Here is a 113,058-nt window from a genome sequence, read left to right as displayed (position 1 = left end):
GCTCCATGAGCATCTCGTCTAGGCGGCGGAAGACCAGGGGCAGGGGAGTGGCCGAGGGGGTGGGGATGCTCGCCGGGGTCGCGATCGACGCCGTGCTCGCCGACCCCCGGCGCGGGCATCCGGTCGCGCTGTTCGGCACCGCCGCCGCCGGGGTGGAGCGGCGGGTGTACGGGGACGGCCGGGCCCGGGGCGTCCTGCACGTGGTCCTGTGCGTCGTACCGGTGGCGCTGCTCGGCCACCTCGCGACCCGGTCGCGCAACCCGGTGGTACGGGCGGCGCTGAGCGCGGCGGCGACGTGGGCGGTGATCGGCGGTACGACGCTGGGCCGCGAGGGCGTGGCCATGGCCGGGTTCCTGGAGGACGGGGATCTCGCGGGGGCGCGGGGGCGGCTGTCGCACCTGTGCGGGCGCGACCCGTCCGGGCTGGCGGAGTCCGGGCTCGCCAGGGCCACCGTCGAGTCGATCGCGGAGAACACCTCCGACGCGGTGGTGGCGCCGCTGTTCTGGGGGGCGGTGGCCGGGGTGCCCGGCCTGCTCGCGTACCGGGCCGTCAACACGCTGGACGCGATGGTCGGCCACCGGAACGCCCGCTACGAGCGCTTCGGGTGGGCCGCGGCCCGCCTCGACGACGTCGCCAACTTCGTGCCCGCCCGGATCACCGGGCTGCTCGCCGCGCTCGGCGCCCCCCTGGTGGGGGGTTCGGCGCGGCGGGCGGCGGCGGTGCTGCGCAGGGACGGCCACCGCCACCCCAGTCCCAACGCGGGCCGCTGCGAGGCCGCCTTCGCGGGCGCGCTGGACCTCACGCTGGGCGGGGTCAACGTGTACGGCACCCGCGTGGAGCACCGGCCGGAGATGGGCGACGGGCCCGCGCCCTCGGTCGCGGACATCCGCAGGTCGGTACGGCTGGCGCGGGCGGTGGGCCTCGGGGCCGCGGCCCTCGCGGTCCTGGCCGTCCTGCGACGCCGGTAGGCCGGGGAAAGCCGTAGGCCGGGGGGACCGGCACGGGGCCTCGCCGGGAGGCCGGGTGGGCGGGGTGGACGCCGGGGCGGCATGCTGGTCGGCATGATGATTGATTCCCCCCGAGAGATGCCTGCGTTCGGTGTGGCGTTCGTCGCTCCTGCGGCCGGGGTGAAGGCGTGAAGGGGGCGCTGCTGGTCGCGGGGACGACCTCCGACGCGGGCAAGAGCGTCGTCACCGCCGGGATCTGCCGCTGGCTCGCCCGGCAGGGGGTGAGGGTCGCGCCCTACAAGGCGCAGAACATGTCGCTCAACTCCTTCGTCACCGCCGACGGCGCTGAGATCGGCCGGGCCCAGGCGATGCAGGCCGCCGCGTGCGGGCTGGAGCCCAGCGCGGACATGAACCCGATCCTGCTCAAGCCGGGCGGTGACCGGCGCAGCCAGGTCGTGGTGATGGGCAGGCCGATGGCCGAGGTCGACGCGATGGAGTACTGGGACGTCAAGGAGCGGCTCCGCCAGGTCGCCGTGGACGCGCTGGAGAGGCTGCGGGGCGCGTACGACGTGGTGGTCTGCGAGGGGGCGGGCAGCCCGGCGGAGATCAACCTGCGCAGGGGGGACATCGCGAACATGGGCCTGGCCCGTGCCGCGAACCTGCCGGTCGTCGTGGTGGGCGACATCGACAGGGGCGGGGTGTTCGCCGCGCTGTACGGGACGGTGGCGCTGCTAGAGCCCGCCGACCAGGCGCTGGTCGCCGGGTTCGTGATCAACAAGTTCCGGGGGGCGCCGGAGATCCTCGAACCGGGGCTGGACATGATCAGGGAGCTGACCGGCCGCGAGGTGTACGGGGTGCTGCCCTGGCTGGACGGCCTCTGGCTGGACGTCGAGGACTCCCTCGCCCTGGACAACCGGCCCGCGATCGGAGCGCGCGCCCCGCACGGCAGGCAGACCCTGCGGGTGGCCGTGGTGCGGCTGCCGCGGATCTCCAACTTCACCGACGTGGACGCGCTCGCCTCGGAGCCCGGGGTGACGGTCCGCTTCGTGACCTCCCCCGGCGAGCTGGACGACGCCGACCTGGTGGTGCTGCCCGGCTCCCGGGCCACGGTCTCCGACCTGGCGTGGCTCCGATCCACCGGGCTGGCCGCGGCCCTGCCGGGACGGGCGGTGCTGGGCATCTGCGGCGGCTACCAGATGCTCGCCAGGACCATCCGCGACGACGTCGAATCGGGCGCGGGCCTGGTCGAGGGGCTGGGGCTGCTGCCCGCGTCGGTGGAGTTCGCCACGGACAAGACGCTGGGCCGCCCGTCCGGCACCGCGTACGGCCACCCGGTCGCCGCGTACGAGATCCACCACGGCGTGGTCACGGCCGACGGCGGCGAGCCCTTCCTGGACGGCTGCCGCCAGGGTTCGGTGTGGGGCACCACCTGGCACGGCGCCCTGGAGAACGACGGTTTCCGCCGGGCCTTCCTCGCCGAGGTGGCCGCCGTCTCCGGCCGTGACTTCACCCCGGCGCCGGACGTGTCGTTCGCCGCGCTGCGGGAGGAGAGGCTGGACGCACTCGGCGACCTGATCGAGCGGAACGTCGACACCGGCGCGCTGCTCCGGCTGCTGGAGGGCGGGGCTCCGCGGGGGCTGCCGGTGCTGCCGCCCGGCGGGTCCTCGCGCGCGGCTCCGGACTTCTCCTCCGGTGTTCCCGCCGCCGGGTGAGGCCGCCGCCCGGCGGGGTCTCGCGCGCGGCTCCGGACTTCTCCTCCGGTGTTCCCGTCGCCGGGTGGGGGCTCGTGCGCGGCTCCGGGCCTCTCCTCCGGTGTTCCCGCCACCCGGTGGGTCCTCATACGCGGCCCCGGACTTCTCGTCGGCTGTTTCCCCCGCCGGGTAAAATCGACATTCCCCGCCGGATCCGATGGGGAGGTATGGGAGGCCGACGATGTCCCGCATCCTGGTGTTGATCTTCGTCATCGCGGTGATCGCGGTGGTGGTTCTCGGCGTGACCATGCTGGTCCGCGCATCCAGGGCCAGGGAGCGCGCGGCCGTCGCCGACAACCCCCGCGAGATCCTCAAGCGCCGCTACGCGGCCGGTGAGATCGACGAGGACGAATACCTCCGCCGCATGTCGGGCCTCTCCCAGGACTGGTAGTGACGCCTTCGTCCCAGGACTGGTAGCGACGCCTTCGCGCCCGCCGGGGCGCGGCGGGACCCGAACACGACTCCGCCGGCGGCGGTCACACCGTGGGGGCGGGGGCCGGCTGGTTCTCGGCGATCCAGGTGTCGATCTCCTCCCACTGGTCGAAGAGCCAGCGGATCTGCTCCTCGCGGTCGCGCGGCACGTCGGCGGCCTGTACCCGCCACCACTTGGCCCTGATCTGGGCGCTGAGCGGGAGTCGGGTCCAGATGTCCCCGAAGGTGACCAGGTCGTCGAGGCCGGTGTGCGCGACGAAGACCACGTCGGCCTCGGGGCAGGCCTCGATTGCGGCGATGGCCCCGTTGGGGCGGGGGGCCATCAGGTGCTCCAGCCTGCGGGCCCGCGCGGCCTCCTCCGGCAGGCCCTTCTGCTCCAGCCGCAGGATGGCCCGCCAGCGGCGCTTCGGGGTGAAGTTGCCGCCCTCCGGGAAGATCACCAGGGCGTCGTCGGCGTCCATGTCGGAGGACAGGCGGCGGATCTCGTTGAGGATGCCGCTCTCGGCGACCTTGCGGGGGACGAAGGCGTTGGGGAGGCGGTTGATCACCACGTCCAGCGAGGGGTCGAACTGCAGGGCCGCCTTCATCACGATCCTCGGGCGCCTGCCGTACCGCGCGAGAAGGTGGTAGATGAGCAGGAACGAGTCACCGGGGCCCGCGTGGCGGGACAGGACGATGACGGGACGGGTGAGGCGCCGGGAGACCTCGTCGGAAGTCGGCGGCGGCTCGTCGATCACGACGCTCAGGCGGAAGATCCGCACCGCGGCCTCGTAGATCTTGGACAGGAGCCACTGGATCAGCTCGTAGTGCCGTTCCTGGTACTCGTCGCGGCTGAGCCGGCCGCCCAGGCCGTTCGTCACCCACAGCCACAGGCAGGCGCACAGCGCCATCGACTCCAGCGTCAGCCACGCCAGCGCGAACCAGACCAGCCGGGTGCCGCGCCGCTGCGGGGGCGGCAGCCGCAGCGAGGCGGCGGTCACCACCAGCAGCCAGATCGGGAGCGTGAGCACCGCGCCGACGGTGAGCACGATGACGAGCGGGGCCAGTACCAGACGGCGGATGATGCGAGGAGGCAGCACGAGCGGCTCCTGCCTGTGTGGATGTGCGGTTGTGGTGCGCGTACGGGGGGCCGGTGTGACTCAGGTGGGCGGTGTGCCGGACATATCCCCTATATGGGGCTACCCCGATGTGGGCGTACGACGCGGTGGGGGTCACATCGGTGCGGGCGGGGGCGGCTCGGGGGACGGTCGCCGGGCCAGGTAGTCGGAAGAGGCCCGGTACGCGCGGTCAATGTATTCAGATATATGCGATAAATCCCGGTAGCGCAGCTGGGAAAGATCAATTCCCGGACGGGACTCGCCCCCGGCCGGCATGACGTGCACCTCGATGTCGTCCGGCAGGGTGGCCATCTCCTCGGTGAAGCGGTGCCGCCTGGCGATCTCGAAGGCGGTCATGCCGACCTCCCACGGGCGCCGGGGCACCACCAGGGGACGCTCGATCCTGCCCACGTGCAGCACGTAGACCCGCCGGGCGCCGAGCGCGACGGCCCGGCCGACCGGGATGCTGTGCACCAGCCCGCCGTCGAGGTAGTGGTCGTCGCCGACGCGCACCGGTGGCAGCAGCCCGGGTACGGCGCACGAGGCGAGGACCGCGTCGACCAGGGGGCCCTCGGTGAACCAGTGCGCCGCGGCGCGCTCGACGGAGGCGGCCACGCACTGGAACGGCACGGAGAGGTCCTCGATGCGCGACACCGGCAGCGTTTTGGCCAGCAGGTCGCGCAGCGGCTCGGAGGAGTGCAGGTGGGTGCCGCTCTTGGCGAGAGTGGACAGCCGGGTCACCCAGGAGCCCGCGAACGCCGTGCGGACGATGTCCGAGGCCCACAGCGTGGTCAGGCGCGCGACCGCGTCACCGGGGGCGGCGGCGAGCACGACGCCGTTCAGCGCGCCCACGGAGGTGCCGATGATCACGTCGGGCTTGATCCCCGCCTCGTCGAGCGCCCGCAGCATGCCCACCTCGTGGGCGCCGAGAACGCCCCCGCCGCCGAGTACGAAGGCAGTGTCCAGGCTCATGGGCTCACCCTAGCCCCGCCGCCGGACACGGTGCCGGGCGCGGACGGCCGGACACGGCACGGCACGGCCGGGCGCGGTACGGCCGGGCGGTTCCGGATCCGCGCAACGAAGGGGCGGCCAGCTGTCCGGGTCCGGCAATGCCACCGGCGGCGGCGAGAGGGCACGATCTGATGCATGACAGCGGTAGTGGAGACCGAGGGGCTCACCAAGTTCTACGGCGGGCGCCGGGGACTTGAGGATCTCGACCTGGAGATCCGGCCCGGGGAGGTGTTCGGGTATCTCGGCCCGAACGGCGCGGGGAAGACGACGACGATCAGGCTGCTCCTGGACGTCATCCGTCCCACCAGGGGACGGATGACGGTCCTCGGCAGGGACCCCCGGGAGGCGGGGGTGCGGAGCCGGATCGGGTACCTGCCCGGGGAGCTGGCCCTGGAGGGCAGGGAGAAGGCAGGGGAGTTCCTCGCCTTCCTCGGCGCGGTGCGCGGCGACGTGCCCAGGGGGCGGATCGAGGGGCTGGCCGAGCGGCTGGAGGCCGACCTGTCGGTGCCCATGGGCAAGCTCTCCAAGGGAAACAAGCAGAAGGTCGGGCTCATCCAGGCCTTCATGCACGAGCCGGAGTTCCTCATCCTCGACGAGCCGACCAGCGGCCTGGACCCGCTGGTGCAGCAGGAGTTCCTGGCGATGGTCCGCGAGGTCCGCGCCTCGGGCCGTACCGTGCTGATGTCCTCCCACGTGCTGGCCGAGGTCGAGGACGTCTCCGACCGGGTCGGCATCGTGCGCGGCGGCAGGCTGGTCGCGGTGGAGGACATCGCCGCGCTCAGGGAGAAGGCGGTGCGCCGGGTGGAGTTCCACTTCGACGCCCCGGTGCCGCGCGAGGCGTTCGAGGACCTGCCCGGCGTACGGGACCTGCGGGTGGAGGGGGCCGGGCTGCGCTGCACCATCGACGGTCGCCCGGACGCGCTGGTCAAGGCGGCGGCGAGGTTCACCGTGGTGCACATGGTCAGCGCCGAGCCCGACCTGGAAGAGATCTTCCTGACCTACTACAGCCATGGCGAGGAGGAGGCGCGCGATGCCCACGCTGGTGTCGAAAAGTCTGCGTGACTACCGGCGGGCGCTGCTCGGCTGGACCGTCGGGATCAGCGCGTTCTTCACGCTGTACCTGGCTTATTACCCGACCATCCGGAGCAATCCCGACCTCTACGGGGACGTGGCGCTGACCAAGTTCCCCGGGGCCATGCGCGACCTCATGGGCGGCCTGGAGAACGGCTTCACCAGCGGCTCCGGGTTCCTGCAGACGCTGGTCTACCAGCTGTTCGGGCCGCTGCTGTTCATCATGTGCGCGGCGGTGGTCGGCAACCGGGCGATCGCCCAGCCCGAGGAGTCCGGCACGCTGGAGCTGGTCCTGACCCTGCCGATCGACCGCAGGCGGCTGGTCCTGGAGCGCTTCGCCGCCCTGGCCCTCGCGCTGCTCGGCGTGGCGGCGGTCACCTTCCTCGTCCTGCTGGGCCTGGTGACGGCCGTCGACCTGGGCGTCCCCGCGGACAGGATCCTCGCCGGTCACCTCGGCATCTTCCTGCTCGCCCTCTTCTTCGGCACGCTCTCCCTGACGGTCGGCGCCGCGACGGGGCGGCGAGGAGTCGCCCTGGCGGTGGTCGGGGTGGTCGCCGTGGCCGGGTACGTGGTCGAGACCATGGGCAAGGACGTGGACGGGCTGTCCTGGCTGCGCTGGATCTCGCCGTTCCACTACTACCTCGACGGGCGGCCACTCCAGCTGGGGTTCCCGGCGTGGGACTATCTCGTGCTGGCCGGGGCGACCGCCGCGCTGCTCCTGATCGCGATGCCGGCCTTTGACAGGCGTGACGTGGGAGTCTGATGGACGAGCTGCTCGGCGGCCATCTCCGGATGTTGCGGGAGGCGGCCGCCACCGGCAGGCTGCCCGGCCGGGCCGAGCTCGACGACTGCCGCGCCGCCGGCGCGCTGGCCGCCGAGCGGGGCGCCTCCGTGCGGGCCCTGGTCGAGGCCGCCCTGGCCATGGCCGAGTCGGTGCGCCCCACTCCCCTCCCGGCCCTGCGGCGTACGGTCTCGGCCCTGATGGAGGGGTACGAGAACGCCCAGCGGTCGGCGCTGCGCCAGGAGGAGGCGGCGCGCAGGGAGTTCGTCGACGACCTGCTCCAGGGGCGGGCCGACAGGCTCGCCGAGCGGGCCGAGCACTTCGGGCTCCGCCTGGCCGAGACGTACGTGGTCGCCGTCGCGCGCCCCGCCGGGGCCGCCACGGTCGTGGCTCCGGGGAACGGCGGGTCCGAGGGAAGTGGTTTCGAGGGGGACGGCGGGCTCGCGGGGGAGGCCGAGGGGACGGCCCGGCGGATCGAGGACGCGCTGGTCGCCCGGTTCGGCTCGCACAACGTGCTGGTCGCGGTCCGCGACGGGATGCTCGTGTGCGTCGCGCCGGGCAGCCTCACCGTCGCGAACGGCGAGTTCACCCACCACGTGCGCCAGGCGTTCGCGCCCGGCTGGCGGGTCGGGCTCGGCCGGGCGCACCGGGGCCCCGGCGGGGTGGTCACCTCCTACCGGGAGGGCGCCAACGCCATCGAGCTCGGTGACCGGCTGGGACTGCGGGCCCCCGTGCTCAAGGCCGCGGACCTGCTGGTGTTCCCGGTGCTGCTGCGCGACCGCGCGGCCATCGAGGACCTGGTGACGAGCGTGCTCAGCCCGCTGCTGGAGGCGCGCGGCGGTCCCGAGCCGCTGCTCGCCACGCTGGAGGCCATCTTCGCCTCCCAGGGCAACCAGACCGCCGCCGCGCGCAGGCTCGGCGTCAGCACCCGGGCGGTGACCTACCGGCTGGAGCGGATCCGCCGCCTCACCGGGTTCTCGCCGGACGACTCCACCCAGCGTTTCACCCTGGAGACGGCGGTCCTGGGCGCCCGCCTCCTGGACTGGCCCGCCCACCCGCTGCGCTGACCGGCCTGACCTCGCCCCGAGGGGCGTCGTCACGGGATCAGAAGCACCTTGCCGGTCGTACGGCGGGCTTCGAGGTCCTCGTGCGCGCGGGCGGCCTCGGCGAGCGGGTAGCGCTCGGAGATGTGCACCCGCAGCCGCCCCGAGGCCACCCAGCCGTAGAGGTCGGAGGCGCGCCAGGTGAGCTCCTCCCGGGTGGCGATGTAGGAGCCCAGCGTCGGGCGGGTCAGGAAGAGGGAGCCGTTCCTGGCGAGGAGCTGCGGGTCGAGCGGCGGGACCGGGCCGCTGGCCTGGCCGTACAGCGCCAGCATGCCGCGCGGCCGTAGCGAGGCGACGCTCTCGTCGAAGGTGGCCGCGCCCACGCCGTCGTAGACGACGTGCACGCCGGAGCCGGTCAGGTCGCGGACCGCGTCGGCGAAGCCCTTGTAGCGGAACACCTCGTCGGCGCCCGCCTGGCGGGCCAGGACCTCCTTCTCCTCGGTGGAGACCGTGCCGATCACCCGGGCGCCGCGCAGCTTGGCGATCTGGGTGAGCAGCAGGCCCATGCCCCCGGCGGCGGCGTGCACCAGGACGTCGTCCCCCTCCTTCACCTCGTACGTGGAGTGGGTCAGGTAGTGCGCGGTGAGCCCCTGGAGGGTGACGGCCGCCGCGACCTCGGCGGTGACCCCCTCGGGTACGGCGAGTAGTTTGGAGGCGGGCACCGCGACCCGGGAGGCGTAGCTGCCCGGCACGCTCGACCAGGCCACGGTGTCGCCGACGGCGACGTCACGGACGTCCTCGCCGACCGCGGCGACGGTGCCCGCGCCCTCCTCTCCGGGGACGAAGGGCAGGGAGAGCTGGTATCGGCCGATCCGGTGGTAGACGTCGATGAAGTTCACCCCGGAGGCGGCGACGTCGACGAGGACCTCGCCGGGGTTCACCGTGGGGTCCGGGTGATCGTCGGTGTGGACGAGCACCTCGGGCCCGCCGTTGGCGGAGACGACTATGGCGCGCATCGTGCTGGACTCCTTCGGTCGGTCAGGTGCCCTGATCGTGCCCGGCGCCGGGTGGATCACCCGTCGTCGCGGCCGTCCGGTCAGGGCTGCGTGGGGGTGGCGGGGCCGTGCAGGGTGAAGTTGTCGAACGCGGTCCGCAGGACGGCGTTGCTGTTCTCGCCCACCCGGGCGATCACGCCGACCAGCCCGTTGGGCAGCGGGTTGGTGTCGAGGAACGACTGGGCCTGCTCGTCGTTGACCCACATGGTGAGCTGCACGCCCCCCTCGACGCCGGTGCACTCCGCCGCGAGCCGGATGACCTCGCCCTTGGGCAGGTCGACCTTGACGGGCTTGGTGAGCTCGCCCCCGGCGCTCTTGACGGTCTTGCGGATGCGGGCGTTGCCCGCGGTGTCGAGCAGGAACTCGTACCGGGTCGCCCTGTTGTCGTTCTCGCCCCGGCAGAACAGCCCATACTCGCCCATCCCGATGGTGCCGGAGCGGATCCTGATGTCGGAGCCGAGCAGGATCCGGCTCGGCGTGATCGGCGTGGGGCTGGCCGAGGGGTCGGGGGTGGCCGGGGGAGCGGACACGAAGGGGATCGGGGCCTGCTCCCGCCTGACGGGGGAGTATCCGCTGACGTCGACGGCGTAGTAGCCCTCGGGGGCGTAGCCGTACGTGCCGGTCATCGGGTTGTAGGTGCCGCCGCTCCAGCCGGTGCCGCTCTGGGTGAAGTCGTCCTGGTAGAGCAGGGCGAGGTTCTCCGGCGGGCCGCCGGGGGCGAGCGCGAGGCGCAGCCCGAGCCCTCCGGCCACCACCATCAGGGCCGCCACCGCCGCCCCGGCGACCAGTTTCCGCCGCCTGGTCACCCCGCCCCGCCAGAAGAACCCGGTGTCGTCCCGCAACCGCTCGGGGAGGGTGTGGCCGGGGCCGTCGGGTGAGGAGCCGGGCCCCGGATGCGCGGTGCCGGAGACGGTGTGGCCGCCTCGCGCGGACGGCGCGGTGCGCGCCCAGTCGGGATCGCCGGGCCGGCCCGTGTCGCCCCAGCCGGGGCCGGGGTTCTGTCCCGTGTCACCCCAGCCGGAATTGGGGTGCTGTGCCGAGTGTCCTTGGCCGGGGCCGGGGTTTTGTCCCGCGGGTCCGCGGCCAGGGTCGGGGGAGGGGGGCCCGGTAAGTCCGGCCGGTCCGGCCGGTCCGGCCGGTCCGTTCCAGGGGGCGCCGCCGGGCGGTCCCTGGGGTCCCTGCCAGGAGGCCTGGACCGAGTGGGCGGCCTGCTCGGGCGCGGCGGAGCGGCCCACCAGGTGGTCGAGGAGCTGCTGCGAGGTGGGCCGGTTCCGCGGGTCCTTGTTCAGCGCGTAGGTGACCAGCTCGCGCAGCGCGGGCTCCATGCCCTCCAGGGAGGGCTCGGTGTTGAGCACCTGGTACAGCACCGCGGGCAGCGCCTCGCCGCCGAACGGCGCCCGCCCGCTCGCGGCGAAGGCCATCAGGCAGCCCCACGAGAACACGTCGCAGGCGGCCGAGACCGGCTCGCCGCGCAGCACCTCGGGGGCCATGTAGCGGGGGGTGCCGAGGATCTCGCCGGTCCCGGTCATCCCGCTGAGGGTGTCCAGCGCGCGGGCGATACCGAAGTCGATCACGCGCGGGCCGACCGGGGAGAGCAGCACGTTGGAAGGCTTGAGGTCGCGGTGCACCACCCCGGCGCCGTGGATGGCGGTGAGCGCGGTGGCCACCCCGACGGCCAGCGCGTCGAGGCTGGAGCCGCGGAGCGGGCCGCCGGAGTCGACGGCCTCCTCCAGGTTGGGGCCGGTGACGTACTCGGTGACGACGTAGAGCTGGTCGCCGTCGAGCGCCGCCTCGACGACCGCGGCCGTGCAGAACCTGCGGACCCGCTGCGCCGCGTCGGCCTCCCGGCGGAAGCGCATCCGGAACCGCTCGTGCTGGCTGTACTCCGGATTGATGACCTTGATGGCGACCTGCTGCCCGTCAGGGGACTCGCCAAGATAGACCGTGCCCATCCCGCCCCGGCCCAGCCTGCTGAGCACGCGGTATCGGCCTATCTGCAGGGGTTCGTCGGGACTGAGGTTGTTCACCTTTGTACCTAACCGCATACGCCGTCACATGAGTGGCTCAGCCTATCGATCTCTTGCCGCTCGCCAGCAGACGCAACAGCGGTAGGTCCACTTTTTCCAGGCTGTCCACGGTCAGTACGTCGTCCGCCACCGGCTCGCCGGAGACCGACACCACCCGGCACCCCGCCGCGCGGGCCGCCGCGAGCCCGGTGGGACTGTCCTCCACGGCCACGCAGCCGGCGGGGTCGAGGCCCAGCAGGGAGGCCGCCCGCAGGTACGGGTCCGGCAGCGGCTTGCCGCGCGCGGTGTCCTCGGCGGCCACCACCAGGGCGAACCGCTCCGCCCCGACGCCGCGCAGCACCATGTCCACGATGAGCCGCGGTGAGGCGCTGACCAGCGCCGTGGGTACGCCCTCCGCCCGCAGGTCGTCCAGCAGCCGGATCGCGCCGGGCAGCGGCGTCACCCCGCCGGAGACCCGCTCGGCGAAGGCCTCGGTGAGCCGCGCCCCGACGCGTTCCACCTCGGCCCGCTCCACCTCGGCCTGACCCGCGTCGACCTGCTTCGCGTCGACCTGCTTCGCGTCGACCTGACCCGCGTCGGTACGTTCCGCGCCGGCCCGACCCGCGCCGGACGGTACGGGTGCGCGGCGCGCGAGGTAGCCGGCCGCGTCCTCGACCAGGCGGCCGAGGACGTGACCGGCGTCGGCCTCCGTCAGCTCCAGGTCAAGCTCGGCGGCGACCTCCACGCACGCCTGCCACCACATCCCCTCGGTGTCCACGAGCGTGCCGTCCATGTCGAACAGGACGGCTCCGAGCTCACCCGACACCCGCGACGTCCTCCGGCTCGGCCGCCTTCGAGGACCCTGGGGACCCCGGAGACTTCGCGGGCTCCTCGGAGGGGAGAGCGGGAGCGGGGGCGGTGCGCGCCGCGACGAGCACGGGCCGCTGCACGAGGGCGACGTCCACCCGCGTGCCCGGCGCCAGGCGTACCGCGTCGTGGCCCGGCACGTCGCTCAGGACCTCCAGCTCGCCCACCTGGACCCGCAGCCGCGCGGTGGAGCCGCGGAAGGAGGAGGCCACGATCGTGGCCTTCCCGTCGGGGGAGGGGGTGACCAGCACGGCCTCGGGGCGTACCAGCACGTCGACGTCAGGCGAGGACGGCAGGGGGCCGTCCACCGGCATGAGCTCGCCCATGACGGTGACCTCCTGGCCGGACAGGCGGCCCGGGACGTGGTTCATCGCGCCGACGAACTCCGCCACGAACGGGGTCGCGGGCCGGTCGTAGACCTCGGCCGGAGGGCCGCACTGCTCCAGCCGCCCGGCGCGCAGCACCGCGACCTTGTCGGCGACCGACAGGGCCTCCTCCTGGTCGTGGGTGACGAAGATGGTGGTGATGCCCAGTTCGAGCTGGAGCCGCCGGATCTCCTCGCGCAGCGAGACTCGGACCTTGGCGTCCAGCGCGGACAGCGGCTCGTCGAGCAGCAGCACGCGCGGCTCCAGCGCCAGCGCCCTGGCCAGGGCGACGCGCTGCTGCTGGCCGCCGGACAGCTCGTGCGGGTAGCGCTGGGCGTGCGACGGCAGGCCGACCAGCTCCAGCAGCTCGTCGGCCCGCGCGTGCCGCTTGGCGGTCGGCACCTTGCGCACCCGCAGCCCGAAGGCCACGTTGTCCCTCGCGTTGAGGTTGGGGAACAGGCTGTAGGACTGGAAGACCATGCCCGCGTCACGCCGGTTGGCGGGGACCCGGGTGATGTCCTTGCCGTCCACGAGCACCGCTCCGGCGTCGGGGTGCTCGAAACCGGCGACGCAGCGCAGCGCCGTGGTCTTCCCGCAGCCGGAAGGACCGAGCAGGGCCATCAGCTCGCCCTGCTCGACGGTGAGGTCCAGGCCGTCCAGGGCCACCGTACGGCCGAACGCGCGGCGCAGCCCCCGGAACTCGACGGTCATCTGCGTTTCCTTCCCGCACCCGAGAGGGTGAGCAGCAGCAGCCAGATGAGGAGCAGGCTGATGATCGACAGGGCGACGGAGAGCTGTCCGTCGTTCCCGGAGATGGTGACGATCCAGACGGGGAACGTCTCGTAGCCGAGCAGGGCGGCGATGGTGTACTCGCCGAGCACCAGCGCGAGGGTGAGGAACGAGGCGCTGGCGATGGAGGACCGGATGTTGGGGATGATCACCCGGAACAGCACGTACGGCCACGAGGCGCCCAGGTTGCGGGCCGCCTCCACCAGCGTCCGCACGTCGATCGCGCGCAGCCCGGCGTCCAGCGACCGGTAGGCGAACGGCAGCGTCAGCATCACGTACGCGAGCACGAGGACGAACGGGAACCTCTCGTCCTGGATGGCGATGAGCGTCGCCCAGAACGGGGTGGCGGCCAGCGCGTCGACGCCGTCGCGCAGCGCCGTGCTGATGCCGACCACGTAGGTGATCGGCGGCACGACCAGCGGGAGCGTGGAGATCAGCTCCAGCACCGGCCGCAGCCGGGGCGCGCCGAGCCGTACGGCCAGCATCGCGGGAAGGGTGAGCAGCAGCACCGCGACGATGGTGCAGGCGGCGAGCGCGAGGGAGAGCAGCAGGCTGGGCAGGAAGCCGGGCGCCGACAGGATCCGCCCGTAGGCGGCGAGCGAGAAGCCCTGTCCCTCCGAGTAGACGGTGAACCAGAAGGACACCGCCATCGGCACGACGAAGTAGAGCGCCGCGACGACCAGCACGATCCACCGCCAGGCCCGTCGCTGCCCGGGACGGGCGGTGGCCGCGGGACCCGGGGTGACGTCGGGCAGGGTGGCTACCGCAACCATCGGGAGCTCCTCTTCTGCAGCGGCAGGTAGACCGCCATCACCAGCAGGGCGACGACGATCATGTCGAGGCTGAGCGCGAGCGCGACGTTCTCGTACCCGATGAGGACGTCCCCGGTGAGGGCCTCGGCGATCTGCAGGGTGACCAGCGGGACCGTGCTGCCCACCATGGCGTAGGCGGTGGCGTAGGCGGCGAACGCACCGCCGAACAGCAGGACGACGCCGCCGAGCAGGGCCGGGGTCAGCACCGGGATGCCGACGTAGCGCCAGAACTGCCAGGTGGTGGCGCCGTTGTTCTGAGCCGCCTCCCGCCACTGCGGGCGCAGGCCGTCCAGTGCGGGGGTCACGACGAGCACCATCAGCGGCACCGAGAAGTACATGTAGACCAGAGCCAGGCCCCAGAAGTTGTACAGCACCCCCGAGCCGAGGCCCAGCGCGGTGGTGATGACCCCGGAGTTGCCCAGGGTGGCGATCCAGATGAAGGCGAGCGGCACGCCGCCGAAGTTGGCCAGCACGCCGGAGAAGGTGAGCACGGCCTCGCGCAGCGCCGTGAAGCGGGAGGTGACCACGGCCTGGGCCAGGAACGTCCCGGCGACCGCGGCGGCGACCGCCACCACGGCCGACAGCTGGACGCTGCTGAGCAGGGCGTTGAGGTAGGGCCCCTGCAGGCTCCTGGACAGGTTGGCGGTGCCGAAGGAGGAGACCTTGGTCGCCGGGTCCTTGACGGTGAACGCTCCCGCCAGCAGCGTGAGCGCCGGGATCCCGAAGGCCACCGCCGTCACGACCAGCAGCGGCAGGGCTCCCAGCCAGTTCTTGGATCGAGGACGGCCGCCGCCGCGCGGGGCGGCGGCCGTGACGGCGGGGACGGTCATCCCGAGACCGCGGCGCCCCAGCCTCCGGCCAGGACCTCCTTGGCCTTGTTGACCTGCTCCTCCGTCGGGAAGGTGGGCTCACCCTCGACCGGCGGGAGGTTGGCCTCGGCGGCGGCGTCGACCGTGCCGTCGGCCTTCATCGCGGGCAGCAGCACCGGGCGGGCGAAACCGCCGAGGTAGAGGTTCTGGCCCTCGGGGCTGTAGAGGAACTCCTGCCACAGGCGCGCGGCGGCCGGGTGCGGGGCGTCCTTGTTGATGGCCTGGGCGTAGAGCTGGAAGTACTTGCCGTCGCTGGGGATGACGGTCTTCCAGTCGAGTCCCTTCTCGGCCATCTTGGGGGCGTAGGCGGCGTTGTTGTAGTCCCAGTCGATGCTGATCTGGGTCTCGCCCTTCTCGATGGTGGCCGGGGTGGTCTCGACGGGGTTGAAGTTCCCGGCGTCCTTCAGCTTCTTGAAGAAGTCCAGGCCGGGCTGGATGTCGTCGAAGGAGCCGCCGTTGGCGAGGGCCGCCGCGTACACGCCCGCGAACGCCGAGCCCGACTTGGTCGGGTTGCCGTTCAGCGCGACCTTGCCCTTGTACTCGGGCTTGAGCAGGTCGGCGTAGGTCTCCGGGCACTTGGCGATCTTCTTGGCGTCGCAGCCGATGGAGACGTAGCCGCCGTAGTCGTTGAACCAGAGGCCGCTCGCCTCCTTCTGGTTCTCGGGGATCTTGTCCCAGGTCTGGACCTTGTACGGCGCGAACAGGCCCTCGGCGGCACCGCTGATCGCGAAGGACTGGCCGAGGTCGAGCACGTCGGGGGCGCGGTCCTGGCCCTTGCGGGTCTTCACCGCGTTGATCTCGTCGGCGCTGGCGGCGTCGGGGGTCTCGCTCTCGATCTCGATGCCGTACTTCGCCTTGAAGGTCTCGATGATCTTGCCGTAGTTGGCCCAGTCGGGCGGGAGGGCGATGACGTGGAGCTTGCCCTCCTTCTTGGCGGCCTCGACGAGCTTGTCCAGCCCGCCGAAGTCCGCGGCGGAGGTGGCGGTCCTGGCGTCCACTCCGGCCGCGGCGCCTCCGGAGGCGCCCGCCGACGGTGCGGCCGTGGTGGGGGCGGCTCCGCACGCGGTGGCGCCCACCAGCAGGAAGGCCGCCAGGCCTGCGAAGCGAACTCGGGATGCGATCACTGTGTTCTCCCAAGGGGGTGTCGCGCAATATTTCACGAAAGTAGACGAACTTGTACAAACAAGCTAGACCCCGTCTGTCGTGAATCAGTTGCTGTTCGGTGAACGCACGGAGTACGGCGGTGAAATGCGCGAACTTGGGCTATGTGAGTCATTGATGCTTGTTTAGGGTGGGGCTGAGCCGGCCGCCAGGTGTGCGCAGCGAGGAGTCCCGCAGACGCGCGTCGGGCCGAGTGTGCCGGCGGTTCGAGAGACGAGGCGAGATTGCGCGGTCACCGGGTGTGCGCGGACACATGGAGAGGTGCCCTGGAATTCGCGGGCGCGCCGGAAGGGACGCGAGCGCTCGCGGACCCTCCGGAGAGGGTGCCGGTGTTTGTGGGCCGTCCGACAGAGGCGCCGGTGTTCGCGGGCGCGCCGGGAGGAGTGCCGGTGTTCACGGCCGCGCCGGAAGGGACGCGGGTGCTCGCGGGTCCTCCGCAGGGGGTGCCGGTGTTCACGACCGCGCCGGAAGGGACGCGAGCATGACGGCCCGGTACATGGGCATCGCGGAGGAGCTGCGCGACGCGATCATGCGGGGCGAGCACCCCGTAGGCGCGCAGCTGCCCTCCGAGGCCGAGCTGGCCACCCGCTTCGCCGCCTCGCGCGGCACGATCCGCCAGGCGGTCGCCGTACTCGCCACCGAGGGCCTGGTCGGGTCCCGGCAGGGGGCGAGGCGGATCGTGCTCGGCCGCGAGCGCAGCCAGAGCTTCGCCGAGCTGCACAGCTTCGCCCAGTGGGCGCGGGCGATGGGCTACCGGGTCAGCGGGCAGGTGCTGCGGCAGAGCCGCAGGGGCGCCGACACCACCGAGGCCGTACGGCTGGCGCTCCAGCCCGGTGACCCGGTGCTCTCCGTGCTGCGGCTGCGCTCCCTGGAGGGCGAGCCGGTGATGCTGGAGCGCACGGTCTACGCCGGGTGGATCGCCCCGGCCGTCGAGCGCATCGAACCCGACTGCGAGTCGGTCACCCAGGCGCTGTACGACAGCGTCGGCCTCGTCTTCGCCTACGGCGAGCACCTCATCGACGCGGTGGCCGCCGGCGTCCAGGACGCCAAACTGCTGGCCGTGCGTAGGGGCAGCCCGCTGCTGCGCCAGCGCCGGGTCACCACCACCCACGAGGGGCGGCCCGTCGAGTGGTCCGACGACCGCCACCGCGCGGGCAGCGTGACCTTCAGCATCCGCAACTCGGTGGACGCGAACCCGCTCGTGCGGCAGATGGGGGACTTGCGCCCGACTCCGTGAGAACGTATGTTCGATACGCCAGGCCCGCCTTCCCCCGGGTGCTCATCCGAAAGCCGCGGGAGAAGCGTCTTGAGCAGACTTTACGGCGACCCCATCGAGGTGTGGATCCGCGACGGGCAGCCCGTCCAGTTCGTCTGGCGCGACCGTCTTTACACCGTCCGCCGGGTCCTCGACCACTGGGTCGTCGCGCGGGAGTGGTGGAAGATCTCCGACAGCGATCCCGGCGAGCGCCGCTTCTGGCGGGCCGAGGCGGCCTCGGGCGACCGGGCGGGCACCTACGAGCTCCGCTTCGACACCGCGGGCGAGGGCTGGCTGCTGCTCAGGGCGTGGGACTGACGCCCCGCCCGGACACCTCGGACGAGGTGGCCTCGGGAGAGGCGGGTTCCGAGGGGGCGGGCGAGGAGGGCGGGGAGCTCCTCACGAGCAGGTTCGGGACCGCCTCCGCCGGAGGGGGCGGGAGGTGGCGCTCCGGATCGGCCTGCCGCCGGTGCCCGGCGCCCGCGGCCTGGATGCCGGTGATCTGCCGTACGGTCGCCGCGCACAGCAGGGAGGCGACCGCGACGGCGGTCAGCTCGGTCAGCCCGAGACCGGTCAGGTTCGTGCCTCCCTGGGGCGCCCCCGGCCACAGCCGCGCCAGCACCAGGGCGATCGCGACCAGCCAGCTCAGCCACCAGGCGGCGAGCAGCGCCGTCCAGCGCGGGCGGCGGTCGAGCGGAGGGCGGGAGGCCCACCACAGCCGGTCGACCAGCACGGCGGGCGCGACCAGGTTGACCACCGGCACGAACCAGCTCACCAGGACCGGTGCCACCGCGGGCAGGTCGGCGCCCTGCCGGGCACGGAGCAGCCAGTTCAGGTACGCGGCGAGGGCGGCGACGGCGGCCCCGGCGAAGAACATGATCAGGATGGCGAAGACGGTGACCGCGCCGAAGACCGCGTCGGCGCCGGGGGCGTGGGGATCGCCGCCGAGCTTCGACATCTCCAGGACGAGGCTCCGGCCACGGGCCTGTTCGAACACCACCAGGGCGGCGATCGCGATCACCAGCGCGGTGAGCGTGACATAGACGGCCGAAGCCGACCTTTTCTGTAGAGCTGGGATAGAGCGCATGTATATCTCCCCCCGCCATGCGCCGAGGACCTGCCCTTTTTCTATCCCGTCAGCTCTCTCGCTAATCAGCCCAAACAACCCGCTCAGCCGACGATGCCGGACTCCCACGCCCACGCGGCGATCTCCACCCGGTTCCTGGCTCCCAGCTTCGCCTGGATGCTCCCCAGGTGCGTCTTCACGGTCGACAGCGAGACGAACAGCTCGGCGGCGACCTCCTGGTTGGTCCGTCCCCTGGCCACCAGGCGCACGACGTCCAGCTCGCGCTCCGTGAGGGGCTCGCTGGGCGGCCGGACGGCGCCGGTGCGGGGGTGGGAGAGGTGTTCGAGCAGGCGTACGGTCACCGACGGCGACACCAGCGCGTCCCCGGCCGCCGCCGCCCGGATCGCCTCGATGAGCAGTGTCGGCCCGCTGTCCTTGAGCAGGAAGCCGGTCGCCCCGGCGCGCAGCGCCCCGTAGACGTACTCGTCGAGGTCGAAGGTGGTGACGATGACCACCCTCATCGGGTCGGGCACCCCCGGCCCCGCGAGGATGCGGGTGGCCTCCAGGCCGTCCAGCTTGGGCATCCGGATGTCGAGCAGGCACACGTCCGGCCGCAGCCGCCGGGCCAGCTCCACGGCCTCGGCCCCGTTGGCGGCCGTCGCCAGGACCTCCATGTCCTCCTGGGCGTCCAGAATCATCTGGAACCCGGTTCGTACCAGCTCCTGGTCGTCGGCGATGAGCACCCGAATCGTCACCTGATGGATTGTGCCAGCACGGGGACGGGAGCGGATCGGGCATCCGGCCGACATGCCGGTGAACGGCGGTGAATCGTCCTTTCGGCCGACTCCGCGGGAGGCCGTGGAGACGATCGGTCGATCCGTCGCCGTGTCCCCGCGCGGGAGGGTGCTCGGCATGAATGTTGTCCTTGAGGGATCCGGGCTGGTCAAGCGCTTCGGAACGACCGTCGCGCTGGGCGGTGTCGGGCTGGCGATCCACGCGGGCGAGGCCGTGGCGATCATGGGTCCGAGCGGGTCCGGGAAATCGACGCTGCTCCACTGCCTGGCCGGGATCATGAAGCCGGACGAGGGCGAGGTGCACCTGCTCGGCGAACGCGTCGACACGCTGGGGGAGCGCAAGCGCAGCGCCCTGCGCCGCACGCGTTTCGGCTTCGTGTTCCAGTTCGGCCAGCTCCTGCCGGAGCTTCCCGCCGACGAGAACGTCGCGCTGCCGCTCATGCTCGGCGACGTGTCCCGGGCCGACGCCGTACGGATGGCGCGCGAGTGGTTCGGCCCGCTCGGCCTGGGCGGGATGGAGGGGCGGCGCCCCGGGGAGCTGTCCGGCGGCCAGGCGCAGCGGGTGGCGATCGCCCGCGCGCTGGTCACCCGCCCCGCGGTCGTCTTCGCCGACGAGCCGACGGGGGCGCTCGACCAGAGCACCGGCCACGACACGATGCGCCTGCTGACCGGCGCCACCCGGCACAACGGCGCCTCGCTGGTCGTCGTCACCCACGATCCCCAGGTGGCCCGCTGGTGCGACCGCGTGGTCGAGGTCCGCGACGGCCACCTCCTGCCGGGCTCCGGCCCGCGGGAGCCGTTCGGGGACACGTGGGCGCCGTACGAGGGCACACGCGAGCCGTCCGGGGACACGTGGGCGTCGTACGGGGACGCACGCGAGCGGGACGGCGCACCGGAGCGGGACGGCGCCGAGGCGGCGACCCGGACGTTTCCCGGGGCCCGGACGTTTCCCGGGGTGGGCGCGTGAGCGGGCCGCTCGGCCTGAGCTGGCGGCTGCTGCGCGGCGGGGGCCGCCGCGGCCTGCTGGGGGCGGGGCTGACCGTGGCGGCGGTGGCGGTCTCCACCGCGCTGCTGCTCTTCGCCGTCGTGGCCAACCTCGGTTTCCAGGACAGGGCCGCCCGTGAGGCGTGGCGCAACCCGGTTCCGGCCGCGAGCGGGGCCGTGGCGATCCAGGCCGTCCGCACGGACTACGTGCGCGACCTGTGGATCACGGTCGTGGACCTCGCCGCGCTCGGTCCGCAGGCACCCCCGCCGCCCGGCCTGAGGCGCTTCCCCGCGCCCGGCGAGGTCTGGCTCTCCCCGGGGCTGGCGGAGCTCGCCGGCGAGCTCCCGGCCGGGCAGCTCGCCGACCGCTTCCCGGGAAGGCGCGGCGGGACGATCGGCGACGAGGCGCTCGTGTACCCGGGAGAGCTGGTCGCGGTACGCGGTCAGGCGGTGGACTCGCCGGTGATGAGAGCCACCTCCTCGGACGACTCGCGCGGCGGCTCCCTGCCGACCAGGATCTCCAGCTTCGAGGGGAGGACGACGGACGACGCGGTGGGCTACAGCGCGCTCGGGCTGATCGCGAGCGTGCTCATGGTCGTACCGCTGCTGGTGTTCGGCGGCGCGGCGGCCCGCCTCACCGTGGCCCGCCGGGACCAGCGCCTGGCCGCGCTCCGGCTGGTCGGCGCCTCCCCCGGCCAGGTCGTCGCGATGACCGTCTACGAGGCGGTGATCACCGCCTTCGGCGGCGCGGTGCTGGGGACGGTGCTGTACGGGCTGCTCACCCCGCTGCTGGCCCGGATCGGGATCAGGGGAGGTCCCTGGTTCCTGGCCGACGTGTGGCCGGGGGTGCTTCCCACGCTCGCCGTGCTGGTGGCCGTGCCGCTGCTCGTCGGGGTGTCGGCCGTGGTGGGCCTGCGCCGCGTGGTGGTGAGCCCGCTCGGGGTCGCCAAGAGGGAGACCCCTCCGGCGATGCGCTTCGTCCGGATCGTCGCGCTGTTCGCGGCCCTGGTGGCGGTCCCCCTGATCGGCCGCGGCGCCGAGGTGGGGGTGATCGCCGCGGTCATCGGCGGCGCCTTCCTGTGCGTCAACCTCGCCGGTCCGTGGGTCGTCGCGCTGATCGGCCGGATCACCACCCGCACGGCCAGAAGCCCCGCCCGGTTGCTGGCCGGGCGCCGGTTGACCGACGACCCCAGGTCCGCCTGGCGGACGGTGAGCGGCGTGGCCCTCACGGGATTCGTGGCCGGGTTCGTCGGCCTCCTCGCCCCGGGGGACGTCGTGTTCGACAGCCCGCGGGCGGAGCTGCGCCTGGCCGTCCCCTCGGCACGGGCGGCCGAGGTCACCACCGAGGCGCGCGAGCGCCTGGCCGCGGCGGGGGTCCGGGCGGAGGTCGGCCTCGTGAAGAAGGACGGGCAAGGGGAGGACGGCGGTGACAGGGTGATCGCCGTCTCCATGGGCGGCACCACCGGCTCCGATGCCGAAAGGCCGCTGGACATGGCGGCCATCGACCGGGCACGTACCGCGCTGGAGGGCCTGGTGCCCGGACACGGGGCGACCTCGGCCGCCGACGACAACCGGCTCGAGGTCCAGATCCTCGACGACATCGGCACCGGCACGGTCATCGTGCTCGTGGTCTCGTTCCTGGTGGCGATCGCCAGCGCCGGGATCACCGCGGCCTCCTTGGTCCTCGACCGCAGGCAGACCTACGCGCTGCTCCGCCTGGCCGGTACGCCGCTGGAGGTCCTGGACGCGGCCCGCCGGGCGGAGACCCTCATACCGCTGACGGTCATGGGAGGCGGCACCATCGCGGTCGGCGTCTTCTGCGCCCTGCCGTTCGCCGCCGTCGCGATGAACGTCACGGGCGCGATCATCCTGCTGGTCTGCGTCGCGCTCGGGTTCGCCGGGGTGATCGGCGCGGGGGCGGCGAGCGCTCCGCTCCTGCGTTCCGTCACCGCCAGCCCGGCCCCCCGCCCGGACTGAGACCGGACCGACCGCCCGACCGCCCGGACTGGGACCGGACCGTGCGGCTGCCGTTCCGCCACGGTCATCGGGTCGCGTACGAGGACTCCGGGGGCCGGGTCGGCGAGCCCGGCCCCCGGAGCCGGAGCGCCGGGCGGCCGGGAGGACGTCGTGCGAGAAGGGGCTCAGCCCAGGACCAGGTCCCTGACGGTCTTCAGGGAGGCCTCGTCGCGGGGGCCCATGACCAGGAGGTTGCTCACCGGGCTCTCGCGCCACAGCTGCAGGCGCTCGCGGATGCGGCCCACCGGCCCCACCAGGGAGATGCCGTCGGCCAGCTCGTCGGGGATCGCGTTGAACGCCTCGTCCCTGCGTCCGGCCAGGTAGAGGGCCTGGATCTCCTCGGCGGCCTCGGCGTAGCCCATCCTGCCGATGATGTCGGCGTGGAAGTTGCGGCTCTTGGCCCCCATGCCGCCGATGTAGAGGGTGAGCATCATCTTCACCCCGTCCAGCGCCGCCCGGACGTCGTCGGTGATCACGGTCATCACCATGGCGGCGATGTCGAAGCCGGGGTCGGCGCCGGACAGCGAGGGGCCGTACATCTGCTCGATCTTCTCGGGGAACACGAACAGCGGCAGCCAGCCGTCGGCGATCTCGGCGGCGAGCGCGACGTTCTTGGGGCCCTCCGCGCCGAGGTAGAGGGGGATCTCGGCGCGCAGCGGGTGGGTGATCAGTTTCAGCGGCTTGCCGAGGTTCGCGCCTCCGGGGTAGGGGAGGGGGTAGTGCTCGCCGTCGCTCGTCACCGGCTCCTCGCGGCGCCACACCTTCCGCATGATCTCGACGTACTCGCGGGTGCGGGCGAGCGGTTTGGGGAACGGCCTCCCGTACCACCCCTCGACGACCTGGGGCCCCGACGCGCCGATGCCGAGCAGCAGCCGCCCGCCGGTGAGATGATCGAGCGTCATCGCGGTCATCGCGGTCGCCGCCGGGGTCCTGGCGGAGATCTGCACCACCGATGTGCCCAGTTTGATGCGGGACGTCCGCGCGCCGTACCAGGCCAGCGGGGTGAAGGCGTCGCTACCGTAGGCTTCCGCGGTCCAGACGGACTCGTATCCCAGCCGTTCCGCGGTCTGGACGAGTTCGGTGGCGTCGTCGGCGTTCCGTTGCCAGTAGCCGAGGTTCAGGCCGAGCTTCAGGTCGGTGCTCACGGGGGTCTCCTCGCGACGTGACGCCGGACAGGCCCCGCAATTAGAACACGTTCTACATTGGTCGGTCGAGTGTGAGGTGTCGAAATTCGGTCTTTCGGGAAGCGTGCATTTGTGCTCAACGCCGCTCGCAAACTCCTCTCCCTGATGTCGCTCCTCGCCCTCGCCGCCGTGGGAACGACCCCGGCCGTGGCGCACGCGGAGGGGCGGCCCAACGTCGTGCTGATCCTCGTCGACGACCTGGACGCGGGTGATCTGCAGAAATTTCCCAACATCTGGAACCTGCTGGCCCGGGAGGGCACCAGCTTCGACAGGTTCTTCGTGCCCAACTCCTGGTGCTGCCCCTCGCGTGCGTCGATCATGCGATGCCAGTACGTCCACAGCCACGGCGTGTACACCAACACCGCCCCCGAGGGAGGTTTCACCAAGTACTACACATCAGGCCTGGAACGCTCCAATATCGCGACATGGATGAAGTCGGCCGGATATCGCACCGGACTGATGGGCAAGTACCTCAACCACTATCCCGGCGGCACCACCGCCGCCACCCACGTGCCACCGGGCTGGGACGAGTGGGACGTGCCGGTGCGCAGGCTGTACGAGGAGTACGGCTACACGCTCAACGAGAACGGCACGCTGCGCGACTACGGCTTCGCGCCGCAGGACTACCTGACCGACGTGCTCAGCGCGAAGGCGGCGACGTTCGTCTCCCAGCCCGGCCAGGACCCGTTCTTCCTCTATCTCGCCCCGGTCGCCCCGCACAACCCGGCCAACTACGCCCCCCGGCACCAGGCGGCCTTCGCCGGGGTGGTGGCCCCGCGCACCCCGTCCTTCAACCAGGCGGACGTCAGCGCCGAGCCGCTCTGGATCAGGTCGCTCCCGCCGCTCGACGACGCGAAGGTCCGCAGGATCGACCGCCACTACCGCGACAGGCTCCGGGCGATGCTCGGCGTGGACGACATGGTGGGCACCCTCGTCGAATCTCTCCGGGCCTCCGGCAAGCTGGATGAAACGTATATCTTTTTCGCTTCCGATAACGGGTTCCACCTGGGCCAGCACCGGCTTCCCCAGGGCAAGACCACCCCCTTCGACGAGTCGATCAAGGTGCCGCTGCTGGTCAGGGGGCCCGGCATCCAGGCGGGCCGCGTCGTCGGTGACATGGCCGCGAGCGTGGACCTGGCCCCGACGTTCGCCCAGCTCGCCGGGGCCGCGCTCCCGAGCTTCGCCGAGGGCCGCTCCCTGCTGCCGCTGCTGCGGGGCGAGACGCCGTCCTCGTGGCGCCAGAACGTGCTGCTGGAGTTCTACCGCCCGACCAGCCCGAGCTCGGCCCGCCAGACCCCGGTCCCGGCGTACCAGGGGATGCGGACCGCCAGATACACCTTCGTCCGCTACTCCACCGGCGAGTACCAGCTCTACGACCTCACCGGGGACCCGTACCAGCTCCGCAACCTCGCCGCCGAGACCCCGCTCACCGTGATCGCCGAGTTCAACCGGCAGCTCGACGCCCTGGTCTCCTGCTCGGGCGCCACCTGCCGCTCAGCCGACTCGGTCACCCCGCCCCTGCTGCCCTTCAAGCCCCTCGTCGTCCTCAGTCCCTGGGGGACGTGAGACGTCCTCAGCCACCGGGGGACGTGAGATGTCCTCTGCCGCCGGGGGACGTGAGATGCCGGGGTAGGCCCGCCGCAGGTGGTCCTCGACGGCGGCCGAGGCCTCCGCCGCGTCCCCGCCGGCGATGGCCCGGTGGATCCGGCGGTGGTCGGCCATGAGCCCGGCCGTGTCGCCGAGGCGCTCGACCGCCTCGACCGCGTAGCGGCGGAGCGAGTCGCGCAGGGAGAGCATCATCGCGGTGGTCAGCCGGTTGCCCGAGGCCTCGGCGATGGCCACGTGGAAGGCCGTGTCGTGCTCGACGAATTCCTCGGCCGTCGTCGTGGCGTCCATGCGCTCCAGCGCGGCGGTCAGGGCCGACAGGTCGGCCCCGTGGACGGCGGCGTGCGAGGCCGACCACTTCTCGATCATCAGCCGGGCGTCGACGACCTCCTCCAGCGACAGGCTCGACAGCCCGAGGTGGAGCCTGAGCAGGTCGCTCAGGGCCTCGGCGGGCCTGGAGATGAGGAAGGCGCCCGCGTCCGGACCCCGTCCGACCTGCGACGACACCACTCCCAGGGTCTCCAGCACCCGCATCGCCTCGCGTACCGACGACCGGCTCACCCGCAGCTGCTCGGCGAGCTGCCGCTCACCGGGCAGGCGGTCCCCGACCCGGAGACCGTCGCCCGCGATGCGCCGCTCGATCTGGGCGATCACGTCCTCGAACGCCCGGGTGCGCCGGACCGGTTGCCAACCGCTCAAGAGGACCTCCTCTTGTGGGGGAATGTGGTCAGACCATACTGTGGTCGGACCATTGATAGGAAGGAGTGCCGTGCGCGTCGCCCTCTTCATCACCTGCGTGAACGACACACTGTTTCCCGGCACCGGGCGGGCGGTCGTCACGCTGCTGCGCCGCCTCGGATGTGACGTCGAGTTCCCCCGGGCGCAGACCTGCTGCGGCCAGATGCACGTCAACACGGGGTACCCCGAGGAGGGCAGGCGGCTCGCACGGCACTTCGTGGACGTCTTCGCCGGGTACGACGCGGTCGTCGCGCCCTCGGGGTCGTGCGCCGCGATGGTCCGCGAGCAGTACCCGCGGCTCGCCCGCACCCCCGCCGTTCCCCCCGCCGCCCCGGCCTCCGCCGCCCGTACCTCCGCCGCACCCGTCCCCGCCACTGCCTCCGCCGCCCGCACCTCCACCGGCCCCGCCCCGGCCGGGTCCGGAAGCCCCGGCGGCCTGATCACCGGGACCGTCGAGGCCCCGGCGGGGGACGCGCCCGGCTCCTTCGCCGCCGAGGTGGCCGAGGTGGCGCCCAAGGTCTACGACCTCTCCGAGTTCCTCGTCGACGTCCTCGGTGTGACCGACGTCGGCGCCTACTTCCCGCACCGGGTGACCTACCACCCGACCTGCCACTCGATGCGCATCCTCCGGGTGGGCGACCGACCCACCCGGCTGCTGGAGCAGGTCAGAGGGCTGGAGCTGGTCCCGCTCCCCGAGGCCGACCAGTGTTGCGGCTTCGGCGGCACCTTCGCGGTGAAGAACCCGGCGATCTCCGCGGCCATGTGCGCCGACAAGGTGCGCAACGTCACGACCACCGGCGCCGAGGTGCTGTGCGCCGCCGACAACTCCTGCCTGATGCACATCGGCGGCACCCTGAAGCGCCAGCGCACCGGCGTGCGGATCATGCACCTCGCCGAGATCCTCGCCGCGACCGAGGCCACCCGATGAGCGGCACGTTCCTGGGCATGCCCGCCTTCCCGGTGAACGCGGCGGCCGCCGTACAGGACTCGCAGCTCAGGTACAACCTCCGCAAGGCCACCCACACGATCCGCGGCAAGCGGGCCTCCGTGGTCGGCGAGCTGCCCGACTGGGCCGAGCTCCGCCGGGCGGGCAAGGAGATCAAGGACCACACGCTGCGCAACCTGGAGCGCTACCTCCTCCGGATGGAGGAGGCCGTCACCGCGGCGGGCGGCCACGTCCACTGGGCGGCCGACGCCGAGGAGGCCAACAGGATCGTCGCCGGTCTGGTCAAGGCCACCGGGGAGACCAGCGTGGTCAAGGTCAAGTCGATGGCCACCCAGGAGATCGAACTCAACGAGGCCCTCCTGGAGGAGGGCATCACGGCGTACGAGACCGACCTGGCCGAGCTGATCGTCCAGCTCGGCGACGACTGGCCCTCGCACATCCTGGTCCCGGCGATCCACCGCAACCGCTCGGAGATCCGCGAGATCTTCCAGGACAAGATGGCCGACTGGGGCCGCGCGGCGCCCGAGGACCTGACCGACGAGCCCCGCGCCCTCGCCGAGGCCGCCCGGCTCCACCTGCGCGAACGCTTCCTGTCGACCAAGGTCGCGATCTCCGGCGCCAACTTCATGATCGCCGAGACCGGCACGCTGGTGGTGCTGGAGTCCGAGGGCAACGGGCGGATGTGCCTCACCCTGCCCGAGACGCTGATCAGCGTGGTCGGCATCGAGAAGCTGCTGCCGAGCTGGCGGGACCTGGAGGTCTTCCTCCAGCTGCTGCCCAGGAGCTCCACCGGCGAGCGGATGAACCCCTACACGTCCACCTGGACCGGCGCGGTCGAGGGCCAGGAGTTTCACCTGGTGCTGCTCGACAACGGACGCACGAACGTGCTCGCCGACGAGGTCGGCCGCCAGGCGCTGCGCTGCATCCGCTGCTCCGCCTGCCTCAACGTCTGCCCGGTCTACGAGCGCGCCGGGGGCCACGCGTACGGCTCGGTCTACCCGGGCCCGATCGGCGCGATCCTCACTCCGCAGCTGCGCGGGACCGCCTCGGAGCTGGACGCGTCGCTGCCGTACGCCTCGACCCTCTGCGGCGCCTGCTTCGACGCCTGCCCGGTCGCGATCGACATCCCCGAGGTGCTGGTCCACCTGCGCGGCAAGGTCCGCCACGCGCGTGCCGAGCGCATGGGCATGCGCGCCGCGGGGTGGGTGTTCGACCGTCCCGCGCGGCTGGCACGTGCCCAGCGGTTCGGCGGGCGGCTGCGCAGGTTCGTCCCGGGGCGCCTGCCGGGGCCGCTGTCGGCCTGGACCGACACCCGCGACATTCCCGACATCCCCGCCGAGTCCTTCCGCGACTGGTGGAACCGTACCGACGGAGGTGCCCGATGACCCCCGCACGCCCGTCCAGCGTGAGCGGCGTTTCCGGTACGGACAGCAGGGAGCGGATCCTGTCGAGGATCCGCTCCGCCGTGGCCGGAGCCCCCGAGGTCGAGATCACCCGGTCCTACCGCACGTCACCGCCGGCCGGTCCGGAAGGCGTGGTGGAGCTGTTCGCCGAGCGGGTGGCCGACTACCGGGCCGTCGTGCACGTGGTCGAGGCGGCCGAGGCGGCGGAGACGATCGCGGCGGCGCTGGCCCGCCGGGGCGCCACCCGGCTGGTCGTCCCGGACGGCCTGCCCCCGGAGTGGGCTCCGGACGACCCGGTCACCGACGACCCCCCGCTGAGCGCGGCCGACCTGGACGCGGTGGACGGGGTCGTCACCGGGTGCGCGGTCGCCGTCGCGGAGACCGGAACCATCGTGCTGGACACCGGGCCCGGACAGGGACGGCGGGCGCTGACCCTGGTCCCCGACTACCACCTGTGTGTCGTACGGGCGGAGCAGATCGTGGCGGGCGTCCCGGAGGCCGTCGGCAGGCTCGACCCCTCCAGGCCGCTGACCTGGATCAGCGGTCCGTCGGCGACCAGCGACATCGAGCTGAACCGGGTGGAGGGCGTACACGGCCCGCGCACGCTGGAGGTCGTCATCGTCCGCTGAACACGGGCCGGCCCGGCGTCCGGGCTTGCGCGGGCGGGGGCGCCGGGATGAGGGTGGGGCCACACATTCCCCGGCACATCCCCGGCACATCCCCGGCAAGGAGGGCGCGTGACCGCCTTCGCACCCGATCCGCCGGTCCTGACGGGCCGGCTCGTGATCCGGCCCTTCCACCCCGGTGACGCGGCCCGCGTCCGTTCGGTGATCGAGGCGCGTGCCGGGTTCCTGCCGCCCGGCGCGCCCGGTCATCCGTCGGGCGTCTCCCAGTGGCTCTCCCACGGTGCGCACGAGCTGCGCCGCTCCGGCCAGGGCGTACACCTGGCCATGGAGGCCGAGGGCCTTGTCGTGGGGGCGATCAGCCTTTTCAGGACCCTCTGGGGCGCCGGGACCACCGAGGTCGGGTACGGGGTGCACCCGCTGCACCGCGGCCGGGGTTACGCCACCGAGGCACTGCTCGGCGTGGCGCGCTGGGTGTTCGAGACCACCGCGATGCGCAGGATCGAGCTCCGCGCGGACCGGGCCAACACGGCCTCCCTGCGGGTCGCGGAGAAGGCCGGTTTCGTCAGGGAGGGTGTGCTGCGCGCCGCCGAGCTGGGAGAGGACGGTCCGCGCGACATCGTGGTGTTCGGGCTGTTGAGAGCGGATCTGTCCTGATCCACGCCGGATTCGCGCGTCGAGGGTGACGCGACGGAAGGCGTCCCTGGTCGGAGGGGGAGCCCGGCGGGACATGACGCGCGGGGCGCGCGACACCGGCGTGGCCGTGCTGGACGTCTTCCACGAGCCCGGCTACCGTGCCATGGCGTGTGATCGAGCCCGATCGCCGTGCCGTGGAAGGTGATCCGGATGGCCCGGCCGGTGAAGGGGGCGCGTCCGCGGCCGCCGGTTCGATTCCCGTCATCCGTCACACCCGCGTGAGAAAAGACAGAATTTACCGATCCGTTACCTGTCCATGTAGTGCCGTCATCGGATATTGTCGCGATTCGCCACTGCGTAACCCCAGGTCAAGGTCATTGGAGTCCTGTTTCCATGAAACCGCCGCTGCTGCTCATCGGGCAGGGCTCGCACGACGACAATGGATCTGCTGAATTCGGTAGATTCATCCACCGGCTCCGCTGCCGCCTGGACCAGACGGCCGCGGACGTCTCCGGCGGCTACATCGCCAGGGCCAGACCGCGTCTCAGCGACTCCGTCGCCTCCCTGGTCGCGCGCGGGCACCACCGGATGGTGGCCCAGCCGATGAGCCTCACCGGCGACGTGTGGCTCGGCGCGGACATCCCCGCCGCGATGGCCCGCGAGCAGGAGCGGCACCCCATGCTGACCTGCGACTACGGACGCCCCCTGGGCTCCGACCCCCGCATCCTCGCGCTGCTCGCCGAGCGCCTGGCCGACGCCGCCGCCGAGGTCGCCAGCCTCCGGCTGGTCCCGGCCGCCGCCGGGGCGTTCGACGACGAGCCCGAGCACATCGAGATCGGCGAGACCGCCGTCGTCCTGGTCGGCGACGGCTCCACCAGCCCCGAGACGAACGCCGACGTGCACCGGGTCTCCCGCCTCTTCTGGGAGACCCACGCCCACGAGTACATGACCGTGGAGACGGCCTTCGTCTCCCTCACCCCGCCGGGCGTCCCCGGCGGCATCGAGCGCTGCCGCCGCCTCGGCGCCAAGCGCGTGATCGTCGTTCCCTACCTGCTGTTCGCCGGGGGTCTGCTCGACCGCGTCTGGGCGCAGGCGATGGCCTACGCCGCCGGCCACTCGAACCTGGACGTCCGCTGCGCCGACGTCATCGGTGACTGCGAGGGCCTGGCCGACGTGGTCATCGAGCGCTACGAGGAGGCGCTCAGCGGCATCGCCTGGTGAACCCCGGCGAGGCGTCACCGATCACCGATCAGCGGCTTCCGGGTTCCGGTTCCGGTGACCATGTACGGACTTCCAGTGCTTTTTCCGAAAAGCCGTCTCTCAAGGGAGACTGATCACATGACCATCCTTGAGGAGACCATCGCGGCGATCCGTCCCGCGGATCCGGCGGCCGCCGCCGAGGCCCGCGCCCACCAGGACCGCCTGACCAAGCCCCGCGGCGCGCTGGGCGCCCTGGAGGACGTGGCGGTACGGCTCGCGGGAGCCGCGGCGGTCAGCCCGCCACCGCTCCCTGTCCCCGCCGCTCTGGCGATCTTCGCCGCGGACCACGGAGTCCACGCCAGAGGCGTGAGCCCGTGGCCCCAGGAGGTCACCCTGCAGATGGTCGGCAACTTCCTCGCGGGCGGTGCCGTGGCCAACGCCTTCGCCGCCCAGGTCGGCGCCTCGGTGACGGTCGTCGACGTCGGCGTGGCCGCCGACCTCGACCCCGCGCCCGGCCTGACGATCAGCAAGGTCGCGTACGGCACGGCCGACCTGTCCCGGGGACCGGCGATGACCCCCGAGCAGGCGACCGCGGCCCTGGAGGCGGGGATGGCCGTGGCCCGCGCCCTGGTCGAGGGGGGTGCCCGCTGCCTGATCACCGGGGACATGGGCATCGCCAACACCACCGCCTCGGCCGCGCTGATCTGCGCGTTCACCGGTCACGAGGCGGCCGTCGTGACCGGCAGGGGCACCGGTGTCGACGACGAGACCCTGGCACGCAAGGTCGAGGTGGTCCGCGAGGCCCTCCGGGTGAACGGCCTGGAGCCCGAGTGGAACGGCGCCTCCAGGGTTCTCGCCCCGGCCTCCGGGAGGTCCGCCCTGGAGACGCTGGCCGCGGTCGGCGGCCTGGAGCACGCGGCGATCGCCGGGTTCGTCCTCGCCGGGGCCGCTCTTCGCGTACCGGTCATCCTGGACGGTGTCATCGCGGGGGCGGCGGCGCTGGCGGCGGCGGCGCTGGCCCCCGGTGTCGTCGACCACTGCGTGGCGGGCCACCGTTCGGCCGAGCCCGGTCACGCCGTCGCCCTGGACCACCTCGGGCTGCGTCCCCTGGTCGAGCTGGAACTCCGGCTCGGCGAGGGTACGGGCGGCCTGCTCGCCCACCCTCTCGTCTGCGCGGCCGTCAGGGTGATGCACGAGGTCGCGACCTTCGATTCCGCCGGTGTGACGGACAAGGAAGCCTGATCTACGGAAGGCTTGGGCCGGCGGATTGACAGCGGTCAGCCCTTCCTTGACAGCTGTTAACACGGGAGCAGCGAAGAGGGCGCCGTTAGCCGGTAGGTTTACCTCTTAGCACGCCATGCCTCACAATTCCTCGCGAACGGGAGATCTGTCGTCATGTCGCCCTACCTGCTTGGCTTGCGCCTCTCCGGGCGGCGAGTGCTCGTCGTGGGTGGAGGGCGCGTCGCCCAGCGGCGGGTGCCGGCACTGCTCGACGCGGGAGCCCTGGTCACCATCGTCTCGACGAGTGTCACGCACGCCCTCGACGACCTCATCGCGACGGGCCGGGTGACCTGGGAGACCAGGCGCTACCAGGTCGGCGACGTCGACGGCGCCTGGCTCGTGCAGGCCTGCACGAACGACCGCGCGGTGAACGCCGCGGTGGCCGCGGAGGCCGAGGCCAAGCGGATCTGGTGCGTACGCGCCGACGACAAGGACGCCTCGGCGGCCTGGACCCCGGCCAGCGGCAAGGTGGACGAGATCAGCGTGGCGATCACCGCCGGAGGCGACCCCCGCCGCGCCGCCGGGATCAGGGACGCCGTCGTCGGAGCCCTCAGGGACGGCACGGTCGACGCCCGGCGCAACCGCGCCAAGCCGGTGGGCGTCGCCCTGGTCGGCGGCGGGCCCGGCGATCCCGGCCTGATCACGGTTCGCGGGCGGCAGCTGCTGGCCCAGGCCGACGTGGTCGTCGCCGACCGCCTCGCGCCGCAGGCCCTGCTCGACGAGCTCTCCCCGGACGTCGAGCTGATCGACGCCGCGAAGATCCCCTACGGCCGCTACATGGCCCAGGAGAGGATCAACGAGCTGCTGGTCGAGCACGCCAAGCAGGGCAAGTTCGTGGTCCGGCTCAAGGGAGGCGACCCGTTCGTCTTCGGCCGTGGCGGCGAGGAGATGCTCGCCTGCGCCCGCGAGGGCATCCCGGTCATGGTGGTTCCCGGCATCACCAGCCCGGTCGCGGTGCCCGCCGCCGCCAACGTGCCGGTGACACACCGTGGTGTGAGCCAGGAATTCCACGTGATCTCCGTGCACGTCCCGCCGGGTGACGAGAGATCCACCGTCGACTGGCCCAATTTGGCCAGATCCGGCGGCACGCTGGTGCTTATGATGGCGGTCGAACGGATCGGAGCGATCGCCGAAACGCTGATCCATGACGGACGTTCGCCGGAAACTCCCGTAATGGTGGTACAGGACGGTACCCTTCCGACCCAACGCGCTCTTTACGCCACGCTATCCACCGTGGCGGAGCGCGTGAGCGCGGCTGGGATTCGGCCACCTGCGATCGTGATCGTCGGCGATGTCGTGAAGGTCGGCCAGGAGGTCGAGATGGTTCGAGCGGAGCGAGTACCGTGAAATCGGCGTCCAACAGGCCCCCTCACTCAGGTGGTGGCCGTGACCCTCGCCTTGCCGGCACCCCCCAGGAGCCACCCGACGGCACCCCGTCGGATGACAAGGAATCCCCCGGCGAGCAGACGGTGACCTTCGGCGCCATCCGCGCCGACGACGACGCGGCCTCCGTCCGCGCCCGCGGCCAGTCCCCCGCGACCCAGCCCGGAGCGGCCACTCCTGGAACAGCCGCTCCCGGAGCGGTTCCTCCCGGCACGGCCGCGCCCGGAGCGCCCGGCGGCGGCCCCGCCGCGCTCCGGAGCCGGATGGCCGGTCCCGGAGCCCCTGGCGGCGTGACCGGTCCGGGGGGCCCAGGTGGCCTGACCGGTCCGGGGGCGCCGGGTGGCGTGACCGGCCCCGCCGCGTCCTCGGGCAGGGCGGCGGGCCCCGCCGGGCCGGCCCGGACAGGTGCCTCCGCGCCCCAGGCCGGGGCGAGCGATCCCGCGGCCCCGCCCGCCCCAGAAGAGGCGATGGCGGCCTTCCGCGCCGCCGCGGCGGCCGCCCAGGCCAAGATCGAGGCCATCACCACCTCCCGCGAGGCGCCCCCCACTTCCCCGCACCCCCAGGGCGGCCGTCCGGCGACCCCCTCACGAGGCGGCCCCGCCGTGGCTCCGCCCGGTACGGCTCCCGGTTCTCGTGAGGGCAGTCCGGTGGCTCCCGGTTCTCGTGGAGGCGGTCCGGGTGCGGCTCCCGGTCAGGGGACTCTTGGTTCTCGCGGTGGCGGTCTAGGTGTAGCTCCCGGTCAGGGCGCTCCCGGTTCTCGCGGTGGCGGCCCCGGTGCGGCTCCCGGTCAAGGTGCTCCTGGTTCTCGCGGGGGCAGTCCCGTCGCGGCCCCCGGTCAGGGCACTCCCACCCCCCCGAACGCTTACCGTCCCGGCGCCCCCGCCTCGCCGGGCGTCCCTCGCACGCCCGGCCCCGCCACGCCTCCCCCCGGTGCTCCCGGTGCTCCTGGCGTTCCCCGAGGGGGCGTTCCCGGCTCTCGCGGCGGCCCCGCCGCGGCTCCAGGCCAGGGCGCTCCCGGTCAGGGCGTTCCAGGTCAGGGCGTTCCCGGCTATCCGAACGCCCCCCGAGGGGGCACCCCTGGCTCGCCAGGCGCCGCCCGCGGTGCCGCTGCTCCCGGCCCCCGAGGTGTCCCGGCCGCGCCGGGCGCTCCCGCCTCTCCGGGCGTGCCTCGTGGAGGAGCTCCCACCGCTTCTCCGGGCGGTCCCCGAGGACAGGGCGCTCCCGGTTCCGCGGGGGTCTCCCGCGAGGACACCGCTCCCGGCGCTCCCGGCGCGCTCTTTCGTCCGGGCGCTCCCGTCCCGCCGGGCGTTTCTCGTACGCCCGGCCCTGTCCCGCCAGGTGCTTCTCGTGCGCCCGGCTCCGCCACGCCTTCCTCCGGCGCCCCCGGGGCTTCCGCCTCCCCGGCCACCGCCCCCGGCGCGGCCTTCCGTCCGGGTGCCCCCATCTCTACGGGCGTTCCCCGAGACGGGGACGTCGCCGACAACGCTCCCGGCGCGATTTTCCGGCCGGGTGCCCCCGTCCCCCCGAGCCCTCGTACAGGCGACCCCGCCACGCCCTCGCCCGGTGGCGCCGGAAGTGAGACTCCGGGTTACACCCCGTGGAAGGCCACGGCCCCCGCGGCCCGGGGAGACGCCGACGCCTCCCGTACGGCGGAGGAGGACGAGCGGTCCCGCCCCGAGGGCGCTCCGCCCCTTCGCGTGAGCAGGACCGGCGAGGAGCCGGAGCGGTCCGGGAAGGACGCGGAACGTGACGAGGTCGCCTTCATTCTCGGCACGACCACCGAGAAGCCGCGCGACGGCTCCGAGGGGGGCCCGGAGAGTGACGGCGGGACGCCCGGCGCCGGCCAGGCCGAGGATCACGTCGAGGCCGGACAGCCCCTGACAGACGGCGAGGACGGTGAGCCCCACGCGGGCGGCGAGCCCGCCGGCACCGCGCGGACCGATGACGTTCCCGAGGCCACTGCCGAGAGCACCGACGGTGTCCGGAGCGACGGCCGTGACGATCTCCTGTCCCAGGACGAGGCCGGGGACGAGGTCGAGGATGGGGACGAACTCACCGAGATCGACGACGCCCGGACCGGTGACGCGGCCCCGCGAGCCGTCGAGACCGGCGAGGAGGCCCGGCGCGACGCCGGACCCACCGGGACCGACGACGAGACCGCGAACGACGAGACCGGGCGCGACACCGATACCGCCGGTACCGCTGAGACCGGCGGCACCGGCGACCGGACCGCGACCGACCCTGAGCCCTTCAAGACCACCGATGAGACGCGGGACGAGGACGACGGGGACGACGGGGACGACGGGGACGACGGGGACGAGGCCATCGGGGCCGCCGACGAGGCTGGGACCACCAACGGCGACACCGAGACCGAGGAGACCCGGGCCGAGGACGGCGCGGGGTCGCCGGGTGGCCGGACGCGGGAGACCTCGCTTCCCGAGGCCGTCTCCGAGGCGCTGAGCAGCGCGCTCACCGCCGTACGAACCGGTGTCACCGACCTCAGCTTCGGCCTGGACCTTCCCGGGGCGGAGGAGGCCAGGCGGGTCCGGAGCGAGATCCTGGCCCAGCTCGACGACTACGTGATCCCCCGTGTCCACACGAGCACCGCGCCCGCGCTCGTCGTGGTCGCGGGCTCCACCGGCGCGGGCAAGTCCACGCTCCTCAACACCCTGGCCAACGCCAAGGTCAGCGCGACCGGCGTGCGCCGCCCGACGACCGGGACGCCCGTTCTGGCCTGCCACCCCGACGACCACGAGTGGTTCGCCAAGGGCGACCTGCTCGGCAGCCTCCGGCGGCTCAGCGAGCCCGACCCCGAGGGTGCGTCCGGGGGCCTCGTGCTCGTCTCCACCGAACGCCTCCCCGCGGGCGTGGCCCTGCTCGACACCCCCGACATCGACTCGGTCGTCGAGGAGCACCACGAGATCGCCCACCGCATGCTCGACGCGGCCGATCTGTGGATCTTCGTCACCACCGCCGCCCGGTACGCCGACGCCCCGGCCTGGCGGCTGCTCCGCCTGGCCAAGGAGCGCGGGGCCCGGCTGGCCATCGTGCTCTCCCGGGTCCCGCCCAGGTCCCAAGAAGTGATCAACAAGCACTTCGTCAGGATGCTCACCGAGTACGGTCTCGGCGAGGTCGACCGGTTCGTCATCAACGAGAGCAAGGTCACCGACGGGATGCTCCCCGACGACGAGGTGAGCGAGCTGCGCCTCTGGCTGACCGAGCTGTCGGTCGACGACCGGCGCCGCGCGCAGGCCGTGCAGGCGACCCTGGACGGGGTGCTGAACAGCTTCCGCACCCGTGTCCCCGCGCTGGCCAAGCAACTGGAGATCCAGGTCGCCTTCCGGAGGGACCTGCGCGGCGACGTGGACGGCGCCTACGCCCGCGCGCTGGCCGAGATCGACAAGAGCACCGGGGACGGTTCGCTGCTCCGGGGCGAGGTGCTCGCCCGCTGGCAGGACTTCGCCGGATCCGGCGACCTCATGCGTACCCTCCACCTGCGCAGGCCGAGCCGCTTCGGCGGCAAGGGCAACCAGCAGGCGCCCGAGCGGCTCAGCGGCCTGAAGTCCGCGCTGCGGGCGGGGCTGGAGTCGGTGGTCGTCTCGGCGGCGCACCGGGCGGCGGAGGAGACCTCCTCGCGCTGGCTGAACCGTCCGGGCGCGCAGGAGGCCCTGGCGTCGGCACCGAGCCTCGGCCGCGCGTCCGACGAGCTGCTGCGCAGGACCGGCCGGACCATCGCGGCCTGGCAGGAGCACATCATCGAGTTGATCCGCACCGAGGGGGTGACCAAGCGGTCGGTCGCCAGGGTGATCTCGTTCGACGTCGAGTCCCTGTCGCTGATCCTGACCATCGGGCTGCTCGGTTACGGCTCCTCGGACGCGCAGAACGGCACCGGGGCGCTGCCGCAGCGGCTGGTGCACGCGCTGCTCGGCGCGGAGTCGCTGCGCAACATCGGCGTGAAGGCCCGGAGCGATCTCCGAGCCCGGATCGGCATGCTCTTCGACGACGAGATGGCGCGTTACGCCCAGGCTCTCGACGGTGCGGGCATACCTGACGAATCCGCCGCCACCCGCCTTTACCAGGCAACGTACAACCTTGAGGTCGCCCGATGAGTGTTGGCACCACCCAGTCACGCCAGGGTCTCGGCAGCCGGCTCGCCGCGCTGGCTCGGATCGTGGAGCTGGGGCCGGGCAAGGTCGAGCCCAAGCTCCTCACCGACGCGGGGCAGCTGCTGCTGCGCGCCGGTGACAGGCTCAAGCTCTCCGCCGACCACACGGTGGTCGCGCTCGCGGGAGGCACCGGCAGCGGCAAGTCGACCCTGTTCAACTCGATCTCCGGCCTGGAGTTGTCGCCGACGGGGGTACGCCGCCCCACCACGGCCCGTACGCACGCCTGCGTCTGGGGCCTGGACGGCGCGGGCCCGCTGCTCGACTGGCTGCAGATCCAGTGGCGGCACCGCTTCGCGCGGGCCAGCGCCCTGGACCGGGGCGAGAGCCAGCTTCACGGGCTGATCCTGCTCGACCTGCCCGACCACGACTCCATCCGGGCGCTGACCGACACCGAGGCCGACCGGCTGATCCAGGTCGCCGACCTCGTCGTGTGGGTCCTCGACCCGCAGAAGTACGCCGACGCCTCCACGCACCGGCGCTACGTGACCGATCTGGCGGGGCACGAGGCGGTGACGATCTTCGTACTCAACCAGGCCGACCGGCTCGACCAGGAGGAACTGGCCGAGTGCGTCGCGGACCTTGACGGCCTGCTCCGCCGCGAGGGGGTCGAGCACCCGGTGATCGTCACCACCTCGGCGATCACGGGCAGGGGCGTCGACGACCTCAAGGCCGTCCTCGCCGAGACCGTTTCCAAGCGCAGGGCCGCGACCCAGCGGCTGGAGGCCGACCTCGGCCGGCTGACGCTCCGCCTCACGAAGATCATGCCCGCCGAAGGCACGTCCGCTCCGCCCTCCTCCATCGACGACGCCCGCAGGATCGGTCTCACCGACGCTCTCTGCGACGCGGTCGGCGTCCCCGCGGTCGGCGAGGCGATGGAGAACGTCTACGCCGAGCGATCAGGCGAGTGGGTCGGCTGGCCCTACACCCGCTGGGCCTCCAAGCTCCGTCCCGACCCGCTGAGCAGCCTGCGCCTGGGCAAGCTGCGAGACGAGATCCACGGCCTGACCGGCGGCTCGGTCAGCGCGCAGCCCGCCGAGGTGGACACCGCCGTCCAGGCGCTCACCGACGGCCTGAGCTCGGGCATGCACGAGGCGTGGCAGAACGGGATCAGGGACGCCGCGCGTTCCCGCTCCTCGCAGCTGCCGGAGGTGCTCTCCGAGGAGCTGTCCGAGGTCGCGCCGCGGCTGGACAGGGTTCCGGGCTGGTGGCGGTTGCTCCTGGCCTGGCAGTACTTCCTGGTCCTGCTCTTCGTCGCGGGCTTTGTCTGGGTCGGTACGGCCCTCACCTACGGCGTGTTCGAATCCGGGAACCCCCCGGAGGGGCTGGAGGTGTTCGGCGACGCGGCCTCGTTGCCGTGGGTCGGATTGATGATCTTCTCTGTCCTGGGGCTGGGCCTGCTCACCGCGATGGCCAGCCGCAACTTCGTCGTGCTCGGCGCGGGCAACGAGCGTGACGCGCTGGAACGCGAGATGCGCCGCAGGGTCGCCGGGGTCGCCGAGAGCATGGTGATCGAGCCGGTGGAGCGGGAGCTGACCCGCTACAACGAGTTCTACTCGGCCATGCGGGGCCTGCGAGGCTGACCCGTTCCGTCCTCCTCGCCCGGGGGCGAACGAGGCCAGGTCGTCCACCTCGCTGCGGGCGAGTGGGACCGGTTTGTCCACCTCTCTGCGGGCGAGTGACACCGGGTTGTCCACAGCCCTCGCACGCTCTTCGGGCTTGTCCACAGAACGCGATTCGGTAATCCGTGCGGGGGGTGGGCCGGGCCATCGTGTCCTTCATGCCGCCGGCATTCGGCCGGCTCTCATGGGAGGCACGATGAACGACATCTACGTCACGCTGACCGGTAACGTCGCGGCCCCGCCGCGCCAGCACACCTTCCCCGACGGCTCGCGGGTGACCTCGCTCAAGGTCGCCTCGACGAGCCGTTACTTCGATCGCGAGAACCAGCAGTGGCGCAACGGTGAGACGACCTACTTCGGCGTCCGCTGCTTTCGCGGGCTGGCCGACAACGTCGCGCAGTCGGTCCATCTGGGCCAGCCGGTCGTGGTCCAGGGACGACTGCGGATCCGCGAGTTCGCCCACGAGGGAGAGCGCCGGTTCATGCCCGAGGTGGAGGCCAACTCGCTCGGCCACGACCTGCGCTGGGGGCTCGGGAGCTTCACCAAGCCGCAGCGCAGCGGGCCGGTCGCGGCTCTCGGCAGCGCGGAGCGGATCGAGCTCGACCGGGAGACCTCCGACTGGGCCATGAGCGGCGGCGCCCCTGTCGCGGCCGGTGCCGTCGGTGTCCTGTCCCTGCTGAAGACCGGCTTCGACGACGAGGCGCCCTCCCCGCGTGAGCCGGAGATCACGCCGGACGGTGAGGCGGCCGAGGTTCCGCTGTGCGAGGCGGCTCGCGAGCCGGTCGAGGATCACGAGCCGGTCGAGGATCGTGAGCGTGCCGGGCAGGGGCACGAGCCTGCCGGGAAGGCGGCGGCCGAGGGAGAGGCCGTGGCGAGGCGGGGAAGGACCGGGAAGAGCACGACGGCGAGGCGGCAGGACGCGGTGGGGACGAGGGGCTCGGGAGCGGGGGGCTCGGGAGCGGGGGAGGAGACGGCCGGAGGCATGGCGGATGCGGTGAGGATTCGCCCGGATGCGGGCGATGAGACGCCCTGGCCGACACAGGAGAGCGTGGCGGCCTGAGCCGTTTTCCACTGGAACGCCCGGTTTCACCGGGAGGTCCGGGCCTCGGGCCTTCCGGTGGACCGGCGTTCACGGCCGGAACGCCGGTGTGAAGAAGGGTTCGGAGACGGCGTCGACCCAGGTGAGGAGGGCGCCGGTTCGGAAAGGAAGGCGATTCGGGCAGGGAGCTGAGCGAGGGCAGGGCGCCGGTTCGAGCAGGAAGGTGGTTCGGGCATGGGGCTGAGCGAAGGCAGGAGGTCCTGACCTGAGGGGCCGGAGGGAGAGGAACGACGCTGGAGGCCGGAGGGAGAGAACGCTGGGGGAGAGGGGCCGGAGGGGAAGGGCGGGGCGAGGAGGGGGAATGGGGGCGGGGGTTCGGGTGGGCAGAGCGTTCGGCGGAGCGTCTGGTGGAGCGGGAACTTCGCGGAGGGGAGGCCTGGTGCGGGCGGATTGAGGGGGCATCGGCCGGACGCGGTCGGTGTCTCGCCGCGGCAGCGCGGTGACGCCGAGATAACCGGCCGATGGTCTTGCCCGTGTCAGATGCCGAGACACCTGTTAGGTCCAGGTCACGCCCCGCAGCATGGCTTGCTCCTTTCCCACACGGCCCGCTCGCCGAGCGAGCGGTTTCCAAGTCGTGGGTCAACCGGTGGGCTGACTCACTCTGTCAAAGGTAGCGGTTACCATCGCGCGTCGCACACTCCGCAACTATTGTGTTACACATCGTTAGTCGGAGAGGGGGACGACATGGCGGCTCCCAGTCACACGTCGGTCAAACCGCGCGACGGCATGACACCCTTGGTCGATCGGTGGCCCTTGCTGGGGCAGCGTCGCCCGCTGGTCGGCTACCTCTGCGGGATAGTAGCGCTGGATCTCGCCGCGATCGCGTTCTTCTCGATAACCGGTGTTTTCCGCTGGTCCGATGTGCTGACCTTCACCGCGCTGATGGCGTGCGGAGCCGTGTGCATCGAGGCGACCCGGAGGCTCGGCATGCCCGCGGGCGTCTACCGTGATCTGCTCTCCGCCTGGTGGCTGCCCGCCGCACTGCTCCTCCCGCCCCTCTACGCCCTCCTGGCGCCCATCCCGCTCCAGTTCCTGCTGCAGAAGCGGGTGCGCGCGACGGTGGTCTACCGGCGGGTCGTCAGCTCCGCGGCGATCGGCCTGGCCGGATGCGCGGCCTCCCTGCTCTTCCACGCCGTGGTCGGCGACCTGAACGCGCTGACCAGGGGCGAGGGCGGGCCGATCCTGGTGGCCGTCGGCTGCGCGGTGCTGTTCACGGTGGTCAACACCGCGCTGATCGCCGTCGCCGCCCACACCGCCGACCCCGACAGCCGCTGGCGGGAGGTCCTGTGGAACCGGGAGAACCTGCTCCTGGACGTCGTCGAGCTCTGTCTCGGTGTCCTCGTCTCCATCACCTGCGGGCTCAACCCGGCCCTGCTGGTCCTGGCGCTGCCCCCGGTGGTGCTGCTGCAGCGCAGCCTGCTGCACGCCCAGCTCCAGGCGGCGGCCCGCACCGACCTCAAGACGGGCCTGCTGAACGCCGCGGCCTGGCAGCGGGAGGCCGACACCGAGATCGTCAGGGCGCGTCGCACGGGGGAGACGCTCGCGTTGCTGATCGTCGACATCGACCACTTCAAGAGGGTCAACGACACCTACGGCCACCTGATCGGCGATCAGGTGCTCGTCGGGGTGGCCGACACCATCCGCAGCCAGCTGCGCGACTACGACGTGGTGGGCCGGTTCGGCGGCGAGGAGTTCGTCGTCCTGCTGCCCAGGGCCGACGTGACCGAGGCCCGCAGGGTCGCCGAGCGGCTGCGCTCCCGGGTGGGGCGGATGGCGGTTCCCGCCGACGAGAACATGATCACCGTGACCATCTCGGTCGGTGTCGCGATCATGAGCGTGCACGGGGACGACCTGATCGAGCTGCTCGCCGCGGCCGACCTGGCTCTTTATCGTGCCAAGGAGCTCGGCCGCGACCAGATCTGCCTGCCCGCCACCGTGGTGCCCCCGGCCCGCAGGCCCGGATCCGACGCCGCACCCGGCTGAACTCCCGAGCCCTGTCCAGGGCCGCCCCTAGCTGAACTCCCCAGGCCCTAAACTAAAGGCATGCCGGAGTACATCTACACACTGCAGCGCGTGCGCAAGGCGCACGGCGACAAGGTCGTCCTCGACGACGTGACGCTGTCGTTCCTGCCGGGCGCCAAGATCGGTGTCCTGGGCCCCAACGGCACCGGAAAGTCGACGCTGCTGAAGATGATGGCGGGCCTGGAGCAGCCGTCCAACGGCGACGCCCGGCTCATGCCCGGCTTCACCGTCGGCATGCTTCAGCAGGAGCCCCCCCTCAACGAATCCAAGACCGTCCTCGGCAACGTCGAAGAGGGCGTCGCCGAGACCAAGGCGATGCTCGACCGCTTCAACGAGATCGCCGAGCTGATGGCCACCGACTACAGCGACGAGCTCCTCAACGAGATGGGCAAGCTCCAGGACGCCCTCGACCACCGTAACGGCTGGGATCTCGACAGCCAGCTGGAGCAGGCGATGGACGCCCTTCGCTGCCCCCCGCCGGAGGCCGAGGTCACCCAGCTCTCCGGTGGCGAGCGCCGCCGAGTCGCCCTCTGCAAGCTGCTCCTGGAGCAGCCCGACCTGTTGCTGCTCGACGAGCCCACCAACCACCTCGACGCCGAGAGTGTCCAGTGGCTGGAGTCGCACCTGGAGAAATACCCGGGCACCGTCCTGGCCGTCACCCACGACCGCTACTTCCTGGACAACGTGGCCAACTGGATCCTGGAGCTCGACCGGGGCCGCTGCCACCCCTACGAGGGCAACTACTCCACCTACCTGGAGGCCAAGGCGGCGCGGCTCAAGCTTGAGGGCCAGAAGGACGCCAAGCGCAAGAAGCGCCTGGAGGAGGAGCTGGAGTGGGTCCGCTCCAACGCCAGGGCCCGCCAGACCAAGAGCCGGGCGCGCCTCCAGCGCTACGAGGAGATGGCCGCCGAGGCCGACAAGCACCGCAAGCTCGACTTCGAGGAGATCCAGATCCCGCCGGGCCCGCGCCTGGGGACCACGGTCATCCGGTCCGAGAAGCTCACCAAGGGCTTCGAGGAGCGGGTCCTGATGGAGAACCTCTCCTTCGACCTCCCGCGTAACGGCATCGTCGGCATCATCGGCCCGAACGGTGTCGGAAAGACCACCCTGTTCCGGATGATCACCGGCAGCGAGACGCCCGACAACGGCGAGATCGTCATCGGCGACACCGTCAAGATCTCCTACGCCGACCAGAGCAGGGGCGGGATCGACCCGTCCAAGAACGTCTGGGAGGTCGTCTCCGACGGGCTCGACTACATCAAGGTCGGCCAGGTCGAGATGCCGTCCCGCGCCTACATCGCGGCGTTCGGGTTCAAGGGCCCGGACCAGCAGAAGAAGGCGGGCATCCTGTCCGGCGGAGAGCGCAACCGGCTCAACCTGGCGCTCACCCTCAAGCAGGGCGGCAACGTGCTGCTGCTCGACGAGCCCACCAACGACCTCGACACCGAGACGCTCTCCAGCCTGGAGAACGCGTTGCTGGAGTTCCCCGGCTGCGCGGTCATCACCTCGCACGACCGGTGGTTCCTCGACCGCATCGCCACCCACATCCTCGCGTGGGAAGAGGGCTCCAACTGGTTCTGGTTCGAGGGCAACTACGCCGACTACGAGAAGAACAAGATCGAGCGTCTGGGTGCCGACGCGGCCAGGCCGCACCGCGTCACCTACCGCAAGCTCACCCGCGACTGACCCCGGTCCCGGAGACCGGGCCGGTCTCCGTGCCGGTCTCTGTGCCGGAGTTCCGCACCTGACACGGGTCCGCCCGCGACGGGTGCGGCCCGGCCGGGTGTGCCCGGCACGCTTCCGACGAGCCCCCGATGCCCCGCCGCGCGGCGGGCACCGGGGGCTCGCTACGGTTCTGGGTGTGTTTGGACAGAGAATCGCGGACGGCGTCGGCCATGGTCACCGGCATGTGTTCCCCAGGGCCGTCAGGTTCGCCGACATCGACTCGCTGGGACACGTCAACAACGTGCGGTTCCTCGACTATCTGGAGGACGCGCGGCTGGCGCTGTTCCACGTCGACCCCCACCGCGAGGGCGTCGAGCCGTTCAAGGGGCTGGTGATCGCCCGGCACGAGATCGACTATCTGCGTCCCCTCACCCTCCGCCCCGATCCGGTCCGGGTGGAGTCGTGGGTGACGGAGATCCGGCCGGTGCGGTTCACCCTCTCGTACGAGATCCGCGATGATGAGGAGATCTTCGTCAGGGCCCGCTCGGTGCTCGTGGCCTACGACGTGGGGAGTGCCTCCCCGCGACGGTTGAACCAGGATGAGCTCGCCTACCTGGGCAGGTTCGCCGGCGCCTGAGGCCGGGGGGTCGATGCCGGAAGCAAGCCTGCGGGCGTGCCGTCCGCCCGTGAAGCGTCCGCCGCTCCTTGCCGGGGAATCGACGCGTCCGCTCCCCGTGAAGCGTCCGCCGTTTCTCCTCGGGGAGCGGACGCCATCCCTGCGGCGCGTCCGCCCGCCCATGACAGGCGGGCGGCGCGCACGAGGAAGCCTCAGGCGTCGGGGGTGTACAGCCAGGCAGCGGTGTCCGGCAGGAGCAGGTGGCCGTCCACCGGGGCGCTGCCGATCAGGACGCGGTCGTGCGGCGGCAACTGCACCGGCTCGGAACCGCAGTTGATGACGCAGGTCAGGGGACCTCGACGGAAGATGAGGGCGTCCTCGGGGGCGTCCAGCCAGGTGATCTCGTCGGGCAGCGTGCCGCGCAGCTCGCGACGGGCGCGCAGGGCCTCCTGGTAGAAGCTCAGCGTCGATCCCGGGTCGTTCGACTGGCGCTCGGCGGAGAGCACGACCCACTCGACCGGCTGGGGCAGCCAGGGCCGTGTCCCCTCGGGGGAGAAGCCGTAGGGCTCGGCCACGCCGGACCAGGGGAGGGGGACCCGGCAGCCGTCACGGCCGGGCAGCTCTCCCTTGGAGCGGGCGAAGATGGGATCCTGGCGGGCCTCCGGGGGAAGATCCTTCACCTCGGGGAGGCCTAGTTCCTCCCCCTGGTAGAGATATGCCGAGCCCGGCAGGGCGAGCATGGCGAGCAGGGCCGCACGGGCCCGGGACAGGCCCGTCGTGGAGTTGGCCAGGCCGCCGCCGTACCGGGTCACGTGGCGGACCACGTCGTGGTTGGAGAGCACCCAGGTGGGAGCGGTCACGGCGGCCAGCGTGTCATCGATGATCTTCTTGAACGCGGGCCCGGACCAGGGCGCCTCCAGCCAGGCGAAGTTGAAGCTCTGGTGCAGCTCGTCGGGGCGGACGTACAGCGCGAGGTCCTCGGCGGAGTCGGTCCAGACCTCGCCGATGGCCATCCGCTCGCCCTCGTAGGAGTCGAGCACCTTGCGCCAGTCGCGGTAGACCTCGTGCACCTCAGGCTGTCCCCAGATCGGCGACTTGGCCTTGAACGCCTGTCCCTCCGGAGGGGTGTCCGGCAGCCCCTCGGCCTTGTACAGGCCCATCGCCACGTCGATCCTGAACCCGTCCACCCCCCGGTCGAGCCAGAACCGCAGCACGTCCAGGAACTCGGAGCGCACCTCGGGGTTGCGCCAGTTGAAGTCGGGCTGCTCCGGGGCGAAGAGGTGGAGGTACCACTGCCCGTCGGGCGTCTTGCTCCAGGCCGGGCCGCTGAAGGTCGACTGCCAGTTGTTGGGCGGCAGGTCCCCGCCGTCGCGGAAGACGTAGCGGTCGCGTCCCTCGCCCCGAAGCGCGGCCTGGAACCACTCGTGGGCGGAGGAGCTGTGGTTCGGGACGATGTCGACGATCACCCGCAACCCGAGCCGGTGTGCCTCGGAGACGAGCTCGTCGAAGTCGGCGAGCGTGCCGAAGAGCGGGTCGACGTCGCGGTAGTCGGCCACGTCGTAGCCGCCGTCGGCCATGGGGGAGCGGTAGAAGGGGGTCAGCCAGATCGCGTCCACGCCGAGTTCGGCGAGGTACGGCAGGCGCTGCCTGATGCCGGGCAGATCGCCGACGCCGTCTCCGGAGGCGTCGGCGAAGCTGCGAACGTAGATCTCGTAGACGACGGCGTCACGCCACCAGGGGGTTTCCATGTGCATGGGTTGCCCCCGCTCGGCGGGGTTTATGCGTCGCGGCCCCCGACGGTGCGGTGTTTCACTCCGCCGGGGGCGTTGACCGTGCGATGGGCCGGAGCATAGGGACGCTGACCGTCCGTGTGGCGGTCCGAAGCGTCGGAGGCGCCGACCGTGCGACGGCCGGGAGTCCCGCGAGGGGCCCCGGCCGTGCCGTGGTCTACGCCTCGGGGGCGTTGACCATGCTGTGCGCCGCGTACACGAGATAGTCCCAGAGACGCTTCTCCAGCTCGTCGGGGAGCTGCAGGGAGATCACCGCGTCGTGCATGTGCCGGAGCCAGGCGTCGCGCTCGGCCGAGCGGATGACGAACGGGTTGTGCCGCATCCGCAACCGGGGGTGGCCACGCTGGGTGCTGTAGGTGTTGGGGCCACCCCAGTATTGGATGAGGAAGAGGCGGAGTCGTTCCTCGGCGCCTTCGAGGTCTTCCTCGGGATACAACGGCAGGAGGATCGGGTCGGTCACCACTCCCTGGTAGAAGCGGTGCACCAGACGCCTGAAGGCCTCCTCGCCGCCGACGGCGTCGTAGAAGGACTGGGGTTCCTCGGGGGTAGCGGACACGGCTCCAGCCTAATTGACGTCAGGCGGCGATCGTGATGTCGGCCCGGTCGAGGGCTGCCTTGATCCGCAGGCGGAGCTCGCGGGCGACCTCGGCCTGCCGGGAGGGGATGGTCTTGGCGCTGACCCGGAAGATGATGGCGGTGTCGGAGATCTGCTCGATGCCCCAGACCTGCGGCTCCTCGACGATGATCGAGTCGCGGAAGGCCGGTTCGTTCCACATCTCGTCGGCGACCTCCTTGAGGAGGTCACGGACCACGGGGATCTCCGAGGCGTACGCCACCGGCACGTCGACCGTGGCGCGCGACCAGCCCTGGGACTCGTTGCCGACCCGGGTGATCGTGCCGTTGCGGATGTACCAGACCCGGCCGTCGGCGTCGCGCAGGCGGGTGATGCGCAGGGTGACCGCCTCCACGGTGCCGATCGCGGCACCCGCGTCGATCACGTCGCCCACGCCGTACTGGTCCTCGAGGAGCATGAACATGCCGGCGATGAAGTCCTTGACGAGCTCCTGGGCGCCGAAGCCGATCGCCACGCCCAGGATGCCGACGCTGGTCAGCAGGGGGGCGATGGGGACGGAGAGGCGTTCGAGGACGGTCAGCACGGCGGTGCCCAGGATGATGATCGAGGCGACGTGCCTGAGCACCGAGCCGATGGTCTCGGCCCGCTGCCTGCGCCGCTCGGCCACGATCGCGTCGAGGCCCTCGGGGGTGATCGTCTCCCTGCCGCGCAGCCGCCCCGCCAGGGACGTGCGCTCGCTGGACGCCCGGCGCACCACCCGGGCGATCAGCCGGTGCGCCACGTTGCGCAGGATCAGCGCGATGACCACGACCAGCGTGATGGCGATCAGGCCCGCGATCACGGGCGCCACCCAGTCGACGGCCGCGGGCACCAGCATCTTCACGAAGTCGCAGATTACCCCACCACCGTTCCCGCACCCCTTTGTTAAGCCCGCGCTCATGTCGAGAAGGTTCTCGACGACGGCCTCCGGACCGGAGGTCGGGGTGGGGCTGGGGGTGGGGACGGGCGTGGGGGAAAGCAGGAACACGGAGTGGATCCCTCTCGGATCGGATCGACAGGCCGGTTGGGTGAATCATGCGACCTACCCATATTGCCGATCGAACCGGTCTCCGTCACATCACGCCGGGGAAGACGGGGACATCCTGGTCTAGGGCCGCGGGGGCGGACCCGGATGCCCCGGTGACGGGACGACCCGGACGGGGCACGCACCCGGAAGCGTGCCCCGTACCGTTCCCGAAAGGGATCCCTCCGGTCACCGCCCGGACGAGATGTCGGACGGCAGCCTTTGCTCTGCAGCAGTTCGTGGGCTTCGGCTCGCGAGAGCCTCCGCGTTCCGGAACGTGTTCCTGGACGTGTTCCGGACGATGTTCCTGAATGTGTTCCGACAGCGTCCCAGCCGCGTTCCCGAGGTTCCCGAGGTTCTCGAAGTTCCCGCGGGTCCCGAGGTTCCCGCGGGTCCCGAAGTTTCCGCAGGTCCTCGATGTGTTTCCGCGGGTGGGAGTTCGCGCGTGTCGGACGGACGATTCGGAGCCGGCGGGGTGCCCAGCGTCCGAGGACGCTCCGCACCGGTCACCCCGCCGGCTCCGTCGAGCCACGGCAGGCGCGGCACACCGGGCGGGTGAGAGCCCGTTGTGCCGCTCACCTCACTCTCCTACCGCGGCGAGCACGCGTGCGACCTTGGTCGCGGCACCGGCGGGATCCTCCACCGTGTGCATCCGTTCACCCCAGGACCACCAGTAGTACCAATCCCGATGGCTGGGGGCGGCCTGTGCCCGGCAGGTGACGTTCTCCGCCAGGCTGGTCGCCTTCGGATTGATCACACGCACGAACGCACGGCCCGAGTGGGTCCGCACCACGCGGGCGTGCAGCCCGCGGCAGTCAAGCTCCGTCACCAGTCGTTCAAGGTGCCGGAAATCGTCTTCACCCACCTCGTCCCTCCTCGTGGTCTCGGTCAGCCGCACTGAATCGTGTTCGTTCGATCACGCTCACGGTGCTGCTCGCCAAAGATGACTCACGGTGGCCCTACCGGTCAATTCGGGGAAAACCCAGTTCAGGGTGGGCGATGTGCCAAGTAGGTTGAAAGAAACAGTCCCTCGGGGGACGATTCTTAGCCAGTGGCTTTATTAGCGTGTTCCGGATGAGTCAAACGTGGTCCATCATTCTCGGTAGGCGCAGTGCGACGAAAAGATCACACTGAGTCATAGGGAGAGAGGACCGGTCGGGACCAGTGTGCCAGCCAGCCCGGCCGGCCACGAGAGAGGGGCCGGTATGTCCGGCAGGCAGCACAGGGAGACAGAGTTAGCGCGGCAGATCCGGGCCCGTGGCCTGGCCGCCGGGAGGTCCTCGGCGCAGATAGCCGAGGAAATCTACGAGAAGTGCAGTTCGCAATTCGGGACCACGCGGATTAAAGGTCACCGCCTCGCGCACGGCGTCGCCCTGGCGGACGTCATCGAACAGATACGAGCGCTGTTCGAACGCGACGGCAAGGCGGCCCCCGGCATCGGCGAGACGCTCCTGTCCGCGTACGAGAGCGGGCTGAAGCGGCCCGGTCCCGAATACCTGCACTACCTGTGCTCCGCCTACCGGGTCGAGCCCGTCTCCCTCGGGTACGACGGCCCGTGCATCTGCGGCCACGGCCACAAGATGCCCGGTGTCGTCCGGGGTGATCTCCAGGACGGAAGACCCGACACTTCCCCTGGTCCGCGTGAGCTGCTGATCCAGCCGATCGGCTTCGATCATTCCGCGGACGGGGGTGAGGAGGACGAGAACGTGCTACGGAGGACGCTTTTACAACTCCTGGCCGGCGGCGCCATCACGCTGGACGGGCAGGTGCTCGGATCGGTGGAGAGCATGCGCAGGAGGATGGACGACACGCTGGTCTCGGCCACCGTCTCGCCCGCGATGCTTGACCAGTGGGAGGAATCCACCATCGGCTTCGGCCGTCAGTACATGAACACCGCCCCGCTCAGGCTGCTGTGCGACGTGATGCTCGAATTCGCCGCGGTGCGCAAGGCCATGGAGCGGCGCCAGCCCGTCGACCTGCAGGAGCGGCTGTGCCGCATGGCGGCGCAGCTCGCCGGCCTGACCGGCATGATCATGGTCAATCTCGGTGACCACCGGCTCGCCCGGTCCTTCTTCAGGACCGGCAGGACCGCGGCGGACGAGACCGGCGACCGGGCGCTGCGGGCGTGGGTCACGGCCAGGGAGGCCCTGGTCCCGCTCTACTACGGCGATCCGCGCGAGGCCCTCAACCTCGCCAAGAAGAGCCGCGACCTGGCCGGGCAGACGCCCTGCGCGGCCCAGGCCATGGCCCCGGTCGTCGAGGCCCGCGCGCTGGCGATGATGTCGGGCTCGGGCAAGAAGGACGTGGTCGACCAGGCGAAACGGGCGCTGTCGAGGGCGAGGGCGGCCTTCTCCCAGATGGCCGCCGCGGACCAGGACGACTCGACCTTCGGCTACACCGAGCGCCAGCTCTACTTCCACCAGGGAGACGCGCTGGTCAAGCTCGGGCAGGCGATGGAGGCCGACCTCATCCTGGAACAGGCGCTCACCAAGTACGGCCCCACCGACTGGCTCGACCCGACCTTCATCAAGTTCGACCGGGCCCAGTGCAAGATCCTTGAGGGTGACGTGGACGAGGCGCTGGAGATCGCCCAGCGTACGGTCTCGGGGCTCGACGAGGCCTGCCGGCCCGACATCCTCATGCAGCGCGCCCACGAGGTGGGCAAGCAGGTCGAGGTGAAGGCTCCCGGCCATCCCAAGCTCAAGACCTACATGGAGTCGCTGCGCGGCCGCAGCGCGTCGACAGAGGATCCGACAGCCGACAGGAGTGGCAGTTGAAGCCGAGGCTTCGGCGTTATCGCTGGTCCGATCTCGAATCCGTCTGGGCGCTCCACCAGATATGCCTCGCCCAGGTCGGCCTCGCGCCGGGAGACGGCGTCTACTACGAGGACGACTTCCCGCGGATCCACGAGATCTACCTCGCCGACCGGGGGGAGTTCCTCGTGGGTGAGGTGTCCGACGGGCGCGTCGTCACGATGGGCGGGCTCCGCCGTGTCGACGACCAGACGGCCGAGATGTGCCGCATGCGGGTCCACCCGGAGTTCCAGCGCCGCGGTTTCGGCGCCCAGATGGTCCTCGCCCTGGAGGCGCGGGCCATCGAACTCGGTTATGTACGCCTTCGCGGTGACACCACGCTGAATCAGCTCGCGGCGATGGAGCTCTATCGCAAGTTCGGATGGCGCGAGATCCGCCGGGAAGAACGAGGGGGATGTGTGGTGATTTACGGAGAAAAGGACCTGGTAGCTGCTATGTCCTCTTTAACTAAGTGATCTAAATTTTAGCGGCCTTACTGCTAGGTGTTGCCTATTTTGGAGATATGCGAATAAATGTTCCTCGTACCTATCGCTATTCCCTGGTGAGTACGATGAAAAAGATCATTGTTCACAAAGCCGGCGTGTCCAGACTCAGTGGCGTCGCCAGCGTCATCCACAAGGGATGAGATCCTTTCCGGCCGGGAGAATCGGACGCTGACGGCCGCGGCCCTTGATCTCATGGATCGAGGGCCGCTCATGCCCATCCGTTTTCGGCGGCCGGTTCATCCCAGCCGGGTGATCCGGGAGACGATCTCCGGCAGGTCCGGGGGCTCCAGGAAGTCGGGGAGCCCGGCCATCTCCGCCGGTGAGAACCAGCCGTGGCCCAGGTAGGTGATGCCCTCCTCGGCGGTGAACGCCTCCGCGCCCACCTCGGGGGAGCCCTCGAACCTGGCCAGGTAGAACCGCTCGGTCTTGGCGTAGTGGACGCCGATCCAGCGGAAGTCCCGGCGCACCGGCACCCACCGGTCCAGCACCGCCTCGCCCGGCAGGCCCGTCTCCTCGGTGAGCTCGCGCCGCGCGGCGGCGAGGGGGCTCTCACCCGGGTCGATCCCGCCGCCCGGCGGCTCCCACAGGGTCTGGCCGCCGACGGGGTCGCGCCAGTGCATGAGCAGCACCCGGCCGGACCCGTCCACACAGATCACCCGGGCCGCGGGCCGGTCGTTCGGCTGAGGGTCGTCCATGGGTCAGGGACGCTATCACCGCCGTTTCGCGCGCCGGCCTCGCGCCTCGGTGGCCGCTACCCCTTCCGACCCGCCACGTGCCGGACAGCCGGGTGTAGGGGTCGGATTCGCTGTACTCTGCCCACGTCAGGTGGAACCATCGTACGATCCGACCTTTCAAGCTCAAGGGTGAAGGCATGAGTTCCAGGACTGAGTTTGTGTTGACGCTGTCCTGCCCGGACCGTCCCGGGGTGGTGGCCGCGGTCTCCGGTCTCCTGGCGGGGCGGGGATGCAACATCATCGAGAGCCAGCAGTTCGGTGACGTCGAGTCCGAGCGGTTCTTCATGCGGATGCAGTTCGCCTCCTCGCTGCCCGACGAGGAGCTGCGCGAGGCCTTCGCCGCGCTCGCCCCCGAGTTCGGCATGGAGTTCAAGCTGCGGGAGGTCTCCGTCAAGCCGCGCGTGCTGGTGATGGTCAGCAAGTTCGGCCACTGCCTGAACGACCTCCTCTACCGGACGCGCTCGGGCCTGCTCGACATCGAGATCGTCGCGGTCGTCTCCAACCACCCGGACCTGCGGCCGCTCACCCAGTCGTACGGCATCGACTACCACCACCTTCCGGTCACCTCCGGGACCAAGTCCAGGCAGGAGGAGGAGGTCCTCACCCTGGTCGACCACTACCGGGCCGATCTGGTGGTGCTCGCCCGCTACATGCAGGTGCTGTCGGAGGACCTCTGCGTGAAGCTCGCGGGCAACGTGATCAACATTCACCACTCGTTCCTGCCGTCGTTCAAGGGCGCCAAGCCCTACCACCAGGCGTACTCCCGCGGCGTGAAGCTGATCGGCGCGACCGCGCACTACGTGACCGCCGACCTCGACGAGGGGCCGATCATCGAGCAGGAGGTCGCCCGGGTCAACCACACCCACTCCGCGGAGGACCTCGCCGCCATCGGCCGCGACGTCGAGTGCCAGGTCCTGGCGCGCGCCGTCCGCTGGCACACCCAGCAGCGCGTCCTGCTCGACGGCCACAAGACGATCGTCTTCCCGCGCTAGGCCGGTGGCCGGGCGGCGTGTGCCGCGTCACCTGGCCGGCGACGCGCGGGGCCTCGGGCCGCCGCCCCACCTCGGAACGGCTCCCGGACAGCCGTACGACGACGCGACAGACCGTGTGCGGCACGTCCGGCTTTTCGCCGTAGGTCCGGGCGGCGAACCAGCGGGATCCTCACGCGCCCGCCTCCCCGTCGCCGAGCGGGCGGTCGTGCCTCGGTCCCCTGGCCGATCCCTCCGCGGCGGATCTCTGTGTGGTCGATTCCGTCGCCGGTTCGGCGGCCGGGTCCGTGGTCGGTTCCGGCGCCGACCGGCGTCCGGGAGGTCCGTGCCCGGTCGGCCCGTCCTCGGCGGCCCCCTCCGCCGGCTCCACCGGTTCCACCGAGCGGATCGCGCCGTGGAGCCGTTCCAGCAGTTCGGGCGGCATGCTGCCGACCATGTCGATGAGCTCGGCCACCCGGGGGTCGGTCTCCCGGGCCTCCGGGGTCTTCTCACCGGGGAGGGTGAGCGTGCGCAGGTGGAGCATCTCGTCGATCTCCGTGGAGTCGAACAGGGGGCCGGGACTCTCCGGCGTGATGTCCGGGTGGTCGTAGAGGATGATCGGCGAGGAGAGCATGACGTCCCGGTGGCCGGGCTCGCCCACGAGTACCGGCCAGGTGTGCTCGTTGCGGCAGGTCTCCACGGCGGGCCGCGCCCACTCCGGCGGGTCGAGCAGGGAGACGAAGGTCCCGGCGTTCACCGCGATGATCAGGTGCGCCGAGATCAGCGAGCGCCGCAGCGCCTGTTCGCGCGGCGCGCCCAGCGGTTGCCAGCCGTCGGTGTTCTCCACCCGGACGCGCAGCTTGACGAGGTCGTACGGTCCGGGCACCGGCTCCGCGGATACCCTGAGCGCGGCGCGCAGCGGCAGGTGCTCGGAGACGAGACGCCCTATCACCTCTCCGGACGGCGCCACGATCGGCTCGACCACGCGATCTCCGGGGACGCGTACCTCGATCACCCGCTCGGGGGCGTCGATCAGGCCGGCGATGGGGAGCGTCACCTCCGCCTCCCGCTCGGTCGCCTCGTCGAAGGTGAGATAGGTCCGGTGGCCGTTGCGCAGCTGCTGGACCGGCCAGTAGCCGTCGTCCTCGGCGCGCTCGACGCCGCGCGTCCTGACGTGCAGGAAACGCAGGTTCAGATGCGCCACGGCGTACGAGGCCCCTTCGAGGAGGCACTCGGTCACGCTGGCCGGGTGCTCGGCGGTCGCGGTGAACCCCGGCGGGACGAGCACCCCGAACTGCCAGCGCACCTGGTTCTTGGCCGCCGAGGCGCGGTAGGGGTAGAGGAGGTGGCCCTCGTACAGCACCGCGTCCGCCACCCGGCGCGCGATGTCCATCGGAACGCTCATGGCCGCGTCTCCTTGAGCAGTAGTTCCAGGGTCTCGTACCAGGTCGCCAGGGCGCGCCCGGACGTGAACCTGCTGAGTTCCCGCGGCGTGCCGCGGCGTGGCCGCGGCCGGCCCGAGTCGGGGAAGGAGCGGTCCATCAGCCGGGAAGCCCGGGAAGCCCGGGAAGCGCGCCGAGCACGACGTCCTCGATGCTCGGCCGGGTCGCCGCGGTGAGCGCGACGGAGCCGCCGTCGCGGCTCAGCCCGGCGTTGATCCACGGTAGGTGGACGACGGGTTCCTCCCGTTCAGGGAATCCGCCGCTCGCCGCGTCCGTCGGCGCTGTCATGACGCCTCCCACTCCTCGTGGATGCCTGCGGAACGTGAAGGGGGAGGACTCGCGCGGGTGTGCCCTTCCTCGCTGAGGGCCGTGCGCCCGCGGTGTCGGCGCTGCTTCGGTCGGCGGTCCGGTTGGTGGCCTGGTCGGTGCACTCGTCGTTGTCGTACGGGAGGGGGTGCGGGCCGCGCGCGGCCGCCTTCGCGGGTGTTCCGTCAAGCCTGCTCATCGCCGTCCTTCCCGCTGTCGCCGTCGTTGTCGTCGTTTCCGCTGTCGCGCCGGTGGGTGATCACCGCGATGGCCTCCCTGGCGTGGACGAGGACGGTATCGCCCACCGTCGGGTCGACCAGCGCCACGCTCACCTCTTCGAGGACCCCGCCCGCGTCGACGATCGCCAGCTCTCCCTCCAGCAGCCTGACCACGCGCATCGGCAGTGCCTGGTCGGAGCAGGTGACGCGGACACCGTCGGTGCAGTCCTCGGGGCCGTTCACCGGTCCGCCCCTCGCCCTGCCGGAAGGTCGCCGGTCGGCGCGCCGTCCGTGTCGCCGAACACGATCGGCTTGCCGCCGAGACGGAATCCGGCAGCCATGGTCCGGGTGGTGCTCGCGACGCGTTCCACGTCACCCGCGAGGGCGGGCCTCGCGTGGTCCCGCCGCGCGAAGGCCGCGATGACCATCGCCTCCGTAACCGGTATGACGGCCGGTGGCGAAAGGGGCGCTGTTCGCGTACTCGGTGTGACAGGCATGTCGACGCTCCGTATTTTTCACGGTAGTCGCCACATTACGATCGGCCCTTTCAGGCCCGACACCCTCGGCTCGACAACCAACGGCAAAGCTCTGATCATTCACGTAACCTTCCCGTCCAGATCATGCGAGCCCCCGAGGTGTTCCCGCCGGTCGCGGGAAGGATGGCGGGATGGGCACGAGCACGGGTCCGGGTCAGCCTCAAGGGCGCGGGAATCGTGGAAGGATTCCGCCCTCACGTCCACTCCCCGGCGCGGCACCGGGGCCGTCTGGGGAGGTGGGCAACGACGACCGGGGCGCGTTCGTCGAGGCCGAGAGGGAACCCCGGGAGGCCCCCGTCCCGGACCCGCCACTTCAGGACTTCCCCGCTGGGAGCGCGGCTCCGGGCCCGCTGCCCCGGAATCACCGCTCCGGGCCCCCGTCCCGGAGCCGCGTTGGAAGCGCGGTGCGAGGATCACCGGTTCAGGGCCGGTACGTGCCGAAATACCAGTCGTTGCCCTCCAGATCCTTGCAGGCGTAGTCGCGCGAGCCGTAGTCCTTGTCGGCCAGCCCGCTGGTGATCTCCGCCCCGGCCGCGACGGCCCTGGCATGGTGCGCGTCGGGGTCGTCCACGGCGACGTAGATCCCCGGCCCGCCCGGCTCGCCCGTACCGGTCATGATCATTCCGGTGCCGGCGATCAGCTCGCCGTGGCGGATGCTCCCCTCGGGGGTCCTGACGAGCTCGTGGACCTCGAAACCGAACGCCTGGACCAGCCAGTCGACGGCCTTGTCCGCGTCGCGGTACTGGACCAGTGGGTACACCGTTCGCATGTTCTCTCCTCCCGTGCGGTGACCATCACGATGCCACCGGCGGGAACGGCGGGGCTTGGAAAAATCTGACCTGTCACCCGGGGACGTGCGAGGGGGGCACCAGCTCGCGAGGAGTGGCCCCCGCCATGGCCCTGAAGTCGCGGTTCATGTGGGCCTGGTCGTAGTAGCCGCAGGTGGCGGCGGTGTCGGCCAGGGACATGCCGGACCTCAGGCGGCCGGTGGCGTGCTCGAAGCGCAGCACCCTGGCCGCGGCCTTCGGCGCCAGCCCGATCTGGTCGTGGAAACGGGAGACGAGATGCCGGTGGCTCCACCCCAGCTCGGCGGCGATCGAGGCCACGGAGAGCGTGCCGCGGGTGGCGACCAGGCGGTCCCACGCCCAGCGGACCCGGGGGTCCGGCCCGGGAGCCTCGGCGATGCGCCCGCTGAGCGCCTCGTCCAGCAGGGCGATCCTGGCGGTTCTGTCAGGGACCTCCGCCAGCCGCTCGACCGTGGCCGTGGCCCAGCCCCCGAGCACCTCCTCCAGCGAGACCACCCGGTTGGTGAGCTCCCGCAGGGGCACCCCGAGCAGCCGCCTGGCCCCGAGCGGGGTGAGGTTGACCTGCACTCCCTCCGCGACCCCGGCCGTGGTGGTGTCGACGTAGGTGTCGTGCAGGCCACCGGCGAACGAGGCCAGCCGCCGGAACCCCGCAGGGCCGCTCAGCACGAGCGGCGCGCCGAACCCGAAGATCATGACGACCCCGGCGAACGGCGGCTGCCGCCGGGGCGCGGGAGTCGCGTGCCGCTCGGTGTAGGCCGACAGATGCGTGACATACGGCCGCAGGAAGGGGCCCGGGTCGCTCTCCGTGAAGGTCAGGCCCTCGGCCACCGCCGCGTCGTCCACGCCCCGACCCTAGCCGCCACCACCGACAGCACGGCCACCACGGCAGCCGAGGGACACGCACCCGGCCCTCCGGGCGCGCCCGCTTCCCCGGATCCGCACTTCACCCCGGAGGCGCCCGCTACCCCTGGAAGCGCCCGGAACCCCGGATCCGCACTTCTCCACGGACGCGCCCGTTATCCCTCGAGTCCCCCTCAACGCCCGCCTTCCCGAGCCCCTCTCACGCTCGAGCCAAACCTCCCCGAGCCCTCAGGAGATCAGCCCGGTGTGGTGGGCGAGGAAGGCGAGCTGGTCGGCGGCGAGCTCGACGGTCTTGCTCACCGCGCGGGCCCCGTGACCGGCCTCAGCCTCGTTGCGGAGCAGGATCGGCCGGTCCGAGGCCTGGGCGTGCTGCAGGGCGGCGCACATCTTCCAGGCGTGCAGCGGATGCACCCGGGTGTCGGACTGGAAGACGGTGAACAGCGTCGCCGGGTAGGACACGCCCTCCCGCACACGGTGGTAGGGGGAGTAGGCGTACAGCCAGGCGAACTCGTCGGGCTTCTCGGCGGAGCCGTACTCGACGTTCCACGTCGCGCCCAGGCCGAACAGCTCGTAGCGGATCATGTCGAGCAGCGGCGCCGAGCAGACCACCGCGGCGTACAGCTCGGGGCGCTGGGTCAGGGCCGCGCCGACCAGCAGGCCGCCGTTGGAGCCGCCGGAGATGCCCAGCTGCTCGGACGTGGTCACGCCGGTGGCGATCAGGTGCTCGGCCGCCGCGTGCAGGTCGTCGAAGACGTTCTGCTTGTGGGAGAGCATCCCGGCCCGGTGCCACTCCTCGCCCTGCTCCCCGCCGCCGCGCAGCTGGGCGATGGCGTACGTGCCGCCCGCCTCGACCCAGCTCAGGACGGACGCGGAGTAGCCGGGGGTCATCGAGATGCCGAAGCCGCCGTAGCCGTACAGGATGGTGGGGCGCGGGCCCTCGGCGCCGGGAGGGGAGATCACCAGCATGTGGACCTCGCTGCCGTCGGCCGAGCGGTAGGTCACCTGCTCGGTGTCGACGGCGGGCACCTCGACGGCTCCGGGGGAGGCCGCCCAGAGGGTCGTCTCGCCGGTGCGGGCGTCGTAGCGCTGGATGCTCGGCGGCGTGGTGTTGTCGGTGTAGCCGAACCAGGCCTCGTGGCCGCCCTCGGGGCGCTCGCTGATGCCGCCGATGGTGCCCAGCCCCGGGGTCGGCACCTTGCCGACGGGCTCGCCGGTGACCAGGTCGTGGACCGAGATCTCGCTGATCGCGTGGCGGGTCCAGCCGACGAGCATGACCGGCCGGTCGAGGCCGTCGAGGATCGCGAAGTCCGTCAGCACCGCCTCGGGGTCCTGCGGGATCAGGTCGCGCCAGTTCTCGAACCGGGGGTCGGACGGGTCGGTCACGCAGACGCGGGCACGTGGGGCCTCCCGGTCGGTGAAGACGTACAGGCGGCCGTCGCGGCCGAAGTGCAGGGCGCTCTGGGCGTCGACGCCCTCCTGGACGACGACCAGCTCGGGTGCGGCGGGGGAGGACGCCCGCAGGTCGGCCACCCATAGGTCGTTGCGCGGCGCGGTGCCCCTGGAGGCGGAGATCTGCAGCCAGCGGCCGTCGAAGGAGACCGCCACGCCGTAGTAGTTGGTCTTCTCCAGCCCCTCACCGAAGATCAGGACGTCCTCCTCGGTGGAGGTGCCGACCCTGTGCAGGTAGACCCGGCGGTGGTACTGCTCCTCACCCTCGGGCACCTCGGTGGCGGGCAGCCTGCGCACGTAGTAGAAGGCCTCGCCGCCGGGCAGCCACGCCACGGGGGAGTAGCGGCAGCGGTCGATCGGCCCCTCGATCCGGTCGCCGTACGCGACGTCCATCAGGTAGAGGCTCGACTCCTCGTCGCCGCCCACCGAGACCTGGTAGGCGAGCAGGCGGCCCTCCTTGTCGGGCTGCCAGGAGTCGAGGGTGGTCAATCCGGTCGGGTCGAGCGTCATCGGGTCGAGCAGCGCCCGCTCGGTGCCGTCGGGGTCGACGGTGTAAAGGACGGCGTGCTCCTGACCGGGGGTCCGCCGCATGAAGAACCGCCGCTCGCCGCGCCAGGTCGGTGCGCCGATCGACCCCGAGCCGAGCAGCTCCGCGATCCGGGCCTTGAAGCCCTCACGGCTCGGGAGGGCGTCCAGCCCGGTCTCCAGCAGCCTCTCCTGCCCCACCAGCCAGTCTTTCGTCGCCGGGTCGTCCGGGTCCTCAAGCCACCGGTAGGGGTCGGGAACAGGCACACCGTGGAGCTCCTCGACGAGCTCAAGACGGCTGGCTGGAGGATACGGCTGTCGCGTCATGGCTGGAACCCTACGACCTCCGGGCCGCGGTACGCGGTCATTGCGCGGGCGGCGTATCTGATCTGCGGCGGGAGGAGTTAAAAACTGGTAATGCGGGCATAAAACGTATCAGGTGTCTCTCCAGTCATTTATGGGTGGCGAGAACCACGTTGCAGCAGCCAAACTTGGTGAAGGACGGTGCCGTGGTGAGCATCCGCTGGGCCGTCCGGCGGAGGTCCTCGTGACGGAAGCGCCCGGGCCCCAGGAGGGGCCGCCAGCCGGGGCACGCATCGGCGTGCCCCCTCGATTGACGCGTCGTGCGGCGGGAGAGGCCCGCTGATGCGCCAGGTCCTGCTCTTGAACGCCACCTACGAACCCCTGACCACGCTCTCCCTGCACCGGGCCGTCGTGCTCGTGCTCAGGGAGAAGGCGGACGTCGTGCACCGTGACGGGCGGGGCGCCGTGTTCCGCTCGGCGAGCCGCACGCTCGACGTCCCCTCGGTGATCAGGCTTCGAAGATATGTCCGGATCCCGTACCGGTCGCGGATCCCGCTGACGAGAACCGCGCTGATGCGCCGGGACGACTACCGGTGCGCCTACTGTGGCCAGCGGGCCGAGACGATCGACCATGTCATCCCGCGCTCGCGAGGCGGCCCCCACACCTGGGAGAACTGCGTCGCGTCGTGCACGACGTGCAACCACAGGAAGGCCGACCGCATGCTGGAGGAGCTGGGGTGGACGCTCAACGTCGCCCCGGTGGTGCCACGCGGCGTCCACTGGCGGTTGATCGGCGCGCACATCGTCGGTGACCCCCAGTGGGCGCCCTACCTCGCGGAGAGCGCGGCCTGAGGGCCGGGATCCGATGACGGGGCCGCCGCGGCCACCTCCGGGAACGCGGCGGCCCCGCCACGTCCGCGCGCCGAGTCACGCTCCGGGAACGCGAAGGTCCCCCCACCTCCGCGCGCCGGGGCGTACCGGCTGGCGCTGAAGATCCCCGATCGGCACAATCGCCTCATGACATGGATCTTCACCTCCGATGTCGAGGCGTACACGGGTGTGGCGGAGCCGTGGCTGCTGCGGGACCCGGTTCGCAACACCGTCCCCCTCACGGTCCTGCGCGCCGTACGCAACGGCCTGTGGGGCGACAACGCGCTGCTGGGACGGCTGGAGCGTGACGGTCAGGTCGTGGCGGCGGCCATCCAGACGCCTCCCCACTTCCTCCTGCTCCCCGCGATCCCCGCCGACGTCGTGCCGGAGCTCGCCGCCCGCCTGATCGAGGCGGAGAGGGCGATCTCCGGGGTGAGCGGCCCGCTCCCGCTGGCCGAGCTGTTCGCCGCCTCCTGGTGGCGGCCCGAGGCGGGGCGCCGCTCCGAGCGCCTCTACCGGCTCGACGCGCTCGTCTCCCCGCGACCCCCGGTCGACGGGGCCTCCCGCGTCGCCGAGGCCGCCGATCTCGACCTCCTGGTCCGGTGGAGCGAGGAGTTCCAGGCCGAGGCCGAGGGCGTCGCGCCCGTCGACCTGACCCCGCTGGTGGCCAGCCGGATCGCCAGGCGCGAACTCGTCGTGTGGGAGGCGGGCGGGCGGCCCGTCGCGTTCGCCGGGGCCTCCGTGCCCATCGGCGGGATGTCCAGGATCGGCCCGGTCTACACGGCCCGGGAGTCTCGCGGGAGGGGCTACGGCACCGCGGTCTCGCACGCGACGAGCGCCAAGGTGAGCGCCGAGGGCGCCACCGAGGTGCTGCTTTTCACCGACCTGTCCAACCCCACGGCCAACTCGATCTATCAGGCGATCGGCTATCGGCCGGTGAGCGACTACGTCTCCATCACCTTCGCGTGATCGGTCCGGGCGACGTGGGTAACCTTGGGGCATGCCCCGATACGACTTCCGCTGCCGCGCCTGCGGGTCCACCTTCGAGATCTCCCGCCCGATGGCCCGCTCCGGCGATCCGGCGCTCTGCCCCGACGGCCACGACGACACCGTCAAACTGCTCTCCACGGTCGCCGTGACCGGCGGCTCCACGGGCTCCTCGGCCGCCCCCCAGTCCTCCGGCGGCGGTGGCGGCGGGTGCTGCGGAGGCGGCTGCTGCGGCTAGAAGCCGCCGACGGCCCCCGGCCTGTCGCGGCAAGGGCCTCTCACCGGTGCCTGCCACCCGGATCGGCGCGCACCACCGGGTGGCAGATCGAATGAGTCCCGTCGGCCTCGCCAGGCCGACGGGGTGACGGTCAGGCGGCGCGCTTGCCCTGGAAGGGCAGGAACGCCTCGGCCCGGTGCGGGCGGGCCGGCACGAAGGTGGGCTCGGTGGCGATGATCCGGTCGAACCTGAACGCCCGGATCGCGCCGCGCAGGCGGCACATCCCGACGAGATACCAGTATTCGCGGTGGACCATGCAGGTCACCGGGTCGACGTCGCGGACGGTGACCCGCCCGGAGACGTCCTGGTAGTGGAGGCGGATGACGAGGCCCGAGGTGATCGCGGTGGCGATCGTCCGGGCGCGGTCGGCGGTCGGGGCGGACATCGGCTCGGTGAGGGTCGCCAGGGTGGTGGCGACGACGTCGTCGTCGAGCTCCATCTGCTCGAAGGCGTGGCGCAGGCCGCTGCGGGCGGCGTTGGCCTGCGGACCCGACCCCAGATGGGCCATCGACAGGGCGAGGGCGGCGATCTCGGCGGTCGTCAGCGGGGCGGTGAGCTTCATGACATCAGCCATACCCTGATAATACGTCCGAGCACCGACATTTTTTCGAACTTCCTGTCGGGTAAGGCATCTCTACCCGACAGGAAGCCCAGGTCAGCGAGACAGCTGCGACAGGTCGCGCGAGGCGCCGGTCGAGGCGGAGGTCGTGAGCGCGGCGTACGCCTGGAGCGCGGCGCTCACCTGGCGCTGGCGGTCGCGCGGCCGGTAGCCGCCCAGGTCGGCCAGGAGCCTCTCGCGGCGGGCGGCCAGCTCCTCCTCGGCGACCTTCAGCTCGATCGAACGGCCGGGGATGTCGATGGCGACGAGGTCGCCGTCCTCGACGAGGGCGATGGTGCCGCCCTCGGCCGCCTCGGGGGAGGCGTGGCCGATGGACAGCCCGCTCGTGCCGCCGGAGAAGCGGCCGTCGGTGACCAGCGCGCAGGCCTTGCCCAGCCCCTTGCCCTTGAGGAACGAGGTGGGGTAGAGCATCTCCTGCATGCCGGGCCCGCCCTTGGGCCCCTCGTAGCGGATCACCACGACGTCACCGGCCTTGACCTTGTTGTTGAGGATGCCCTCGACCGCGTCGTCCTGCGACTCGAAGACCACGGCCGGGCCCTCGAACCTCCAGATCGACTCGTCGACCCCGGCGGTCTTGACGATGCAGCCCTCGGTGGCGATGTTGCCGTACAGGACGGCCAGGCCGCCGTCGCGGGTGTAGGCGTGCTCGGCGTCGCGCACGCAACCCTCGGAGCGGTCGAGGTCCAGCTCCTCCCAGCGGGCGCCCTGGGAGAAGGGCTTGATCGTGCGGGCGTTGCCGGGGGCCGCGTGCCACAGCTCCAGCGCCTCGGGCAGCGCCTCGGGCGACTGAGGGTCCCAGCCGTCGAGGTAGTCGCCCAGGGTGCCGCCGTTGACGGTGTACGCGTCGCGGTGGAGCAGGCCCGCCCGGTCGAGCTCGCCGAGGATCGCCGGGATGCCGCCCGCGCGGTGGACGTCCTCGACGTGGTACTTGGCCGTGGCGGGGGCGACCTTGCACAGGCAGGGCACCCGCAGCGAGATCTCGTTGATCTCCTTCAGCCCGAAGTCGACCTGGGCCTCGCGGGCCGCGGCCAGGATGTGCAGGATCGTGTTGGTCGAGCCGCCCATCGCCACGTCCAGCGCCATGGCGTTCTCGAACGCGTCCTTGGTCGCGATGGCGCGCGGCAGGACCGTCTCGTCGTCCTGCTCGTAGTGGCGTTTGGTGATCTCCACCAGCTGGCGCCCGGCGTCCTCGAACAGCTTCCTGCGCGCCTTGTGGGTGGCGAGGATCGTGCCGTTGCCCGGCAGCGCGAGGCCGATGGCCTCGGCGAGGCAGTTCATCGAGTTGGCGGTGAACATCCCGCTGCACGAACCGCAGGTCGGGCAGGCGTTCTCCTCCATCTCCAGCAGCTCGGCGTCGGAGACGGCGTCGTCGGCCGCGGCGATCATCGGGTCGATCAGGTCGAGCTTGCCGTTGGGGGTCTTGCCCGCCTCCATCGGCCCGCCGGAGACGAAGATCGTGGGGATGTTGAGCCGGAAGGCGGCGAGCAGCATGCCCGGGGTGATCTTGTCGCAGTTGGAGATGCAGATCAGCGCGTCGGCGCAGTGCGCGTTGACCATGTACTCGACCGCGTCGGCGATCAGCTCCCGGCTGGGCAGCGAGTAGAGCATGCCGCCGTGGCCCATCGCGATGCCGTCGTCGACCGCGATCGTGTTGAACTCGCGCGGGATCGCGCCCGCCTCGCGGATCGCGCCGGCGACGACGTCGCCGACCTCGCGGAGGTGGACGTGCCCCGGGACGAACTGGGTGAAGCTGTTGGCCACGGCGATGATCGGTTTCCCGAAGTCCTCGCCGGCTACGCCCGTCGCCCGGAGCAGGGCCCGGGCCCCGGCCATGTTCCTGCCGTGAGTGACCGTACGAGACCTGAGGGCGGGCATGAGGCTTCTCCCATCATCGAAACCGTGTCTACGAATGGTACGGCTACCGCCCGGTGCGTGAGACGCCTGTCCACGCCGCGAGACGTCCGGTCCGTGACCACATGTTCCGTGAACAGCGGATTCTGCGAACGACGTATTCCGTGAACGCCGGACGAGCGTGGTCGACGTACGGGACGGGGGCCGGGGGTGGCGAGGCGCCGCGCCGGTGTCCGGGACGTTTCCGGGACGCCGACGGGGCACGGGGTGGGCACCGGGGCGGCGGCCGGTGGACCCGATACGGGCCCAGGGTGTTCCCCGACACTACCGAAGGTCCCCGCGCCCGGCGAACCCGGGGCGAGCCGCTCGCCCGGAGGGCATCGGGCACCCGTCGCCCGCGCGGGAAGGACGGCGAAGGCAACGGGAGGACGGGAGGACGGGAGTCGCCGGGCCGGGACGCCGTGGCGGGGCGGACTCCCGTCGGTCCCGACGGGAAAGATTCAGTTACTCGGAAGGACTCGGTCGCGCGGAAACGGGCTCGCGGGACGGCCGGAATCAGTTCTCCGGGTAGCGGGCGGGCAGAACCTGCTCGGCGGCCTCGAAGATCCTGTCGATCTCGGCGTCGGTGAGTGAGCGTTCCCGCTTGGTGATCCATTTACGGACACGACTGCCGTCGAACACGTCGACCTCGCGGACGTTGAGGACCTTCCAGGGAATGGCCGGGCCGTAGATCGCCAGGGACGGCACGATCGTGACCTCGCGGCCCAGTTCGGCGCCGATCAGCTCTCCGGCCTGGGAGGCCTCCCAGCGGGCCTCGTCGAGGCGGGGCTTCTGGCTGAACGGCCCGTGGAACAGCTTGCGGTGCGACTGGACGCGGACCGGCAGGCGCTTGTCCCACTTCTCGGAGTCGACCGCGTAGACGCCGGTGGGACCCACGACCAGATGGTCGATCTGGGCCTCGCTGCCGGGGATCGCGCGGGCGTGCAGGGTGCGGTAACCACCGCGTTCCAGCCGCTTCAGCTGCATCTCCGTACGCCGCTCCGCGACCGAGGCGCGCCGCCAGGCGGGCACCGAGGAGTTGGAACGGGCGCGAAGCACCGTGTCGACGATCGCGGCCACCACGGCGGCGGTGAGGCCCAGCGGCCAGCTGGCCAGCAGGACGCCCGCGAGCACGCCCACGCCGACCGAGACGATCACACGTCGGCGCAGGTGGCGGTACTTCGGGTTGTCGAGCAGGCTGCGCAGCGAGGCGCGCTCGACGGGTGCGTACGTAGACGCTGGCGCGGCGGGTCGAGACGTCGGCCGATCTTCGGCCTGTCGGTCACTGACCCAAATCGGTGACGCATTGTTACCGTCTTCTGGTACCTGACCGGAATCCACGTAACTCACGGTAGCTGACGTCCTCGGGGGTGCCTAGTATTGCGTATCTCATACTTTTGTGACCGCCGTCACCCGCTTGGCACTGCTATGAACCGGGTACCTTAGGGCTTTTTGCCATGGATAACCGCGGCCGCTGCGCCTAATCTGCGGGGCGTGACCCACATTCACGATCTTAGTGCCCTGGAGCAGGCGGCGGCCGTGCGGCGCAGGGAGATCTCACCCGTCGAGATCACCGAGCACTACCTCGACCGGATCGCCCGCCTGGACCCCGAGGTCGGCGCCTACGTGACGGTGACCCCCGCACTCGCCCTGGAACAGGCCCACAAGGTCGAGGCCCGGGTGCTCGCGGGGGAGGACTTCTCGCCCCTGGCCGGGGTGCCGGTCCCGATCAAGGACCTCAACCTCGTCAAGGGCGTGCCGATCCGCTTCGGCTCGGCCACCTACGAGGACTTCGTCGCGCCGGTGGACGACAGCCTGGTCGAGCGGCTCAGGGACGCCGGGACGATCATGCTCGGCAAGACCGCGACCCCCGAGTTCGGGCTGCCGTGCTACACCGAGACCTCCGTCTCCCCGCCCACCCGTACCCCGTGGGACCTCTCGCGGTCGGCGGGTGGGTCCAGCGGCGGCGCGGCGGCGGCGGTGGCCGCGGGCCTGGCCCCCGCCGCGCAGGGCAGCGACGGCGCCGGGTCGATCCGCATCCCCGCCTCGGCCTGCGGGCTGTTCGGCATCAAGCCCTCCCGGGGCAGGATCAGCTTCGCGCCGATCGTCCCCGACCTGGCGGGCATGTCGACCAACGGCCCGATCGCCAGGACCGTCGCCGACGCCGCCGCGCTGCTCGACGTGATGGCCCACCACAACCCCGGTGATCTCTACCACGCGCCGCCGCCCGAGCTCGGCTCCTTCGCGGCGTACGCGGGCCGCGACCCCGGGCGGCTGCGGATCGCCCGCTACGCCGAGCCGCTGGTCCCCGGCGCCGTGGTGGACCCCGAGGTGCTCGCCGCCTACGAGCACGCCTCGGCGGAGCTGGCGGCGCTCGGGCACGAGGTGGTCGACATCGCCCCGCCGTTCGGGCCCGAGCTGGTGCCGCGCTTCGTGACGCTCTGGTACGCCTTCTCCTGCATGCACCCGGTCGACCTGAGCAGGCAGGACAGGCTCAGGCCGCTCACCGCCTGGCTGCGCGAGCGCGGCTTCGCCACGCCCGCCCCCGAGTTCCTGCAGGCCCAGTCGGCGCTGCAGCTCGCCACCCGGATGGGCCTGCGGGCGACCGACCCCTACGACGCGGTGCTCACCCCGACCCTGACGCAGCCGCCCCGGCCCGTGGGCTGGTTCGAGGACGTCGACGACCCCGGGGAGACCTTCGAGCGGATGAAGCGGTTCGCCGCCTTCCCCGCCGTCTACAACGTCAGCGGCCAGCCCGCGGTCAACCTCCCGCTGCACTGGAGCGCCGAGGGGCTCCCGATCGGGGTGATGCTGGCCGGGAGGTTCGGTGACGAGGGCACGCTGATCTCCGTGTCGTCGCAGGTGGAGGCCGCCCGAGGGGGTTTCTGGGGCGAACGCAGGCCGGCGGTCTGGTAGCTCTCGACGGGGGGATCGGCGCCGGGTTACTTTTGAGGTGTGGACAGTGCGATCGAGGTCTTCGGCTTTCTCGTCGGAGTCTCCGGCGGCCTGTTCCTGCTCATCGCCCTGCTCGTGACGATGCCCGGCAGGATGCGCGACAGGGCCGCGAGAGGGACCTCGGCGGGTGCGGTCTGGCTGGGAGGCCCGTCCGGCAGCGAGCGGGGGATCACCGACTCGGTCCTCGTGCTGACCGAGCGGCGGCCCGCCGGGCCTTCGGCGCCGGAGGTCGACTGGGTCGCGCTGGCGGAGACCTCCGAGCCCGGACGGCATGTCGGCGGGGCGTCGGCGGCCTGGTGAACCGGCCGGTGAATCGCCGGACCGGTGAAGGTGAGGTGGCGGAGATGCTCGCTCTGACCTCGACACAGGGGGACGACGTCCGCGAGGCCCTGCGCGCCGCGGAACGGAGTACGGGACTGCGCTTCGCCGCCTACCTCGGGCCGGCGATCGGGCCGCGCCGCCACTTCTCCGAGCGGCTGCACGCCGGGCTGGGCGCCGACGCCGACAGGGGCGTGCTCGTCTTCGTGGACCAGCGGGGCAGGGGGCTGGAGATCGTCACGGGCCCGCTGGCCAGGCGGCGGCTGCCCGACGCCGAGTGCCGGGTGGCCGCGACGTCGATGGCCGCGGTGCTGGGCCTGGGGGACCTGGTGGGAGGGCTGGTCACCGGGGTCCTGACGCTCGCGGACCAGGCGTCGCGGCGCAGGTGACGACGCGGTCCCGCCGGTCAAATGATCTTCAGGGCGATCCGCTCGTACGGAAAGAAGATGATTTACCAGGATAATCGGCTCGTGCTGAGGATCACGTGGGACGCGCTGCCGGGTCGTTCTGGCAGGAGGTCCACGGCGGAGCGGGAGCCCGTCAAGATCCTCGACTACGTCCAGGCGGCGCTCGCGGACGCCCGCGGGAGGGTCCGCAGGGAGAACGAGACGGCGGCCGTCCTGCTGTTCACGACGGGGGCCGCCGCCGTCGCCACGGTCGTCGGGCTGCTGAACGGCCACTGGAGCCCCGGCCAGCTGTCCAGCAGGGCCGAATGGCTCTGGTGGACGAGCGGGTTCTTCTGGTTGATGGGGCTCCTCGTCCTCGCCGCGGCCCTCCACCGCCGTACCGCCGGGCTCGCGGGCAGGGCCCTGGAGCGGCGCCGCTTCTACCCCGGAGGGTTCGCCGACGAGACGCCTCCGGCACCGGACCCCCGCCTGGGGTACCGGCCGGAACCCGGCGCGGCCGGCCGCGACGCCGGGGCCAGGGTCGACCTGGCCGTCCTGGAGATCAGGAGGCTCGACGCCGTAGGGGACGCCAAGCAGCGCTACATCCGCCGGAGCGTCCTGCTCATGACGCTCTCCGTCGTCTGCTGCGGGCTGTCGGTGCTCATCGACCGCGCGCTCTGAGCGCCGGACAGCCTGATCAGGGCTGGAGAAGCTTCACCAGGTACGTGCTGATGTCCGCCAGCAGCGTCGAGGGCTTCACCTGGGCGCCCGCGACGGCGGAGAACAGGGAGGGCAGCCCCGGCAGCGGGAAGCCGTCGTCGTCGGACGCCTCGCCGCCCACGCCGTTCTTGGCCAGCACGGTCCGGCTGCGCTCCCACGCCTCGGTGACCTCCTCGGGGGAGGGCACGCCGAACCCGTGGCCCACCGGGGCCGCGTGGCGCAGGCGCACCAGCGGGGTGTCGGCGAAGGCCAGGGCCACCCGGGAGCGCAGCGCGAGGTCCTCGCGGCGCTCCGGCTCCACCCAGTCCATCGCGGTGCAGGGGTTGCGGCAGTCGGCGACGCAGGTGGCCAGCGCCCCGGCCACCTGGCTGTGCTGGCGGTCGAAGTAGGCGCGCCACCCCTCGGCCGGCTCCCCGGCCACCCGCAGGGTCCGGTTGACGGCCGACTGCTCGGCCCTCGTGTGGTCGCAGTCGCGGTCGCCGATCACCCCGAACCTGCTGCCCGGCGCGGTGAGGCCCGCAGGCCAGCGCGCCGGGTCGCCGGCGCTGCCGAGCACCGGTTCGAAGGCGAGCAGCGGGAGGTACTCGCTGGCGATGTGGACGGCGGCGACCATGGGGCTCAGCTCGCGCCGGTGCCACCTGACCGCGATGACCTCCAGCAGCAGCCCGTACGCGGGCCGCAGTGACTCCAGCGCGCCGCGCGGCTGCTCGCGGGGCGTCTGCGGCATCGTGCAGGCCCGAGCCCGCCGCCGCAGGTCGCTCGGCACGGCCCGCGCCTCGGCGGCGAAGTCCTCGGCGTCGAGCGACAGCAGCCGCTGGCCGAACTCACAGGCCGCCTCGATGTTGCCCGCGTCCTCCACGACGCCCGAGGCGAGGGCCCCGACGTCACCGAAGGCGTATCTGCGCGCCAGGGAGACGAGCAGGTCACGTGCCGTTTCCACGTGATTACCCTCTCACGACCCATGAACGACAGAACTGTTGCCTACGCAAAGACGAGACGTGAGGTGCTTCCCACGTTTGACGACTATTTCTACCAGTGTTTGCAGAAAACCACTCAAGACTTCGCCCCGCGAAGCCGGTCCGGTCTGATCGCCGGGAGCGGCTTCGCGGGGCGAGCCCGGCTCAGGACGCCGAGGCGTCCCTGGCCTGGTTGCGCAGGGCGCGGGCGATGCTGTCGGCGCCTTCGAGCAGCAGGCGCTTGAGGGCGTGCGGCGGCTGGGTGGACGAGATGAGGTCCTGGGTCCTGGCGACCGTCTCCGGGGAGATGTTCAGCGCCGGGTAGCAGCCGTTCGCGAAGTTCTGGGCGCTGTCGGAGCTCCAGGAGGCCCAGATCCCGCTGATCTCCTCGAAGTACCTCGCCCCGTACGGCTCCAGCAGCTCCGGGTGGCGCGGGTCCATGAAACCGGCGATCGTCGAGCGGAGCAGCGCGCCGCTCAGCTTGCCCTCGGTCATCGCGGCCCAGGCGTTCGCCTTGCCCTGGGCCGTGGGGATCCCGGCGCGGCAGAGCGCGGCCGAGCGCTCGCCCGTCGCGGTGGGGTCGCGCAGCAGCTCCTGGGCGATGTCCTCCTCGCCGAGCAGGCCGCCGGAGACCAGGGCCCCGGTCAGCGTCCAGCGCAGGTCGGCGTCGACGGTGAGGCCCTCGAGGACCGTCTCGCCGTCCAGCAGCCCCTTCAGGAACGCCAGGTCCTCGGTGGAGGTGGCCACGGTCGACAGCGCGTTCAGGTAGGCGAGCTGGTGGTCGGAGCCGGGCTCGGCCGCGCCGACCAGGCCGCGCAGCGCGGAGGCCAGCCTGGCCAGGCCCTCGGGGCGCCAGGCGGGGTCGGCGTACTGCTGGACGGCGAGCCGGGCCTGGCGGAGCACGGTCTGGGCGACCGTGATGTCCGCGACCGACTCGATGTTGGAGACGACCAGGGTGAGGTAGTCGCGGGTGGTCATCTCGGCGTCGCGGGTCATGTCCCAGGCGGCCGACCAGCACAGCGCCCTGGGCAGGGACTCGGTGAACCTGGCGACGCCGCCCTCGGTGATGGTCCGCAGCGACCGCTCGTCGAGCCTGACCTTGGCGTACGTCAGGTCGTCGTCGTTGATCAGGACCAGGTCCGGCTGGACCTCGCCGACCAGCTCGGCCACCGGGGTGCGCGCGCCGACGACGTCCAGCTCGACCCGCTTGACGCGGACCAGCTCGCCGTCCCGCAGGGAGTACAGGCCGATGGCGACGCGGTGCGAGCGCAGCGTCGGGTAGTCGGCCGGGGCCTCCTGGAGCACGTCGAACTCCAGGAAACGGCCCTCGGCGTCGACGGTGAACGACGGGCGCAGCGTGTTGACCCAGGAGGTCTCCAGCCACTCCTTCGACCAGGAGGACAGGTCGCGGCCCGAGGTGCGCTCCAGCGCGCCGAGCAGGTCCGCGAGCGTGGTGTTGCCCCAGGCGTGCTCGTTGAAGTAGTCGCGGACCCCGGCCAGGAAGTTGTCCAGCCCCACGTAGGCGACGAGCTGCTTGAGGACCGAGGCGCCCTTGGCGTAGGTGATGCCGTCGAAGTTGACCTCGACCGCGTGCATGTCGACGATGTCGGCGGCGATCGGGTGGGTGGAGGGCAGCTGGTCCTGGCGGTAGGCCCAGGCCTTCTCGACGTTGGCGAAGGTCGTCCAGGCGCCCTGGCCCCAGCGGGTGGCCTCGGCCTGGCAGAGCACCGAGGCGTAGGTGGCGAACGACTCGTTCAGCCACAGGTCGTCCCACCAGCGCATGGTGACCAGGTCGCCGAACCACATGTGCGCCATCTCGTGCAGGATCGTCTCGGCGCGGCGCTCGATCACCGCGTCCGTGACGCGCGAGCGGAAGACGTAGTCCTCCAGGAAGGTCACGCAGCCCGCGTTCTCCATCGCCCCGGCGTTGAACTCGGGGACGAAGAGCTGGTCGTACTTCCCGAACGGGTAGCGGACGCCGAAGATCCGGTGGAAGAAGTCGAAGCCCTGCCTGGTCACCTCGAAGAGGTTGTCGGCGTCGAGGTGCTCGGCGAGCGAGGCCCGGCAGTACAGGCCCAGCGGGATGCCGTCGTGCTCGGAGGTCACCTTGTGGTACGGCCCGGCGCACAGCGCGGTGATGTAGGTCGACATCACCGGGGAGGGCGGGAAGTGCCAGCGCTTGGCCGCCTGCAGGGCCCCGTGCCTGCCCCGGTGCTCCTGCAGCTCCTCCGACGCGTCGGGCGCCGCGTTGGAGATGACCTCCCAGTGGGAGGGCGCGAGCACGGTCAGCTCGAACGAGGCCTTGAGGTCGGGCTGGTCGAAGCACGCGTACATCCGGTGCGCGTCGGCCGTCTCGAACTGGCTGTGCAGGTAGACGCTCTTGTCGACCGGGTCGACGAAGCGGTGCAGGCCCTCGCCGGTGCGGCTGTAGGAGCAGTCGGCGTCCACCCGCAGCTCGTTGGTCTCGGCCAGGCCCGGCAGCGGCAGCCGCCCGGTCTCCACGTCGTAGCCGCTCACGTCCAGCTCGACGCCGTTGAGGACGGCCTTGCGCACCTTGGCGCCGGCCAGATCGACGAACGTCTCCGCACCCGGCCGGGTGCTGGTGAAGCGGACCGTGGTGACGCTCTCGAAGCGCTCCTCACCCTCGGTCAGGTCGAGCTCCACCGCATAGGACTGCACGCTGAGCAGCCGTGCGCGCTCGCGCGCCTCGTCACGGGTCAGATTGCCTGCCACTACCGCTCCCTCTTCACAACTTCCCCCGCTCCATTGCTAAGGGGTGACTGAATCCTGCCACGTAAGGGCGCGGACCGCCGCTTCGCGTCAGGCTGCAGACCGATACCCGGATTCGAGAATAAAGAGGCATGTCAAGGTATTAATAAGCCGGTGGAATAGGGGACTCCGTCGTCCGGGTTGTCGCTACCGAACAAGCCTCACGACCAGGAAGCCGGAGAAAATGACTGAGCGCACCCCTGTGGATCTCTGGTTCGACCCCTTCTGCCCGTTCGCGTGGATGACCTCCCGCTGGTTGCTGGAGGTGCAGAAGGTGCGGTCGATCGAGCCGCGCTGGCACATCATGAGCCTCAACGTGCTGAACGAGGACAAGGACGTCCCCGACGCCTACCGCGAGATGATCGCCCAGGCCATCGGCCCGGTCCGGGTGGTCGCCGCCGTGCAGGAGAAGTACGACTCCGAGACGGTCGGCCGCCTCTACACCGAGCTTGGCACCCGTTTCCACAACCAGGGCAGGCTCAAGGAGCTCGACACGCTCCGCGAGACCGTCCAGGAGGCCCTGGAGGCCGCCGGGCTGGACCGCGCGTTCGCCGACGCGATGGACTCGACCGAGTTCGACGAGGTCGTGCGCGCCTCCCACAACGACGGCATCGACCGGGTCGGCCAGGAGGTCGGCACCCCGGTGATCGCCATCGGCGACGTCGCCTTCTTCGGCCCGGTCATCTCACCGGCACCCAAGGGCGAGGAGGCGGGCAAGCTCTGGGACGGCGTGCGCCTGGTGGCGGCCACCGACGGGTTCTTCGAGCTCAAGCGCTCCAGGACCCGGCAGCCGATCTTCGACTGACCCGTCCCCCGGCCGCGGGCACGCCCCTCCGTCGCGCGGGAACGGCCGGCCCCGCCGCCGCGTCTCCGCCCGGGTGACCCCGCTGTGCTCCCGTACAACGCTCACCGTCGTACGGGAGCCGCGTCCGGATCGCCCTCGCGTAACAACGGCCCGCACGCCAGGATGAGGGACATGCGCCACCTTTATCTGAACGGAGCCTGGCAGCCGTCCGCGTCGGCCGAGAGCATCGACGTGATCAACCCCGCGACCGAGGAGCTGATCGACCGGGTCCCCGCGGGGTCGCCCGCCGACGTCGAGGCCGCCGTGGCCGCCGCGCGCGCGGCCTTCCCCTCCTGGTCGGCGACGGCCCCCGCCGAACGGGGCAGGATCCTCGCCGCGGCCGCGGACCTGATACGAGAACGCTCCGACCAGATAGCCAGGATCATCGCCACGGACATGGGCGCCCCGTACGGCCTGGCGATGAAGGTGCAGACGCTGATGCCGGCCGGGGTGCTGGCCTCGTACGCCCAATTGGCCGGGACCTACGACTTCGAGGGCGGGCAGGTCGGCAACTCCCGCGTCTTCAGGGAGCCGGTCGGGGTGGTCGCCGCCATCACCCCCTGGAACTACCCGCTCCACCAGGTCGTCTGCAAGGTGGGCGCCGCGCTCGCCGCGGGCTGCACGGTGGTGCTCAAGCCCAGCGAGGTGGCGCCGCTGGCGGCCTTCGCGCTCGCCGGGATCTTCGACGAGGTCGGCCTGCCCGCCGGGGTCCTCAACATGGTCAGCGGGTACGGCCCGGTGGTGGGCGAGGCCCTGGCCGGCCATCCCGAGGTGGACATGGTGTCGTTCACCGGCTCGACCCGGGCCGGGCGCCGGGTGGCCGCGCTCGCGGCCGAGTCGATCAAGCGGGTGGCCCTGGAGCTCGGCGGCAAGTCCGCCAGCCTGGTCCTGCCGGACGCCGACCTGGGGACGGCCGTCAAGGCGACGGTGGCGAACGCCTTCGTCAACTCCGGCCAGACCTGTTCGGCGTGGACCCGCATGATCGTCCACCGCGACCGTTACGACGAGGCGGTCCGTCTCGCCGTCGAGGCCGCGGGCAAGTACGTCGTCGGCGACCCCTTCGACGAGACGACCAGGCTCGGCCCGCTCGTGTCCGAGGCCCAGCGCGACCGGGTCGTCCGCTACATCAACCGGGGCCAGGAGGAAGGCGCCCGGCTGGTCGCCGGAGGCACCGACCGGCCCCTGCCGCGCGGTTTCTACGTCGAGCCCACGGTGTTCGCCGGGGTGGAGCCGGGGATGGTGATCGAGCAGGAGGAGATCTTCGGCCCGGTCCTCACGATCATCCCCTACCTCAGGGGCGAGGACGAGGCGGTCACCATCGCCAACGGCACGCCGTACGGCCTGGCGGGCGCGGTGTGGGCGGGCAGCGAGCAGCGCGCGGTCGAGGTCGCCCGGCGGCTGCGCACCGGCCAGGTGGCGGTCAACGGCGGCCGGTTCAACCCGCGGGCGCCCTTCGGCGGCTACAAGCAGTCGGGCCTGGGCCGCGAGCTGGGCGAGTTCGGGCTCGAGGAGTTTCTGGAGATCAAGTCCGTCCAACTCTGAGAGTCGCCGGGGTGTCCGGCTCCGGGGACCGACTCCGGCGGCCGGCCGGGGTCAGGGGGCCTGGAGCAGGACCTTCCTGGCGGCCTCCCTGGCCAGCCTGTCCACGTACAGCCTGCCGTCGAGGTGGTCGGTCTCGTGCTGGAAGCAGCGCGCCAGCATGCCCCGGGCCCTGATCCGGATCGGCCGCCCCAGCCGGTCCAGGCCGCTCACGGTGACCCCGGCGGCCCGGGGCGTCCTGGCGTAGATCGGGGTGCCGGTCCCGCGGTCGGGGACGGACAGGCAGCCCTCCTCGTCGAGGACCTCGGTGTCGTCGTCCACGGTCAGCTCGGGGTTGATCACGTGGCCCTTGCGGTTGCTGCAGTCGTAGACGAAGATCCGCTTCGACACGCCGATCTGGGGACCGGCCAGGCCGACGCCCTGCGCGGCGTACATCACGGCGAACATCTCGTCGATCATGCGCCGCAGGTCACGGTCGAAGTCGATGATCGGCTCGGCGGGCGTGCGCAGGACAGGGTCACCGACCACTCGGATGTCACGCATGTGGGGGATCTCTCTTGTAAGGGTTCCGTGAGCATTACGGCTATTACTCTATCCGGGGGCCGGGTGGAGCCGCCCGCGTACACCTGCGAAACTGTGCGGGTGCGCGTCTACATCGGTGCCGACCATGCCGGCTATGAGCTCAAGAACCACGTCGTCTCCTGGCTGAAGGAGCACGGCCACGAGGTCGAGGACTGCGGTCCCTTCGTCTACGACGCGGAGGACGACTACCCGCCCTTCGTGCTGCGCGCGGCCGAGGGCGTCGTGGGTGACCCGGGCAGCCTGGGCGTCGTCATCGGCGGTTCGGGCAACGGCGAGCAGATCGCGGCCAACAAGGTGCGCGGCGTCCGCGCCGCCCTCGCCTGGAGCGAGGAGACCGCCAGGCTCGCCCGCGAGCACAACAACGCCAACGTCGTCAGCCTCGGCTCGCGGATGCACGAGCCGGAGGAGGCGATCAGGTTCGTCGAGACCTTCCTCGCCACCTCGTACTCCGGGGCCGAGCGGCACAACCGCAGGATCGCGCAGCTCACGTCGTACGAGACCATCGGCCAGCTCCCGCCGCTGCCGTAGCCCCCGGCTTCCTACCGCTGGCGGTCGCGGTGCGGGGTCTCCCCGCGCGGCGGTTCCCTGCGGGCCCCGTTGCGCGCCGGCTCCTTGCGGGGCGCCTCGTCACGCAGGGGGCGGCGGTCCGCGGCCTCCTGCTGCTCCCGCGACGGGCGTGAGACGTCTCGCGCCCGCATCGCGGTGATCGCGTTGATCTGCAAGCTCTGCAGTGCCATGCCCGCCACCATAACCCGCCCCCGCCCCGTCCGGCTCCCGCTGGAGGGGGCCGTCAGAAGACCAGGCCGGCCCAGGGGGCGGGGTCCCACGACATGGCGGTGGACAGCTCCCGCAGGGCCCCCGCGCGCGTCTCGCGTACCACCCCCGCGGCCAGCAGCGCCGCCAGCGGCCGCCCGCCCAGGTAGGCGGCGCCCAGCACGGCGACGGGCAGGGTGAGGTCGGCGGGGTCGTCGGAGGGCGCGCAGCGGGCGCCGGAGGTGTCGGCCGTGAGCCGCCAGCGGCGCGCGTTCCACGGGCACACGGTGTCCTCGACGTCGATCACCACGTCGACCGGCGCGCTGTAGCGGCGGGCCGGAAGGGCCCGCTCGACGTCCACGACGCGGATCCAGAGGTCGTCCTGCCAGAGCGCGTGGAGCACGCGCGGCTCGGCCAGCAGGTGGATCAGCGGGTCGTCCGCGGGCCGGGCCTGGGTGACGACGTGCGAGACCAGGTCGCGGTCCAGGACGTGCCGCCAGAGCAGCGCGTAGGCGGCGGGGTCGAGGCCGAACAGCTCCTTGAGCCGCAGCTCCCCGGCGGGAAGGTCGTGGTCGTCGAAGGCGGCCTTGATCCGGAAGAGCGCGTAGCCGCGCGGACCGGCGTCGTCCTCGGCGACCACGGCGCGCAGCGGGCCGGCGCCGCCCTGGTCGGAGTCATGGTCGCTCAGCACGGTGTCCCAGCGGCCGGGCGTACGGGCGTACAGCCCGGGACGCTCCTCGAACGCCGACTCGTAGATCTTCTCGAAGGTCGACCTCGCCTCCGCGGGCCTGACGACGCGCAGCCGCAGGGCGGGGTCGGCCGGGGCGTGCCGGGTGAAGGCCGCCCTCGCGGTGGGGATCCGGAAGGGCATGCAGTCGGCGGCCCTGCCGTAGCCGTAACGGCCGTAGATCGCGGCCTCGGCCGCGTAGAGCGCGGCGACGGCCTCGCCCCGCTCGCGCAGGTCGGACAGCTGGCGGGCCATCAGCGAGGAGAGGATGCCCCGGCGGCGGTGCGAGGGCAGCACGCTGACCGCGGTGACGCCGCCGACCGGGATCGGCCCGCCGGGCACGGTCATGCTGAAGCTGTGCGCGGCGGTGGTGCCCACGAGCAGATCGCCGTCGAACACGCCGAGCGTACGGTCGAACTCGGTGTTGCGCCTGTAGATCTCCTGCCGGTGTTCCGGGATGGCGGCGCCGAACGCCTCCTCGTCCACGGTCATCCAAGCGGACCATTCGGCTTCGGTGATGGGACGTAGGCTGAGAGTCATCTTCCAAACGGTAGTAGGGGACAAACGGTTCCGGCCATCTAATATCCCTGCTTAATGATCAAGGCGTTGGTCAAGTGGGCTGCCCAAAGGGGGGACGGCCAGATACAGTCGAGCGCATCATGAGTTCCCGTCCGGTGCCGCTGCTCCCTCCGGCGCTCCGCGCGTTCCTGGTCCGCGTCCCCCTTCTCGTCCCCGTCGTGCGCTTCCTGCGGCGCGGCCCCCTGGCGCGCGACCGCAACCTGCTCATCACCCTGACCCTGCTGACCCTGCTGATCGGCGGGCTGGCCGCCAGGGTGTCCATGGAGTGGTTCTCCCCGGCCCTGATGATCCCGGTCACCCTCGTGGCGGGGCTCCAGCTCAGGCTGAACAGCCTCGTCAAGCTGCTGTGCGCGGTCACGATCTCCCTGATCTACGTGGCGGTGGTGCGCGGGGTGGGGCACATCGGTCCCGGCCTGCTGGTCACCTTCGGCTTCACCGCGGTGCTGGCCGCGCTGATGGCCCGGACCCGGGGCAAGCTCGGCGTGCAGGGCCTGCGCGGCGACGCGATGCTGCTGGAGTTGCGCGACCGTCTCAAGAGCCAGAGCGACCTGCCCCCGCTGTCCAAGGAGTGGGGCTCCAAGGTGGTCCTCAAGCAGGCCGGGGGCTCCTCCTTCGGCGGCGACTTCCTGGTCTCCATGCGCGAGGGCGACACGCTGGAGCTCGCCCTGGTCGACGTGTCGGGCAAGGGCGTCGACGCGGGCACCCGGGCGCTGCTGCTGTCGGGCACCTTCGGCGGGCTGCTCGGCTCGGTCACCGACTTCCTGCCCGCCTGCAACACCTACCTGCACCGCCAGCGCGAGGCCGAGGGCTTCGTCACGGCGGTCCACCTGCGGCTCAACCTCGTGACGGGCGAGTACGTCATCACCTCGGCCGGTCACCCCCCGGTGGTCAAGTTCGAGTCGGGCACCGGGACGTGGCGGGTCTCCACGGCCAAGGGGGTCGTCCTCGGCGTCGTGCCCGACCTGCACTGCGAGGCCGACCAGGGGATGCTGCGCAAGGGCGACGCGCTCATGCTCTACACCGACGGCCTGATCGAGCAGCCGGGGCGCGACATCGACGCCGGCCTCGACCGCCTGCTGGGAGAGGCCGAGCGCCTGATGCCCTCGGGGTTCCGTGACGGCGCCCGCAACCTGGTCGCCTCCATGTCGTCGGGCCACAACGACGACTGCGCCCTCATCCTCATCTGGCGCCCCTGAGATCCGGTGCCCCGGGGAACCGGGCGGGGCTCAGAGCCAGCCGGAGTCGACGGCGATGCGCACGGCGTCGAGACGGTTGCGCGCCTGGGTCTTGCACATGATCCGCGACAGGTGGTTGCGGACCGTTCCGACGGAGAGGAACAGCTGGTCGGCGATCTCGCCGGACCTCGCCCCCTGCGCGACCAGCCGGAGCACGTCGAGCTCCCTGCGGGTCAGCGGGTTCTCCACCGCCCTCAGGGCCGCCACCGCGAGCTCGGAGTCGACCGCGCGCCGTCCGGCCGCCACCTGGCGGACGCCGTCGGCCAGCTGCTCGGGAGCGACCTCCAGGCCCATGAACCCGAGGGCGTGGGCGGCGAAGGCCCGGCGGACCTGCCCGGGGCTGGGGTCGCGCGACAGCAGGAGGACCCGGCAGTCGGGAGCCTCCTCGTGCAACCGCAGCGCGGTGGTGAAACCGCAGACGTCCGGCAGGTCGAGATCGATGACCGCCGTCTCCGGCGCGTGCCGCAGGACGGCGGGGAGCACCTGCTCCCCGGCGGCCACGTCGGCCACCACCTTCATGTCGGCCTCGTTCTCCAGCGTCGCCACCAGCCCGCGACGGACCAGGGGAAGATGCTCGGCAACCACGATCCCGATCAAAACGCTCCTATCTCTCGCCCTCACCTTCATCAAAGAGTGTTCGTGCGATCGCTGAATGTCAACGGAGCGCGTCCAATCGGCGAAGAGCCATGAACGGCCCGATAGAGGGGCGACAGGGAAGGCGGGGAGGGCCGGGAAGGCAGGAAAGGCCGGGAAAGCCGGGAGAGCCGGGAGGCAGGGAAGGACGGAAAGCGGGGAGGACCGGGAAGGCAGGGAGGACCGAAAAGGACCGCTTTTCCGCGGCGGCGTGCGGGCCGGATACTTGGGCTAACCTCTTATGGGGCATTGTCGGTGAAACCGCGATGGGGGTATGAACCTGTGAGCTGGCTCTCCGTGGTCGGGGTCATCGTCTTTCTCGTGGGACTGATGGTGTCGATCGGGCTGCACGAGATCGGCCACCTGGTGCCGGCCAAGTTGTTCGGTGTCAAGGTCACCCAGTACATGGTCGGGTTCGGCCCGACGATGTGGTCGCGCCGCAAGGGCGACACCGAGTACGGCGTCAAGTGGCTCCCGCTCGGCGGCTACATCCGCATGATCGGCATGCTGCCGCCCCGGCCCACCGACGCCCCCGGCAAGGTGCGCTCGGTCTCCACGGGCCCCTGGCAGGGCCTGATCGAGAACGCCCGCGACGTCGCCCTGGAGGACGTGCGGCCCGGCGACGAGGACCGGGTGTTCTACCGCAAGCCCTGGTGGCAGAAGGTCATCATCATGTCCGGCGGTCCGGCGATGAACTTCGTGCTGGCGTTCATCCTGTTCGGCGTCGTGCTCATGGGGTTCGGCATTCCCACGCAGAAGACCGAGATCGCCTCGATCCCGCAGTGCGTGAAGACCGCCGCCGAGTACGCCAAGAACCCCGAGTGCACCGCGACCGACAAGCCCAGCCCGGCCAGCGCGGCTGGGCTGCGGCCGGGAGACGTCATCGTGTCCGTGGCGGGCAGGTCCGCCGCGAGCTGGGACGCCGCGACGCGGGCCATCCGCGACCACGGCGCGGGCCCGATCGCGATCGGCATCAGGCGGGCCGGCCAGGACCTGACCGTCAACGCCAGCCTCATCGCCCAGGACCGCGAGTCGCTGGACGAGCCGGGCAAGATCGAGAAGGGTGTCGGCTACCTCGGGGTCAGCCCGAAGATCGTCATCGAGCAGCAGAGCTTCGGCGCCGTGGCCGCGCACATGGGGGATCTCACCTCGGCCACCGCCGCCTCGCTGCTCAGGTTCCCCGAGAAGATGGTGGGCGTCTGGCACGCCGCCTTCTCCGGGGACGAGCGCGACAGGAACGGCCCGATCGGTGTCATCGGCGTCAGCCGTATCGGCGGTGAGATCGCCGCCGCCGCGATCCCGCTGGAAAACAAGATCGTCGTTTTCATCAACCTGCTGGCCGGCTTCAACCTGGCGATCGGCATGTTCAACCTGATCCCGCTGCTCCCTCTGGACGGCGGGCACATCGCGGGCGGTCTGTGGGAGGGCCTCAAGCGCGGCTTCGCCCGCGTCGCCCGCCGCCCCACGCCCGGCCACGTCGACATCGCCAAGGCGCTTCCGCTCACCTACGCGATCGCCTTCTTGATGATCATCATGGCGGGCCTGCTGATGTACGCCGACCTGGTCAACCCGGTCCGCCTGTCCGGCTGACCGTCCTTCCCTGCCGGGTGGGGCGGCACGGCGCATCCGTCCGAAGAGGTTAGGGTGACGCCGTGAACGAGGGAACGCCTGGAGCGATGATCGACGTGGCCCTGTTCCGGCTGCGCCGGATCTGGTCGCGGCCACTGCGCGCGCGCAAGGCCGGGGAGCCGCAGCGGCCGGTGCACATGTCGAACGTGATGGTCGTGCACGCCGTGCACAAGCTGAGCCTGGACGTGCCCGAGGTGACCGTGGGAGCCGTCGCCGAGCAACTGGGCGTCGATCCCTCCACGGCCAGCAGGCTGGTCAACGACGCGGTCGGCGCGGGGTTCGTGGAGCGCGAGGAGTCGGCCGTGGACGCCAGGCGGGCCCGGCTCGTGCTGAGCGAGCGGGGCCGCCGCGTGCTGGAGGTGGTGGTCCGCCACCGGCGCACCTACCTGGACGGCCTGATGGCCGACTGGGACGAGCCGGACCGCGAGGCCTTCGCCCGGCTTCTCGACCGTTTCGCCGAGGCCGCCGTCGCCCGCCCGGCGAACCTGGCCAACCTCGACCGGATGATCGCCGAGACGCTCGTGGAGACCTCGGCCCTGGGCTGACCCGGACCCGGCCGCCGCTACTCGCCGGTGACCCCGTCGATCCGCTGGCGGACGATGTCGGCGTGGCCGTTGTGCCGGGCGTACTCCTCGATCATGTGGACGAGGATCCAGCGCAGCGAGACGTCCTGGTCGCGGCGTTGCGTCTTCCCTATGGTGTCCATGGACAGCCCGGCGGACAGCTCGCGCGCGTGCTCGACCTCGCCTCGCCAGCGGGCGAACGCCTCCTCCGCCGTGCTGGTCTCCAGGGTGTCGAAGTCGCCGTCGGGGTCGTCGTCGGAGTAGTAGAACGGCGCGACGCCCTCGCCGTTGAGGATGTTACGGAACCAGTTGCGCTCCACCTCGGCCATGTGGCGGACCAGGCCCAGCAGGGAGAGCGTGGAGGGCTCGGCGGCACGCAGGCGAAGCTGCTCGTCCGAGAGCCCGTCGCACTTCACGGCCAGGGTCTCCCGGTGCCAGTCGAGCCAGGAGTGCAGCATCGCGCTCTCGTCGGCGATGAAGGGAGGGTCAACGCGTGTGTCGGTCATGGCGCCCAATCCTGTCGGTGCGCGGGGCCGCTGTCATGCCCTTTTCTGGCTGATTGCGAGGATTTCCAGCCGTCCGGGCGCAGAGGAGGGTGATGACCCGGTACGTCCGCCGCCGACAGAGACCGCGACCCTCGTGAAGGCCCCGGGCCTCGCCCTGGTTCGGGGGGACCTACACATCGGTGCACGTCAGTACTGCTCGGCGTCCAGTCGCCACTTTCCACAACAAGTGAGACGCGGTCGTCCACCTGCCCTCAACAATCCCACCGAGGGCATATAGGCGAGTCCGCAGAGCAAAGTAGGCAATTCAGCCCGCCGTGACCCCGGCCGCACCGCCGTGACGACCCGGGCTCGACTAAGGAGGTGTCAATATTCGCCCGGGTCGATCGGTGGATTGGTGATGAAAATCGGGCACGCGGCCAAAAGCTTGTCATCGGAGGATTCAGGTCGAGTGCGGCTTTTCCCGGTTCGATCCAGACTGTTTCCCCGGCCGGTAATGGTTTCCCATCGGCCTTCGGCACGGTCCCTTCCAGGTCGTGTTCGCCGCCGTTCCGGGATTCCCCGATGCCCCGATTTACTGTGGAGGGGTTTCGGTGTTCGTCATGGCGGCCTCCCGCGGCCGGTCGAGCCGAAAAGTGATCGGGCTGGACGGATCCGGAAAGAAGGCGTTCCCAGGTGCGCGCGAACTCAGAGAAGATACTTGTCGTCGGGGCCGGGGTGAGCGGGTTGACCACTGCGTTGTGCCTGGCCAGGGAAGGGTTTCGCGTCACCGTCATCGCGGAGGGATTCGCGCCCGACATCGTCTCGGTCGTCGCGGGCGCGCTGTGGGAGTGGCCGCCGGCGGTGTGCGGTTACCACCACGACCAGATCTCCCTCGCCCGCTCCAAGAACTGGTGCCTCACCTCGTACGACATGTTCGAGAAGCTGGCCCGGGCCAGGGTTCCCGGGGTGGCCATGCGAAGGTCCAACTTCTATTTCAAGCACCCCGTCGAGGAGAGCCCGCACGATCTCCACAAGATGCGGGAGCTCGCGGGGAAGGTGCGCGGCTTCGTCCGCGACCGGTCGCTCGCCGAACGCAACGGCATCAGTCCCGACTACGGGGTGGTCGACGCGTACTCGCACATGGCACCCATGATCGACACCGATCAGTACATGGCGTGGCTGATGCGGCAGGTCAAGATCCACGGTGTGCGGGTCGAGCGCTACCGGGTCGAGGGGCTGCTGGCCGAGCGCAGGGCCGAGCTCCTCGACCGCTTCGGCGCCGAGCTGATCGTCTGCTGCGCGGGCCTCGGCACCGCGGGGCTCCGGGGCATCGGCATGTACCCGCTGCGCGGCGCGCTGGTGCGGGTCCGCAACGACGGGCTGCGCGGGCGCCGGATCCGTGAGGCCCACTGCGTCTCCCACGACGAGCGCAACGAGGGTGAGCAGGACATCGTCTTCATCGTGCCGCGCAATCCGAAACTGCTCGTTCTCGGGGGACTGGCGGAAAAGGACGAGTGGGACACCGGAATCAACCTGGAGAACCACGGTCCCGTACGGGATATGTACGAGCGGTGCCTGGCCTTCATGCCCGCGTTGCGACACGCGAGGCTGGATCCCGACGAGCCGGTACGGGCGGGGCTGCGGCCGTTCCGGAACGAGAACGTCTGCCTCGAGTGGGACGACGAGGAAAAGGTCGTTTACAACTTCGCGCACGGCGGAGCCGGATTCAGTTTTTCCTGGGGTTGCGCCCAGGAGGCCGTCGGCCTGGTGCGCGCGGCGATAGAGGACCGCGAGTACTCATATTCCTTCTGATTTTCTTCTGATGGACCAGCGGATTTCTCCCGAGAGTGGATGGGCGTCGAAAATGCGGAGAACCATCACGTGCTTCCTGGTCGCGAACTCGGCCCTCGTGCTCACCGCGTGCCTGCCGTTCGGTGCCGCGAACACCGGTGTCGTGTCGTCGCGGCATTCCGGGGCGCCCGTTCCTCACGAGCGCCCTCCCGCGCCTCGTGCCGAGCCCGCCCCGCTGTCACGGTTTCCCCTCCTGCGTCCTGGTGACAGGGGGGCCCAGGTCCAGGAGGTCCACCGGCGTCTCGACCGGCTGGGGTTCGGGCCGGGGCAGGTCGGCGACGAGTACCGCCCCGCGATGCGCGCGGCCGTGTGGGCCTTCCAGAAGGCGAACGGGCTGCCTCCCGCCGACCAGATCGACCCGCCGACCTGGCGGGCGCTCTCCCGCCCGGCGCGTCCGCGGCCGCTGGTGCCGTACGGGGAGCCCACGAGGGTGGAGATCGACCTGCGCCGCCAGCTGCTCACCGCGTGGCGGGACGGCAGGCCCGCGCTGGTCTCCCACATCTCGACCGGCAACGGCGAGCACTACTGCAAGAAGGGGAACTGCGGGGTCGCCGTCACGCCCACCGGGGACTTCCGCGCCTGGTTCCGGACGCCCGGATGGACCAGCGGGCCGCTGGGCGACCAGTTCTACACCATCTACTTCAACGAGGGCATCGGCTTCCACGGCTCGGAACGGGTTCCGCGGCATCCCGCGTCCCACGGGTGCATCCGGGTCCCCCTCCACAACGCCAAGGCGCTCTACGACATGACCCCGACGGGAACCCCGGTCTACGTCCGCCGCCCCGAGGCTCCCAAGCCGCCCGACCGCGAGAGGTCTCCGGAGCGTGTCACGTCCTCTGACCGTGCGAGGTCTCCGGAGCGTGTCACGTCTCCTGACCGTGCGAGGTCTCCGGAGCGTGTCACGTCCTCTGACCGTGCGACGCCGGAGTCTCCCGGGCTTCCCGACGAGCCTCCCGGCATTCCCGCCCGGGACGCGGACCGGCCGAAGACGCTCTGAGCCCGGCCACCGGCGCGAGGCTCGCCCTCACCCGGGCCTCCGCCGTCGTCGTACACGCGTCGGCGACCTTCGCGACCGACCGACCGGCCAGGCAGGCGGCCCCGGACCCGGCGTTCGAATGACGCACGGGTCCGGGTCCGCCCGGCCGGCGGTCGCCCACGAGGAGTGCGCCGATGTGCCGGGTGGGACGTTATGCGATCGCCGGTTCGCCCAGGGGGCGCGGCGTGCTCACCGGAGCCTCGTCGAGCGGCTGCGGGGGAGCGTTGAGCACCTCCTCGTCGAGGCGACCCTCGCTGCGGGCGACGAGGACCGGCACCACGATCTGCCCCGCGACGTTGGTCGCGGTACGGATCATGTCGAGGATCGGGTCGATGGCGAGCAGCAGGCCGACGCCTTCGAGCGGCAGGCCCAGCGTGCTCAGCGTCAGCGTGAGCATCACGGTCGCGCCGGTCAGACCGGCCGTCGCGGCCGAGCCGACCACGGAGACGAACGCGATCAGCAGGTACTCGCCGACCCCGAGCTGGACGCCGAACACCTGCGCCACGAAGATCGCCGCCAGTGCCGGGTAGATCGAGGCGCATCCGTCCATCTTGGTGGTCGCGCCGAACGGCACGGCGAAGGAGGCGTAGCCGCGGTCGACGCCCAGGCGCTCGATCGTGACCTTCTGCGTCAGCGGCAGCGTGCCGACCGAGGAGCGGGAGACGAAGGCCAGCTCGATCGCGGGCCACGCGTTGCGGAAGAACGTGACCGGGTTGACCTTGCCGACCAGCGCGAGCAGCGCCGGGTAGACGGCGAGCAGGACGATGAGGCAGCCGACGTAGACGCCGAGGGTGAGCTTGGCCAGCGGTGCGAGCAGGTCCCATCCGTACGTGGCGACCGACTTGCCGATCAGTCCGGCGGTCCCGATGGGGGCCAGGCGGATGACCCACCACAGCGCCTTCTGAACCAGTTCGAGGATCGAGCGGCTGAAGTCGAGGAACGGCTCGGCCTTCTCCCCGATCGCGAAGGCGGCCGCACCGAGGACGACCCCCAGGAAGACGATCTGGAGGACGTTGAGCTCGGTGAACGCCGTGACGATGTTGGTCGGGATGATGCCGGTGAGGAAGTCGACCCAGGTGCCGACGTTCTCGGGCGCCTTCGCGCCCGCCGTGCTCAGGGAGACGCCCTGGCCGGGGTTGATGATCAGGCCGAGGCCGATGCCGACGACGACGGCGATCAGCGCGGTGGCCAGGAACCAGAACAGCGTCTTGCCCGCCAGCCTGGCCGCGCCGTTGACGTTGCGGAGATTGGCGACGCTGACCACCACGGCGGTGAACACCAGCGGCGGTACCGCCAGCTTGAGCAGCTGGACGAAGATCTTTCCGACTTCGGTGAGGGTGGTGGCCAGCCAGGTGAGGTCCCAGACGCGGGCCGCGAAGCCGAGGGCCACGCCCACGACCAGGCCCAGCAGCAGCTGCAGGGAGAAAGAGAATCTCTTCACGATGAGGAGGGCTCCGAAAGACGGCATGCCTGGGAGGGCATGCGAAGGAGAAGAGGTGGTGAGAGGGGGATCGAGCGCCCGTCAGAGCGCGATCAGCGACAGAGGGAGCCGGTCAGACGACGGACATGGACATGCGGCCGCCCAACGAGCCACACGAACAGGACGCAAGCCTCACAAGATCAGTAAGTAACAGTGAACGGGACCGCATCTCGACTGTAAGAGCGGCATGACGCGCAAATCAAGACTTTTCCTACAGGGAGTCAGGGGATTAAGTTACCAGAGGCCGGATCAAGGATCCGTGACCGGGTGGCCGAAGGCGCCGGACGTGTCTCCGAGGCCCGATGCCCCCCGGTGGCCTGGGCTTTCCACGTTTCAGGCCGGTACCTACGGGCCCCGGGATCTCCCACTGTGTCGCGCCGTTCGTCAACCGGCCTCTACGGTGATGGCGCGGACAAGCAACGCTCGCCGTCCCACCTCGGCACGACTCCGTGTCCGCGCTTCCCGGTGTTGCCGAAGGGGCGCACGACGTCATCGAGGTGCGCGGGCTCCTGACCAGGCTAGGCGGCAGGTGCTCATCCCGCTCATCTCGCCGACGGCTACCTCGGCGTCTTCTGGCCTTAAGACGATCATGCGGACCGGCGGCCCGCGGGGCCGAGGTCGCGTCCGTCGAGGACCTCGATGTCGGTGATGGCCGTCGCGCTCGGATCCAGGCTCAGCCAGATGACGTCCTCACCGTCGCGTTCCAGCTGCACCATCCGGGAACCCGACGAACCCGGCGGAGCGGTCAGGAGATTGGCGCAGGTGGCACTACAGGTGCACACACCATGAAACGACAGGCCCTCAACCGTGTCCGCCAAGGGATCGTTCTCGTCCTCGGCGCGCAGCAGAGCGACGATGTCGGTGACGAGGCCGGGGAACACGTCCATCAGGCGTGGGAGTCGGCCGGTGGTCACGACGCGCACGACATAGCGATATAGCAGGTGCGTCCTCCTCGCGCCGTCCGACGACGGACCCCCGGCGCCCGGCGGGGCGCCGGAAGTCCCGGATGTGCCCCGAGAGGGGCGGCCGCCCGGGAAGCCGCAGCGCTAGTACATCGAGATGTGCGGATGGTCGAAGTGGTTGGCCGTGATGCCGCCGCGGTTGGACATGAAGTTCCAGCCGGAGCCGTGGTTGATGCGCTGGCGCCAGATCACGTACTTCACGCCGAGCTTGGCCTTGTTCTTGATGGCCCAGGCGGCGATCTCGTCGCCGAGCGCGAGGTTGGCGGCTGAGGGCATCGTGCCGCCGGTGCTCATCATGAAGTCGCAGGCGCGGCCCAGCGGGTGCTCGCCGCCGTCGTTGGCGGCCCGGTAGCAGCCGACGGAGTACGGGAGGCTGAAGCGCCGCATGACGGCGTCGCGCATGATCCGGGTGCGGTCGGTGATGTTGTCGGCGCCGGTGGGGAGCTGCGGGGCCCAGGTGCCGTCGGCGCGGCGGCCGGAACCGGTGGGGGCGAGGCGGTCGAGCCTGTCCTTGACGTCGCGGATCACGTCCTCGGCCTTCTCGCGCTGACCCTCGACCTCCTCGGCCTCGTCGCGGATCTCGTCGATGAGCCTGGACGCCGTCTCCGACGCCTTCTTCCTGCGTTCGAGGCTGCCGGCGAAGCCCTCCAGGTAGGCGGTCTGCTGGGCGGCGAGCTGCTCCATCACCGCGGCGGCGCCCATGTCGCCGGAGAACAGCAGTGCGGGCACCCCTCCGCTGCTGCTGGTCTGGTAGCGCAGCTGCACGATGGTGTCGACCTGCCTCTTGGCCTCGACGTAGGTCTGCTCGGCCTTCTTCAGGTTCTGCTTGGCGACGGCCTCGGCCTTCTGCGCCTTCCTGAGAGACTCGCGTTTGGCCGCGTAGGTCTCGATCAGCCCGTCGAGCTTCTTGCCGAGTTTGGCCAGGTCGGCGCGGAGCTTGGCCTCGGTCGGCTTGGGTTCCGCGATTCCCGCGGTGGGGGCACCGATGGTGAACGCCACGATCGAACTCAGACAGAGGGCCAGGGCGGCATGCCGACGGAACGTGGGGGACGAGGCCGCCACGAACTCTCCTCTCCTTGCGCCTACCGGGTTAGCTGACGGGTTCGGGCTGGAGGAAGCCCTTCCACCGAAGTGGTTTCACCCCAGGTGCGGTGGTTCCCCGGCTCCCGGGCGAGGCGCCCGGGATTAGGCATATCAGCGTTTGTAGCCGATGTGGGAAGGATAGTAGTGGTAAACAGCAGGCCATGCGACCTCAAGACGAGACCGAGTGGTAATCACTTCGTGATGACAGAGCGCAGAAGATGTGCTGTTTCCTCGGGTGACACGTCGTTCACGAACGCGCCCATCGCCGACTCCGACCCGGCGAGGTATTTCAGCTTGTCCGGCGCGCGGCGAATGCTGAACAGCTCCATGTGCGCGTACGACAGATCGCGGCCGGTGGAGACCGGTGCCTGGTGCCAGGCGGCGATGTAGGGCATGGGCACGCCGAACAGCCCGTCGAGGCGGCGGAGCACGTCGGTGTAGAGGGGGCCGAACGCCGCGCGCTCCCCGGCCTCCAGCGCGACCAGGTCGGGGACCTGGCGGTGCGGGTAGAGGTGGACCTCCACCGGCCAGCGCGCCGCGGCCGGGACGAACGCCGTCCAGTGCTCGTTCGAGGCCACCACCCGGACCCCGGCCTCCCGCTCCGCGGCCAGGACGTCGGCGAACAGGTTGCCGCCGGTCCGCTCCCGGTGGCGCTCGGCCGCCCCGAGGGTGAGCCTGGTGCGCGGGGTCACGTAGGGGTACGCGTAGATCTGGCCGTGCGGGTGGGCCAGGGTGATGCCGATCTCCGCCCCCCGGTTCTCGAAGCAGAACACCTGCTCCACGCCCGGTGTCGCCGACAGCTCCGCCGTACGGTCGACCCAGGCCTCCATGACCAGCTCGACCTGCTCGGGGGAGAGCCGCGAGAACGATGAGTCGTGCTCGGAGGTGAAGCAGACCACCTCGCACCTGCCGACCCCCGGGCGGACCTCGCTCAGCCCGCCGATCTCCCGGTGCTCGCCCGGCTGGGCGGAGAACGAGGGGAACCGGTTCTCGAAGACCACCACGTCGTACTCGGAGGCGGGGACCTCGGTCAGGTTGCCGGGAGTGGAGGGGCAGAGCGGGCACTCGCTGGCCGGGGGCAGGAAGGTGCGGCCCTGGCGGTGGCCGGCCACCGCGATCCACTCCTCGGTCAGCGGGTCGTAGCGCAGCTCGGAGGCGGCGGGGCGGGGCGGCAGGTCGCGCCTGTCGACCGCGCCGCGGTCGGTGTCGTCGCGCCGGTCGAAGTAGATGAGCTCCCGGCCGTCGGCCAGGTGGGTGATCGTGCGTTTCATCGGCCGGCGATCTCGCTCTCTCGCTGGGGTTCCGTGATGATCAGTTCGCCCACCGAGGCGGCGAGCTCCTCGCGGGCCTCCTCGGTGAGGCCGGAGTCGGTGACCACGATGTGGGCCTCGGCCAGCCGGGCGATCGTGCTGATGCCGACCGTGCCCCACTTGGTGTGGTCGGCGAGCACCACCAGGCGGTGCGCGGAGGCGACCAGCGCGCGGTTGGTCTCGGCCTCGATCAGGTTGGGGGTGGTGAACCCGGCGCGGGTGCTCATCCCGTGCACGCCGAGGAAGAGGGTGTCGACGTGGAGCCCGCGGATCGCCGAGACCGCGACCGGGCCGACCAGGGCGTCGGAGGGGGTACGGACCCCGCCGGTCAGCACGACCGTGCGGTCGGCCCTGGGAGAACGGTGGAAGACGTCGGCGATCCGGACCGAGTTGGTGATCACGGTCAGCTCGGGCACGTCGGTCACGTGGTGGGCGAGCGTCCAGGTCGTGGTCCCCGCGGAGAGCGCGATCGCCGTGGCGGGCCGGACGAGCCGGGCGGCGTGCTGGGCGATCGTCTCCTTCTCCGTCTGCTGGCGCGCGGACTTGGCGGCGAAGCCCGGTTCCTCGGTCGAGCCGGGCCCGGCCGCGGTGGCGCCGCCGTGGACCTTCTCCACCAGGCCGCGCTCGGAGAGCACCTCAAGATCGCGCCGGATCGTCATGTCGGACACGCCGAGCTCCCGGACGAGATCGGCGACCCTGACCCCGCCGCTACTGCGGACCCTCTCCAGGATCGCCTGCTGCCGCTGCTGGGCAAGCATCGCTCACTCCCCTTAATCCACCAGATTTCACCAAATTACCACGGCAAGAATGCAAAACACTGTTGAGTCTTGGTGACTATCCGCTCACAGTCGCTCAAGCCTGGTCACGATTCACAGCCGCTCGAGCTCGGCCGCGATGTTCGCCCTCGCCGCCGCCTCCAGGCCGGAGACCCGGAAGATCACCGGGAGGTCGAGCAGCGAGCGCAGCACGGCGGCCCGCCCGGCCCTGAACGCGTCGTCGGGCACGAAGCCGTACTCCTCGCGCACGGCCGCCGCGTACCGGGCGTAGGCCTCCGGGGACGCGCCCAGGATCGCCAGGTCCGCGTCGGACAGCACGGCCCCGTCCGCGTCGCCGGGCGCGGGGTCGTGCGTGACGGTCAGCCTGACCAGCCTGGCGACCGTGGCCACGGCCTCCGGGGACAGTCCCATCTCCGGCAGCGCGCGCTCGGCCAGCCCCGCGCTCCGCTCCTCGTTGTCGCCGCGCCGGGGGTCGTAGACGGCGTCGTGGAACCAGGCCGCCAGCCGTACGAGGTCGGGGTGCTCGGCGTGGCCGGCCAGGGCGTCGATGTGGGTGAGGACCGCCTCCAGGTGGGCGGTCGTGTGGTACCTGCGGTGCGGCTCGTCGTACCGGGTGATCAGTTCGCTGCCGAGGGGGTCGGCCCCGAGGCCGGCCAGGGATCGCCAGCGGGCCATCAGCTTCTCGTTCATGGGACGGAGCCTAGGACCCGGCCGAGGGGCGGGGCGCGAGGTCGATCACATGTTCGCACCGGGCCGCGAAACGGCGGGCCCGGGGAAAAATCGAGGCAAGGCCGGGGAAACACGCTCCACCGGAGCCGGACGGATCGGCGTCCGGGCCTTGTGCGACCACCGTTCCGGGAGGAATGTGAAGGTCTGAGCCGGTGAGATCGGGTCCCGGGAACCTCCGGGGAAAGGGAGGTCGGCATGGGCAGGAGAGCACGTAAGGCCAAGGCCCGCAGGAAGCGCAAGGCCAACCATGGCAAGCGGCCCGCCTAGCGATCCGGACCTCCCCGCGTGAGCCGTGCGCGAGCGCGGAGGAGCGAACGGTCAGGCCCGGCGGCCCCAGGAGGCCAGCAGCCGGGTCTGCGCGTCGGTGTCGGAGGGCACCTCCAGGTGCTCTCCGACGGACAGTTCCCCGACGAACTGCTCCTCGACGGAGAGTTCTCCGGCAGACAGCTCTCCGGCGGACAGCTCTCCGGTGGACTGCTCTCCGGTGGACTGCTCTCCGGCGGACGCGGCCTGCCGGTGGCCGGGCTCCGCGTGGCTGAACCAGGCGGCGCAGGCCTCGACCAGCTCGGGATCGAGCCGCTCGTCGGCGCCGATGGCGCGGGCCAGGTCCCAGGTGTGGATGAGCGCGTCGGCGAACAGCTCGGTGACGTACTCCCGGCCGGGCACGTCGCCGAACGGCAGGTGGACGAGGCGGTCGAGGGCGTCAGGGCCGGTCGCCGCCTGGAGGGCGGGCACGGCCGAGGTGTCGAACGCCTTGATGGGGTCGTCGCCGAGCAGGTCCCCCTCGAAGGCGTCGCCGACCTCCGCGGAGGTCCCCCCGGCGAGCAGCACGGGAGCCCACAGGTTCTCGCCGACGACGTGGTTGACCAGGGCGTGCACGTCCCAGTCGACGCACGGCGTCGGGTTCTGCCACTGATCGGGGCCGACCCGGTGGACGAGAGCGCCGAAGGCGTCCAGCGCGCGCCGGTAAGCCTCGGGTATGTCGATGGTCATCATGCCCCTCCCGATGCCCTCCCGGGTCTCCTCCCGGCTCTCATCTTGACCGTAACCCCTGAAAAGCCAGGAGTCATCGCGTCAACGGACATGACCGGAGGCTTTGGGACGACGCGGGGGAACCGCCGCGACACACCCGACCGTGGGGCTTCATCCCGCGGTCATCTGGCCGTCAGCAATAGGTCACGATATTTCGTGAAAATTCGCCACATGCGCACCACGACTTTCACCCGGGCGGCCGCCGCGGCGGTCACCGGCCTGCTCCTTCTGCCCGCCGCCGTGACCCCGGCCGCCGCCGAGTCCGGCCACGGCGACGTCAAGCTGACCTTCCTCGGCCGCTACACCACCGGTACCGTCGCCGCCGGCGCCTCGGAGATCACCGCGTACGACCCCTCGACGCGCCGGGTCTTCGTGGTCAACGCGCAGGCCGGCACCGTCGACGTGCTCGACATCCGCGACCCGCGCAGGCCGCGCAAGGTCGCCACGCTGGCCACCCCCGGCGCCAACAGCGTCGCGGTGCGCCGCGGCCTGGTCGCCGTGGCCCAGCAGGCCGCGGTCAAGACCGACCCGGGGACCGTCGCCTTCTTCGACGCCCGGAGCGGGAGGAAGCTCAGGCAGGTGACCGTGGGCGCGCTGCCCGACATGCTGACCTTCACCCCGGACGGCAAGCGGGTGGTCGTGGCCAACGAGGGAGAGCCGTCCTCCTACTGCGAGGGCGCGGTGGCCGACCCCGAGGGGTCGGTGAGCGTCGTCGACCTGAAGCGCTGGACGGTGCGTACCGCGGGATTCGGGAGGTTCGACGCCGAGCGGCTGCGCGCCCGGGGGGTACGGATCACCGGCCCCGGCGCCACCGCCGCCCGTGACCTGGAGCCGGAGTACGTCACCGTCGAGGGTGACACCGCCTACGTGACCCTCCAGGAGAACAACGCGCTCGCGATCGTCGACCTGGACCGGGCCGCGGTCCGCGACGTCGTCCCGCTGGGGCTGAAGGACTGGTCGAAGACCGGGCTCGACGCCTCGGACAAGGACGGGAAGATCGACATCAGGCCCCGGCCGGTGAAGGGCATGTACCAGCCCGACGCGATCGCGCACTTCCGCGACCGCGGGCGCACCTACCTGGTCACCGCCAACGAGGGCGACGGGCGCGACTGGGACTGCCACGCCGACGAGGTCAGGGTGAAGGACCTCAAGCTCGCGCTGCCCGACGCCGAGAACCTCAGGAAGGACACCGAGCTCGGCCGGCTGAACGTGGCCGCCGACTCGCCCAAGGACGCGAGCGGCGCCTACACCGAGCTGCACGCGTTCGGCGCCCGCTCGATCTCGATCAGGTCCACCTCCGGAGCGCTCGTCTGGGACTCCGGCGACCAGCTGGAGCGGCTCGTCGCCAGGGAACTGCCCGAGGCCTTCAACGCCGACAACGAGGAGAACGACTCCTTCGACAGCCGCAGCGACAACAAGGGCCCCGAGCCCGAGGGGGTCACGGTCGGCGAGGTGCGCGGCCGGACCTACGCCTTCGCCGGGCTGGAGCGGGTCGGCGGGATCGTCGCCTACGACCTGGGCGACCCGCGGGCACCGCGCCTGGCCGGGTACGTCAACACCCGCGACCTCGCCGGCTCGGTCGAGGACGGCACCGCCGGGGACGTCGGCCCCGAGGGTGTGCTGTTCGTCCCCGCCTCCGACAGCCCCACCCGCCACCCGCTCCTGGTGGTCGGCAACGAGGTCAGCGGCACCACCGCCGTCTACGAGGTCCGCTGAACCTCCGGGAGACCCCGAACCGGCCCGTCAGGCCCCGCGCCGCGAGAACTTCGCGCGGCGCGGGGCCTTCGCCGTCGTACGACAGCCCGGCGAGCTCACAAAGGCGCAGGCCAGGGCAGAAAGCGGGCTAGGGCAACCGCTGCTCGATCCAGACGATCTTGCCCTTCGGGGTGAGGCGGGACCCCCAGCGGTGGGCGAGCCAGTTGATGAGATGCAGGCCGCGGCCGGTGTCGCTGGTGGTGGACGCCTCCCGCATCACCGGCTCGGACGCCGAGCTGTCGGACACCTCGCAGACCAGCGTGGGCCCGCGCAGCAGCCGCAGCTCGACCTCGCCCTGACCGTGCTCGACCGCGTTGGCGACCAGCTCGCTGACCATGAGCTCGGTGTTGTCGCAGAGCGAGGACAGCTCCCACTTGTCGAGCGTGGAGCGGACGAATCGGCGGGCCTGGGAGGCCGAGCGGCGGTCGGAGGGCAGCGAGGTCTCGACGAACTCGTTCTCCGTCAGCTCCGACACCCTGGCCAGCAGGAGGGCGATGTCGTCACGCTCGTGTCCGGGCCGCTGGGCCCTGATCGTGAGGTCGCACACCTCCTCCAGGTCGTGGTCGGGGCCCGAGAGCAGGCCGCGCAGCGCGCCGATCCCCTCCTCGATGTCCCGGTCGCGGCTCTCCACCAGGCCGTCGGTGTAGAAGGCGAGTACGGTCCCGCCGGGAAGCGTGAACTCCCGCATCTCGGCGGGCTCGTTGCCGATGCCCAGGGGGAGCCCCGGCGGCAGCTCAAGCAGCTCGGTCTCGCCGCCGGGCCGTACCAGGATCGGCGGCACGTGCCCGGCGCAGGCGATCGCGCACCGCCGGGTGACCGGGTCGTAGGTGGCGTACACGCACGTGGCGATCTGGCTGGCGTCCAGGTCCTGGCTCATCAGGTTGAGCCGGAACAGCACGTCGGCCGGGCTCAGGTCCAGGCTGGCCAGCGTGCGCGCGGCCGTGCGGAGCTGGCCCATGGTGGCGGCGGCCCTGATGCCGTGCCCCATCACGTCGCCGACGACGAGGGCGACCCGGCAGCCGGGCAGCGGGATCACGTCGTACCAGTCGCCGCCCACCCCGACCAGGTCGCTGGCCGGCAGGTAGCGGGAGGCGATCGTCAGGCCCAGCGGCTGGGAGAGGTCGACGGGCAGCAGGCTGCTCTGCAGGGTCAGCGCGGTGCGGCGCTCGCGGTTGTAGAGCCGCGCGTTGTCGAGGCAGACACCGGTCCTGGCCGCCAGCTCCTCGGCCAGGTTGACGTCCTGCTCGTCGAAGGGCTGGCTGGTGGGCCTGCGGGTGAAGATGACGAAGCCCAGCACCCGGCCGCGCGCCTTCAGCGGCACCACCAGGAACGAGCTGTCCTCCAGCACCTTCGACACCGAGTCGCGCTTCCAGAACCGCCCGATCTCCTCGGCGGTCCTGCGCCCCAGGCGGGGGTAGAGGATCGGGTTGCCGGTGGCCATGCACCGGGCGTAGGGGGTCCACGCCTCGTAGACGGCCACCTCGTCCACGGGGAACGCCCTGGCGTACTCGCCGGGGGAGGGGTCGGCCACCCCGACCGCGATCCGCCGCACCAGCGCCGAGCCGTCGGTGGTCTCCTGGGGGAACTCCCCCTCGGTCACCAGCCGGTCCTGTACGAGGATGCCCGCCGCGTCCGCGAAGCGCGGCACGGCGACGTCCATCAGCTCCCTGCCGGTCTCGAACATGTCCAGCGTGCTGCCGATGCGCTTGCTGGCGGCGTTGAGCAGGGACAGCTGCTCGTGCATGGATGCGGGGCTGCCCATCCTGAACCCTGGCGTCGCTGGATTCTTGGTGACGAAACGGGACTTCACTCGCTCCACCGGGGTGCGGGAACCGGCGTCCACCAGGTTTCCAGTTCGAGGTCTTCTGCGATGGCGTTGGCTCCGTTGTATCCGGGGGCCGCGGAGACCGAGCCGCCCGGGTGGCTGCTGGCGCCGCAGAGGTAGAGGCCGTCGACGGGGGTGCGGTACTGGCCCATCTCGGGGACCGGCCGGTTGCCGCCCAGCTGGGACGGCTCGTAGGCCCCCACGTGGTGACTGCCGCGCACCATGTTGACGCAGTGGCGCTCGATGTCGAGCGGGGAGAAGACCCGTTTGCCCAGCACGGCGCCTCCCGCGAGGTTGGGGGCGTACTCGGACCACTCGGCGAGCAGCCGCTCCCCGACCTCCTCCCGCCGCGCGTCCCAGTTGGCCGGATCGCCGTCGAGGTCGTACGGGGCCCACGGCCACCAGAACGCCACGTGCTTGCCGTCGGGCGCGTACGAGGGGTCGAACAGAGAGGGGCACGCGCCGTTGCCGGCCAGCCGGTCGGGCAGCCGCCCCTGGTGGATCTGGTCGAAGGTGCGCCCGAGCTGCTCGCTGTCGTCGGCGCCGAGCACCACCAGGAAGGCCCGGTCCACGTCGGGGTCGAACTCGGCGGCCCGGTAGCGCGGCGCCTCGTCGAGCGCCAGGTGGAGGGTGACGAGGCTGTGCCCGGCCCACTTGTAGTCCTCGACCTTGGCCGCGATCTCCGCGCCGAAGTTCTCCGGGCCCGCCAGCCGCACGGTCTGCGGGGCGTCCACCGCGCTGGACACGAACCGGCGGGCGGTGAGCACGTCGCCGCCGGCGAGCCGCACCCCGGTGGCCCGCCCGTCGTCGACCAGGATCCGCTCGACGTGCGCGCCGGTGATCACGGTGCCGCCGTGCTCCTCGACGACGGCGCGCAGCGCGCTCGCGACGCTGCCCGCGCCGCCCACGGGCACCCCGAGCCTGGCGATGCGCGAGAGCAGCCGGGGGAAGAAGCTGCCGGTGCCGGGCACGTTCTCGATGGAGATCGCGTGCAGGAAGGACTTGAACAGCACCCTGACCTGGTCGCTCTCGAAGTTCCTGTCGACGGCCTCGTACAGCGACAGCGGCATGTAGCTCAGCATGTCGCGGCCGAGGTCACCCTTGAGGCGCTCGGCGACCACCGGCGGGGGCAGCGGTTTGGAGTACAGGAAGCCGTTCACCAGGCCCCTGGCCGCCTCGGCGTAGCGCTCGTACAGCTCCAGCCAGCGCGCGGCGTCGGCCTTGGAGAAGCGGGCGAAGGACTCGGCGGTGCGCTTGGGGTCGGTGTAGACCGTGATGGCCCGGCCGTCCCTGAAGACCGTGGCGTGCTGGGTCTCGGGGTAGACGTAGCTCAGGCCGTAGCGCCGGAGCTCCAGATCGGCGGGGACCGGGCCCTCCTCCAGGAAGTGGTAGCTGCTGTGGGTGTTGTGCCGGAATCCGGGCAGCGTGAGCTCCTGGGTGCTGCAACCGCCGCCCGCGACGTCGTTGCGCTCGACGACCGCGACCGACAGCCCCGCCTTCGCGAGGTAGGCGGCACACGTGAGGCCGTTGTGGCCCCCGCCCACGATGACGCCGTCGAACTCCGACACTTTCCCTCCAGGGGCGCGCTGACTGCTGGTATGGAGGATTGTAAAGAATGATCTATATACGAACCTCGTGTTTAACAGAGATTCATAGATATTTCCAGACGAACTAGGACTTGTAGGGGTTGAGGTGGCGGAGCAGTCGCGCCATCTGCTCCCCGTACCGCTCCCCGAACTCCTCGGACGCCGGGTCCTGCCCGCAGATCGCGCGGGCCAGCTGGGGGAATATCGCCCCTGCCCCGGCCGCGGCGAAGAGCATCAGGAGCAGGCAGGCGGGGTCCAGGTCGTCGGGGAACTCCCCCTCGGCCTGCCGTCTGCGCAGGTCCTCGACGTCGTTGCGCATCTCCCTCAGCAGCGCGGAGTCCTCCTCGCCGTCGTCCTGCAGCCCGCCCCAGATGAGGATCCTGGTGAGGTCGCGCTCGCGCACGCTCCCGGTGACGTAGCCGCGCACCAGCTCGGGCAGCGACGGCGGCGGTGACGTTTCGGCGAAGGTGCTCTCCCTGCTCTGCCACTCCGCCGTGAGCGCCTTGAGAAGCCCTTCCTTTCCGCCGAAATAGTAAGAGATGAGCTGCTTGTTCACTCCGGCCCTGGCGGCTATCTCGCTGACCCTCGTCCCGGCGAATCCCTTGGCGGAGAACTCGGCCCTGGCCGCCTCGACGATGCGCCTCCTGGTGCGCTCGGGATCGCGCTTGCGCTCCACGGGGGCGCGACGAGGGGTCTTGTCCATGCCTCACGGTAACACCGGCCAACCATCGGGATGAACTTATCAACCACATGGTTGATAAGTTCATCCCGATGGTTGATAGTGATGTCATGACTGATCTGAGAGTCGCCGTCGTCGGGGGCGGGATCGGCGGTCTCTGCCTGGCGCAGGGGCTGCGCGGCGCGGGGGTCGACGTGACGGTGTACGAGCGCGACCGCACCCCCTCCGACCGGCTCCAGGGCTACCGCGTCCACATCGACCCCGACGGCGCCCGGGCCCTGCGCGACTGCCTGCCGCCCGAGCTGTGGGAGGCGTTCCTGGCGACCTCCGGCCGCGACGCCCAGGACTTCCGCTTCCTCAGCCACCGGATGAGGCCGCTGCTGACCCTGGAGAGCCCGCCCGTGACCGACCCGGTGGACGCCCACCACTCGGTCAGCCGGATCACCCTGCGGCAGGTCCTGCTGTCCGGGCTCGAAGGGCCCTCCGGCGCCGTCCGGTTCGGCAAGACCTTCGAGCGCTACAGCCGTGCCCCCGGCGACCCCGGCGGCGCTCTCACCCTGCGCTTCGCCGACGGCACCGCCGAGACCGCCGACATCGTGGTCGGCGCCGACGGCGGCAACTCCCGCGTCAGGCGCCAGTACCTGCCGCACGCGCGCCGCGTCGACACCGGCATCGCCGCGATCGCCGGCAAGTTCCCGCTCACCGCCGCCACGCGGGCCCTGGTCGACCCCGGCCTGTACGAGGCCGTCAACATGGTCATCCCGCCGAGGGGCCTCGGCATGTTCACGGCCCCGCACGACCTCGGAGGCGCCGGAGGCACCGGAAGCACGGTCCTGCCGTCGGGGATCGGCAGGACCGAACGGGAGGGCGCCCTGTTCGACAACACCGCCGGTTACGTCATGTGGGCCTTCGGCGCCGCGACCGGCCGCTTCCCCGGCGGCCTCGCCGCGATGGACGGCGAGCGGCTCAGGGACACCGTGGCCCGGATGACCGAGGGCTGGCACCCCGACCTGCGCACGCTGGTCACCGCCTCCGACCCCGGCACCGTCTCGCTGCTGCCGATCCGCACCTCGGTGCCGATCGGCCCCTGGCCCGCCACGACCGTCACCCTGCTCGGCGACGCGATCCACAGCATGACCCCGATGCGGGGGATCGGCGCCAACGTCGCCCTGCGCGACGCCCGCTCACTCCGCCGCGCCCTCACCGGCGGGGGCGACCCCGTCGCGGCCATCGCCGCCTACGAGGCGGAGATGCGCGAGTACGGCTTCGCGGCCGTGCGCGACTCCCTCAGGGCGGCCCGCCGGTTCGTGGACGAGAACCCGGTGGCCCGGGCCGGCTTCAGGACCTTCCTGCGCACCGCCCGGCACCTCCCGCCCCTGAGGCGCAAGGCTTTTTCCTAGGTCCTCGCACTCAGGACTTCAGCTGGGTGAAGCGGATGTGGTTGCCGAAGGGGTCGCGAAGACCGCAGTCGATCCCGTACGGGCGGTCGGTGGGCTCCTCGGTGAACTCGACGCCCAGGCCCAGCAGCGTCTCGTACGTCTTGCGGCAGTCGTCCGTGCTGAAGATGAGGTGGCCGCCCATCGCGCCCTTGGTCACCAGCTCGCGGACCTGCCGCGCCGTCTCCTCCGACATCATCGGACCCCCCGGCTTCTCCAGCAGGATCTGGCGCTCCGGGTGGCCGGGGACGCTGACGGTCAGCCAGCGCATGACCCCCATGTCGACGTCGGCGTTGACCTCCAGGCCGAGCTTGCCGACGTAGAAGTCGAGGGCCTCGTCCTGGTCGAGGACGTATATCTGCGAGTGCGTGATGGCGTTGAACATGGAAATCACGCTACTGGGCGGCCCCGCGGAAAACTTATCCAAAACCGCTGAGTAGAGGGAGGGAGGGGGCGGTCAGTCGTTCGGCCGCGTCCACGCCATCGTGAAGCACGTCGGCACGCCCACGGCCGCCGCCTCCCTGCGGTACGTCCTCGGCGACCGGCCGACGATGTCGCGGAACGTGCGGCTGAAGGTCCCCAGGCTGCCGAAACCGACCTGGAAGCAGATGTCGGTCACGCTGCTGTTGGTGTCGCGCAGCAGGGACATCGCCCGCTCGACCCGGCGGCGCTGCAGGTAGCGGTGCGGCGTCTCGCCGAACGTCGCCCGGAAGGTGCGCGTGAAGTGCGCCTCCGAAACGTGGGCGATCCTTGCCAGGGCCGGAACGTCCAACGGCTGCGCGTAGGCGCGGTCCATCGCGTCCCGTGCCCGCAGCATGCGGCGGTTGCTCTCCTCCACGGCACGGCTCACGGCGCCATCACACCACGCCTCCCCGCCGCCCGCGAAGGCGCCCCGTCCCGTCGACACGGTCCCCTCCCTCCAGCAGACTCGTCCCCGCGGCCCCAGCGACGATCTTCCACGCCGCACGTGCCACCCGGTGAACGACCAGGAGGGAACTCCCATGGAGACCGTGACACACAGCCCGGCCGAGGGCGTCTACGCCGCCACCGGCGACTACGCGCACGCGATCGAGGTGCGCCATGCCGAACGCCTGTTGTTCGTCGCCGGGACGATGGGACTCGATCCCGCGGGAGTGCCCGGCGCGACCCTCACAGAGCAGATCGAACTCATCTGGTCGAACCTCCGGGTCATCCTCGCCTCCGCGGGGATGACCGTGGACAACATCGTGCGGGTCACCAGCTACCTGAGGGACGCGTCCTACGCCGAGGAGAACGCGAGGGCCCGCGTGGCCGCCCTGGGCGGACGTGTCGTCCCGACCACGGCGATCGTCGCCCAGACGCTCGTCAGCGACTGGCTCGTCGAGATCGAGGTGATAGCCGCGGGCTGAGGTGACGACGGCCGCCCCGGCGCCGGAAGCGGGGTTGTGGCCACGAGAACCCCGGCCGGACCCCCTCCGGAAACGATCCGCCGCGCCGGGGCCGGTCGAGCAGAATGCCGGTGTATGAGGGACAGACCGGCGGGCCTGGCGGAGGCCGAACTGATCGCGGCACTGGCCGAGGGCTGGGGCGTCGAGGCCCGCTCGGCCGAGTACCTCCCGGTGGGCGCGGGCGGCTACCACTGGTCGGTCGCCGACCGGCGCGGTACGGCGTGGTTCGTCAAGGTGAACGATCTCGGCGTCGAGGACGCCGGACGCGATGACGCGTTCGACCGGCTCGGCCGGTCGTTCGGCACCGCCCTGGCGCTGCGCCGGGACGCCGGCCTCGGCTTCGTCCTCGCGCCGGTCCCGGCCGTGACCGGCGCCGTGGTCTGGCGGCTCACCCCGGGATACGCCCTCTCGGTGTTTCCGATGGTGACGGGTAGCGCCGGACGGTTCGGCCCCCACCGGCCGCGGGACCGGGCCGAGGTGATCGACCTGCTGGCCGAGCTGCACCGGGCGACCCCGATCGTCGCGGACACCGCCGCCCGGACCGACCTGGTGCTGCCCGGCCGGGACCGGCTGGAGGAGGCACTGCGAGATCTCGGCCGGAGGTGGACCGGCGGGCCCCACGCCGAGCCGGCCCGCGAGCTGCTCTCCGCCCACGCCGGGCGAATCCGGCGATCGCTCGCCGACTTCGACCATCGGGTCGACCAGGTACGGAACACCGCGGAAGCCTGGGTGGTCACGCACGGCGAACCCCACCCGGGCAACATCATGCGTACCCCGGCCGGACCGCGTCTCATCGACTGGGACACCGTGCGGATCGCCCCGCCGGAACGGGATCTGTGGATGCTCACCCCCGCCCTCGCCACCATGCTCGGCGAGGACCCGGCCGGCGACGTCGACGACGTCCTCACCCGCTACACCAGAGCCACCGGCCGGCCCGTCACTCCGGCCGGCCTCGCTCTCTACCCTCTCTGGTGGCGGCTCGCCGACATCGCCGCCTACACCGACGAACTACGCCGGCCGCACGGCAACGGCGAGGACGCCGCCGCGTCGCTGACCTACCTGACCGGCTATCTCGAATCCGGCCAAGACTGACCCACGCTCCCGCTCTCAGCTTCCTGGCCCCGGCCTGCTCGGCTTGCCCTGGGACGACGGCGACGGAAAGAGTCGCAGCCTTGCCGGCTACGGCCCCTGCTTCTGGAACTTCGATCACCCCTGGAGTCCGGGACCCCCGCCGGAGGCTTCTTGATCTTGTCGCCGCTCGCCTGCGGGGACCCCGTAGAGGTGCTGCCGGACGGTGATGTCGTGTTCGAGGATGTGGTCGACGGTGTGCCGGTAAGCGGAGAGCCAGGGGTGTTGGAGGGCTTCGTCGCGATTGAGCTTGTGGCCGTAGAGGGGTGTGTCGGGTACGACAGAGGCGGCTGGAACGAGAGTGCATGCGGGGTTGGGGCTGTTTGCGACGGGGCCGACACGGCATCCGAAGGTGACGCGGTTGGAGCCGGTGGGAGTTACGGGGTCATCTGGGTCCCACGAATCGTCAAGGACGACATCGATCCATGCCTCGTGAACTCCATCGTGGTGGTGGCAGGAGGCGTAATAGATGGCATGAGCGCCGTCGTCGCTGTTGATGAACCCTGTCACACGTTCGAAGGGGGTCCCGCAGCAGTCGCAGGTTCCTGTGCGAACCGTGCGTTCCGGGTCTGTTTCAAGTCTCACGGGTCGGAGTATGACTGCACAGTCTCGGCTGCGTGGGATGTCGAATGTCGCATGGCGACCGAGACCCGCATGGTGGCAGCGGTGCGGCCCACGTACGGCGGGCGGAACGGGCATGGCGGGTGAGGTGCGGCGCGCGGCCCTGAGTCCCACCGCCGACCGGGGCCGGCCCCAAGGCCGTGCGGCGCGCCGCCACCTCGACCTGGACGGGAGTCGTCCGGATCGTGGAGACGCCGGCCGAACCCGACGGAGGCAGGCTCGTCGAGGGCACTCCCAAATCGCGGGCCGGTCGGCGAGCGGCCTCCGTCCCCCCGGAGATCATTCGATCTCCGGCACGCCGGTAACACCTTGGCATCGGACGGCGGGGCGAGCCTCGAAGAACTGATGACCAGAACGGGACACTCCTCCAACCGGGCCGCTCTCACCTCCCGGCACACGAGCGGGGACCGTGACCAGGCCATCGCTCGGGCGCTGGGGAAGAAATTCAAAAAAGCCCGCGAAAACAGGTCCGGAAACCACCGGGCACGCAGCGGGCACGAAAGTTCCTGAAGTTTTGGCTAAACGTGAAAGGCCAGGTCGCCGCATATGGGCTGACCTGGCCTTTCACCATCTGAGCGGACGACGGGAATCGAACCCGCGTAGCCAGTTTGGAAGACTGGGGCTCTACCATTGAGCTACGTCCGCGCGAGCCGGCGTCAGTCTGGTCTAGACTTCATCCGTTCGTCAGGGCGTAAGCGTACCGGAGTTCCGGAGCGTGCGCGCACTCGACTTACCGGGGTGTGGCGCAGTTTGGTAGCGCACCTGCTTTGGGAGCAGGGGGCCGCAGGTTCAAATCCTGTCACCCCGACGCATGCCGGGCATCGGTTTCGACCGGTGCCCGGTTCTTCGTGTACGGGGGCCGAGCTTTCCGACGCGCGAGACGCGCGGGACACATGGGCAGGCGGGGGCGCGTGAGCCGACACGCGGAATGTATGCGCAGACGTGCCGAACACGCCCGATTCGTCTGTGCAGACCTGATCCCGCTGTGGCGGGACTCTCGTGTGGGGAAGGCGAGAAGGTCAGCGGCGAGGGCTGAAGAAGGCCCAGACGGCCTTGCCGCCGCAGTTGAGGTGATCCCAGCCCCACCGCTGGCTGTAGGTCTCCACGATGTAGAGGCCCCGGCCGTTCTCCGAGATGAAGTCGGGCTCCTTGGGGGTCGGAACCTCGTCGCTCGGGTCCGTCACGGCCAGGAGCACGTGGGGGGAGAGGTGCACCAGGACGAGCGTGATCGGAGTGATCTCCGTCTGTGTGGGCGGACACAGTGCGTAACGGACCGCGTTGGTGACGAGTTCCGAAACCACTAGCGCTGCGTCATCGCTGAGCTCCGCCAGTCCCCAGTCGTGGAGGGTGGAGCGTGTCACGTCCCGGGCGGTCTTCACCGAGTCGGCCTGACTGGGCAGAGGGCACGCGGTGGCACCGGAGTGGTTGGCCCCGAGCAGCTCGTCGAAGCCCATCTGGCGGGTCGCCTGCAGGTAGTCGGCAGCCGATTGTGGCTCCTCCACCATCCTGCCGGTACCTCCCGCTGTCATCGTGAGTCTCCGTACCACTTGAGAGTTTTCAGAGCTTGTGCACCATAAGCCCAATATGCACTAAGCCATCATGGGTCACCGGAACGTCTGCTGCAAGACCCAAATGCACGTGCAGTTGCAGTGTGCAGCCGCATGAGCGGTTAGGACGGCGACTTGGCGAATCGGGCAGGGAGTTGAGACCTTGTCATAGCGGCCGGAAGTAGTGACACTGTGTGCGCTGGCCCAAGTACAGAGGGAGGCGAAGTGACGCAGGTTCAACCGGGATCGGGTCCCACAGCTCTGCGTATCCTCTTAGGCTCCCAACTGCGTCGCCTGCGCGAGGCCAAGGGGCTCTCGCGCGAGGAGGCGGGCCATCTGATCCGTGGGTCCGAATCCAAGATCAGCAGGATGGAGCTGGGCCGGGTCGGCCTGAGGGAACGCGACGTGGCGGACCTGCTCACCTTCTACGGGGTGGAGGACGAGGGAGCCCGGTCGGCGGTCATGGACCTGCTGCTGCGGGCCAACGAGCCCGGCTGGTGGCACCGCTTCAACGACCTGCTGCCCTCGTGGTTCCAGACCTACGTCGGCCTCGAGGAGGCGGCCTCCCGGATCCGCACCTACGAGGTGCAGTTCGTGCCCGGCCTGCTCCAGACGAAGGAGTACGCCAGGGCCGTCATCACCGCGGGAAGCGCCGGAATCGCGCCCGAGGAGATCGCCCGCCGCGTCGACCTGCGGATGCAGCGCCAGCAGGTGCTCGGCCGGCCCGACGGCCCGTTCTTCTGGGCCGTCATCGACGAGGCCGCCCTGCGGCGCCCCATCGGCGGCGCGGACGTCATGCGAGCCCAGCTGGAGCACCTGCTCGACCTCATGCGGCAGCCGAACATCACCATCCAGGTCATGCCCTTCAGCTTCGGCGGCCACAGCGCCGAGGGCGGGGCCTTCAGCGTGCTCCGCTTCAACGACAACGAGCTCCCCGACGTCGTCTACGTCGAGCAGCTGGCCAGTGCCCTCTACCTGGACAAGCGCGAGGACGTCGACCGCTACAGCGAGGTCATGGAACGGTTGTGCGCGGTCAGCACCACGCCCGGGGAGACGAACGACATCCTGCGGCGGATCATCAAGGAGGAGTGAGCGGCCATTGGTCGCTCGATGGTGCCGCTCTGCCCTAGACTGGCCAGCGGCGCTGAACACCCGCCGCTGTGGAGCATGCCCTGATCTCGCGGATCTCGCGTGTCTCGACGGCTGTGCCAGGTGCCGCTCATGTGGGCGCGGCGCGCGAGCTTGCCGCGGTAGCCGTTACGACTTGACGCGCCCGCGATCACTCAAAGCTTGATCAAGGAGACGACCCCGTGAAGACCGCTGTGGAGGAGCTCAGCCCGACCCGGGTGAGGCTTACCGTCGAGGTGCCGTTCGAGGAGCTCGGCGAGAGCCTGCAGGCGGCGTACAAGAAGGTCGCGCAGCAGGTGCGCGTCCCCGGGTTCCGCCCCGGCAAGGTTCCGGCCCGCATCATCGAGCAGCGGTTCGGCCGCGCCGTGGTGCTGGAGGAGACCCTCAACGACGCGGTGCCCAAGCTGTACGGCCGGGCCGTCGACGAGAGCGAGATCTTCCCGGTCAGCCAGCCGGAGATCGAGGTCACCAAGATCGAGGACGGCGAGCAGGTCGAGTTCACCGCCGAGGTGGACGTCCGCCCCGGCTTCGACGTCCCCGACTACCAGGGCATCGAGGTGACCGTCCCGGTCTCCGAGGTCTCCGACAAGGACATCGACGACCAGCTGGACGGTCTGCGCCAGCGCTTCGCCACCCTGACCGGCGTCGAGCGCCCCGCCGCCGCGGGCGACTTCGTCGTCATGGACCTGGCCGCCGCGATCGACGGCGTCAACATCGAGGAGCAGCAGGCCAACGACGTCTCCTACGAGGTCGGCGCCGGCTCGGTGCTGCAGGGGCTGGACGACGCCCTGGTCGGCCTGTCCGCGGGTGAGACCAAGGAGTTCACCACCAACCTGGTCGGCGGCGAGAACGCCGGCGAGGAGGCCGTGGTCACCATCACCGTCAAGAGCGTCAAGGAGAAGGTCCTCCCCGAGCTCGACGACGAGTTCGCCCAGCTCGCCAGCGAGTTCGACACCCTTGACGAGCTCAAGGCGAGCATCAGCGAGACGGCCCGCCGCAACAAGCTGATCGACCAGATCGTCCAGGCCCGTGAGAACGCCCTCGACGCTCTGCTCGACAAGATCGACATTCCGCTGCCCGAGAGCGCGCTCAAGGTCGAGGTCGACAACCGCAAGCACAACCTCGAGCACCAGATCGCCGACAGTGGCCTGAGCAAGGAGGCGTACTTCCGCCTCTACCAGACCACCGAGGAGGAGCGCTTCGCGGAGTTCGACGAGAGCGCCGCCAAGGCCCTCAAGACGGGCTTCGTCCTCGACAAGATCGTCAAGAGCGAGGACCTCGGCGTCAGCGAGCAGGAGCTGACCAACTTCGTGGTGCGCCGCGCCATGCAGATGAACGTCGCGCCCAACACGCTGGCCCAGCACCTGGCCGACAACGACCAGCTCACGCTGGCCATGGTCGAGATCGTCCGCGACAAGGCCAAGAGCGTCGTCGGCGACGCCGCCAAGGTGGTCGACGAGGCCGGCAACGAGGTCGACCTCAAGGCCATCTACACCGAGATCAACGGCGAGGAGGCCTCGGAGACCGACGAGTCCGCCGAGGTCGAGACCGCCAAGTAAGTCCCCGGCCGAGCGGGGGCACCGGGCTCACCCGGTGCCCCCGCGGCCCGACGCCCCCGCCGCGTTCCGCGCCGCGGGGGCGTTTCCGGTTTTCCGGCGACAGGCGTGCCGGCGCCCTCCGGGCGACGAGCGTGCCGCAGGGCCGTGCCTGGAGAGCTCCGGAGTCCCCTCCCGCTTTCCCGTCCCCCGAGCGGCCTCGCGGGCTCCTGGACCCTCTGAGAGCCGCCGGCCCCTCCTTTCGCCGTCACCGGCGCCGTACGGCCCCTCCGCCCCGCCCCTCGCCGGGCGCGACACGCCGTATGGGTTCGGGCCTCGGAGCCTTGTCCGGAGTGCGCGCCGAGGGGTTCCGGACGTGGTGGGAAGGCGGCGGGCAGCATGCGCCGTCAGCGAACAGTGCGTTGAGGAGGCATGTCCGGTAGGTGGCGCGCGTTAAGGTCACAAGCAAAGCCAATCGATTACGACGCATCGGAAGGTGACGCTGTGACCAGCCCGCCGACCTTCTACCAGCCGACCGGCTCCGGGCCCGAGTCGATGAGCCAGCCGAACGGCTCGTTCAGGCTCGAAGACCAGCTCTATCAGCGGCTGCTGCGTGAGCGCATCATCGTGCTGGGCACCCAGGTCAACGACGAGATCGCCAACCGGATCTGCGCCGAGCTGCTCCTGCTCGCCGCGGACGACTCGGAGCGCGATATCTGGCTCTACATCAACTCGCCAGGCGGTTCCGTGACCGCTGGTATGGCGATTTACGACATGATGGAATATGTCCCCAACGATGTGTGCACGGTCGCGATGGGTCTGGCCGCCTCCATGGGCCAGTTCCTCCTCTGCGCCGGCGAGCGGGGCAAGCGATACGCCCTGCCGCACGCCCGCATCATGATGCACCAGCCCTCCGGTGGCATCGGCGGCACCGCCGCCGACATCGCCATCCAGGCGGAGCAGATGCTCTACGTCAAGAAGACCCTTGCCGAGCGCATCGCGTTCCACACCGGTCAGAACATCGAGCAGATCGAGGCCGACTCCGACCGGGACCGCTGGTTCACGGCCGAGGAGGCCAAGAACTACGGCTTCATCGACCAGGTCGTGCGCAGCGCTCGACAGGTGCCCTCCACGGGCGCCGTCTCCTGAAGGGGCACAAGGTGAGTGAGTTGATCCGGCCGGGAGACATCAACGGCCGCTACGTTCTTCCGTCCTTCACCGAGCGCACGTCCTACGGCATGCGGGAGATGAACCCGTACGCCAAGCTCTTCGAGGACCGCATCATCTTCCTCGGCGTGCAGGTGGACGACGCCTCGGCCAACGACGTCATGGCGCAGTTGCTGACCCTGGAGTCGCTCGACCCCGACCGCGACATCAGCATCTACATCAACTCGCCGGGCGGTTCTTTCACCGCCATGACGGCGATCTACGACACGATGCAGTTCGTCCGGCCGGAGATCCAGACGGTCTGCCTGGGCCAGGCGGCCTCGGCGGCGGCGGTCCTGCTGGCCGGCGGCACGCCGGGCAAGCGCTTCGCCCTGCCGAACGCCCGCATGCTGATCCACCAGCCCTCCACCGAGGGCGGCGGCCAGGGAAGCGACATCGAGATCCAGGCGCGCGAGATCCTCAGGATGCGCGCGCAGATGGAGACGATCATCGCTCAGCACTCGGGCAGGGCACCGGAGGCGGTCCGCAAGGACATCGAGCGGGACAAGATCCTTGACGCCGTCGAGGCCAAGGAGTACGGACTGATCGACGACATCATTCCGTCCCGCAAGAAACTCGCGAAGGCCGTAGCCTCCTAACGAGGCATATCGCACCGGAACCGTGCCGAATCAGGCACGTTCCGGTGCGACTCGCCGCTAGGGGGCTCACTGAGGGCTCAGAAGACGGTAACGTCGAAACCTAAGCGGGATGACTTTTCGACCGGGTATCGGGCCGGTCGGAAGAAACGGACCGCGGCAGCCAGAGCGGTCCCACGCAAAGGAGTATCTGGGGTGGCACGCATCGGCGACGGGGGAGACCTGCTGAAGTGCTCTTTCTGTGGAAAGAGCCAGAAGCAAGTCAAGAAGCTCATCGCCGGACCCGGCGTATACATCTGCGACGAGTGCATCGACCTCTGCAACGAGATCATCGAGGAGGAGCTCAGCGAGTCCTCTGAGCTCAAGTGGGACAGCCTTCCCAAGCCGAGGGAGATCTACGAATTCCTCGACGCCTACGTCATCGGTCAGGACCAGGCGAAGAAGGCTCTCTCCGTGGCGGTCTACAACCACTACAAGCGGGTGCAGTCCGGCGAGCGCGGGCGTGACGACGGCATCGAGCTGTCCAAGTCCAACATCCTGCTCCTGGGCCCCACCGGTTCCGGCAAGACACTGCTCGCCCAGACGTTGGCGAAGATGCTGAACGTTCCGTTCGCCATCGCCGACGCCACCGCCCTGACGGAGGCGGGCTACGTGGGCGAGGACGTCGAGAACATACTGCTCAAGCTGATCCAGGCCGCTGACTACGACGTCAAGAAGGCCGAGACCGGCATCATCTACATCGACGAGGTCGACAAGATCGCCCGCAAGAGCGAGAACCCGTCGATCACCAGGGACGTCTCCGGCGAGGGCGTGCAGCAGGCTCTGCTGAAGATCCTGGAGGGCACGACCGCGAGCGTGCCGCCGCAGGGTGGCCGCAAGCACCCGCACCAGGAGTTCATCCAGATCGACACCACCAACGTGCTGTTCATCTGCGGTGGGGCCTTCGCCGGTCTCGAGAAGATCATCGAGTCCAGGGTCGGCCGCAAGGGGATCGGTTTCAACGCGATCATCCGCTCCAAGGAAGACATCGACGGCGCCGACATCTTCGAGAACGTCATGCCCGAGGACCTGCTGAAGTTCGGGATGATCCCCGAGTTCGTCGGTCGGCTCCCGGTCATCACGAGCGTCCACAACCTCGACCGTGAGGCGCTCATCCAGATCCTCACCGAGCCGCGCAACGCCCTCGTCAAGCAGTACCGCCGCCTGTTCGAGCTGGACAACGTCGAGCTCGAGTTCACCGACGACGCGCTGGAGGCCATCGCCGACCAGGCGATCCTGCGCGGCACCGGTGCCCGCGGCCTGCGGGCGATTCTGGAGGAGGTCCTCCTCTCGGTGATGTACGAGGTGCCGTCGCGACAGGACGTGGCGCGCGTGGTCATCACCCGCGAGTCGGTCCTGGAGCACGTCAACCCCACGCTCGTCCCGCGCGACCAGCTCAACAAGCAGCAGCGCCCGCCGCGCGAGAAGTCGGCCTAGAAGCCCGCGCGAACCCCTCCTGGTTCGCACGATCGGCGCCCCCCGCGGGTTCTCCCGCGGGGGGCGCCGCCGTTTCCGGCCGTACGGCTCCCGCCGATGGCATACCGGCGGTCGGCCGAAGCCCCCGTCCGCCCGCCAGAAGAAGGCGCCGGAAGAAGTCACCGGAAGAAAGCGGTCCGTAAGGCGGTCCGTGGGACAGGGGACACGCGGACATCCCTAGACTTGGGCATCGTGACGACGCCAGAGCTGCCTACCCAGTACGCACCCGCCGACGTGGAGACCCGGAGCTACGAGCGCTGGGTATCGGAGGGACACTTCACCGCCGACCCGAGCAGCGAGCGCGAGCCGTACAGCATCGTCCTGCCCCCGCCGAACGTGACCGGTGTCCTGCACATCGGCCACGCCCTCGACCACTCCATCCAGGACGCGCTGACCCGCCGCGCCCGCATGCGCGGCCAGGAGACGCTCTGGCTGCCCGGTATGGACCATGCCGGAATCGCCACCCAGAACGTCGTCGAGCGCGAGCTCGCCAAGGACGGCCAGTCCCGGCACGACCTCGGCCGCGAGGCGTTCGTCGAGCGCGTCTGGCAGTGGAAGGAGGAGTCCGGAGGCCGGATTCTCGGCCAGATGAAGAAGCTCGGCGACGGTGTCGACTGGTCGCGCGAGCGCTTCACCATGGACCCCGGCCTCTCCCGGGCCGTCCAGACGATCTTCAAGAAGCTCTTCGACGACGGGCTCATCTACCGCGCCGAGCGCATCATCAACTGGTGCCCGCGCTGCCTGACCGCACTGTCGGACATCGAGGTCGAGCACAGCGAGGACGAGGGCGAGCTCGTCTCGATCCGCTACGGCGACGGTGACGACTCCATCGTGGTCGCGACCACCCGGGCCGAGACGATGCTCGGCGACACCGCCGTGGCCGTGCACCCCTCCGACGAGCGTTACGCCCACCTGATCGGCCGCGAGGTGGAGCTGCCGCTCACCGGGCGCCGCATCCCGATCGTCGCCGACGAGCACGTCGACCCCGCCTTCGGCACCGGAGCGGTCAAGGTCACCCCGGCGCACGACCCGAACGACTTCGAGATCGGGCGACGCCACTCGCTGCCATCCTTGACGATCATGGATGAGCGGGGAGTGGTCACCGCACACGGCCCGTTCCAGGGCCTCGACCGCTTCGAGGCCAGGCCCGCGGTGGTGGCCGCGCTCCGGGCGGAGGGCCGGATCGTCGCGGAGAAGCGTCCCTACCTTCACTCGGTCGGGCACTGCTCGCGCTGCAAGACCGTGGTCGAGCCGCGGCTCTCGCTCCAGTGGTTCGTCAACGTCTCGCCCCTGGCCAAGGCCGCGGGCGACGCGGTCCGCGACGGCCGGACGAAGATCCACCCGCCGGAGCTGGCCAAGCGCTACTTCGACTGGGTCGACGACATGCACGACTGGTGCATCTCCCGGCAGCTGTGGTGGGGACACCGCATCCCGGTCTGGTACGGCCCGGACGGAGAGGTCGTCTGCGTCGGCCCCGACGAGCAGGCGCCCGAGGGCTACGTCCAGGACCCCGACGTCCTCGACACCTGGTTCTCCTCCGGTCTCTGGCCGTTCTCCACCCTCGGCTGGCCGGACAAGACGCCCGAACTGGCCAAGTTCTATCCGACCTCCGTCCTGGTGACCGGCTACGACATCCTGTTCTTCTGGGTGGCCCGGATGATGATGTTCGGCATCTACGCCATGGACGGGGAACCGCCGTTCAGGACCGTGGCGCTGCACGGCATGGTCCGCGACCAGTACGGCAAGAAGATGTCGAAGTCGTTCGGCAACGTCGTCGACCCGCTCGACTGGATCGAGCGCTTCGGCGCCGACGCCACCCGCTTCACGCTGCTGCGCGGCGCCAACCCCGGCTCCGACGTGGCGATCAGCGAGGAATGGGCCGGAGGTTCACGCAACTTCTGCAACAAGATCTGGAACGCCACCCGCTTCGCGCTGATGAACGGCGCCGTGACGGGCGAGCTCCCGACTGAGGAGCTGACCGCCGCCGACCGCTGGATCCTCTCCAGGCTCCAGGAGATCGTCGCGTCGGTGGACACCGCGTTCGAGAACTTCGAGTTCGCCAAGATCTCGGATCTGCTCTACCACTTCGCCTGGGACGAGGTCTGCGACTGGTACGTGGAGCTCGCCAAGATCCAGATCGCTTCCGGCCAGGAGCACACCCGGCTCGTCCTGGGGCATGTCTTCGACTCGCTGCTCCGCCTGCTCCACCCCCTGGTGCCGTTCGTCACCGAGGAACTGTGGCGTGCGGTCACCGGCCGCGAGTCGATCGTGGTCGCCCCCTGGCCGACGGTCGAGGAGTCACTACGCGACCCCTCGGCGGAGGAGGAGATCCTCGCCGTGCAGGGATTGATCACCGAGGTGCGCAGGTTCCGTTCCGACCAGGGCCTCAAGCCGGGTCAGCGGGTCGCCGCGCGGCTTTCCCTCGCCGGTACGGCACTCGCTTCCCACGAAGGGGCGATCCGGTCGCTGCTCCGGCTCGACCAGCCGCTTGAGTCGTTCGCCGCGACAGCCAGCCTTGACGTGGCCGGGATCGCCGTGGAGATCGACACGGCCGGGACGATCGACGTGGCCGCCGAGCGCAAGCGCCTGGAGAAGGATCTCGCGGTGGCGCGCAAGGAGGCCGCCCAGGTCGCAGCCAAGCTGGGCAACGAACAGTTCATGGCCAAGGCACCCGACGACGTGGTGACCAAGGTGCGCTCCCGGGCGGCACAGGCCGATCAGGACATCGAGCGGTTGCTCGCCCAGCTGGCGTCACTGCCGGCCGGCTGATCGTCCGGTGACCGGAGAATCGGTCTGAGGACCATGAGGGCGGCTCCGGATCGGCAGCCGCCTTGACGAGAACCCAGGGTCTCTTGACCCTGGGTTCTCATGTTTGAGGGCTGGCACCCCAGGGAAGACCTAGTTCTTACCGGGAAGTTGGTCATCACAGCCTTGAGGGACTGCTAGAGTTCTTCATGCAGGGCAACGTCCTGCACTCTCCTCCAAAAAATCCCGGCAAATCGGGCATGTCCATACGATTGGACAACGACCGGATGTCGGAGTAAGTTAGAGGGGTTGCCCTGGAAACGGGGTGGTCGTAATCCTAACGGGTTCGATCGGATCGCGTCGAGGGTCGGGAAAACCGACAGTTTGACACGAAACCGGCACTCCCGATAAGATTATGACACGAAATGGAACGCCCCGGAGTTCGGGCCTGGCTGATCGGCTGGGTTTGGGTGATGGTGTACGCGTCCGTTTCTTGAGAACTCAACAGTGTGTTAAAAGCCAG

103 protein-coding genes, 2 tRNA genes and 1 riboswitch (1 of these 106 only partly in view) are annotated in these 113,058 nt (G+C 70.9%); of the genes, 55 read left to right on the top strand and 50 right to left on the bottom strand.

The window, feature by feature from the left end; genetic code table 11:
* The 4 genes from ACFYWM_RS17345 to ACFYWM_RS17330 all read left to right on the top strand — a co-directional run.
* Positions 1-22 carry the final stretch of a phosphotransferase enzyme family protein gene (locus ACFYWM_RS17345; RefSeq protein WP_389915497.1) on the top strand. The gene continues 785 nt to the left of window position 1, outside the view, so 22 of the gene's 807 nt are visible here — the last part of the coding sequence; the start codon falls outside the window, past its left edge; the stop codon is at positions 20-22.
* A complete protein-coding gene (locus ACFYWM_RS17340; RefSeq protein WP_389915495.1) occupies positions 6-968 on the top strand; it encodes a cobalamin biosynthesis protein in 963 nt (320 codons plus the stop codon). Before ACFYWM_RS17345 ends, ACFYWM_RS17340 begins: the two co-directional genes overlap by 17 nt.
* A 167-nt stretch (positions 969-1,135) precedes the next feature.
* Positions 1,136-2,659, top strand: a complete 1,524-nt coding sequence (locus tag ACFYWM_RS17335; RefSeq protein WP_389915492.1) for a cobyric acid synthase — start codon at positions 1,136-1,138, stop codon at positions 2,657-2,659.
* Between the two features lie 220 nt (positions 2,660-2,879).
* Positions 2,880-3,089 (top strand): SHOCT domain-containing protein, encoded by a 210-nt coding sequence (locus ACFYWM_RS17330; RefSeq protein WP_389915489.1) that lies wholly within the window; start codon positions 2,880-2,882, stop codon positions 3,087-3,089.
* 85 nt (positions 3,090-3,174) lie between these two features.
* On the opposite strand, the gene ACFYWM_RS17325 is transcribed toward ACFYWM_RS17330, so the two are convergent.
* Together ACFYWM_RS17325 and ACFYWM_RS17320 are read right to left on the bottom strand one after the other, a co-directional pair.
* On the bottom strand, positions 3,175-4,209 hold the full coding sequence (locus tag ACFYWM_RS17325) for a 1-acyl-sn-glycerol-3-phosphate acyltransferase (RefSeq protein WP_389915487.1): 1,035 nt from the start codon (positions 4,207-4,209) through the stop codon (positions 3,175-3,177).
* Between the two features lie 132 nt (positions 4,210-4,341).
* The gene (locus ACFYWM_RS17320; protein WP_389915483.1) at positions 4,342-5,199 is read right to left on the bottom strand and encodes a patatin-like phospholipase family protein; all 858 of its coding nucleotides are present in this window, start codon (positions 5,197-5,199) and stop codon (positions 4,342-4,344) included.
* A gap of 174 nt (positions 5,200-5,373) precedes the next feature.
* On the opposite strand from ACFYWM_RS17320, the gene ACFYWM_RS17315 reads away from it, so the two are divergent.
* The 3 genes from ACFYWM_RS17315 to ACFYWM_RS17305 are packed head-to-tail and all read left to right on the top strand — an operon-like array spanning position 5,374 to position 8,157.
* Positions 5,374-6,300 (top strand): ATP-binding cassette domain-containing protein, encoded by a 927-nt coding sequence (locus tag ACFYWM_RS17315; protein WP_389915481.1) that lies wholly within the window; start codon positions 5,374-5,376, stop codon positions 6,298-6,300.
* Positions 6,269-7,072: an ABC transporter permease gene (locus ACFYWM_RS17310; RefSeq protein WP_389915479.1), complete on the top strand. Its 804-nt coding sequence runs from the start codon at positions 6,269-6,271 to the stop codon at positions 7,070-7,072. The genes ACFYWM_RS17315 and ACFYWM_RS17310 overlap by 32 nt, the downstream gene beginning before the upstream one ends.
* Entirely contained in the window at positions 7,072-8,157 is a 1,086-nt protein-coding gene (locus tag ACFYWM_RS17305; protein WP_389915476.1) for a PucR family transcriptional regulator, read from the top strand. Before ACFYWM_RS17310 ends, ACFYWM_RS17305 begins: the two co-directional genes overlap by 1 nt.
* A 29-nt stretch (positions 8,158-8,186) precedes the next feature.
* Here the strand turns inward: ACFYWM_RS17305 and ACFYWM_RS17300 are convergent, their stop codons facing one another.
* The 7 genes from ACFYWM_RS17300 to ACFYWM_RS17270 all read right to left on the bottom strand — a co-directional run bounded on the left by ACFYWM_RS17300 (position 8,187) and on the right by ACFYWM_RS17270 (position 16,020).
* Entirely contained in the window at positions 8,187-9,149 is a 963-nt protein-coding gene (locus ACFYWM_RS17300; protein ID WP_389915473.1) for a quinone oxidoreductase family protein, read from the bottom strand.
* An 80-nt stretch (positions 9,150-9,229) separates the two neighbouring features.
* Positions 9,230-11,215, bottom strand: a complete 1,986-nt coding sequence (locus ACFYWM_RS17295) for a serine/threonine-protein kinase (RefSeq protein ID WP_389915469.1) — start codon at positions 11,213-11,215, stop codon at positions 9,230-9,232.
* A 37-nt stretch (positions 11,216-11,252) separates the two neighbouring features.
* A complete protein-coding gene (locus ACFYWM_RS17290; RefSeq protein WP_389915466.1) occupies positions 11,253-12,020 on the bottom strand; it encodes an HAD family hydrolase in 768 nt (255 codons plus the stop codon).
* Positions 12,010-13,137, bottom strand: coding sequence for an ABC transporter ATP-binding protein (locus ACFYWM_RS17285; RefSeq protein ID WP_389915462.1), 1,128 nt, complete (start codon positions 13,135-13,137; stop codon positions 12,010-12,012). Before ACFYWM_RS17285 ends, ACFYWM_RS17290 begins: the two co-directional genes overlap by 11 nt.
* Positions 13,134-13,988, bottom strand: coding sequence for an ABC transporter permease (locus ACFYWM_RS17280; protein ID WP_389915459.1), 855 nt, complete (start codon positions 13,986-13,988; stop codon positions 13,134-13,136). Before ACFYWM_RS17280 ends, ACFYWM_RS17285 begins: the two co-directional genes overlap by 4 nt.
* Positions 13,976-14,857 carry an ABC transporter permease gene (locus tag ACFYWM_RS17275; protein ID WP_389915457.1) on the bottom strand — a complete coding sequence of 294 codons (882 nt, stop codon included), beginning with the start codon at positions 14,855-14,857 and terminating at the stop codon, positions 13,976-13,978. The genes ACFYWM_RS17280 and ACFYWM_RS17275 overlap by 13 nt, the downstream gene beginning before the upstream one ends.
* Entirely contained in the window at positions 14,854-16,020 is a 1,167-nt protein-coding gene (locus ACFYWM_RS17270; RefSeq protein WP_389915454.1) for an ABC transporter substrate-binding protein, read from the bottom strand. The genes ACFYWM_RS17275 and ACFYWM_RS17270 overlap by 4 nt, the downstream gene beginning before the upstream one ends.
* A gap of 518 nt (positions 16,021-16,538) precedes the next feature.
* Here ACFYWM_RS17270 and ACFYWM_RS17265 point away from each other — a divergent pair.
* Both ACFYWM_RS17265 and ACFYWM_RS17260 read left to right on the top strand, forming a co-directional pair.
* Positions 16,539-17,294, top strand: a complete 756-nt coding sequence (locus ACFYWM_RS17265) for a GntR family transcriptional regulator (RefSeq protein WP_389915452.1) — start codon at positions 16,539-16,541, stop codon at positions 17,292-17,294.
* Positions 17,295-17,363: 69 nt separating this feature from the next.
* Positions 17,364-17,630 (top strand): DUF6504 family protein, encoded by a 267-nt coding sequence (locus ACFYWM_RS17260; protein ID WP_389915449.1) that lies wholly within the window; start codon positions 17,364-17,366, stop codon positions 17,628-17,630.
* Here ACFYWM_RS17260 and ACFYWM_RS17255 read toward each other — a convergent pair.
* Both ACFYWM_RS17255 and ACFYWM_RS17250 read right to left on the bottom strand, forming a co-directional pair.
* Positions 17,614-18,399: a DUF4328 domain-containing protein gene (locus ACFYWM_RS17255; RefSeq protein ID WP_389915446.1), complete on the bottom strand. Its 786-nt coding sequence runs from the start codon at positions 18,397-18,399 to the stop codon at positions 17,614-17,616. The genes ACFYWM_RS17260 and ACFYWM_RS17255 overlap by 17 nt on opposite strands.
* An 83-nt stretch (positions 18,400-18,482) precedes the next feature.
* A complete protein-coding gene (locus ACFYWM_RS17250; protein WP_389915444.1) occupies positions 18,483-19,133 on the bottom strand; it encodes a response regulator in 651 nt (216 codons plus the stop codon).
* A 157-nt stretch (positions 19,134-19,290) separates the two neighbouring features.
* On the opposite strand from ACFYWM_RS17250, the gene ACFYWM_RS17245 reads away from it, so the two are divergent.
* Both ACFYWM_RS17245 and ACFYWM_RS17240 read left to right on the top strand, forming a co-directional pair.
* Positions 19,291-20,139: an ABC transporter ATP-binding protein gene (locus ACFYWM_RS17245; protein ID WP_389915441.1), complete on the top strand. Its 849-nt coding sequence runs from the start codon at positions 19,291-19,293 to the stop codon at positions 20,137-20,139.
* Positions 20,136-22,133: an FtsX-like permease family protein gene (locus ACFYWM_RS17240; protein ID WP_389915438.1), complete on the top strand. Its 1,998-nt coding sequence runs from the start codon at positions 20,136-20,138 to the stop codon at positions 22,131-22,133. Before ACFYWM_RS17245 ends, ACFYWM_RS17240 begins: the two co-directional genes overlap by 4 nt.
* A 164-nt stretch (positions 22,134-22,297) precedes the next feature.
* Here ACFYWM_RS17240 and ACFYWM_RS17235 read toward each other — a convergent pair whose 3' ends face one another.
* Positions 22,298-23,317, bottom strand: coding sequence for an LLM class F420-dependent oxidoreductase (locus tag ACFYWM_RS17235; protein ID WP_389915435.1), 1,020 nt, complete (start codon positions 23,315-23,317; stop codon positions 22,298-22,300).
* Between the two features lie 111 nt (positions 23,318-23,428).
* On the opposite strand from ACFYWM_RS17235, the gene ACFYWM_RS17230 reads away from it, so the two are divergent.
* Positions 23,429-24,922 (top strand): sulfatase, encoded by a 1,494-nt coding sequence (locus ACFYWM_RS17230; RefSeq protein ID WP_389915433.1) that lies wholly within the window; start codon positions 23,429-23,431, stop codon positions 24,920-24,922.
* Here the strand turns inward: ACFYWM_RS17230 and ACFYWM_RS17225 are convergent.
* Positions 24,851-25,660, bottom strand: a complete 810-nt coding sequence (locus ACFYWM_RS17225; protein WP_389915431.1) for a FadR/GntR family transcriptional regulator — start codon at positions 25,658-25,660, stop codon at positions 24,851-24,853. The two genes, ACFYWM_RS17230 and ACFYWM_RS17225, sit on opposite strands and share 72 nt — an antisense overlap.
* 70 nt (positions 25,661-25,730) lie before the next feature.
* On the opposite strand from ACFYWM_RS17225, the gene ACFYWM_RS17220 reads away from it, so the two are divergent.
* The 13 genes from ACFYWM_RS17220 (at position 25,731) to ACFYWM_RS17160 (ending at position 44,379) form a co-directional block, all read left to right on the top strand.
* Positions 25,731-26,627 (top strand): (Fe-S)-binding protein, encoded by an 897-nt coding sequence (locus tag ACFYWM_RS17220; RefSeq protein ID WP_389915428.1) that lies wholly within the window; start codon positions 25,731-25,733, stop codon positions 26,625-26,627.
* Positions 26,624-28,030, top strand: a complete 1,407-nt coding sequence (locus tag ACFYWM_RS17215) for a lactate utilization protein B (RefSeq protein ID WP_389915425.1) — start codon at positions 26,624-26,626, stop codon at positions 28,028-28,030. Before ACFYWM_RS17220 ends, ACFYWM_RS17215 begins: the two co-directional genes overlap by 4 nt.
* Complete coding sequence (locus tag ACFYWM_RS17210) at positions 28,027-28,677, top strand: lactate utilization protein C (RefSeq protein ID WP_389915423.1); 651 nt, start codon at positions 28,027-28,029, stop codon at positions 28,675-28,677. The genes ACFYWM_RS17215 and ACFYWM_RS17210 overlap by 4 nt, the downstream gene beginning before the upstream one ends.
* A gap of 108 nt (positions 28,678-28,785) precedes the next feature.
* Positions 28,786-29,328 (top strand): GNAT family N-acetyltransferase, encoded by a 543-nt coding sequence (locus ACFYWM_RS17205; RefSeq protein WP_389915421.1) that lies wholly within the window; start codon positions 28,786-28,788, stop codon positions 29,326-29,328.
* Positions 29,329-29,700: 372 nt separating this feature from the next.
* A complete protein-coding gene (locus ACFYWM_RS17200) occupies positions 29,701-30,528 on the top strand; it encodes a sirohydrochlorin chelatase (protein ID WP_389915418.1) in 828 nt (275 codons plus the stop codon).
* A gap of 117 nt (positions 30,529-30,645) precedes the next feature.
* Positions 30,646-31,749 carry a nicotinate-nucleotide--dimethylbenzimidazole phosphoribosyltransferase gene (gene cobT, locus ACFYWM_RS17195; protein WP_389915415.1) on the top strand — a complete coding sequence of 368 codons (1,104 nt, stop codon included), beginning with the start codon at positions 30,646-30,648 and terminating at the stop codon, positions 31,747-31,749.
* A 153-nt stretch (positions 31,750-31,902) separates the two neighbouring features.
* Complete coding sequence (cobA, locus tag ACFYWM_RS17190) at positions 31,903-33,135, top strand: uroporphyrinogen-III C-methyltransferase (RefSeq protein ID WP_389915412.1); 1,233 nt, start codon at positions 31,903-31,905, stop codon at positions 33,133-33,135.
* Positions 33,136-34,868: 1,733 nt separating this feature from the next.
* Positions 34,869-37,280 (top strand): GTPase, encoded by a 2,412-nt coding sequence (locus tag ACFYWM_RS17185; RefSeq protein WP_389915410.1) that lies wholly within the window; start codon positions 34,869-34,871, stop codon positions 37,278-37,280.
* Entirely contained in the window at positions 37,277-38,917 is a 1,641-nt protein-coding gene (locus ACFYWM_RS17180; RefSeq protein WP_389915408.1) for a GTP-binding protein, read from the top strand. Before ACFYWM_RS17185 ends, ACFYWM_RS17180 begins: the two co-directional genes overlap by 4 nt.
* Before the next feature lie 235 nt (positions 38,918-39,152).
* Positions 39,153-40,016: a single-stranded DNA-binding protein gene (locus ACFYWM_RS17175; RefSeq protein WP_389915405.1), complete on the top strand. Its 864-nt coding sequence runs from the start codon at positions 39,153-39,155 to the stop codon at positions 40,014-40,016.
* 765 nt (positions 40,017-40,781) lie between these two features.
* Entirely contained in the window at positions 40,782-42,038 is a 1,257-nt protein-coding gene (locus ACFYWM_RS17170; RefSeq protein ID WP_389915403.1) for a GGDEF domain-containing protein, read from the top strand.
* A gap of 60 nt (positions 42,039-42,098) precedes the next feature.
* The gene (ettA, locus tag ACFYWM_RS17165) at positions 42,099-43,763 is read left to right on the top strand and encodes an energy-dependent translational throttle protein EttA (RefSeq protein WP_389915401.1); all 1,665 of its coding nucleotides are present in this window, start codon (positions 42,099-42,101) and stop codon (positions 43,761-43,763) included.
* Between the two features lie 175 nt (positions 43,764-43,938).
* A complete protein-coding gene (locus ACFYWM_RS17160) occupies positions 43,939-44,379 on the top strand; it encodes an acyl-CoA thioesterase (protein ID WP_389915399.1) in 441 nt (146 codons plus the stop codon).
* 191 nt (positions 44,380-44,570) lie between these two features.
* Here the strand turns inward: ACFYWM_RS17160 and ACFYWM_RS17155 are convergent, their stop codons facing one another.
* The 4 genes from ACFYWM_RS17155 to ACFYWM_RS17140 all read right to left on the bottom strand — a co-directional run bounded on the left by ACFYWM_RS17155 (position 44,571) and on the right by ACFYWM_RS17140 (position 48,650).
* Positions 44,571-46,112, bottom strand: a complete 1,542-nt coding sequence (locus ACFYWM_RS17155; RefSeq protein WP_389915396.1) for a glycoside hydrolase family 13 protein — start codon at positions 46,110-46,112, stop codon at positions 44,571-44,573.
* Between the two features lie 193 nt (positions 46,113-46,305).
* Entirely contained in the window at positions 46,306-46,704 is a 399-nt protein-coding gene (locus tag ACFYWM_RS17150; RefSeq protein ID WP_389915394.1) for a globin, read from the bottom strand.
* A 19-nt stretch (positions 46,705-46,723) separates the two neighbouring features.
* On the bottom strand, positions 46,724-47,749 hold the full coding sequence (locus tag ACFYWM_RS17145) for a mechanosensitive ion channel family protein (protein WP_389915392.1): 1,026 nt from the start codon (positions 47,747-47,749) through the stop codon (positions 46,724-46,726).
* A gap of 616 nt (positions 47,750-48,365) precedes the next feature.
* A complete protein-coding gene (locus tag ACFYWM_RS17140; RefSeq protein ID WP_326643182.1) occupies positions 48,366-48,650 on the bottom strand; it encodes a hypothetical protein in 285 nt (94 codons plus the stop codon).
* A 340-nt stretch (positions 48,651-48,990) separates the two neighbouring features.
* Here ACFYWM_RS17140 and ACFYWM_RS17135 point away from each other — a divergent pair, with 340 nt between their 5' ends.
* Both ACFYWM_RS17135 and ACFYWM_RS17130 read left to right on the top strand, forming a co-directional pair.
* A complete protein-coding gene (locus ACFYWM_RS17135; protein ID WP_389915389.1) occupies positions 48,991-50,562 on the top strand; it encodes an XRE family transcriptional regulator in 1,572 nt (523 codons plus the stop codon).
* Entirely contained in the window at positions 50,559-51,053 is a 495-nt protein-coding gene (locus ACFYWM_RS17130) for a GNAT family N-acetyltransferase (RefSeq protein ID WP_389915387.1), read from the top strand. The genes ACFYWM_RS17135 and ACFYWM_RS17130 overlap by 4 nt, the downstream gene beginning before the upstream one ends.
* Positions 51,054-51,319: 266 nt before the next feature.
* Here ACFYWM_RS17130 and ACFYWM_RS17125 read toward each other — a convergent pair whose 3' ends face one another.
* The gene (locus ACFYWM_RS17125; protein WP_389915384.1) at positions 51,320-51,778 is read right to left on the bottom strand and encodes an NUDIX hydrolase; all 459 of its coding nucleotides are present in this window, start codon (positions 51,776-51,778) and stop codon (positions 51,320-51,322) included.
* Between the two features lie 176 nt (positions 51,779-51,954).
* On the opposite strand from ACFYWM_RS17125, the gene purU reads away from it, so the two are divergent.
* On the top strand, positions 51,955-52,809 hold the full coding sequence (purU, locus tag ACFYWM_RS17120; RefSeq protein WP_389915381.1) for a formyltetrahydrofolate deformylase: 855 nt from the start codon (positions 51,955-51,957) through the stop codon (positions 52,807-52,809).
* A 169-nt stretch (positions 52,810-52,978) separates the two neighbouring features.
* Here the strand turns inward: purU and ACFYWM_RS17115 are convergent, their stop codons facing one another.
* From ACFYWM_RS17115 to ACFYWM_RS17085, 7 genes are all read right to left on the bottom strand, one after another.
* Positions 52,979-54,190: a hypothetical protein gene (locus ACFYWM_RS17115; RefSeq protein ID WP_389915378.1), complete on the bottom strand. Its 1,212-nt coding sequence runs from the start codon at positions 54,188-54,190 to the stop codon at positions 52,979-52,981.
* Positions 54,191-54,326: 136 nt separating this feature from the next.
* Positions 54,327-54,515, bottom strand: coding sequence for a hypothetical protein (locus ACFYWM_RS17110; protein WP_389915375.1), 189 nt, complete (start codon positions 54,513-54,515; stop codon positions 54,327-54,329).
* A gap of 203 nt (positions 54,516-54,718) precedes the next feature.
* Entirely contained in the window at positions 54,719-54,994 is a 276-nt protein-coding gene (locus ACFYWM_RS17105) for a HypC/HybG/HupF family hydrogenase formation chaperone (RefSeq protein ID WP_389915372.1), read from the bottom strand.
* The gene (locus ACFYWM_RS17100) at positions 54,991-55,179 is read right to left on the bottom strand and encodes a hypothetical protein (RefSeq protein WP_389915369.1); all 189 of its coding nucleotides are present in this window, start codon (positions 55,177-55,179) and stop codon (positions 54,991-54,993) included. The genes ACFYWM_RS17105 and ACFYWM_RS17100 overlap by 4 nt, the downstream gene beginning before the upstream one ends.
* A 529-nt stretch (positions 55,180-55,708) precedes the next feature.
* A complete protein-coding gene (locus ACFYWM_RS17095; protein WP_389915366.1) occupies positions 55,709-56,056 on the bottom strand; it encodes a VOC family protein in 348 nt (115 codons plus the stop codon).
* Positions 56,057-56,129: 73 nt separating this feature from the next.
* Complete coding sequence (locus ACFYWM_RS17090) at positions 56,130-56,936, bottom strand: helix-turn-helix domain-containing protein (RefSeq protein ID WP_389915363.1); 807 nt, start codon at positions 56,934-56,936, stop codon at positions 56,130-56,132.
* Positions 56,937-57,182: 246 nt separating this feature from the next.
* Complete coding sequence (locus ACFYWM_RS17085; RefSeq protein WP_389915360.1) at positions 57,183-59,255, bottom strand: prolyl oligopeptidase family protein; 2,073 nt, start codon at positions 59,253-59,255, stop codon at positions 57,183-57,185.
* Between the two features lie 318 nt (positions 59,256-59,573).
* On the opposite strand from ACFYWM_RS17085, the gene ACFYWM_RS17080 reads away from it, so the two are divergent.
* From ACFYWM_RS17080 to ACFYWM_RS17070, 3 genes are all read left to right on the top strand, one after another.
* On the top strand, positions 59,574-60,083 hold the full coding sequence (locus tag ACFYWM_RS17080) for an HNH endonuclease (protein ID WP_329084484.1): 510 nt from the start codon (positions 59,574-59,576) through the stop codon (positions 60,081-60,083).
* 165 nt (positions 60,084-60,248) lie between these two features.
* On the top strand, positions 60,249-61,070 hold the full coding sequence (locus tag ACFYWM_RS17075) for a GNAT family N-acetyltransferase (RefSeq protein WP_389915355.1): 822 nt from the start codon (positions 60,249-60,251) through the stop codon (positions 61,068-61,070).
* A gap of 31 nt (positions 61,071-61,101) precedes the next feature.
* On the top strand, positions 61,102-61,326 hold the full coding sequence (locus ACFYWM_RS17070) for a zinc ribbon domain-containing protein (RefSeq protein ID WP_389915352.1): 225 nt from the start codon (positions 61,102-61,104) through the stop codon (positions 61,324-61,326).
* A 130-nt stretch (positions 61,327-61,456) separates the two neighbouring features.
* Here the strand turns inward: ACFYWM_RS17070 and ACFYWM_RS17065 are convergent, their stop codons facing one another.
* The 3 genes from ACFYWM_RS17065 to ACFYWM_RS17055 all read right to left on the bottom strand — a co-directional run bounded on the left by ACFYWM_RS17065 (position 61,457) and on the right by ACFYWM_RS17055 (position 65,032).
* Positions 61,457-61,939 (bottom strand): helix-turn-helix transcriptional regulator, encoded by a 483-nt coding sequence (locus ACFYWM_RS17065; protein ID WP_389915350.1) that lies wholly within the window; start codon positions 61,937-61,939, stop codon positions 61,457-61,459.
* Positions 61,940-62,020: 81 nt separating this feature from the next.
* Positions 62,021-63,859: a dihydroxy-acid dehydratase gene (gene ilvD, locus ACFYWM_RS17060; RefSeq protein WP_389915347.1), complete on the bottom strand. Its 1,839-nt coding sequence runs from the start codon at positions 63,857-63,859 to the stop codon at positions 62,021-62,023.
* A gap of 531 nt (positions 63,860-64,390) precedes the next feature.
* The gene (locus ACFYWM_RS17055; protein WP_389915344.1) at positions 64,391-65,032 is read right to left on the bottom strand and encodes a nuclease-related domain-containing protein; all 642 of its coding nucleotides are present in this window, start codon (positions 65,030-65,032) and stop codon (positions 64,391-64,393) included.
* A gap of 336 nt (positions 65,033-65,368) precedes the next feature.
* Here ACFYWM_RS17055 and ACFYWM_RS17050 point away from each other — a divergent pair, with 336 nt between their 5' ends.
* From ACFYWM_RS17050 to ACFYWM_RS17035, 4 genes are all read left to right on the top strand, one after another.
* Positions 65,369-66,790 (top strand): amidase, encoded by a 1,422-nt coding sequence (locus ACFYWM_RS17050; protein ID WP_389915341.1) that lies wholly within the window; start codon positions 65,369-65,371, stop codon positions 66,788-66,790.
* Positions 66,791-66,829: 39 nt separating this feature from the next.
* Positions 66,830-67,129 carry a hypothetical protein gene (locus ACFYWM_RS17045; RefSeq protein WP_389915338.1) on the top strand — a complete coding sequence of 100 codons (300 nt, stop codon included), beginning with the start codon at positions 66,830-66,832 and terminating at the stop codon, positions 67,127-67,129.
* Positions 67,126-67,536: a DUF5130 family protein gene (locus tag ACFYWM_RS17040; RefSeq protein WP_389915334.1), complete on the top strand. Its 411-nt coding sequence runs from the start codon at positions 67,126-67,128 to the stop codon at positions 67,534-67,536. Before ACFYWM_RS17045 ends, ACFYWM_RS17040 begins: the two co-directional genes overlap by 4 nt.
* 81 nt (positions 67,537-67,617) lie before the next feature.
* A complete protein-coding gene (locus ACFYWM_RS17035; protein ID WP_389915331.1) occupies positions 67,618-68,214 on the top strand; it encodes a hypothetical protein in 597 nt (198 codons plus the stop codon).
* 16 nt (positions 68,215-68,230) lie between these two features.
* On the opposite strand, the gene ACFYWM_RS17030 is transcribed toward ACFYWM_RS17035, so the two are convergent.
* Positions 68,231-69,193, bottom strand: coding sequence for a hypothetical protein (locus ACFYWM_RS17030; RefSeq protein WP_389915328.1), 963 nt, complete (start codon positions 69,191-69,193; stop codon positions 68,231-68,233).
* 181 nt (positions 69,194-69,374) lie between these two features.
* On the bottom strand, positions 69,375-71,942 hold the full coding sequence (gene pepN, locus ACFYWM_RS17025; RefSeq protein WP_389915325.1) for an aminopeptidase N: 2,568 nt from the start codon (positions 71,940-71,942) through the stop codon (positions 69,375-69,377).
* Between the two features lie 220 nt (positions 71,943-72,162).
* Here pepN and ACFYWM_RS17020 point away from each other — a divergent pair, with 220 nt between their 5' ends.
* A complete protein-coding gene (locus ACFYWM_RS17020) occupies positions 72,163-72,783 on the top strand; it encodes a disulfide bond formation protein DsbA (protein ID WP_389915322.1) in 621 nt (206 codons plus the stop codon).
* 171 nt (positions 72,784-72,954) lie between these two features.
* Positions 72,955-74,364: an aldehyde dehydrogenase family protein gene (locus ACFYWM_RS17015; protein WP_389915319.1), complete on the top strand. Its 1,410-nt coding sequence runs from the start codon at positions 72,955-72,957 to the stop codon at positions 74,362-74,364.
* 51 nt (positions 74,365-74,415) lie between these two features.
* Here ACFYWM_RS17015 and def read toward each other — a convergent pair whose 3' ends face one another.
* On the bottom strand, positions 74,416-74,904 hold the full coding sequence (gene def, locus ACFYWM_RS17010; protein WP_389915316.1) for a peptide deformylase: 489 nt from the start codon (positions 74,902-74,904) through the stop codon (positions 74,416-74,418).
* 99 nt (positions 74,905-75,003) lie between these two features.
* On the opposite strand from def, the gene ACFYWM_RS17005 reads away from it, so the two are divergent.
* The gene (locus tag ACFYWM_RS17005; protein WP_389915314.1) at positions 75,004-75,471 is read left to right on the top strand and encodes a ribose-5-phosphate isomerase; all 468 of its coding nucleotides are present in this window, start codon (positions 75,004-75,006) and stop codon (positions 75,469-75,471) included.
* 11 nt (positions 75,472-75,482) lie between these two features.
* Here the strand turns inward: ACFYWM_RS17005 and ACFYWM_RS17000 are convergent, their stop codons facing one another.
* The gene (locus ACFYWM_RS17000) at positions 75,483-75,680 is read right to left on the bottom strand and encodes a hypothetical protein (RefSeq protein ID WP_389915311.1); all 198 of its coding nucleotides are present in this window, start codon (positions 75,678-75,680) and stop codon (positions 75,483-75,485) included.
* A gap of 53 nt (positions 75,681-75,733) precedes the next feature.
* Complete coding sequence (locus tag ACFYWM_RS16995; protein ID WP_389915308.1) at positions 75,734-76,963, bottom strand: GNAT family N-acetyltransferase; 1,230 nt, start codon at positions 76,961-76,963, stop codon at positions 75,734-75,736.
* A 119-nt stretch (positions 76,964-77,082) separates the two neighbouring features.
* Here ACFYWM_RS16995 and ACFYWM_RS16990 point away from each other — a divergent pair, with 119 nt between their 5' ends.
* Complete coding sequence (locus ACFYWM_RS16990; RefSeq protein WP_389915305.1) at positions 77,083-78,198, top strand: PP2C family protein-serine/threonine phosphatase; 1,116 nt, start codon at positions 77,083-77,085, stop codon at positions 78,196-78,198.
* A gap of 30 nt (positions 78,199-78,228) precedes the next feature.
* Here the strand turns inward: ACFYWM_RS16990 and ACFYWM_RS16985 are convergent, their stop codons facing one another.
* Positions 78,229-78,822, bottom strand: coding sequence for a response regulator transcription factor (locus ACFYWM_RS16985; protein ID WP_389915302.1), 594 nt, complete (start codon positions 78,820-78,822; stop codon positions 78,229-78,231).
* A 330-nt stretch (positions 78,823-79,152) separates the two neighbouring features.
* Here ACFYWM_RS16985 and ACFYWM_RS16980 point away from each other — a divergent pair, with 330 nt between their 5' ends.
* Both ACFYWM_RS16980 and ACFYWM_RS16975 read left to right on the top strand, forming a co-directional pair.
* Positions 79,153-80,460, top strand: coding sequence for a M50 family metallopeptidase (locus ACFYWM_RS16980; protein WP_389915299.1), 1,308 nt, complete (start codon positions 79,153-79,155; stop codon positions 80,458-80,460).
* Between the two features lie 62 nt (positions 80,461-80,522).
* Positions 80,523-81,044, top strand: a complete 522-nt coding sequence (locus tag ACFYWM_RS16975; protein ID WP_389915296.1) for a MarR family winged helix-turn-helix transcriptional regulator — start codon at positions 80,523-80,525, stop codon at positions 81,042-81,044.
* Positions 81,045-81,061: 17 nt separating this feature from the next.
* Here the strand turns inward: ACFYWM_RS16975 and ACFYWM_RS16970 are convergent, their stop codons facing one another.
* The gene (locus ACFYWM_RS16970) at positions 81,062-81,568 is read right to left on the bottom strand and encodes a DinB family protein (protein WP_389915293.1); all 507 of its coding nucleotides are present in this window, start codon (positions 81,566-81,568) and stop codon (positions 81,062-81,064) included.
* Positions 81,569-82,240: 672 nt separating this feature from the next.
* Here ACFYWM_RS16970 and ACFYWM_RS16965 point away from each other — a divergent pair.
* Both ACFYWM_RS16965 and ACFYWM_RS16960 read left to right on the top strand, forming a co-directional pair.
* Positions 82,241-83,359, top strand: coding sequence for an FAD-dependent oxidoreductase (locus ACFYWM_RS16965; protein ID WP_389915290.1), 1,119 nt, complete (start codon positions 82,241-82,243; stop codon positions 83,357-83,359).
* A gap of 52 nt (positions 83,360-83,411) precedes the next feature.
* Entirely contained in the window at positions 83,412-84,395 is a 984-nt protein-coding gene (locus ACFYWM_RS16960) for a L,D-transpeptidase family protein (RefSeq protein WP_389915288.1), read from the top strand.
* 190 nt (positions 84,396-84,585) lie between these two features.
* Here ACFYWM_RS16960 and ACFYWM_RS16955 read toward each other — a convergent pair whose 3' ends face one another.
* The 6 genes from ACFYWM_RS16955 to ACFYWM_RS16930 all read right to left on the bottom strand — a co-directional run bounded on the left by ACFYWM_RS16955 (position 84,586) and on the right by ACFYWM_RS16930 (position 90,735).
* Entirely contained in the window at positions 84,586-85,875 is a 1,290-nt protein-coding gene (locus tag ACFYWM_RS16955; protein WP_389915285.1) for a dicarboxylate/amino acid:cation symporter, read from the bottom strand.
* A 626-nt stretch (positions 85,876-86,501) separates the two neighbouring features.
* The gene (locus tag ACFYWM_RS16950) at positions 86,502-86,837 is read right to left on the bottom strand and encodes a hypothetical protein (protein ID WP_389915282.1); all 336 of its coding nucleotides are present in this window, start codon (positions 86,835-86,837) and stop codon (positions 86,502-86,504) included.
* 123 nt (positions 86,838-86,960) lie between these two features.
* On the bottom strand, positions 86,961-87,875 hold the full coding sequence (locus ACFYWM_RS16945) for a coiled-coil domain-containing protein (protein ID WP_389915279.1): 915 nt from the start codon (positions 87,873-87,875) through the stop codon (positions 86,961-86,963).
* A 66-nt stretch (positions 87,876-87,941) separates the two neighbouring features.
* Positions 87,942-88,078: riboswitch (cyclic di-AMP (ydaO/yuaA leader) on the bottom strand.
* A 72-nt stretch (positions 88,079-88,150) separates the two neighbouring features.
* On the bottom strand, positions 88,151-89,230 hold the full coding sequence (gene galT / locus ACFYWM_RS16940; RefSeq protein WP_389915276.1) for a galactose-1-phosphate uridylyltransferase: 1,080 nt from the start codon (positions 89,228-89,230) through the stop codon (positions 88,151-88,153).
* The gene (locus ACFYWM_RS16935) at positions 89,227-90,027 is read right to left on the bottom strand and encodes a DeoR/GlpR family DNA-binding transcription regulator (protein WP_389915274.1); all 801 of its coding nucleotides are present in this window, start codon (positions 90,025-90,027) and stop codon (positions 89,227-89,229) included. Before ACFYWM_RS16935 ends, galT begins: the two co-directional genes overlap by 4 nt.
* Before the next feature lie 111 nt (positions 90,028-90,138).
* Positions 90,139-90,735 (bottom strand): metal-dependent phosphohydrolase, encoded by a 597-nt coding sequence (locus ACFYWM_RS16930; RefSeq protein WP_389915271.1) that lies wholly within the window; start codon positions 90,733-90,735, stop codon positions 90,139-90,141.
* A 234-nt stretch (positions 90,736-90,969) separates the two neighbouring features.
* Here ACFYWM_RS16930 and ACFYWM_RS16925 point away from each other — a divergent pair, with 234 nt between their 5' ends.
* The gene (locus ACFYWM_RS16925) at positions 90,970-91,041 is read left to right on the top strand and encodes a 50S ribosomal protein bL37 (RefSeq protein ID WP_389916033.1); all 72 of its coding nucleotides are present in this window, start codon (positions 90,970-90,972) and stop codon (positions 91,039-91,041) included.
* 51 nt (positions 91,042-91,092) lie between these two features.
* On the opposite strand, the gene ACFYWM_RS16920 is transcribed toward ACFYWM_RS16925, so the two are convergent.
* Positions 91,093-91,767: a TIGR03086 family metal-binding protein gene (locus tag ACFYWM_RS16920; protein WP_389915268.1), complete on the bottom strand. Its 675-nt coding sequence runs from the start codon at positions 91,765-91,767 to the stop codon at positions 91,093-91,095.
* Positions 91,768-91,977: 210 nt separating this feature from the next.
* On the opposite strand from ACFYWM_RS16920, the gene ACFYWM_RS16915 reads away from it, so the two are divergent.
* A complete protein-coding gene (locus tag ACFYWM_RS16915) occupies positions 91,978-93,522 on the top strand; it encodes a choice-of-anchor I family protein (protein ID WP_389915265.1) in 1,545 nt (514 codons plus the stop codon).
* A 127-nt stretch (positions 93,523-93,649) separates the two neighbouring features.
* Here the strand turns inward: ACFYWM_RS16915 and ACFYWM_RS16910 are convergent, their stop codons facing one another.
* The 3 genes from ACFYWM_RS16910 to ACFYWM_RS16900 form a co-directional block, all read right to left on the bottom strand.
* On the bottom strand, positions 93,650-95,323 hold the full coding sequence (locus tag ACFYWM_RS16910; RefSeq protein ID WP_389915262.1) for a SpoIIE family protein phosphatase: 1,674 nt from the start codon (positions 95,321-95,323) through the stop codon (positions 93,650-93,652).
* 44 nt (positions 95,324-95,367) lie between these two features.
* Positions 95,368-96,954, bottom strand: a complete 1,587-nt coding sequence (locus tag ACFYWM_RS16905; RefSeq protein WP_389915260.1) for a phytoene desaturase family protein — start codon at positions 96,952-96,954, stop codon at positions 95,368-95,370.
* Positions 96,955-97,057: 103 nt separating this feature from the next.
* Positions 97,058-97,675 (bottom strand): TetR/AcrR family transcriptional regulator, encoded by a 618-nt coding sequence (locus tag ACFYWM_RS16900; protein WP_389915257.1) that lies wholly within the window; start codon positions 97,673-97,675, stop codon positions 97,058-97,060.
* An 86-nt stretch (positions 97,676-97,761) separates the two neighbouring features.
* Between ACFYWM_RS16900 and ACFYWM_RS16895 the strand changes: the two genes are divergently transcribed.
* Positions 97,762-99,051 carry an FAD-dependent oxidoreductase gene (locus tag ACFYWM_RS16895; RefSeq protein WP_389915254.1) on the top strand — a complete coding sequence of 430 codons (1,290 nt, stop codon included), beginning with the start codon at positions 97,762-97,764 and terminating at the stop codon, positions 99,049-99,051.
* A gap of 10 nt (positions 99,052-99,061) precedes the next feature.
* On the opposite strand, the gene ACFYWM_RS16890 is transcribed toward ACFYWM_RS16895, so the two are convergent.
* Positions 99,062-99,472: a VOC family protein gene (locus ACFYWM_RS16890; protein WP_389915251.1), complete on the bottom strand. Its 411-nt coding sequence runs from the start codon at positions 99,470-99,472 to the stop codon at positions 99,062-99,064.
* Positions 99,473-99,544: 72 nt separating this feature from the next.
* Positions 99,545-99,904 carry a helix-turn-helix domain-containing protein gene (locus ACFYWM_RS16885; protein ID WP_389916030.1) on the bottom strand — a complete coding sequence of 120 codons (360 nt, stop codon included), beginning with the start codon at positions 99,902-99,904 and terminating at the stop codon, positions 99,545-99,547.
* Between the two features lie 184 nt (positions 99,905-100,088).
* Between ACFYWM_RS16885 and ACFYWM_RS16880 the strand changes: the two genes are divergently transcribed.
* Both ACFYWM_RS16880 and ACFYWM_RS16875 read left to right on the top strand, forming a co-directional pair.
* Positions 100,089-100,475: a RidA family protein gene (locus tag ACFYWM_RS16880; RefSeq protein ID WP_389915248.1), complete on the top strand. Its 387-nt coding sequence runs from the start codon at positions 100,089-100,091 to the stop codon at positions 100,473-100,475.
* A 114-nt stretch (positions 100,476-100,589) separates the two neighbouring features.
* Positions 100,590-101,606: a phosphotransferase gene (locus tag ACFYWM_RS16875; RefSeq protein WP_389915245.1), complete on the top strand. Its 1,017-nt coding sequence runs from the start codon at positions 100,590-100,592 to the stop codon at positions 101,604-101,606.
* Positions 101,607-101,720: 114 nt separating this feature from the next.
* Here the strand turns inward: ACFYWM_RS16875 and ACFYWM_RS16870 are convergent, their stop codons facing one another.
* Positions 101,721-102,227 carry a hypothetical protein gene (locus ACFYWM_RS16870; RefSeq protein ID WP_389915242.1) on the bottom strand — a complete coding sequence of 169 codons (507 nt, stop codon included), beginning with the start codon at positions 102,225-102,227 and terminating at the stop codon, positions 101,721-101,723.
* 610 nt (positions 102,228-102,837) lie between these two features.
* A tRNA-Gly gene (locus ACFYWM_RS16865) sits at positions 102,838-102,908 on the bottom strand.
* A gap of 89 nt (positions 102,909-102,997) precedes the next feature.
* On the opposite strand from ACFYWM_RS16865, the gene ACFYWM_RS16860 reads away from it, so the two are divergent.
* Positions 102,998-103,071, top strand: a tRNA-Pro gene (locus ACFYWM_RS16860).
* 211 nt (positions 103,072-103,282) lie between these two features.
* On the opposite strand, the gene ACFYWM_RS16855 is transcribed toward ACFYWM_RS16860, so the two are convergent.
* Complete coding sequence (locus tag ACFYWM_RS16855) at positions 103,283-103,792, bottom strand: ATP-binding protein (RefSeq protein WP_389915239.1); 510 nt, start codon at positions 103,790-103,792, stop codon at positions 103,283-103,285.
* A 243-nt stretch (positions 103,793-104,035) separates the two neighbouring features.
* Here ACFYWM_RS16855 and ACFYWM_RS16850 point away from each other — a divergent pair, with 243 nt between their 5' ends.
* The 6 genes from ACFYWM_RS16850 (at position 104,036) to ACFYWM_RS16825 (ending at position 112,559) form a co-directional block, all read left to right on the top strand.
* Positions 104,036-104,902, top strand: a complete 867-nt coding sequence (locus ACFYWM_RS16850) for a helix-turn-helix domain-containing protein (RefSeq protein WP_389915236.1) — start codon at positions 104,036-104,038, stop codon at positions 104,900-104,902.
* Positions 104,903-105,120: 218 nt separating this feature from the next.
* On the top strand, positions 105,121-106,497 hold the full coding sequence (gene tig, locus ACFYWM_RS16845; RefSeq protein ID WP_389915233.1) for a trigger factor: 1,377 nt from the start codon (positions 105,121-105,123) through the stop codon (positions 106,495-106,497).
* Between the two features lie 480 nt (positions 106,498-106,977).
* On the top strand, positions 106,978-107,622 hold the full coding sequence (locus ACFYWM_RS16840; RefSeq protein WP_386161284.1) for a ClpP family protease: 645 nt from the start codon (positions 106,978-106,980) through the stop codon (positions 107,620-107,622).
* Between the two features lie 11 nt (positions 107,623-107,633).
* Positions 107,634-108,278, top strand: a complete 645-nt coding sequence (locus tag ACFYWM_RS16835; protein ID WP_326642780.1) for an ATP-dependent Clp protease proteolytic subunit — start codon at positions 107,634-107,636, stop codon at positions 108,276-108,278.
* A 192-nt stretch (positions 108,279-108,470) separates the two neighbouring features.
* Positions 108,471-109,751, top strand: coding sequence for an ATP-dependent Clp protease ATP-binding subunit ClpX (clpX, locus tag ACFYWM_RS16830; RefSeq protein WP_329084422.1), 1,281 nt, complete (start codon positions 108,471-108,473; stop codon positions 109,749-109,751).
* Positions 109,752-109,973: 222 nt separating this feature from the next.
* A complete protein-coding gene (locus tag ACFYWM_RS16825) occupies positions 109,974-112,559 on the top strand; it encodes a valine--tRNA ligase (protein WP_389915228.1) in 2,586 nt (861 codons plus the stop codon).
* Positions 112,560-113,058: the final 499 nt, after the last annotated feature.

The organism is Streptosporangium sp. NPDC002721 (assembly GCF_042888905.1).
In the GTDB taxonomy this organism is placed as follows: Bacteria; Actinomycetota; Actinomycetes; order Streptosporangiales; family Streptosporangiaceae; genus Streptosporangium.
The sequence above is the reverse complement of the archived record's forward strand: the minus strand, read 5'-3'. Positions and strand labels throughout refer to the sequence as shown.

Bases quoted from the DNA above. Each gene is read 5' to 3' on its own strand.
- ACFYWM_RS17340 (WP_389915495.1), top strand. From the start codon at position 6: ATGAGCATCTCGTCTAGGCGGCGGAAGACCAGGGGCAGGGGAGTGGCC.
- ACFYWM_RS17330 (WP_389915489.1), top strand. From the start codon at position 2,880: ATGTCCCGCATCCTGGTGTTGATCTTCGTCATCGCGGTGATCGCGGTG.
- ACFYWM_RS17320 (WP_389915483.1), bottom strand. From the start codon at position 5,199: ATGAGCCTGGACACTGCCTTCGTACTCGGCGGCGGGGGCGTTCTCGGC.
- ACFYWM_RS17315 (WP_389915481.1), top strand. From the start codon at position 5,374: ATGACAGCGGTAGTGGAGACCGAGGGGCTCACCAAGTTCTACGGCGGG.
- ACFYWM_RS17310 (WP_389915479.1), top strand. From the start codon at position 6,269: ATGCCCACGCTGGTGTCGAAAAGTCTGCGTGACTACCGGCGGGCGCTG.
- ACFYWM_RS17305 (WP_389915476.1), top strand. From the start codon at position 7,072: ATGGACGAGCTGCTCGGCGGCCATCTCCGGATGTTGCGGGAGGCGGCC.
- ACFYWM_RS17300 (WP_389915473.1), bottom strand. From the start codon at position 9,149: ATGCGCGCCATAGTCGTCTCCGCCAACGGCGGGCCCGAGGTGCTCGTC.
- ACFYWM_RS17285 (WP_389915462.1), bottom strand. From the start codon at position 13,137: ATGACCGTCGAGTTCCGGGGGCTGCGCCGCGCGTTCGGCCGTACGGTG.
- ACFYWM_RS17280 (WP_389915459.1), bottom strand. From the start codon at position 13,988: ATGGTTGCGGTAGCCACCCTGCCCGACGTCACCCCGGGTCCCGCGGCC.
- ACFYWM_RS17275 (WP_389915457.1), bottom strand. From the start codon at position 14,857: ATGACCGTCCCCGCCGTCACGGCCGCCGCCCCGCGCGGCGGCGGCCGT.
- ACFYWM_RS17265 (WP_389915452.1), top strand. From the start codon at position 16,539: ATGACGGCCCGGTACATGGGCATCGCGGAGGAGCTGCGCGACGCGATC.
- ACFYWM_RS17255 (WP_389915446.1), bottom strand. From the start codon at position 18,399: ATGCGCTCTATCCCAGCTCTACAGAAAAGGTCGGCTTCGGCCGTCTAT.
- ACFYWM_RS17245 (WP_389915441.1), top strand. From the start codon at position 19,291: ATGAATGTTGTCCTTGAGGGATCCGGGCTGGTCAAGCGCTTCGGAACG.
- ACFYWM_RS17215 (WP_389915425.1), top strand. From the start codon at position 26,624: ATGAGCGGCACGTTCCTGGGCATGCCCGCCTTCCCGGTGAACGCGGCG.
- ACFYWM_RS17210 (WP_389915423.1), top strand. From the start codon at position 28,027: ATGACCCCCGCACGCCCGTCCAGCGTGAGCGGCGTTTCCGGTACGGAC.
- ACFYWM_RS17200 (WP_389915418.1), top strand. From the start codon at position 29,701: ATGAAACCGCCGCTGCTGCTCATCGGGCAGGGCTCGCACGACGACAAT.
- cobT (WP_389915415.1), top strand. From the start codon at position 30,646: ATGACCATCCTTGAGGAGACCATCGCGGCGATCCGTCCCGCGGATCCG.
- cobA (WP_389915412.1), top strand. From the start codon at position 31,903: ATGTCGCCCTACCTGCTTGGCTTGCGCCTCTCCGGGCGGCGAGTGCTC.
- ACFYWM_RS17180 (WP_389915408.1), top strand. From the start codon at position 37,277: ATGAGTGTTGGCACCACCCAGTCACGCCAGGGTCTCGGCAGCCGGCTC.
- ACFYWM_RS17175 (WP_389915405.1), top strand. From the start codon at position 39,153: ATGAACGACATCTACGTCACGCTGACCGGTAACGTCGCGGCCCCGCCG.
- ACFYWM_RS17170 (WP_389915403.1), top strand. From the start codon at position 40,782: ATGACACCCTTGGTCGATCGGTGGCCCTTGCTGGGGCAGCGTCGCCCG.
- ettA (WP_389915401.1), top strand. From the start codon at position 42,099: ATGCCGGAGTACATCTACACACTGCAGCGCGTGCGCAAGGCGCACGGC.
- ACFYWM_RS17155 (WP_389915396.1), bottom strand. From the start codon at position 46,112: ATGCACATGGAAACCCCCTGGTGGCGTGACGCCGTCGTCTACGAGATC.
- ACFYWM_RS17135 (WP_389915389.1), top strand. From the start codon at position 48,991: ATGTCCGGCAGGCAGCACAGGGAGACAGAGTTAGCGCGGCAGATCCGG.
- ACFYWM_RS17125 (WP_389915384.1), bottom strand. From the start codon at position 51,778: ATGGACGACCCTCAGCCGAACGACCGGCCCGCGGCCCGGGTGATCTGT.
- purU (WP_389915381.1), top strand. From the start codon at position 51,955: ATGAGTTCCAGGACTGAGTTTGTGTTGACGCTGTCCTGCCCGGACCGT.
- ACFYWM_RS17115 (WP_389915378.1), bottom strand. From the start codon at position 54,190: ATGAGCGTTCCGATGGACATCGCGCGCCGGGTGGCGGACGCGGTGCTG.
- ACFYWM_RS17110 (WP_389915375.1), bottom strand. From the start codon at position 54,515: ATGACAGCGCCGACGGACGCGGCGAGCGGCGGATTCCCTGAACGGGAG.
- ACFYWM_RS17100 (WP_389915369.1), bottom strand. From the start codon at position 55,179: ATGGTCATCGCGGCCTTCGCGCGGCGGGACCACGCGAGGCCCGCCCTC.
- ACFYWM_RS17095 (WP_389915366.1), bottom strand. From the start codon at position 56,056: ATGCGAACGGTGTACCCACTGGTCCAGTACCGCGACGCGGACAAGGCC.
- ACFYWM_RS17085 (WP_389915360.1), bottom strand. From the start codon at position 59,255: ATGACGCGACAGCCGTATCCTCCAGCCAGCCGTCTTGAGCTCGTCGAG.
- ACFYWM_RS17080 (WP_329084484.1), top strand. From the start codon at position 59,574: ATGCGCCAGGTCCTGCTCTTGAACGCCACCTACGAACCCCTGACCACG.
- ACFYWM_RS17075 (WP_389915355.1), top strand. From the start codon at position 60,249: ATGACATGGATCTTCACCTCCGATGTCGAGGCGTACACGGGTGTGGCG.
- ACFYWM_RS17070 (WP_389915352.1), top strand. From the start codon at position 61,102: ATGCCCCGATACGACTTCCGCTGCCGCGCCTGCGGGTCCACCTTCGAG.
- ACFYWM_RS17065 (WP_389915350.1), bottom strand. From the start codon at position 61,939: ATGGCTGATGTCATGAAGCTCACCGCCCCGCTGACGACCGCCGAGATC.
- ilvD (WP_389915347.1), bottom strand. From the start codon at position 63,859: ATGCCCGCCCTCAGGTCTCGTACGGTCACTCACGGCAGGAACATGGCC.
- ACFYWM_RS17020 (WP_389915322.1), top strand. From the start codon at position 72,163: ATGACTGAGCGCACCCCTGTGGATCTCTGGTTCGACCCCTTCTGCCCG.
- ACFYWM_RS17015 (WP_389915319.1), top strand. From the start codon at position 72,955: ATGCGCCACCTTTATCTGAACGGAGCCTGGCAGCCGTCCGCGTCGGCC.
- def (WP_389915316.1), bottom strand. From the start codon at position 74,904: ATGCGTGACATCCGAGTGGTCGGTGACCCTGTCCTGCGCACGCCCGCC.
- ACFYWM_RS17000 (WP_389915311.1), bottom strand. From the start codon at position 75,680: ATGGCACTGCAGAGCTTGCAGATCAACGCGATCACCGCGATGCGGGCG.
- ACFYWM_RS16995 (WP_389915308.1), bottom strand. From the start codon at position 76,963: ATGACTCTCAGCCTACGTCCCATCACCGAAGCCGAATGGTCCGCTTGG.
- ACFYWM_RS16990 (WP_389915305.1), top strand. From the start codon at position 77,083: ATGAGTTCCCGTCCGGTGCCGCTGCTCCCTCCGGCGCTCCGCGCGTTC.
- ACFYWM_RS16970 (WP_389915293.1), bottom strand. From the start codon at position 81,568: ATGACCGACACACGCGTTGACCCTCCCTTCATCGCCGACGAGAGCGCG.
- ACFYWM_RS16960 (WP_389915288.1), top strand. From the start codon at position 83,412: ATGCGGAGAACCATCACGTGCTTCCTGGTCGCGAACTCGGCCCTCGTG.
- galT (WP_389915276.1), bottom strand. From the start codon at position 89,230: ATGAAACGCACGATCACCCACCTGGCCGACGGCCGGGAGCTCATCTAC.
- ACFYWM_RS16935 (WP_389915274.1), bottom strand. From the start codon at position 90,027: ATGCTTGCCCAGCAGCGGCAGCAGGCGATCCTGGAGAGGGTCCGCAGT.
- ACFYWM_RS16930 (WP_389915271.1), bottom strand. From the start codon at position 90,735: ATGAACGAGAAGCTGATGGCCCGCTGGCGATCCCTGGCCGGCCTCGGG.
- ACFYWM_RS16920 (WP_389915268.1), bottom strand. From the start codon at position 91,767: ATGACCATCGACATACCCGAGGCTTACCGGCGCGCGCTGGACGCCTTC.
- ACFYWM_RS16915 (WP_389915265.1), top strand. From the start codon at position 91,978: ATGCGCACCACGACTTTCACCCGGGCGGCCGCCGCGGCGGTCACCGGC.
- ACFYWM_RS16910 (WP_389915262.1), bottom strand. From the start codon at position 95,323: ATGGGCAGCCCCGCATCCATGCACGAGCAGCTGTCCCTGCTCAACGCC.
- ACFYWM_RS16900 (WP_389915257.1), bottom strand. From the start codon at position 97,675: ATGGACAAGACCCCTCGTCGCGCCCCCGTGGAGCGCAAGCGCGATCCC.
- ACFYWM_RS16895 (WP_389915254.1), top strand. From the start codon at position 97,762: ATGACTGATCTGAGAGTCGCCGTCGTCGGGGGCGGGATCGGCGGTCTC.
- ACFYWM_RS16890 (WP_389915251.1), bottom strand. From the start codon at position 99,472: ATGTTCAACGCCATCACGCACTCGCAGATATACGTCCTCGACCAGGAC.
- ACFYWM_RS16885 (WP_389916030.1), bottom strand. From the start codon at position 99,904: ATGCTGCGGGCACGGGACGCGATGGACCGCGCCTACGCGCAGCCGTTG.
- ACFYWM_RS16880 (WP_389915248.1), top strand. From the start codon at position 100,089: ATGGAGACCGTGACACACAGCCCGGCCGAGGGCGTCTACGCCGCCACC.
- ACFYWM_RS16875 (WP_389915245.1), top strand. From the start codon at position 100,590: ATGAGGGACAGACCGGCGGGCCTGGCGGAGGCCGAACTGATCGCGGCA.
- ACFYWM_RS16855 (WP_389915239.1), bottom strand. From the start codon at position 103,792: ATGACAGCGGGAGGTACCGGCAGGATGGTGGAGGAGCCACAATCGGCT.